Here is a 92,112-nt window from a genome sequence, read left to right as displayed (position 1 = left end):
ATCCCTGCGCTGCTGACAGATATTGTTTGTGAACCCGCCCTTACAGGTCTTTTTGATATCAACCTAGCCCCGATCGTGCTTGGCAATTACCCAAATAGCGTGAACAACGCCGGGAATAAATCCCAAAAATGTCAGAACCAGGTTGATCCAAAAATCACCTCCAATTCCGACGGTCAAAAATACGCCCAGCGGGGGAATAAAAATTGCAGCGACTATGCGGATTAAACTGCCCATGTGAGTTACTCCAAACGACTTTTCTCTTTCAATTTAACTTCACTGACCGACAGACCCTTTCCCGAAAAATTTAGGCGGTGCTGCGATCGTGTAAACTTCGGTTTCCTCGGCGATTACTTTTCGTAAGTGACCGGGAACTTGCATCAGTCCCAACAGTGTAATCCCGTCTAACATCCGCAACCCACCAATTGTTTTGTCGGCGAGCAATTTGTCGGTAACTTCAGGTTCTGGCCGCGTGTTTATTTCTTGGCTGGAAGCTACCGCAAAACCCCAAGGAGCTCCGTAGGTAGAAATAAAGCTGGTGCAGGATTGAACGTTGGGGAAAACCGATTTCAGGGTGTTGACAATGCGGGCGTGCATTTTCATTTCTGCTGGAGAAACTGGGCCCGCTTGCACTACGAAATACCCGTTAGGTGACAGTATTTTGCGGACTTTCTCAAAATACTCCTTGGTAAACAACTGGAAAGATGGCCCTTCTTCAATGGGATCGGATAAGTCGGAAATCACAATATCCCAATCGTTATCTGTGTTGTCTAAATAGTCCAAAGCGTCGCCGATTACTACTTCGGAACGGGGGTCGTCAAAGGCGTTTTGGTGCATTTCTGGCAGGTGTTCGCGGCAAGCTTCTACTACTTCGCCGTCAATATCTACCATCACTACTTTTTCAACACTTTTCCAGCGCAACACTTCTCTAATTGTAGCTCCTTCGCCACCGCCGAGAACTAGCACTTTTTTGGGCGAACCGTGAGCAATCATGGCTGGGTGCACGAGGGGTTCGTGGTACAGAAACTCGTCGCCTGTACAAGATTGCCATTTGCCGTCCAAAACTAAGCCTTTACCGTAGGTGCCGGTTTGAACTACGTACATTTCCTGGTAGGCAGTTTTTTTGTAAGCGAGCACGCCGATGATGCCGTGAACGTAAATATCCCAAGGGGTAATGTACTCGCTCATCCAAAAGTCTGCACGGACTTCGCTACCTGACATTCAATACTCTCCCAATGTGAACTGCTGTGTCGATTTTCTCGCAAGTATTAATTCCTACCATAAAATGGCGCTGGTGTGTAAGTGCGATCGACACATGGGAGTTATAGCCTTTCCATCTCCCATATGAGGTACTCATGGACATTGGGCAAACAGGGCATTTGGCAAACAGGGCATTTGGCAAACAGGGCATTTGGCATTGGGATACCTCAACTTGCATATCCACAATCTCACCGCGACGCACCTGACAAACTCTCTGCGGTGTAAATAATCATCCGTTTCACTCTTTCCCAACACTTCTTTTATCGCAAAACTCGATCGCAATGCTATTCATATCATTTATAACAAATCGTGCTACAAAACAATTGTTGGGCTTGCTCTACCCGATGGGTAAGGTGCGTCGCTATCAGATTTGCAATTCAATGCCAGTAATTTATCGCAAGCGACACATCCTACGAATACTTTTATCGCAAAACTTTATAAAACTGGTGTTAATACTTGTACCCACGCAGGTTGGCTACAAAGTTGTTGGTCACAGGTTATTTGTTGCAGGGCAATTATTCACTTTCAAGTCGCTGCTAGAAGTTGGCGATCGGTGTTTATATTGAATATATTGGTCAATATTGGCGATCGCACCACCTGAACTTAAGTGCTGACCAACAAGTATAATTTACTAATCAATAAGCAGGAGCTTACCTAAGTATATGCTGAAAAATCTTCTGATGTTTGACCTCAAGTTTTGGAAAAAAGTGAGCCGGAAACTAAAAAGCTTTATGCTTGGCATTGCGACAGTCACCCTGTGTACAGTGATATTAGCTAGTTGCACGAAAGCAGAAGCCCCTTTGCGAGTCGGTGCCAATGTTTGGCCTGGCTATGAAACTCTGTACTTGGCTCGCAGTTTAGGGTACTATGACAATACTCCTATTCGATTAGTAGATTACCCTTCAGGTACAGAAGAGGTACGAGCCTATCGAAATGGAGAAATTGAAGCAGCGGGCATATCCATCGACCAAGCTTTGGTATTGGCAGCAACCAATCCCGACGTAAAGATTGTAGTTGTAATGGATTTTTCTAACGGTGGGGATGTGATTCTCGGCAAACCAGAGATTCCAAATTTGCAAGGCTTAAAAAACCGACCAGTAGGCGTCGAATCTACTGCACTAGGAGCATTCATAATTACCCGTGCCTTAGAACAAAAAGGTATGTCACCTAAAGATATCAAAATTGTTTCTTTAGGAGTATCGGAACATGAACGAGCTTTTAAAGATGGAAAGGTAGATGCTGTTGTTACCTTTGGATATGCTCGGACAAAGCTGCTAGCAGTAGGCGCAAAACAACTGTTTGATAGTTCGCAAATCCCCGGTGAAATTGTCGATGTTCTGATAGTACGCGACGATGTAATTAACAAGCAGCCCAAGGCTTTGCAGGCTTTAGTTGACGGTCGGTTTCGTGCCCTAGATTACTTGACAAAAAATCCCCAGGATGCTGCTATTCGCATCGCTCCCCGCACAGGAGTGACTCCAGAACAATTCTTAGAATCTTTAAAAGGGCTGAGCAGTCCAAGCCTCCAAGAAAATCAAAAGTTACTAGGGAAAACAGATCCGTCATTGCTGAATGGCGTCAAGCGATTGTCTCAAGTGATGCTAGAAAACAAGTTGCTGCCAAAAGCTGTAAATCCTGCTCCTTTGTTGGACGACAGATTGGTCAAGAAAGTGAAATATTGATCGATTATAATTCTAGTTAGTCGGGAACAAATATGAGTTTTAAGTGACTATTGATTTGCATATTTTGGGTTGAAATTAGCAACAACAATCTAGGAACTCAAATTTATATCATTTCTAACTATGAAACAATTCCCTTTTTCTCTACGTTTATCAATTCCTTTAATCCTGTTGACTTTCGGCAGTTTGCTGGGTTTATTTTCTTTTGAACGAGAGGTACATCAGTCGTATCGGCGGCAAGAAGAAAAAGGAATTAACGATTTAAAGTTTTCTGCAAATCAAATCTCAGGAATGCTGGAATATTTGTACCGCAGAGGAGATGTTGAGCAAGTGGAAATCGCAATTAGCAAGTTGGGTAGCGAGCGAAATATCCGCTTAGCGTTGCTTTGTGATGAAAATAACCGAGTAATTTTGGCAACCCGTTACGAATTGCGGAATCACCCGATCGCCGAAATCTCGTTACCTAACTATTTGCCAGAAGAATTTTTCAAAGTTCGGGAAAAGATGTCAGGAGAAGTCAAGCTTGCTCAAAATAAAGAGAGTACCTGGGCAATTTATCCGGTTTTGTTGGGGGCCCAGCCGGGAGAAGTTCGTCCTTCGAGAGTCGGCATTCTTTTGGTAGAGTATGATATTTTGTTATTCAAGCAGCAATCTTATGCAGATACTTTGCAGCGATCGGCCGAAACGAGTATTGGGTTAGCTGTATTTTGCATAATTGTCTGGTTGTTTTTTGATAAAACCTTGACAGGGCGGGCTGCGAGGCTGGTAGCAGCGAGCAATAGCTTCAGCCAAGGAAAATTGGACGCGCGCGCGCAACTGGGAGGATCTGATGAACTTGCTCAGATTGCGGCCGCTTTTAACCAAATGGGCGATCGCATTCAGTCTGATACGGAGGTGCTCCAAGACAGCGAGAAACGTTTCAGAAGCTTGGTTTCCAATCTCCCGGGTGCGGTTTATCGATGGGTATTCGATGCCGACTGGACGATCGAGTTTATCAGTGATGCGATCGCAGATATTTCGGGCTACTCCGCCACCGATTTTATTGACAATCGAGTGCGAAGTTTTAACAGTATCATCCATGCTGAAGATGCAGCAATGGTACAGAAGATTATCGATAAAAGAATCTTGAAAAAACGGGATTATATCATCGAGTACCGCATTATTAGAGCGGATAGGACTGTGAGATGGGTGTCAGACAAAGGTCAAGGCATATTTAATGAAAACGGCGATCTTCTCTGGCTTGACGGAGTAATTTTTGACATCACCAAGCGCAAGCACGCTGAGGCAGAAATGCGTCAAATTTTAGAACTTAAGGATAAACTTGCGGCTACTGCTACTGCTCAATCTAAACAACTCAAACAAACTCTGCAAGATTTACAGAAAACCCAGGCTCAACTAATTCAAACAGAAAAAATGTCTTCCCTCGGTCAAATGATCGCTGGTGTAGCCCACGAGATTAATAACCCTGTTAATTTCATTCACGCCAATCTTTCTCACGTTAGTACCTACAGTCACAACCTATTAAGTTTAATCGATTTGTACCAGCAGGAATATCCGAATCCTAAGGCGGAAATTGCAGATTTGATTGAAGATAGCGATCTGGAGTTTGTCGGCGAGGATCTGCCGAAAATATTGTCTTCAATGAAAGTGGGTACTAATCGCATTCGTGAAATTGTACTAAGTTTGCGAAATTTCTCTCGCTTGGATGAATCAGACCTCAAACCAGTGAATATTCATCAAGGACTTGATAGCACGCTTTTGATTTTACAGAGTGCTGTCAAAGCCAAACCCAATTTTAAGGAGATTGAGATTGTCAAAGATTATGGAGATTTGCCACTCATTGAATGTTATGCGGGGCAGCTAAATCAAGTATTTATGAATATTTTGAGTAATTCTATATATGCTTTGCACAATCCCGAAAATCACGATTCCCAAAAACATCAAGCTCACTCTCAAGGTCAGATTATAATTAGTACATTTATTTCAAAAAACAATTTGGTAAAAATCAGTATTAAGGATAATGGGCCGGGAATAGATGACGCAGTGAAAACAAAAATTTTTGACCCTTTCTTTACGACAAAACCAGTGGGTACAGGTACAGGTTTGGGGCTATCAATTAGCTATCAAATTGTGGTGGACAAACACGGCGGGAGGTTGGAGTGCATATCGACAGTGGGAGAAGGGACTGAATTTGCGATCGAGATTCCGATCGCCAAATCCCGCAGTTAATCTAAGCTGTAGCCTTTCTCAGAAAGATGAGGTACTAATGGGCATGGGGCATAGGGCATAGGGCATAGGGCATAGGGCATAGGGCATAAGAGGGTGCATCTGGCGCAAGGCAAATATATCCGTAGGGGCGAAGCATGACCTCCGTCAATATGGGATTATAACTAATAACTTATATGCGGTCATGCTTCTTCAGGCTTCAAAAACCAGATGCACCCGCATAAGACTAGCGGGCATACCTCACTTTTTTGAGAAAGGCTATATTTTTAGTTGACTAATTTACAGATATCGGCTAATGAAACGGCGCCGCGAGCAAAGTGTGTCAATTTGAGCTGCGAATGTATTATCACTCTGCTGTCTGACTATTAGGATCTATATCCCCTCTAACCCCCTTAAAAAAGGGGAGTAGGGGGTGGGACAGGAGTATTCTCAAAGTCCCCCTTCTTAAGGGGGATTTAGGGGGATCTAGACTAAGTTAGAAGCGAGATTTTTCAGGGATTTTAGTCTTAATAAGCTAAACTGAGGGATAATAAAAACTCCCTATGACCGCGGCTCCTCCTAGTTTGATGTGAAACCCTATGTCTACTGTCACTTTTGGTTTATTAACCCCCTCCGCGGCAGAGGCCGGGGCATCCTACGGTAGCAGCCAACCGCCGCAACGCCCCACCACATCGGCACAGTGGATCGAGGTGTTGGTGGACTCTCCTTTCAGGGGCGCGGGGGACTCGCCGGGGGAGGAAAACAAGTTATTTACCTATCGCTTACCTGCGGAATTGAACGTGCAGCCGGGGGATATTTTGAGTGTACCCTTTGGCAGCCAACAGGTAGGGGCGATCGCAATTCGGTTCGTTTCTCAACTGCCGGCAGACTTAGATCCGGGGCGGGTGAAAGATGTCGAAGATGTTGTCAGTACGGGCTTTTTTCCGCCTACTTACTGGCAATTGCTCGAACGAGTATCTGCTTATTATTGTACAACATTAATTCAAGTAATTAGAGCTTCGCTGCCACCCGGTTTGTTAAGCCGTTCCGTGCGCCGAATTCGGTTAATTAAAGATGCTGTTTCTCCAAATGCCGAAACATTTTTGAATCCCGCCGCGAGTCAAATTTTGCAATTGCTGCAAGCTCAAAAAAAGGGCGATTACACTTGGCAATACCTTCAGCGCCAAGTCAAGGGAAGTTATCGGGGATTGAAAGATTTATTGCAACGCGGTTGGGTAGAAAGTTATTTAGAACCGCCCAATCCTCCGAAACCACAACTCAAACCGGCAGTGATATTAATCCCCAGCGCCTTTGTCACGGATTTAACTAAGCGCCAACAAGAAGTATTGGAAGTTTTGCGGCGCGGCGGCGGTGAAATGTGGATGAATGATTTGCTGAGAATTTGCAGCGCGGGTGCTTCGGTTGTCAAAAATTTGGAACAGAAAGGTAGCGTTGTCATCGATCAAAGGGAAGTTCTCAGGGGCGATCGCGGAATTGCTCAATTACCCGATGCACCGAAAACTTTAACTCGTTTTCAAGCTGAAGCTTTAGGGTTTATTAACAGTTTTTCGGGATTCCGTCAAGTGCTGTTGCACGGCGTTACCGGTTCTGGTAAGACTGAAGTGTATTTGCAGGCGATCGCCCCAATCCTCGCCAGTGGCAAATCCGCCCTCGTGCTCGTCCCGGAAATCGGGTTGACACCGCAACTGACAGACAGATTCCGCGCCCGGTTTGGCGAGCAAATTTGCGTGTACCACAGCGGGCTATCCGACGGCGAACGTTACGATACATGGCGGCAGATGCTCACAGGAACGCCACAAATTGTCATCGGCACGCGATCGGCCATTTTCGCACCATTACCGCACCTCGGCTTAATTATCCTCGACGAAGAACACGACAGCAGCTTCAAACAAGACCAACCAGCGCCCTGCTACCACGCCCGCACCGTTGCCAAATGGCGCGCCGAATTAGAAAATTGTCCGTTAATTTTAGGTTCCGCAACGCCAGCTTTAGAGACGTTGGTAGGGACGCGCCGAGATTATCACTCGTTACCAACTATCCATTATTTATCATTACCAACGCGCGTTTATTCCCGCCCGATGCCGCCCGTGGAAGTAGTGGATATGCGCCAAGAATTGCGGCAAGGGAACCGCTCAATTTTCAGCACTTCTTTGCAAAATGCCCTGGAACAATTGCAAGCAAGACAACAGCAAGGCATCCTATTTATTCACCGCAGAGGACACAGCACGTTTGTGTCTTGTCGGAGTTGTGGCTATGTGATGGAATGCCCGAATTGCGATGTTTCTCTATCTTATCACCAGGTCGGCGAAGGCACAGCAGAAATCCTGCGCTGTCACTACTGCAACCACACGGAAAGACATCCTCAAAATTGTCCAGAATGCAGTTCTCCTTACTTCAAAAACTTCGGTAGCGGCACTCAGCGAGTGGAACAGGAATTAACGAGATTGTTTCCAGAATTGCGGGCGATTCGGTTTGATAGCGATACTACTAGAAATAAGGGCGATCACCGCCGATTGTTAACTCAATTTGCGAATGGGGAAGCTGATATTTTACTTGGTACGCAAATGCTGACGAAGGGGTTAGATTTAGCTCAAGTTACATTGGTGGGAGTTGTGTCTGCTGATGGATTGCTGAATTTATCGGATTATCGCGCCAGCGAACGGGCTTTTCAAACTTTAACTCAAGTTGCGGGCCGTGCGGGTAGAGGCGACGATCCGGGGCGGGTAATTATTCAAACTTACACTCCCGAACATCGAGTGGTTCAAGCTGTGAAGCGGCACGAATATACAAGTTTTGTGGAAACAGAATTAGCAGAAAGGGCGGCGCTGAATTATCCACCTTCGGGGCGGTTGATTTTGTTGCGGTTGAGTAGTGTGGATGCGGCGGAGGTGGCGGTGACTGCGGTACAATTGGCGTCTGTTTGTCAACAGTATATCGATCGACTTTCGGTGACTGGCTGCGAGATGTTGGGGCCTGCACCGGCGGCGATTATGCGGGTGGCGAACCGCTATCGGTGGCAGATTTTGCTGAAGTTACCTGTGGATGAGTCGCTGGATTTGTCGGATTTGGTCGGGTTGCGCGATCGTACGCCGCGTTCTGTTAGTCTGACTATTGATGTCGATCCGTTGAATTTTGGTTGATTGGGGATGGAAAAGCGAGAATCCCCAATAAGACGGCGGTTGAAACCGCGTCTACACAAACAATGTCCACCTCCGTGGACTGAAGAAAACAACGTAATTTAAACGGCCGGGTCTTCAACCCGCGGAGGCGGGTTTTGTCTGTATAGACGCGGTTTCAACCGCCCGGTCTTCTTTCAGAAAAAGACTTGGTTGATATTTTTTCTACTGAGTCTTTGGTGGCTGAGGTTTTGAATGGTAACAGGGAACTGACGGTGAGTCAAATTCAGAAATTAGCTGAGTTATTTCATTTATCGCCTGGGGCATTTAAGATGAATTAGAATCGTAGGGTGCGTCAGCTTCGACGATTGTGTAAATAATCGATCATCTCCAAACTGACGCACCTGATACCTATTTCACCCGGTGCGGATCTATGAGATTTTCGATATGCAAGGCGAGAGATTTTTAATTTCGACGCATCCTACAACTACTAAAATTGGTTTGTAGTGACTACTTCTATTCTGTTAAATCGACTTGTCGAATCTCTTCTAGCGTCATATCCAAACATTGCGCGATTTGCTCATCGCTCAATCCTATTGCTTGCAAGCGAGCAATCGCCTCAATTTTCGCCTGCTGCTTTCCCCGCAAAAACTCAGGCGACTCTTCCTGTGATGTGCAGATATTTAAAGAGCCAATTACATGACCGCGAGCGACATGATTTCCACTAATGACGCCGCCTGTAACATTGCTAATCATCGACTTCCGAATCAGTGCAGATCGCAAATTTAATTTATTAACATCTTCTCCAAAAGCATCAGAGAACAACTGCCATAGCTCGTAGCCCACATCTTTAGCATAACCCTCAGTACAGTTCAGCCCTTGGGCAATATCGCCGTACTTTTGCCGCTTCAAAACGCCCTCAATCACACCAACTTGCATATCATCTAAATGCTTGCCAGTTTTCGCAAAGACAACTTCATCCGCAAAAGCCAGTGCTTCCTTAACGTTCACCCGCGCCTCCTCCCAATATCCGAGCGATCGAACTAAAACCGTCTAGATCCGACTATTTTCGCCTTGAATACAAAAACGATTAAAGCTTTATCAAAACTTTTTATATTATACGACTTTATCCGACCTTTTTCGACTATACAAATTAATTGGCAAGCTGTAGCATTGTGAATATCAAATCATCGCTCAAAGAAACTAACTTATGACGACTACCCAACTCGCTCTCGACAAAAAAGCAAATCCTTTGATGATGCACCTGAGCATCTCGCCCAAGTACGGCATTTCCGAAGAGCAAGCTAGCTACGATCCCAGCACGCAGACTTCTAACATCACCTCCATGAGCGGCTCCTGGTCTACTCGTGCTGGCTCCAGTATTTTTCAGTTTGAACCTAGTGATGACGACCAGCAAGAGGACGACTAGAATTTTGAATTACTAAGAAATAATTCGATCGCCCTTTATGTTCTTGAAAGACCTGTATGAATTTTTGCATGACAGGTCTTTCACTGTCAACATTATTTCAATTAGTTTGATTGCGATACCAGTTTCAAAAAAAATCCAACCGCATACAAGCTCGAAACCCATACATAATCCATCATTTCCAATCTAAAATCTAAAATATAAAATAGTATGACTGACCTTTTAATCGTGACTTCCGAGACAGACATTCATGCAGATGTCGTTATCAACGAATTGCAAAACTCAAATATTCGAGCAATTCGATTGAATTCAGAAAGTTTTATTAAAACAAGCAAATATGCTTACTCGTGGCAAGCTTCTGGCAATCCCAGTCAAAGTTTTTTGTCCTTTGAAGACTCCTTGAAAGAAGTTCAAGATATTGGCGTGATTTGGTGGCGCAAACCACAAGATTATCAAGTGTTTCCAGAAGTTGATGATGCTTGGGCAATCAAGTATTGTCAAGAAGAAACAGAATCTTTAATATACTCTCTGTCTGGCTTATATCCCAAAGCGAGGTGGGTCAATAACTACTACAAGATTAGATTGCCATCCCATCGCATCAACCAAATCCCCATTGCTCAAAAACTGGGAATTACTATCCCTCCAACACTTGTCACAAATTCCTACGATGCTGCTTGCAACTTTGTGACACAACAGGGAAAGTGCATTGTCAAACCGATGCGCTACTCTGGATTCCTACATGATGAAAAACAGTACGCTTGCTATACTCGCCCCATTGATGTAGAAACACTTGAAGCATTTCGAGAAAGCATTCGATTGGCACCTATTTTTATTCAAAAACGCATTCAGAAGAAGGCAGAATATCGCGTTACATTAATGGGTAAACATGATTTTGTCTGTCGCATTGACGCCAAACATACCAACGATGCAGACGTGACATTAGATTGGCGCGTCACCGAACCGGATAAACTCGTTCACGTTCCCGACAAGCTACCAATTGATTACCTCAACAAACTCCATCAAATGCTTGACGAGTTAGGCTTAAATTTTGGTGCATTCGACATTATTCGCGACGAGGACGACACGCTCTATTTTATCGAACTTAATCCCAACGGACAATGGTATTGGATCGAAATTCTAACTAAAATGCCGATGGTTCGCGCAATGGTGGAACTCATCGAAGATTTAGCGCTTCAATATCAACAGGATTGCTAAATTCTCTCAGGAATTACACATTCTATAGAGATTGCTTCGTTCCTAGCAATGACAAAGAATCAGCGCTGAGATTGCTTCGTTCCTCGCTGCGGACAAGGAATCAGTGCTGAGATTGCTTCGTTACAAGGAATCAGCGCTGGGATTGCTTCGTTCCTCGCTCCGGACAAGGAATCAACGAACTACAGCGACAATATTTGAGTAAACAAACTTAACTAAGAACATTGTAGCTAGGATTATCTAATACTAAATCCGGGCTTTTACCCCCTTGATGATGGTGGTGGTGCGTCGCTCGTTGAATCTTGGCAAATATCGAGAATTATTCGTGGCGACACACCCTACTTTCTACTAAAATAGGTTCGTAGTGAGGACTTTAGTCCGCAAGAAAAGAAAGGACTGAAGTCCTTACTACAAACCTATTTTGGTTCGTAGTGAGGACTTTAGTCCGCAAGAAAAGAAAGGACTGAAGTCCTTACTACAAACCTATTTTGGTTCGTAGTGAGGACTTTAGTCCGCAAGCAAAGAAAGGACTGAAGTCCTTACTACGAACCTATCGATCGCATCAATCAACTAAGGTAAATCGGTTTCACCCATCAAATAAAGGTCGCACTCCCGGGCCACGCCGCGCCCTTCATTAATCGCCCAAACCACCAAACTCTGACCCCGGCGACAGTCCCCCGCCGCGAAAACTCCCGGAATACTCGTTGTATACTTTTCGTGCTCGGCTTTCACATTGCTGCGCGCGTCGCGTTCCAATCCCAGCGCATCCAGCAGCGGCTGTTCCGGGCCCAGGAAGCCCATCGCTAGCAAGACAAGCTGCGCCGACAAGACTTTCTCGGTACCGGGAATTTGCTTCGGAATGAACTGTCCTTTCTCGTTTTTCGCCCACTCCACCTCAACAGTGTGCACGGCTTTGACGTTGCCCTTTTCGTCGCCCTCGAACTTCGTGGCGGTGGTGAGATAGCCGCGCGGGTCATCGCCGAATTTGGCTGCGGCTTCTTCTTGGCCGTAATCCAAGCGGTAGACTTTCGGCCATTCGGGCCAGGGATTGTTGGCTGCCCGTTCCGAGGGCGGTTTGGGCAGGATTTCTAGCTGTACCAGGCTTTTGCAGCCGTGGCGGATGGAGGTGCCCACGCAGTCGGTGCCGGTGTCGCCACCGCCGATAATCACCACATCTTTGCCTTCGGCGGAGATGAAGTTATCGTTGGTGCTCTTGTCTAATACTGCTTTGGTGTTGGCTGTCAAAAAGTCCATCGCGAAGTGGATGCCTTTTAATTCCCGCCCTTCGATGCCTAAGTCGCGGGGTTTGGTGGCGCCGGTACAGATTACAACTGAGTCGTATTCTTTTAGCAGTTGTTCGGCTGGTAAGTCTTTCCCGACTTCGGTGTTGCAGACAAATGTTACGCCTTCGTCTTCGAGGACTTTGAGGCGGCGCATCACGACTTGTTCTTTGTCCAATTTCATGTTGGGGATGCCGTACATTAACAGGCCTCCCGGTCGATCGGCTCTTTCGTATACAGTTACCAAATGACCGGCTTTGTTCAATTGCGCCGCAGCCGACAAACCAGCGGGCCCGGAACCGATAACAGCGATTTTTTTGCCGGTGCGTTTAGCTGGTGGTTCGGCGGTAATCCAGCCTTCATCCCAGCCTTTATCGATAATCGACGCTTCGATATTTTTAATCGTGACAGGCGGGTTGTTGATGCCGAGCACGCAAGCGCCTTCGCAGGGTGCGGGACAGACTCTGCCGGTGAATTCGGGGAAGTTGTTGGTTTTGTGCAGTCTGTCTAGGGCATCTTTCCACAATCCCCGATATACTAAGTCGTTCCATTCGGGGATGAGGTTGTTAATCGGGCAGCCGCTTGCCATGCCGCTGATGATGCTGCCCGTGTGGCAAAATGGGATGCCGCAGTCCATGCAGCGCGCGCCTTGGCTGCGGAGTTTGTCTTCCTCCATCGGTAGGTGAAATTCGTCCCAGTTGTGGATTCGATCGACTGGTGAGAGTTCGGAGGGCAATTCGCGCAAGAATTCGATAAAGCCTGTTGGTTTTCCCATAGTGCTGTTTTTGTTAGAATTTACTATTCTGATAATTTGTCAAAGCTGAGGCCTGTAGGCTTCTGAAATAACTATTGTGATATAAATTGCGGGCGATCGCACCTCAGATAGATCAATTCGTACCTTACATCTTCTATATTGCCCTAGCTACACATCATCTCGCCCAAAAACGCTGTTTGTTCTTTAGTCTGCTTGGCCTAGACGAGAGTTTGACTCTGACGTGGTTTCAAGCGTCGAGTCCGATTTTTTGGATATATGGCACTATTCTCAACAACAGGCGTTTTGCCTGTTCCACAAAGAATTAATTTGATTGTGGGCTGTCCCGCCCGCTTTTCAATAACTTATTGAGAATAGTGCCATATCTCAAATATTGCTGATACTCCCACATCTGGCAACTTTTCAGCGCAGTCCCATCGTGCTGCTCTCTAAATACTATAATACCAGTAGTTTTTATAATAAAAGTGGTTCTTAAGGAGGACTAAAGTCCTCAGGAAGAAGGACTAAAGTCCTGACTACGAACCTTTTTTGTGACGGGTGATTTACTAGAGATGGTATCAATGCTTTGTGCAATCAATTGGGGATAACAAAACTGCGCGAACTTACGGCGGCTGCAAAAATAAAAAAAATTACTCCCATCCCCAATAACCCAACAGCTAAACTGAAGAGAAATATCAACCCATCTGACGGTTCGTAGGTATTCTCATCAATTTGGCGGCGCACAATAAAGTATTGTTTAGTTGAGATTAACACGGTTGCTAAACCCACCAGAGAGAAGACTAAACCCAACTTCCAACCCGTGCCGTGACGGTGCTGTATGGGGATTTGCACGACGCGAAACCGCACGATCAGGACGCCAAAACCCATGAGGGCGATCGCACTTCGCATCCACGACAGAAAGGTTCGTTCGTTTGCAGAGCGATCGATCGCCTTTGACAGATTTTCCTGCTTGAGTTTTTCCTCGTCTACTGTCATCGGCTTGAAGGAAATATCTGGGGCGATCGCACTTTTAGATATAGCGGATCTAGCGAAAGATGAGGTACGTTGTTGGGCTTTAGCCCTCTTAGTCTAAGCGGTTATACGATCTGCCAGTTATACCTCATCTTTTTGAGAAAGGCTATATATTTTTAGATATATTTAGGAAACACTCGGATTATTCGGGACTCATGAAACTAGCTGCGGTACCGGGAACTGAAAAGATAAAATAAATTACTCCCATGCCCAAAAGTACGATCGCCAAACTAAACAGCAGTACCCACCTGTCCGTAGGTTCGTAAGTATCGTAATCGATATCGTGACGCACAGCAAAGTAGTGCTGAGTGGAAATTAACACTGTCAGCAAACCCACCACAGAAAACAGCAAACCCAACTTCCAGCCATTACCCGGAGTCGGCAAAAGAGGCGGGTGGAAGGCTCGCAGGCGGACGATGACGACGCCAAAACCCATCAGGGCGATCGCTGTTCGCATCCACGCTAAATAAGTGCGCTCGTTTGCTAAATGATCGCGCACCCGCGAGGGATTGTGTCGCTTGGTTTTTTGCGTATCTGCTTTTGGCGATTTAAATGGTAACAGCATAGATCGAACTCTTAATTTTGGCTGGAAACCTGGAGGAATATTTATTTTTTTAGCTTCTCTTCTGGTTGTATCGGAATGATTTAACCACAGAGAACACAGAGGGCACAGAGAGGGAAGATAGAGATGAATACAGAACGATCGAATCGGATTTGATATCAGGGGGAACTTGTATGCGCTAAAGCAGAGATTTTATGTTATCATTTTAAGTCAGTTTATCTCAGCTTAAACCATAAAATTTTATTAAAATTATCATAAATATTTATTACCCAAAACTCGTACATTATCTGTCTTGATAGAAAGAAAATTACAAAGGTTTTATTGATATTTATCGAGACAGAAAGAGTGGCAGTAGCCGATAAGTAAGCTGTACTGAATTTAAATTGTATATTGCGATGACCATCAAAAATTCTCTCCTCCTTTCTTTACCCTCCGAGCGAAGCAGTTATAGTCCTCTCCCTCTCGAACAGCATACACAATCTAGATGCAGTACAGCTTATTTCCCCTCTACTAGCAACTCCTCAAAATCCGCGGCCGGCACGGGAGGGCTGAACAAGTATCCTTGCATAGCATCGCACTCGTAGCGCCAGAGAAAATCTCTTTCTGCTTCTGTTTCAACTCCTTCGGCAACTACTTCAAGACAGAGACTGTGCGCCATTTCAATAATCGCTTTCACAATCGCTGCATTTGTGCAACCATCGGTAATGTTGCTGATAAAACAGCGGTCAATTTTTAAAACATCGAAGGGATATTGTGTCAGATAGCTTAAGGAAGAATAGCCTGTGCCGAAATCGTCAATAGATATAGAAACTCCTAAATCTTTCAATTGTTGCAAAGTAGCGATCGCACTTTCGGCATCCTTCACCATCATACTTTCGGTGAGTTCTAATTCCAAACTGCTCGGTGCTAAACCAATTTCTGCTAAAATTTCGGCAACTCTGCTGCTGAGATTCGCCTGGTTAAATTGGCGCGGCGACAGATTTACCGCTACTTGCTGCAAGGAAAAACCAGCGTTTTGCCAAAGTTGCATTTGCCTGCAAGCTGTTTGCAAAACCCACTCGCCTAATTGTACGATGAAACCAGTTGCTTCAGCATCTGGAATAAATTCGGCGGGCGAAATCAGCCCTTTTTCTGGATGCAGCCAGCGCACTAAGGCTTCGGCGCTCATAATTTGACCCGTCTGAACATCGATCTGCGGCTGATAGTAAACTTGGAATTCTTCTCGATCGAGGGCGCCGCACAGATTTGTTTTTATCTGCTCTAATTTATCTGCGGCTTCTTGCAGCAATTCGTTGCTTTCCGATCGCAAATTACTCTGCTGTTTGGCCAAAGCTGCTTGTTTTTTCAAGCGGCTCGATACGGCGCCTACAAGTTCAGCTTTAGTAAAAGGCTTAGTCAGGTAATCATCAGCTCCCAATTCCATGCCTTGGCGCATTTCAGAGCGCTCGGCTTTACCAGTCAGAAACACAAAAGGTACTGTAGCAGTAACAGGATGCGATCGCAATGCCGCCAGCACCCCATAGCCGTCAAGTTGCGGCATCATTACATCGCAAAGAATCACGTCAGGAAGATTTGACACCGCCGCATTTAAGCCGATCGCTCCATTTTCTGCACCCGTCACGTCGAAACCTTCAGCTTTGAGGAGTTTGAGAATATTCTCGCGAATTACTCTATCGTCCTCAATCACTAGAATCTTGTTCATATGTCATTCCCTGAAAGCGATATAATTGACCCTGTAGTTGAACCCGATCGGTGTGAGAATAGCTGAGAACGCACAGCTCGATCGACTTCACAGCGGAATATTTTCCGACAAAAATAGCAGACGCCCCTGAAAAACCCTCATTTTCCAAGGACAACTTGATTAATGTTTCTCTGCTTACTTAGCGCCGTCCGTATTATTACGAGGTTAGTTAATAAATCTCTAAACTTAATTTTAGGCGATCGACAGTTAGCAGCACCCTGAATAACTGCTAAACTGATTGTGCCACTAGAGCGATCGTCTGCAAACAATCTCAACCTATTTATAACAGTTGCCAAAAACAATGCAACTGCCCGCAAGTTTAAAACCCTTGCGGAGTAAGTCTTTCCTCATTGTTTAGTGTAAAACCTCAAATCAAACATCAAAAATGGTATTACCAAGTGGATTTCCTGAACCCGCAAATATTGGCGTCATAGAAGTTAAGCAATATCCTCAGTACCGCGCTGTCACCTACACCCACGCGGGCGATTTGCGACAAGCGACAGGAATCGCATTCAATCCTTTGTTTCAACACATCAGCAACAACCAAATTGCGATGACAACGCCAGTAGAAGCGCGCTACACTGCAACTTCCGAGCAAATCGATGCAATTCCTGTTGCAGAAGTTTCATTCCTGTATCCCGCACCAAATATCGCCCCCAGCAGCGTTAACCCTGCTGTGGAAGTCACGGATACTTCACCGATGACAGTTGTCAGTATCGGCGTGCGCGGCGCCTACACTTGGGAAAGCTACGAAAATAACCTCTCCCAACTCAAAGATTGGCTTCAACAGCATCCCGAATACGAAATAGTCGGGCCGCCGCGCCGCTTTTTTTACAATTCGCCCATGACGCCGGAAGCCACTAAAATCAGTGAAGTACAAATTCCTATCGAACGTTCTAATAAATAAAGTCAGCAGTCAGCAGTCGGTAGTTATTTGTTATTTGTTATTTGTTATTTGTAAGGGGATACCAATCACAAATGAGTAGCAACCAATTACCAATTACCAGTTACCGATGCCCCATGCCCCATGCCCCATGCCCCATGCCCATCCTGTCAACTGCCGCTGATGTGAACCACGAGTTCGCGAATGTGGCCCCGCTGGCGGTGTTCCCAAAGGTAAATTCCCTGCCAAGTTCCTAACAATAATCTACCGTGTGCGATCGGGATTTGTTCAGAAGTATGAGTCAGTACAGTGCGAATGTGCGCCGGCATATCGTCTGGGCCTTCGGCATCGTGAATGTAACTTGCGCCCTCCGGTACCAGTTTCGCCAAAAAATTAGCCAAATCCGTCAGTACATCCGGATCAGCATTTTCTTGAATCACCAAGCTAGCAGAAGTGTGGCGCAAAAACAAGCTACAAAGTCCTGTTTTAATACCTGAATTTGCTACCACATCTTCTATCTTAAGACTGATATTGTACAGAGACTTGCCTGTAGTTTTAATTTTGAGTATTTCTTGGTGATGAAGCATTCGATTTTAGATTTTAGATTTTAGATTTTAGATTTTTTGCATCAATCTTTAATTGATATGTCAACCGCAGATGTCAGGCAGATTAACACAGATAAACGCAGATAATTTCAAGATAGCAAAGCTTGGGAATGCAATTGTTCGTCTATTGTTGGTGTAGACGAGATTTCAATCGCCGTCATCCTAATCCTCATCTTTAAAATAGTCTACAACAGCTTGGGCGATCGCCTCCGTACCGTGCTTATCCAACTTATCCGACAAACGGGGCGGGTGCAGCGGCTTGTGCAAAAACCCCCAATCCCCCTCAAAAAACTCCGCCGCAGTCACAACTTGGTGTTCCGCATACTTTTCCAGCCACTCCAACAAGACAGCAGCTTCGGCAAAACCATCTCTCATGATAGAAACAACAGGTATTTCCAAGCGCAAAGCTTCCGAAAAAGTGCTGTATCCCGGTTTAGAAACCATGCGGCCGCAGACAGGCATCATATCGACCGGGCGCGGTAAAATTGGGAAAGATTGTGCAAACTGCTGATGTTTGACTCTAATCAAATTCGGCAAATCGGGAGCTCCCGCATCAAAAGTGATAAATTGCCAATCGCTAAATTGCTGTAAATTGTGATAAGGAATTGCCTCTAAACCCAGTCCGCCAAAAGTCAGCAACACAGTTTTTTCCGGCGGTGATTCAATTCCAAATACTTCCCGAATTTTATCATTACTGTAGCGAGGATTGCCGCCAGTCAAGCCGACATCTTCAATATTAGGAAAAGCTGGCATCGGTTCGTGTAAAGGAAGACGAAAAAGCCGATCGCACTTTCCGAAGCATTCACCAATCCAATCCGCCATTTCGTCAAATTCTCCGCCCCAATCTCGATAGATAAAGTCCCACCCAAAATTGCTCATCATCCAGCAAGGAACCCCAGCCGCTGCGGCCATTCGCGTTGCTAAAGGAGGAATATCTGCCAGCACCAAACCCACGCGATTTTGCTTAAGAAAATTCACTTCGCCTGCAATTAGTGAATTTTGCTTTTCCCGAATTTCCCGCAATTTTTCGAGAGTCGCCTCTTGATCCATATGCAAACTATCAGCCTGCACAACTCCGACATCAAAAGCGCGGGGACGGAGGATGAAATCACCAGTAATATAACATTCTAGCAGCCAACGAGGTGCAGTTGTGGTGATAATTAGTAAGATATCTGGGTTTAATTCTTGGATTTTTGCAGCTACGGAGGAAACTCGGACGGCATGGCCGAATCCATGATTGGTGATGGCAATATATAATGTTGGTCGAGACATTGGTAATGGGTAATGGGTAATGGGGAATGGGGAATGGGGAATGGGGAATGGGGAATGGGGAATGGGGAATGGGGAATGGGGCATTGGCCCGCGCAGGGCATCGGGCATCGATCCGAAGAGAATTTGTAGCAACTAACTAATGACTAATAACGTTCGCGAGCGGGGACGCTCGCACTATGACTAATAACTAATAACTAATGACTACTGCCAACTGCCAACTGCCAACTGCCAACTGCCAACTGACTACTGACTCATTACTCGATCGATAATTTCGCGTGCCATGTCTTGTAAGGATACCACTCGATCGGCAAAACCAGAATTAACCACACTTCCCGGCATCCCCCAGACAACGCTGCTAGCCTCATCTTGAACGATAATCTTACCCCCAGCCTCCCGGATATTCTGACAGCCCAGCAGCCCATCCTGCCCCATTCCCGTCAGCACCACACCCAAAACTCCAGCACCGTAAATCTTAGCAGTCGATCGAAACAGCACATCAACCGCAGGGCGGCAAGAATTTTCTCGCGCCTCTTGATGCGTGCGAATACGCACCCCAAAACCCTGTTTTTCCAAAACCAGATGGTAATCACCGGGCGCTATCCAAGCAACTCCTGGCTCAACAATACTTCCCGTCACAGCCTCCTCCACTCTAATTTTGCACTTTTCGGTCAGGCGATCGGCTAAACGCTTCGTAAACACCGGCGGCATATGCTGCACAATCACAATTGGTACAGGAAAATTAGCCGGCAAATCCTGCAAAATAGTTTCCAAAGCATTTGGCCCACCCGTCGAAACCCCAATCGCTACAATTTCGATTTTAGATTTAAAATTGACCGCTGAATTCGACGAAATCAAACCCGATATAATTGGCAATTCTGTGGTATTATTGTGACCTTTAGCTACTTGAATATTCCCCACTTTTGGCATCTTGCCACCATTGCAAAAAACCTTAATTTTCGGAATCAATTGCTCGCGGATGTGTTCTAGCGCCGCTTCCTTGCTCTTCATATTATGAGGCTTAGTCACGTAATCCGTAGCACCCAGCGCCAGAGCATTTAAAGTAGCAACAGCGCCCAACTCTGTGAGCGCGCTAAACATAATTACAGGAATATTTTTGTCAAGTTTTCGGATTGCCACTAGCGTCTCCAAACCATCCATTTCCGGCATTTCCACATCCAGCACAATCAAATCTGGATTCACCTGAGAAATCTTGGCTAAAGCAATTCTACCATTGGGTGCAGTCCCCACAACCTCCAGTGCTGCATCGCCGTCGAGTACGTTACTTAACAATCGGCGCACCACTACCGAATCATCAACAATTAAAACCTTGATCTGGGACATTTTCTATTAAACTCGAAATAACAGATCGAGCAGTAAGCGAGCTTGAAAAAATAGAATTAAATCGCCTTCTACGCCAAGATCGATAATTTTAAAATGAGACATAAATAGTAGAATTGTTGAGCGCATATTAAAATTCATAGCGCTAAATATTTCCTCTGCTGAACCTTCTATATAGTGGGGAACTACATAACCGAGATTGTATTTTAAGGTATTACTAAAAGTGCCGACAATACCGCTAATAGCTAAATTGCCAATTTCTCCCATGATGTCAGCCTTATCTTGCTTGAATTCCTCGCTGGTTACATCGCCGCCGCCGTTGAGAGCTAAAACAAGAGCATCAGCAGCCTCGCAGGAAAACAACATCTGAGCCGAACCTGATAAATTGCCGTTAAAATCAAGCTGCGCTACAGCTATTAGGTTTTTTCCCAAGGTTTCAATTAGGTTTTTTTGCAAAAATATCGGGGACAGCGCTTGAGATGAAGGCATTTCACATTCTACCTCACACGCAATCATTTCGCTCATCTGAGAAACTGCTGTGCCGATGGCTTTGTTGACAACATCCTGTAATTTTGTGTGTTTTCCGGTTTCGAGCTTGGCTAGGTTGAAATTCCGCAGTTGACTGTGAGAATTAATTGGATCGGCGTTATTTGGATAAGCCGCAGTTGCCACGGTGTGCCGCAATTCTAATTCATTGTTAGTTTTTTTGAGAGTTGCGAATATTCCTGCCAGCGACAAATACTGAATCATATTCCTTGCTAAGTCGTCGCTGAGAATTATCGTGGGTATTTGTAATAATTGCAAGAATTGGATAATTGCTAAATAATTGTGTTCTATGGCTGCAAAATTTAGGATGACAGCTTTGGGATGGTGGCACTCAGCAATATCTAAACAATTGTATAAATCTGTAGTTGTGGCAAATACATATTCGTCTGCTTTTAACGTTTCGCGCAATGTCTGATTTTCTGAATCCGAAAAGCCTCCAATCAGAATTAATGAAATTGGTTTTGAGTAGGTTTTCATTTTAGGGAATTGAGAATTGGGAATTGGGAATTGGGAATTGGGAATTGGGAATTGGGGATTGGGAATTAATTATTTAGGGAGCGCATTGCCCACCTTAACTCACCCATTACTCATTACTCATTACCCATTATCAATTCCCCATTATCTATTATCCAAATCAATACTTAAACTGATTGACAAGTCCTTGCAATTGAGCGGCCGTTTTCGATAATTCGATCGCAGAATTTTGAGTATTGCTAGCACTGGTGGCGGTACTTCCCGCTGCATCGGCGACGCTGGTAATATTGCGGGCAATTTCGGAGGAACCGATCGCAACTTGGTTGACATTGCGCGCAATTTCGGTAGTTGTAGCCGTTTGTTCCTCCACTGCACTGGCGATCGTCGTTTGGAAATCGCTGATTTGGTTGATAATAGAAGTAATTTGGCCGATCGCCTGTACGGAGCTTTTAGTATCAGCTTGAATAGCCTCCACCTTCTTGCTGATATCCTCAGTCGCCGCCGCCGTTTGTTTCGCCAACTCCTTCACCTCATTCGCCACCACCGCAAAACCCTTGCCCGCTTCTCCAGCCCGAGCCGCCTCGATTGTAGCATTCAGAGCCAGCAAATTAGTCTGTTGGGCGATCGAAGTAATCACCTTGACAACATTACCAATCTCTGCACTACTAACGCCGAGTTTAGTAATAGTTTGATTCGTAGTTTCCGCCATCCTCACCGCCGAATTAGCAACCGTCGCAGCTTCCGAAGCATTCTTAGCAATTTCCTTAATACTCACATTCATCTCCTCGATGCCGGTAGCCACCGATTGAGTATTGCTATTAACTAAATCCGCCGCCGCAGATACCATCCCTGCTTGAGCCGAAGTTTCTTCAGCCGCCGCCCCCATATTTTGACTTTCGCTAATCAATTCCTCCGAAGCACTGCTAACTGCGATCGCAACTTGAGAAATTTGCTGCACCTGAGCGTTCAAATTAGCCGCCATCAGATTAACATTATCCGTCAAATCTTTCCAAGTACCGCTGATATCAGGAACAGTCGCCTGCCCTCCCAACTGTCCTGCAACTACCTGTTTCGCCAGCCCCGTTACTTCATCTGCAAAAGTATTAAGCTGGTCAACCATAGTATTCAACGTATTTTTCAGTTCCAGAACTTCTCCTTGAACTTCCACAGTAATTTGCTTCGACAAATCTCCCTTAGCCACAGCAGTAGAAACTTCCGCAATACTCCGAACTTGCTCCGTAAGATTAGCCGCCATAATATTCACATTACCAGCCAAACTCAGCCAAGTACCCGACAAACCATCAACAGTTGCTTGACCTCCCAATTTGCCCTCAACGCCAACTTCTCTAGCAACTCGCGTAACTTCTAAAGCAAACTCATTAAGCTGAACAGTCATTTCATTAATCGTATTCTTCAGATCCAGAATTTCCCCTTCAGCTTCTACAGTAATTTTTTTAGACAAATCTCCCTGAGCTACCGCCGTAGTAACTTCCGCAATATTGCGTACTTGATTGGTAAGATTGCTCGCCATTAGATTAACATTTTGCGTTAAATCTTTCCAGACGCCAGCTACTCCGTGAACTTGTGCTTGACCCCCAAGTTTCCCCTCAGTTCCCACCTCTTTTGCTACCCGCGTCACCTCTTTGGCAAAATCGTTGAGACTGTCAACCATTTGATTTAGAGTATCTTTCAATTGCGAAATTTCCCCTGCGGCTTCAACGGTAATTTTTTCATTCAAATCGCCGACGCTAATTGCCGTTGCAACCTTAGTAATATTTCGTACTTGATGAGTCAGATTTGCCGCCATCAAGTTAACACTTGCCGTCAGTTCTTGCCAAATACCCGATAGCCCTTCTACCTCTGCTTGGGTTCCCAATTTGCCTTCGCTACCAACTTCGCGGGCGACGCGAGTTACTTCTAAAGCAAAACTATTTAATTGGTCTACCATTTTGTTGAGAGTAGTCCCAATACGGCGGAACAATCCTTTGATTGGTTTGCCTTCAAACTCTAAGCTAAATTTTTCGGACAAATCGCCTTTAGCTACAGCGTGCAGCACTCGCGCTATGTCTATTGTCGGCGCAACTAAGCTGTTTAGCGTTGCATTCACCGCGTCAATACTGCTAACCCAAGAACCTTTAAATTCTTTGATTTCTCTTGATTTTGGTACTTTGCCTTCTTCGGCAACTGCTTGGCTGACGCGCTCTATTTCGTCAGCAAATTTTTCATTGACACTCACCATTTCATTAAAGACTTTGGCAATTTCACCCAAGCCGTTGTCCGCGGGTAAACGAACGCTAAAGTCGCCATCTCTGACTGCTGCCAGAGCGATAATCAGTTGCTGTTGGTACTGGTTGCTGAAACTCTCTGCTGTTTCTGCAATTGTTGTCGCTACCAAATTGCTGGGTTCCGAGTCAATTTCGGAAGATTCTGAGGCTGTTGATTGATTTTGTGTATCCATGTTTTAGGTAGTTTTATACAATTTATCAGGGAGGGCGATTCCCTACGGGATAGCTTCGCACGCGCGTACTTTTACGTCACACATTCTCGGTACTGGCAGCCCGAAACCCGCTCTGTGCTTACCAGAAAGAATTGGTTGAAAGCCGTAACCCCGATCGGGAGAAATTAAAATCACACTATTCATTACTCCAATCCTCTTCCTTCTAGGTAGAGATCGCTCTCAAACTGTCAACTGTCAACTGTCAACTGTCAACTGTTGAAAGTCTGGGACACAAAACATCCGGTTTGCATGAGGAATATTTGCGGTATTTAAGATGCCGCGGCGATCGCCTTCAGCAGCATTTGAAACGAACCCACATCGAAAAACAGCAAAATGTCTCCTTGAATTTGCAGTTCTTCAATACTAAAGTGAGCTGGAGCCAACAGCACGCTCCCGGTATCGAGAGACTTTTCTTTTAACAGTAACTCCTCAATTTCTTCCTCTGCGTAATAGGGAACCTCATAGTCTAACGGTTGGTCTAGAACGTTGCCAATTGAACCCATGACACCGTTAATGATCATATTCCCCACCTCACTGAGGGTACTAATTTTGAGAGAATCAAGGTCAGGACTTCCCTTTTCTTCACCAGTGAGAACAGAAACTAAATTCACTGCACTTTCGGTAGGAAAAAGTAGCTGGGCGCTGCCGCTAAATGAGCCGTTAAAGCCTAGCTGCACCGTGGAAAGAGGCTCTATACCGAAGCGTTTTTTTAATTCGCTTCGCAGCTCATTGGCTGATACAAGGTCAATATCTGGAATCTGCAACTGGATGGGAAATTGAATCATTTCATTCAACATTCCAGCGGCACTTCCCACACCAATATTGATTAGCTCCTTCAAAGCATCTATTTCATCTGCTGTTAGCTCCACTCTGATATCTCCTATTTGCTATCCAGAGCTTTTTGGATTGCAGCCTGAATCTCGGGAGCTTTTGGGGGCTTTTTCAGCATCATAAATGCTCCCAATTCTTCGCACTTCTGCCTAGCGCTGTCTTGAATATCTGCTGAAAGTACGATGACTGGAATTTTAGAGCCTTTTTCGCCCAGGGCTTTTAGCAAGGCGAAACCGTCCATTTCTGGCATTAACAAATCTGTCATCATGCAGTCTGGCGACTTGGATGCAGCCATATCTAAGCCTTCTTGTCCGTTGGCTGCTTCTATCACTTGATGTCCGGCTTCTTCAACAGCTTTGCGAATCATCCGCCGAGAGAATGCTGCATCATCTACAATTAAAACTAAACCCATTTTGGCGCGCTCCTTAATAATTGGGAATTGGGAATTGGGAATTGGGAATTGGGAATTGGCTGAAAACCTTTGTATCTCTGGTTTATATCAGAGTCTAGATCTCCCTAAATCCCCCGATCGAAGCAGGGTAGTTTTATTGTCGGGAAAAGACATCTGAAACTACCGAAAACATCGCTCAAAGGTCGGATGGCCGATTAAACCCAACTGTCATATTAATCAAGGTACGTAGTTGGGCTTTAGCCCTCTTTAAACAGGGAGCATCTCAGTTTTGTGAAAAGCATTTTTTTTATTATAGTGCTGTCCCCGCTCGCGTATTCTACAAATCGCGAGTGGGGACAGCACTATAAATGCAAAACTGAGATGCTCCCTTTAAACATACCTGTATAGAGGGCCCAAGCCCAACTACGTACCTATTTCTATGATGACAATAAAACCGCCCTGCTTGTTAAGGGGGAGTAGGGGGCAAGCTAAGGGGGCATCTAGACCTAAGTATCAAACCGTTGATTGATACTACGTTTGAGGTATTTTTTGACCCTCATGTACGACTTCACATTAACCATTATTGATTACCAATTCATGCAGTACATCTGTTGAGATGTTCTGAACAATCTAAGAGGTAAGTTTTCATCTTACCTTTGCCTTTAACATCAATCATTCCTCTTTCTGCAAACAAATGTTTTGTTGACAACTGCTTGTAAGTGTCTTCTGTCACTTGAATGCAGCCGGGAAAACTATATTGTTCCATGCGGCTTGCCGTGTTTACCGTGTCGCCCCAAAGGTCGTAACTAAACTTTTTAGTTCCGATGACCCCTGCAACCACAGGCCCGGAGTGAATGCCAATTCGCAGGCTGTGAAATTCTTTTGTTTGTGTGTTTAGCCGCGTCATAGCTTGCTGCATGGCTAGGGCCATTTGCACGATCGCGTCAGCATGATCGTCCCGGAGGATGGGCAATCCAGATGCTACCATATAGCCGTCCCCAATAGTCTTAATTTTTTCTAAGCCGTATTCCTGAGTTAGCTGGTCAAATTCTGAGAAAATAGAATTGAGTTTGACAATTAATTCAATAGGAGGCATTTCTGAGGCAAGCTTGGTAAAGCCTACCATATCAGCAAATAAGACGCTGACATTGGGGAAGTGATCGGCAATTACTAAGTCTGGGGCTGATTCTTCTTGGAGCCGGAGTGCGATCGACTCTGGTAAAATATTCAGTAATAATTTTTGAGTTTTCTCTTGGCTTTCCATCAACTGCTGATACAGTTGAGACTGTTGAATCAAGCGCCGCACTCGCTGAATCAGCACTGGCCAGTGAATCGGCTTCGTCACATAATCTGTTGCTCCTACTTCAAAAGCTTGATTGACAGATTTTTTATCATCTAGTGCTGTAATCATCAGCACCGGGATTTTTTGCGTTTGGGGATTAGCCTGGAGTTGGGCGCAGCAAGTAAAACCGTCCATTACAGGCATCATCGCATCCAATAGGACAATATCTGGGAGAGTTTCTTGACAAATGTCCAAACATTCTTGTCCGTTTGATGCCTCAATTACCCGATAGCCTTCTTTTTCCATAATCCGGCGGGTAAATAGCTGCTGGGTTGCTTCGTCATCGACGATCAGAATTTGGGGCGTGGTTTGCGAGTTGATTCTAAAGTCAGCACTAATCATATTCTTGTGAAAATAGCATCAAGTTCTTAGTCAGCAGCAGATTTAATTTCTGCGTTGAAATGGATGAGTTCACTGTAGATCGATCGCACTCTGATGATTTTTAACAACTGTATAATCTCATACTCCATGGAATACTTAACTTTCGGCAACGGATAGGATAATCTGTCACTTTTTATACTGACATTTTGTTACAGTATCTGAAAAGTTAGCAATTGAGCCGTCACGTTGCTATTGAGATCGTGTTGAGAATTCTATCAGATTATGTCAGAACTTTTAAATTTTCGCAATTGGCTAAATGGCCTAAATGTTGAACATTTTGCGGAAAACGGGCGATCGATCGTCCCGCGCCACCGACACACCATATCGGGTTGCTTTTGTCAATTATTTTTGCTTTTTACACTCACACTCCTGGAGACAAGTGGCACTTTAAAAAAGGTACGTTGTTGCGCTTGAGCGCTCTATCGCAATAACGTACCTAAAAAACCTTTAAGTATTGTGATACTTGCGTACACGATTGACTCATTGAGATGCTGCAAATAAATCCGTTGCGGAACTTCCTTCTTCGATAGCAATCAACTAGATGACAAAGCCGCTTTTACCCGCTGATATTCGGCTGCAATTTTGCACATCAGAACCTCGCTACCTGAGAGAGTTTTCTTCCGGGCCATCTCTTCGAGCTGCGCGCACAATTGAAACAAAGGCATGGCTCCGACTGTCGTACAAGCACCTCTAAGAGCGTGAGCCGAGGCTTTAATTGCGGGAGCATTCAATTGATTGACAGCATCGGCGAGTTCCTGCAATTTTGGCGGTGCAACTTCCAGAAATTTATCTACTAGCTCGATCCAAAATTCTTCAGCTTCTTCTCCCAGTAAATCCGTCAATTCTTCAAAAGTTTGACTGTCAAGAGGCGGCAATTCTATTTCGGTTTGTGCTGTTTCGGGTAGAAAATTTTGCGGTGTGGCTGGCGGTAAAATTTGGGAGTTTTCTGCCTCTAATCTAGGAACTGTCACAGCAGGTAAAGTCGGAAATTTAATGTTATTAGTACCCGCTACAATTTCCCCAGAATTAGGAGGAAAATTTGCAACTCCCGATTGACTTCCACCTTCAATTTGTGAAATCAAAACACCTGCGCGGGCGATTAAATGCTTTAACTCTTCCAACGCAGTTTCATCAACTGCGGGTGCAACATTTTTCATTTCGTTTCCAGGCTGAGCTTGGGAAGCAGAGTCTGTCGGCTGAGTCTGCCAATTGTTAAGATCTGAATAGGATTTGGATCGCCCGGTTTGTCGATCGTACTGCGCGATCGCCTGAACGATCGCCTGGACTCGCACCGGCTTACTGATATAATCATTCATGCCAGCATCTAAACAAAGTTCGCGATCGCCCTGCATCGCATTAGCCGTCATCGCAATAATCCAAGGAGAAGTCGATTTTGGATTGTGAGATTGCTCGTCTGTTGCTGAAAATCCAGATTCTGGAGCTGGATTTTCTAATATTAAATTTCCCGAAAATCGCTGGCGGATCAGGCGAGTAGTTTCCAAACCGTCCATTTCTGGCATCTGCATATCCATAAACACAATATCGTATTCCGAACGCTCCAAAGCATCCAAAGCTGCTTGTCCGCTGCTGGCAAAATCTGCACTGTAACCTAACTTCTGCAACATCTGCCCTGCTACCATTTGATTGAGTTCTACATCGTCTACCAACAGCATTTTCAAAGGCAGTGTTTCGGCTAATTGTGAATTAAATTGAGGCTGCGAAAAACACGGTTGAATTGGGGTACATTCCCCGCCCAAGATGCGAAGCAAAACTTCATGGAGCTGTGCTTGCTTAATTGGTTTGTATACAAAAGCTGCGAATTCAACTCGCCCTTGAAATTCGCGGCGAGATGGCCTGCCCCCAGAACTCAAAATCATTAAAGGTAAATTTTTACCTTGAGGAAATTCTCGAATTTTTTCTGCTAAAGTAATGCCGTCCATTTCTGGCATATGAAAGTCTAGAATCGCTATGTCAAACATAGTTTCATATTGCAGCACTTTCAGCGCTTGCGCGCCAGATTTTGCTGCGCGGACAACCATTCCCCAAGACATAGCTTGCAGGGTAAGAATTTTGCGGTTTGTGGGATTATCGTCAACTAGCAGCAGTCGCAAACCTGCTAGTTGAGGCTGGGGTACATTCAGGTTTAATATTTCTTCATTAGCCGGTGCTGGCTGAGCTTTGATGCTAAAAGAAAATTTAGAACCTTTGCCGATTTCGCTTTCTACCCACATAGTGCCACCCATGATTTCGCTGAGGCGTTTGCTGATGGCTAAGCCCAAGCCAGTACCGCCATATTTGCGAGTTGTGGAACTGTCAACTTGACTGAAGGCTCTAAATAGTATGTTTTTGCGATCGGGCGAAATTCCGATGCCTGTATCCCTCACAGTAAATTGAATTTCGTAGTTACTAATTTGTGATGGTTCTAGATATTTAGAATCGGCAGCATCAGAGTCTGACAGAGAAGAATTTAAAGCTGGTTTATGCCTGAATTTTTCGCTGTCAAGCCCAATATTTATTTGAGAAATTGAGTTAGTTTGCGTAACTTCTACAGCATTGTCGGCAATGGGTTTTGCTGTTACTTTAACTACCACTTCACCTGCTTCGGTAAATTTGGTAGCATTGCCGAGCAAATTTATCAATATTTGGCGAAGTCTGGTGACATCTCCGTACAGGAAGGCGGGAACACTGGCATCCAATTCGCAAGCTAAGTCTAGCTGTTTTTCCGCAGCTTTCATCGCGACTAAATCTAAAGCTTCTTCGACACAGTTTCTGAGATTAAACGGTTCTTGTTCTAAATCCAGCTTGCCTGCTTCTATCTTAGAAAAGTCGAGAATGTCGTTAATAATTGCCAGCAAAGAATCGCCGCTGGTACGAATTGTATTCACAAAATTGCGCTGGTTTGGCGAAAGTTGCGTATCTAGCAACAGCTCAGTCATGCCAATGACTCCGTTCATCGGCGTGCGGATTTCGTGGCTCATCATTGCCAAAAATTCACTTTTGGCTCGGTTGGCAGCTTCGGCGTCAGTTGTGGCGCGTTTAAGTTCTTCTTCTATTACTAATCGGTGTTTAATTTCTTGCTGATAGGTTTGGATGCGCTGCGTTACTTCGGAAACATCTTGAACCGCTATTAAAGCATAAAAACCTTCTCCTTTGATGGCTGGTATGGGAGTGACGTTTGTGTTGTGAACTCTCGGTTTGCCGTTGGGTAAATTTGATGAAATTAGGGGCTGGTGGAGTTGGGGAGAAAATACGGTGGGCAAGCCATTGTTAAATACTTGTTTTAAGCGAGTTTGATATTTAGGTTCTTCGAGTTGGGGAAAGTGAGTTTTGAGGTTAGTTCCGATTATTTCTTTTTTGAGCAGCTTTGTCCACTGCTCTAATGTGCGGTTCCAAAACAGCACGGTAAAATCGCGAGCGATCACGCACAATCCGATGGGAACGCGATCGAGGACGTTGAATCTTTGTTGCGCTTGTTCTATTTGTTCTAGCATTTTCTGTAGGTGGAAAAGTGACGAAATTTATGTATACTTCAGAAGTTATCAAAAAAAAGCTTGGGAGGCAACAATCCTGAAAAATTATATTCATTTATTCTGCCAGCTTCTATCCGATGGCTGGCTCAAGAAACCCGGTTTATACGATAAATAAGAGGTTTGGGGACAGGCCTTTAGGAAGAAACGGGGTTTGAGCGCGCTAAGAGTGTGTAAGTCGTGCATTTTCCTTGGCAGTTGCGGTAAACCCTGATACAGATTTTTTGTTGCCAGAGTTCAAAAACACGACTGCGGGGCTGCGATGTTAATAATTTTTGCTAATTCGTATAGATATAGTATACTTATGAGGTCAAGTTGGCAATGATTTAGCTACGATCGCACGATCGCGAATAAAGCTGACCCCGCCCAATAACGGGTACCGTGCCACGTACACTCACGAGGGTCGAACTCAAAATTTTAGACAATAGTTCAAGCTCCCAGATCCATCTAGCTAGAGGAGTCGATCTAAAATCTAAAATCTAAAATCCACTGACTGGGGCACACTACAGTTTTCAACTATTCGATAATTTATTTTAAGAGTGCATTTGGTTTTTGAAGAGGGCGAAGCATGACCGCATATAAGTTATTAGTTATAATCCCATATTGACTACGGTCATGCTTCGCCCCTACGGATATATTTGCCAAAACCAGATGCACCCTATTTTAATCCAGCGTCAAACCGATGAATAAGGAACTGGCTCGATGGAAATTGATGAAGATGTAAAGGAATTTCTGATTGAAGGCTACGAATACTTAAACCAAATTGAGGAGGATTTAGTAGCTTTAGAAAAAAATGATGCCGATAGAGAGGTGATGAATCGGATTTACCGCGGTTTGCACACGATTAAAGGCAATAGCGGTTTTTTGGGGGTGGAAAAACTTGAGTCTGTGGCGCACGCAGGAGAAAATTTGCTCAGCCTCTTGCGCGATCGCACTTTGACGATGACTCCCGATATTACTAGCGCTTTGCTGGAGACAATCGACGCGGTACGATCGCACATGGAAGCCCTGGAAAAGACGGGAGAAGAAAGCCCCATCGCCCACACGGCATTGCTCGATCGACTTTTGCAACTCCAAGAATCCGGCGGTACTGCATCTGAATTGTCGTCGAGTGCGATCGCCGAATCCAACTCAGTAACTCCAGAAGTTGCGATCGAGGAACCAGAAGAATCAGAGTTGACACGAGAGCATTTGTATGCAGATGCTTTATTGTCGATCGAGCAATTGCTAATTCCCTCTGCTACGAATACTACCAGCCAACAGGTAAATGCTGCGGATACCGAGGGTGACAAATTCAAAATTTCCGATACTGCAATCCGAGTAGATGTCGGCTTGCTGGACAAACTAATGAACTTAGTAGGCGAACTCGTTTTGTGCCGCAACCAAATCTTAGAATTTGCCAATACCCAAACAGCAAACACCCAAAATGACGATACATTAAAATCAGTATCCAGCCGCTTAAACTTAGTTACTTCCGAACTGCAAGAAGGAGTAATGAAGACCAGAATGCAGCCAATTCGCACTATCTGGAACAAATTCCCCCGGGTAGTGCGGGACACAGCATTCAGCTTGGGCAAACAAGTACAGTTAGAAATGGAAGGCGAAGAAACAGAATTAGACAAAACCTTAATCGAGGCGATCGCCAATCCGCTAACTCACTTAGTCCGTAACTGCCTCGATCACGGCATTGAAACATCAGAAGTGCGAGTCGCCAAAGGCAAGCCAGCCTTCGGTAAACTGCTACTGCGAGCCTATCACGAAAGCGGTCAGGTAAACATAGAAATCTCCGATGACGGCGGGGGAATCGATCCAGAGCGGATTAAAAGTAAGGCAGTGCAAAAAGGAATGTTTTCTGCTGTTGACGCAGCTAAAATGAGCGATCGCGAAGCCCTAAATTTAATTTTCATGCCCAGTTTCTCAACCGCCGAAAAAATCACCAATATCTCCGGTAGGGGAGTGGGGATGGACGTTGTGCAGACACATATAGAAAAAATCAGCGGCACGATAGACGTTCAAAGTCAAGTCGGTAAAGGCACAACTTTTAAGTTAAAAATTCCTTTAACTCTGGCGATTATTCCGACATTAATTATTACTACCGGAGGATCTCGCTACGCAATTCCTCAAGTCAATTTGCTAGAACTGATGCGTTTGGAAGGAGAACAAATTAAAAAAATCGAAATGTTTCACGGAACGCCAGTCTATCGGTTGCGGGGGCGACTGCTGCCACTGATTTATTTGAATCGGGAATTACAGTTAGAAACAGGAATTGTAGAAAACGGCAAAAAATCGCAATTCGACACAGATGAGGCTTTAAATATTGTAGTAGTGCAAGCGACAGACAAACCTTTTGGGTTGGTGGTAGATGCCATCAACGACACGCAAGAAATTGTGGTTAAGCCTTTAGGAAAACAACTAAAATCTCTAGCTTGTTTTGCCGGAGCAACTATTATGGGCGACGGTAAAGTTGCTTTGATTTTGGACGTGCACGGGATTGCTCAGAAAACCCACATGACGGAGGCTCAGGAAAAGGCGATTTTAGCTGATGAAAACAGTCGCCGGGAATCTTCAGAACCTCCACAACAGTTGCTAGTATTTCAGGGCCCAGACTGTCGGCGGATGGCGATTCACCTATCGCGAGTTTGTCGCTTAGAAGAGTTTCCCCGCCATCTTTTGGAGCGAGTCGGGAAGCAGAATGTGGTGCAGTACCGCAACCAAATTATGCCGGTGATTTATTTGACGGCGGTGTTTGGTAGCGGCAGTGAGTCGGCTGATTGGGGGCCCAACGGTCTGGACGGGCGATCGCGCGCAGCAGATGATAAACTGCCGTTAGTCGTAGTGTCGATCGGCTCAGAACACCAAGTCGGTCTGGTAGTCGATCGCATCCTGGATATTGTAGAACAGGCGATCGACATTAAAGGTGCAGCTACTCAAGCAGGAATTTCATATTGTGCCGTGATTCAGGGTCAAGTTACTGAAATCCTCGATGTTGATGCAGTAATTAACAACAATTTATTCGGAGTCGAGCAGATGTTAGCAAGCACCAGCTCTGGCTATTAAAGGATAATTAAACAATGCCTGAAGAAACTCTACTTTGTACGTTTTTCGTTGACCGCTTATTTTTTGGCATAGAGGTTGAGAAAGTTCAAGAAATCATCCGCTATCAGGAGATGACGCGAGTGCCGCTAGCGCCCGCAGTAGTCGGTGGATTGATAAACTTGAGGGGACAAATTGTCACGGCGATTGATTTGCGGAGGCGGTTGGATTTGTGCGATCGGCCTGTGGAACAATTGCCTTTAAATGTGATAGTGAGAACTGGCGATGAAACAGTCAGTTGGTTAGTTGACGATATTGGAGATGTGCTAGAAGTATCTCAAGCTGATTTTGAAACTCCTCCAGATACTTTTACTAGCAAAATACGCCCGCTAATTCGAGGAGCGTACAAGCTACAAGGGCAGTTACTGCTATTTTTAGATGTTGATAAAGTTGTAGATTTTAGCAGTCAGTAGTCAGTAGCGCGAGCGTCCCCGCTCGCGGACGTTATCAGTCATTAGTCATCAGTCATTAGTCATGTTTTGCGAGAACTTAAGCTCGGAAACGTGATTCGTCATTAGTCTCTGCTCGCGAACCTTAGTCATTAGTGCGAGCTTAAGTTATCACTAACAGTAGTCATTAGTCAGGGATGCACGAATAACTGTTGGGAGCATCTCAGTTTGGCATTTATAGTGCTGTCCCCGCTCGCGTATTCTACAACTCGCGAGCGGGGACGCTCGCACTATAATAAAAAAAATGCTTTTTGCAAAACTGAGATGCTCCCTAACTGTTTTTCCCTCTTCCTTCTGTCAAGTGTCAACTGTCAACTGTCAACTGTCAACTGTCAACTCTTCCTTCAATTACCATGCCGATAAGTATTGCAGATTTTGATTATATCCGAAAACTTGTATACGATCGCACAGGTGTATTCCTATCCGAAGAAAAGATGTACCTCGTTGAATCGCGTTTAGGGATGGTAGCTAAAGAAGCCGGAGCAAACTCCATCAGCGGGTTAGTTGCAGAGTTAAAACAAATCAAACAACAGCGTTTTAACCAACTTCACGAATCGACAGTCGAAGCAATGATGACCAACGAGACATTTTTTTTCCGAGATATCAACCCCTTCGAGATATTAAAAACATCAGTATTTCCCGAATTGTTAAAACAGATCCAGGGCGATCGCACTTTGAATATTTGGTGTGCTGCTTGTTCCAGCGGCCAAGAACCCTACAGTATTGCGATGCTGCTGCGCGAATACTTTCCGCAGTTAGCGAGAAATCAAGTACAGATACTTGGTAGCGACATTTCTACAGCCATGCTGAAGCGAGCAAATTCTGGATGCTACGCGCAGCACGAAGTAGTGCGCGGTTTACCAACAGCATTGTTACACAAATACTTCCAGCAGTGTGGCAAGGAATGGCAGATTAAAGAACACCTCCGCAAGGCGATCGAATTTCGCCAGATTAACTTGACAGAACCCTTTGGATCGATGCCTCAAATGGACATTATTTTTCTGCGAAACGTCTTAATATATTTTGATGTTCAGACAAAGCAATCGATTTTAGCGAGAGTGCGGCGGGTGTTGCGCCCCAAGGGCTACTTATTCCTAGGGGGAGGAGAAACAACTGTAAATCTTGACCCGGCTTTTGAGTTGGTGCAATTTGAAAAAGGTATATGTTATCGATTGAGATGATGTGCGGTCGATCGACTATCATAAAATTGGTTCGTAGTAAGGACTTTAGTCCTCTCTTGATTAATAGACAAGATTGCAAAAGTCTTTTTAATCAAAATTTAGGACGGGCTAGAAGCCCATCCCACATTTTTTTGTGGGATGGGCTTCTAGCCCGTCCTAATTATTTTTACAATTCAAGTCTAATCTTTAGGAATTAAGAAGGACTAAAGTCCTCACTACGAACCTATAATTAGGTCCGTAGTGAGGACTTCAGTCCTCTCTTTTGGCCGCACCCTCAGACCAAACAGGCAATTGATTAATCTTTTCCAGCGTGATATCTACATATTTTTTACCGTTCCCCGCCACATTTTCTCCAAAATATCCATCATCGCCGTCGTGCTTGTGAGGGCCGCTGAAAGCTTCTGCATAGCGGCCTTGCGAACGCGCTTGATTGAAAGGTGAAGTCGCGTACCAGTACCAGCGAGTCGGAAAAACGATGCCGCCAATATCCTCAATTGCATCGCGAGTGCCGCGAAAATGAAAAATGCGATCGGCTTCTGCAAAACCATTTTCTCCCGAAAACACGCCCCCAACCGAAACAACAGTAACTTCTGCATTCAGCCATTCCTTAAGATAACGAGTAGCACCTAAAGCAACTTGTGCGCCACCGCTAGTGCCAATTAAAATAACTTGCAAAGGTTTTTGAGGATTAGCTGAAATGGGAGATTGAGCATTCATGCGATCGATAATTACATTAGCAATTCCCTGATTGTATGCAAAACCGTAGCGATAATCTAGAGAAATTGCAAACCTCCAGAGATTGCGAATTTTGATAAATATATCGCCCGCAATTGGCCCGCTTTTTGCGTGTTCTGCAAACCGCCAAAAAGGAGCTAGCAACCGCTGTCCTCCTAAACTTTTGTTAGAAGCTGAATAAGGAAAAATATCCCCCACTGCTACGCACTGCGGGTGACTTTTAACTAAACGCTTGAGAAAAAACTCTTCTCCCGGCGTTAATTCGTTCCCCGAAAAATCGCCAACTCCCGGTAAAAAGATGATATAACAATTGATCGGCGAAGACTTACGCGCTTCTAGATTGCCGTTGTTTGAGGGCAATATCCCCGGCGGACTTTTCTTGATACCCAAGGTTTCGGCACTTTGACCCAGCCACCAGATCACAGTTCCGATCGGCGAAAGAATGCCCCAAATTATCAGGATTACACCTGCGATGGTCAACAAATTTAAACTTCCCCCGCGCAGCCACGCAAGTATCTGCAAAATCAATCTTAGCATTTAATAAAATCTGGTAGAATGCCTGTTAATTACCTAATTACGTAGAAATAGTTCGGTGAGTCTGCTGTATTAGAGCTTATTTTATCCAACTTGTCAACTATCTAGAGGAGCAGGGATTAAAGGTGAAGGGAGAAGATTCAATTACAGGTTTGCGGGCAACGCTTTGGAACGCACTTTCTTTGAACGGCAATTTTTATGAAAAAACTCCCTACACTGGCAGAACTAAGCGGATAGCTTTAACAATTGTAATTTTAGCAGCGGTGTCTCGGGTCTTGGGAAATGCCGTTATTTTGTTAATCAATCGAACTGAGCTATCTGTGTTATTTTTAGCACTTTGGATAGATGGTTTGGCAGTCGTGGGTGGTTATTTTTTTTGGAGTTTCACTATCTCGAAAATTGGGGACTGGCTGAAACCGGGTCACGTAACTTATGGGGAGTTGCTGGTGCCGATCGGATTTGCCTACGCCCCCCAAGTGCTAAATTTCTTAACGTTGATTCCGTTGCTGGGAGAAGGCATAGAGCGGATATTAGCTGTGTGGAGTTTGCTGGCTGTAATTGTGGCGGTTCGCCAAGGTTTGGATATTCAAACTCGCTGGGCGGCGTTAATTTGTCTGGTGGGTTGGCCGTTGATTCAAATTGCGATCGGCTTTGTGAAAGTTATTGAACAGTTGCTTGCACAATGGCTTTAAACAGTTGATGACAGTTGACAGTTGACAGTTGACAGTTGACAGTTGACAGTTGACAGTTGACAGTTGACAGTTGACAGTTGACAGTTGACAGTTGACAGTTGACAGTTCGAGAGCGAACTCTATCCTTAAGTCCGAGGATGGGAGTAATGAATAGTCTGATTTTAATTTCTGTCTCAAAGGGTTCCGGCTTTCAACCAATTATTTCCGGTAAAATGAGGAAAATATTATAAGTTAAAAGGCAAAATCACCGCAAAAAATGCTGAGTCTCAAGCCCTCTTAATTTATTGGGCAAGCAGGCGACTAATAGCAATTAAAAAACGCTGTCGATTTGGTCGCAGGCGATCGCACGCCCGCAGCAGTCCCTTGACCTGTTAAAATAAAATTGCTTTAGGGTGCAATACTTTGGCTCAAAGCACGTGATTTGAAACAAAAGCATTCCCCGATCGCCCCCCGAGGCACTTTCGCTTGCTTTCTTTGAGAAAATGCTTGACACAGTGGCAGCCGCCAAGTAAAGTGAGATCCAACATTATTAGCCTTAATTTGCATTGCCACTTGTAGCTCGTATTGTACAGCGTACTCCGAGACGGCAACCACACCCCTGCTATTCGGCTCTCCCCACTGTCCGCCCCTAATTACTAGCGATACATTGTTAAAGAAGGAAATACACAAAAATTTACATATATAATTTGTGTAGTATTTCAAATCGCTCCTCACCAGCAGCGATACAGCCCTCGCCAAGACAGTAGGAAGGAAAAAATATGTTTGAACGCTTTACAGAACAAGCCATTAAAGCAATAATGCTAGCTCAAGAGGAAGCACGGCGCCTCGGTCACAATTTTGTAGGCACCGAGCAAATTCTTCTGGGACTTGTCGGCGAAGGCACTGGCATCGCTGCAAAAGTATTACTGGATATGGGCCTCAACTTGAAAGAGGCGCGCAATGAAATCGAAAATATCATCGGTAGAGGTTCCGGGTTTCTCCCGCCAGAAATTCCGTTTACACCCCGCGTCAAGCGCATTTTTGAGACGGCGCTGAATGAAGCGCGGCAGTTAGGCCACAATTACATCGGCACCGAGCACATTCTGCTTGGGTTGATTCAAGACGATGAAGGTGTGGCGGCGAAGGTGCTGCAAAACCTGGGAATCGATCGCCAGAGAGTTCGCACGCAGGTAATTCGTGCTGTGGGAGAAGTAGCGGCAGTACCCGGAGGCCGAGGAGATAGCGGTGGCGATCGCAAAATCCCAACTTTAGAAGAATTTGGCACTAACTTAACTAAGTTAGCAGCCGCCGGCAAACTCGATCCAGTCGTGGGCCGCGAAAATGAAATCGAGCGCGTGATCCAAGTGTTGGGGCGCCGCACGAAGAACAATCCAGTGTTAGTAGGCGAACCCGGAGTCGGCAAAACAGCCCTCGCCGAAGGCCTCGCCCAGCGGATTGTTAACAGAAACGTCCCGGAAATTTTAGAAGACAAACAAGTAATCAGCCTCGATATGGGTTCGCTGATTGCTGGTACAAAATTCCGAGGCGAATTTGAGGAACGGCTGACGAAAATCATGGCAGAAATTCGCGCTGCCGGCAATATCATTCTGGTAATCGATGAGATTCATACCTTAGTTGGTGCAGGCGCGATTCAAGGTAGCATGGATGCTTCCAATATGCTCAAACCAGCCCTCGCCCGAGGTGAATTGCAGTGTGTCGGCGCGACTACCTTGGATGAATACCGCAAGCACATCGAGCGCGATGCAGCCCTAGAACGCCGTTTCCAACCGATTAAAGTCGGCGAACCGAGTGTGGCTGAAACAATAGAAATATTGTACGGTTTGCGATCGGCCTACGAACAGCACCACCGACTGACAATTTCCGATGCAGCTTTAGAAGCAGCGGCTACACTGTCAGACAGGTACATTAACGATCGATTTTTGCCAGACAAGGCGATCGACTTAATTGACGAAGCAGGTTCCCGCGTGCACGTGCTGAACTCGCAAACCCCGCCCGAAGTTAAAGAACTCAAAAAACAACTTCCGGCCGTCAGTAAAGAAAAAGATGCTGCTGTGCGCGAACAAGACTTCGACAAAGCAGGCAAATTGCGCGATCGCGAATTAGAAATCGAAGCTGAAATCGCCGAAGCTACAATCAACAAAAGCCAAGTCAGAATCTCTCCCATCGTCACCGAAGAAGACATCGCCCACATCGTGGCAAATTGGACGGGAGTACCTGTTAGCAAGTTGACAGAATCGGAATCGGAATTGCTGCTGCACATGGAAGACACGCTGCACCAACGTTTGATCGGTCAAGAAGAAGCTGTCAGCGCAGTTTCTCGGGCGATCCGCCGCGCGCGGGTTGGCTTGAAAAATCCCAATCGCCCGATCGCCAGCTTCATCTTTTCCGGCCCCACAGGCGTCGGCAAAACCGAACTGACAAAAGCCTTAGCAACATATTTCTTCGGTTCCGAAGACGCGATGATTCGGTTAGATATGTCCGAGTTTATGGAACGCCACACCGTTTCTAAACTCATCGGTTCCCCTCCCGGTTACGTTGGCTACGACGAAGGCGGCCAACTAACAGAAGCAGTCCGGCGCCGTCCTTACACAGTAGTCTTGTTCGACGAAATCGAAAAAGCTCACCCGGATGTCTTCAACATGATGCTGCAAATCTTGGAAGACGGCCGTTTGACCGATGCTAAAGGTCGCACGGTAGACTTCAAGAATACGCTGCTGATCATGACATCAAACATCGGTTCCCGAGTCATTGAAAAAGGCGGCGGCGGTTTGGGTTTCGAGTTTGCCGAAAGTGCCGCAGACGGTCAGTACAACCGGGTTCGCAGCTTGGTAAACGAAGAATTGAAACAGTTCTTCCGTCCCGAATTTATCAACCGCTTGGATGAAATTATCGTCTTCCGCCAGTTGAACAAGGCAGAAATCAAGCAGATTGCTGACATCTTGTTGCAGGAAATTTTCAGTCGCTTAACCGAACAGGGTATCACTTTGTCGGTGACAGACAAGTTCAAGGATTTGTTAGTTAAAGAAGGCTACAATCCCAGCTACGGTGCTCGACCATTGCGCCGCGCCATCATGCGGTTGTTGGAAGATGTACTGGCTGAGGAAATGCTGTCTGGGAAGCTGAAAGACGGCCAAAGTGCGATCGTAGATGTGGATGAAAACGGTCAGGTTAAGGTATTGCCCGGTGGCGAATCTGAACCCAGATTGCCGGAATTCGCATTGAGTCATTAAGTGCGATGACACGCAGATAAATAACGTCTGATTAAAAACCCGGTTTCTTGCAGGAACCGGGTTTTTAATTAAAAAATGCCAGTTTGTAAGGTGCAAAAGCAGTTTGTAGTGCGGACTGAAGTCCGCAAAAAGCTGCGGACTTCAGTCCGCACTACGAACTAAATCGCATTTTTTGGCATTAATCCTAATTAGATGAACAAACTAGGTGACACTTTAAAATAATCGCCGAGTGCCTTAGCTTGTGCTTTGCTAATTGCTCGTTTACCATTGACAACCTCAGACACTACGCCACTCGATCCAATGATGCCCACTAAGTCAGCTTGACGGGTGCCGCTGGCTTCCATGATGTGTTGCAAAATCTCGTGAGGTTCGGATTTGTCGATCGCATAGTTTTGATCCTCGTAAACTTCAATTAGCGTTACCAATAACTTGTGTAAAGCTTTTTCTTCGAGAGTGCGGTTTTTGGCGAACGTCAGCCCCTCTGCGACTGCTAGGAGGCGATCGTATTCTGCCTCGGTTTCGATCGCCCGTGGAGCGACTTCTGCCAACAAATTGCTATAATTAGCTCGATCAAAAGTAAGGGTCATTTTTCTATTTGTGCTGGCCGTATAAAAAAGATATCATAGATTCCTTCAGCTAAATAGGTGGTTAAACGTTTAGTGATCGGAGATTTAGTTTTGTTTAAGCCGATCGTAGTCTATTGCGGGCTATTTCGCATCAACTTTACTGTCGCCCCTGCTTTTCATCAGACAAAGACTGCTGTTTTAGCAGTTTCTCCTCATGGTCTACAAGAGCTTTCTCCAAAAGGAATGCTGCCAAATTGCTAGTCGATCGACCTTCTTGTTTCGCCCATTCCTCAAGGCGAGTGTAAATTCCGTCTGCTAAATATGTTGATAAGCGTTTGGTCATCAGAGACTAAGTTTTTGTTTAAGCTGAGTATCAGTATATCGTTGGTGATTTCATAGCAATTTTACTGTCGCCCCTGCTTTTCATCAGATGGGGGTGGTGGCTGTTTTTGGATTTTTTCCTGTTCTTCTCTCGCAGCTTTTTCTAAAAGGAATGCTGCTAAGCTGCTGATTGAACGGCGTTCTCGATCGGCCCAATCTTCAAGAATGTCATAGATTCCTTCAGCTAAATAAGTTGTCAAGCGTTTGGTCATCGGAGATTTAGTTTTGTTTAAGCCGATCTTAAGTGTGCTGCATTTAGGTCTTTATGTCTAACTGTCACGTATCCACTACATATGTGTGACTATTGCGTGCTATACTCGGAACAGTCAAAAGCCAGCGCGTCCCCTAGGAAAGTTCGTCGCTGGCCTGTGGCTTCCCAAATTCAGGAGACCTAAAACCATGATAGAACCTTCCAGCGACGGGAGCGAATTTTCCCGCGGCTATCAGCAGGCCTTAGACGACTTCGGCATTTCGCAACTGCTATCCTGCATCCGCAGCTACTCTGACGCGGATTTCGACGCGCAGCGGGTGCTGTTGCAGGAAAAAGAGGTCAAAAGTTTAGCGGGCCATCTCATCGAACAGTTGACGGCGAACCTCACAGGGAGTCTGATTAGCAGCTACCTCGACATTCTCCGAAAAGCAGGTGCAAAGATAATTGCCGAATATTCTCCAAATCGGCAATTTACTGTACAGCCGGAAGATAATCTGCAAGTTACGAAAACGTCCGATCTCTTCAGACAGGATTATGCTAAACCTTGGGTGATTGTGCGGGTTTTGCCTGATGCTCGAAACCACATTGTGGCGCGTTTCTGCAATCGCCAAGATGCAGATGACCATTTAAGGGCTTTACGTCGGTTTGTGCGATCGGGAATCTTTGAGATTGCGTTCGATAGAGCTGGCGATCCAGAGTTAGATTAAACAATTAATAGCTCTGCTTTACGGTGGGTTTCTGCCCACCTTTGCCTATAATTGTTTGCTGATTCTTGTTCATTTAGACTCTCAAGTCGCGCCACAAAAAAAATAGTATGAGTCCAGCTTTTTATCCCAACACATCAACTACAGCAATTTCTATATCTGGAAAAGCTAGAATAGATAAAATCTTACCCCGCTGGAATCTTTGAATATTTTGGTATCCCGATGGAGAAGGTTCGCGATAAACTACGACACATTGCTCGTTAATATCTACCAGCCAAACTTCTGCAATACCCGCTTCAGCATAAAGAGGAATTTTGATATTTCTGTCAGTTTCAGCGGTTGTATCCGCTACTTCCACAATTAGTAAAATATCCTCCGACTGAGGATGTCCCAATTCATAAAAATCATCGCGCCGCCGCAGTAAGGAAATATCCGGTTCAGGTTCAGAGCGATCGTCCAATTCTACCGGATCTTGGACTCCAATGGTTACTCTTGATAATAAGCGGATATAGAATAACTCTGTCAGGCGCTTGACATGGGATGTGTGCCTTCTACCGACGGCGGCCATTTGAACAATTTCTCCTCGAATCAATTCAACTCGATCATCTTTTGTCAAGATGCCAGATTCAATCATCTGATGATATTCTTTTACTGTGAACAGGCGCTTGATTAACTGAGTTGTCATCACTTATTTGGCGCTCCTTTTAGTTGCCCTTTTTCTGTTGCATCGCCTTTGCTGCTTTCACAATCTCAAATCGCGGCGCAAAAAAAGGTATTTTTACTTATTGATTTTGGTTGATTTTTGCGCTATATTTTAGATAATGGGAGTGGTAACTCAAACTTAAAAATTGCCACCACTTCCATTATAATATGATACCTTTTTGAATCGGCAATGTCAAGCCTTTGACCCAAAAAAAAGGGCGTTTTTTTTACATTTTATCGCAAAAAAATATAGTTTTGGTAAACGCAGATATCCCCGCGTCAGAGGAGTTGATTAAGGGAAGACTCAATCCCACGATTGCAATTGTACAACCCAATGCTGGACAAAAGCTGAAATGCGATCGCGCCGCGTCTCAAAAGTAGCAGCAATCCAGATAAACACAATCCCGAAAGCCAAGCCGATCGCCCATTTAATCAGCGGATAGTCAAAAATCAGCACCACCAACTGATAGAAAACATTGATTAAGAAAATTCCTGTTCCCACAAACAAAAACGCCCGCACTCGCAGCCCCAAACCCGCAGCAATCGCCACCAAGCTAAAAAATCCTGCAACTAAACCGTGGTTGTGTTGAGTCAAAAGAGGTATCCCGCAAATCATCGCCGTGGCTAGCATTCGCAGATTGTGGCGCAGGGTTTTTTGGGCTGGTAGTTGCAAAGCGCGATCGCACTGAGCAACATAAAGGAAAGAAAGCCCTAAAGGAGTAAAATACCATTCGGGTTGAGTCAATCCGATTTGTCCAAACCAGCGCAGTAATACCCAGTCAACTATCGCCACACTCACGTAGGTAAAACGGACTTCGCGCTTTTCCCAAGCTAGGAAAACATAGAAGGCGGCAGCTATCAGAAAGCTAATCGGATAAAACTTAGCGGGAGATTCCACAATAGTGATGATTGGAATCAGAGAAGCGATTATCTTCCAGGGATTTTTTGACCAACCCCAGTTATCCCAAGGTAAGATGTAAATGAAATAGGCAAATAGAGAAGCAAAGGCAACTTTCCACGGCCCCAGTGGCCCGGAAATGTACTTGACTAAAGGTGTATTGATCCAGTAAAGCCGGATGCCAAAGGCTTCTAGCCAGCCTAAGTAAATCCAAATTTCTGCCCATTGGCGATCGAGATGATTTCGCCCTTGCAAGAAAGCGTATTGCACTAAGAGGGTACCAGTGACTAATCCTAAATTTAGCCCGGATTTAATATAGTTGCCAGAAGCTGAAATCAGGAGTATACTGCTTAAAACCCAGTGCAGGTGAGCAAATATTTTTAATTCGGCATTGGTTAAATGTAAATAGCTGCTCAACCAAGGAGATAAAATGCGATAGATATAGGTTAAAGTTGTGCCGAGAGTTGCTAGCACAATTAAGCCGTCGCCAAAAGATCCTCCTCGTGTTTGGGAAAGTTGATATAGTAGGGATTCGTAGGCGGATGCTGATACGCCAATTAATCCTAAATAAACCAAAGGTTTAAATTCTTGCTGCCGCCTACCAATGCCGATCGCAATTAAAGACGCACCTAACGAGATTAAACCTGTACTATTGGTAAAGGTGTCCGATCGCAAAATCAAGCCCAATACCCCGTAAAGTAGAGGTATCACGTGAATGCTGGGTAAAATTTGGCGATAATCGGGGTTGCGGCGCCGCCACCAATCGCCCAACAATTGCGTAGATAAGCCCAAGGCAATATTCGCGACTGCCAAATTAATCATATTGCGTCCAATAAAGCTCAAACCGACTGCTGTCAGCAACTCCAAACTCCAAGCCAAGGCATAAATTGCCAGCGGGGAAAGTTGGCCCAAACTTCGGAAAACAATTGCAGCCACAGTTACCAAAGTAGCAGCCAACACTTGAGTAGAGGCTGGTAAACTCAAGGTACTGCGTGAATCGTAGAGTTGAAAGGAATAAAGAGTGATGTTTGTCAACAGCAAGCTGGTGACTAAGATTGCCCAACCATCCAAAGCTCGATCGTAAATTTCAGCCAAGGTCGAAGGTTCAGGCAACGTGCTAAAATAACGAACTATCGTGCTGCGAAGCAACCAGAGACACAAAAGTGCGATCGCCCCAGCAATTCCCCAAGCCCAACCAGACAAAAATCCTAATTGATAAATTACCGCAGCTACGAAACTCAAGCCAAATCCGACTTGTATTGCAGCCGCTGGTTGTTCAATTAAATAGTAAGTATTGACGAACATCAACAGCGCAGCCAAACCCAAACCCATTAACCTGTATACCGGAAAGTCAAAAATCAGAAATTGTGCGATTATTAGCGCGATCGAACTCAAGGTACTTGCAAGTTGTTTGTGCGAAGTTTCACTATATTTAGCAACAGCAGTCAAAGCCAAAGGAGTCGCCAGCCACATCAAACCCCACTGAGAGTGCATATTACTGTACAGCAAGATAAAGCTCAATCCTGCCAACACCAATCCCAGATACCAGGAACTTTGGAATAACGCAGGATGCCAGCGAAAGAATGCAGAACTTTCTCTGGTATTTGCAGATTTCATCCAGACAAAAAATCCCCATTCAGCCACCATCAATATCAATAACATTCCTGCCCAAACATAGTCTCTCTGGTTTGGCAAAAACAAGTCAATTGCCGAAGTGAAGCCGCACAAACCAGTAATGTGAGTCAGCGAAACCCAAAATGCCGGATTTCCCTTGGTATCAACAGCAGAAACGGGCATCAAAACTCGCGGGGAGTTATCGGGAATTAAGTATTTCCAGGCGATCCAACCTAGGGTTAAAGTAGAGATGGATAAATTGATCGATCGCCAAAACGGATTGACTACACTAATAATAGTTAAAACACTGCCCAAACCGAGAGCAAGATTTTCGCCAAAATGGGCAAGTGGAAACTTTCGCGATCGGTAGAGCCACTGCGCCGCACTTACGGTTAAAATTAAATAAGGCAACAGCAAAACGCCCCAAAAAGCCCAAGGAGTTTGCCCAGAGTTGGTAAGCTGAGTTAAAAATGCAACAAATTGTGTTTTAATTCCTAAAGGAACCACTCGCCAAACCAGCCAAATGCTTTGAAGTCCCACGGCGAAAAGCATTAGCAAATCCAACTTTTGCCAAAACCGCACTAAGCGGTTATAAAAAAACCAAACAGCCAAGGCGCTAATGGCGATCGCCTGTAGAGGAATTTCGCGAAAACAAACCAGCCACCCCAAACCCAACAAACCCCCTCCGGCTAATTGCCAGTTAAAAAAGTTGCCGGGATTTGGCTCGTTAGATATATTGTTTCTAGTAGTTCCAGATGCAAGGGATTGCGGCCAATCTAGCCACGCTAACAGTACGCCACAAATTCCCAAAGCTAAACCCATTTCATGGATGTTGACATCCTTGACAAATATCGCCCGACCCAGTAAAATTCCCAAAGAATAAGCTACTAAAGCGGCTTTTCTGTAAGTCAGAAAATCTCTGCTGGAACTGAAAGCAGCGGCGGAAGTTTCAGTGTTTCCCCCGCGTGTGATAGATTGTACCCGTTGTTGCTGAACTTGATAAACTGTAGCAGCAGTAGTTCCCACCGTACCCAAGTAAACCGCAGCTAGGGCAAAGCCTGGAAATCCCCAACCCCAGTGCAAATAACTCAATCCCAAGTGATTTAGGGCGATCGAGGTAGTTACATTTTTCCCCCACAAACTTTGATACTGATCTTTAATAATTCTGCGCGTTATCCAAGTCAAAATAAATGCGGCGACGATGGCAACTGCCCAATCCCAAGGATATTTCCACAATCCAAAGGTGTCCATCGCCCAAAAATTTATCGGCACTAGCAACAGGGTAACTTCTTGCAAAGTTTGAGCAGTCAAGTGTAAATTAGGCTGTTTTTTTGCCCAACTGCCGATCGCCCAAAAAGTTAAAGTATAAGCTAACAAAACTCCATATTGTCCGGCAGCCGGAAATTTTTCCCACTGACTGGCAGCCAAGACTCCTGAGGAGACAACTACCATGAACACTCCTAAAAACAACAGCCACACGACGCTAATTTCGGCGATGAGGGACTGCAAAATTTGAGAGGCAAAAGTTGGGGTTTGAGGAGTTTCTGCGCGCTCGACAACGTTTTTTGTGGTTCTGGGTAATGCTTTTTGTGTTGCTAGAGCAGGTACTTTGGGTTCGGAAATAGGAGAACTCTGGCGATCGTCAATTTCAGAAAGGGCTACAGCGGGCTCGGGTATCGGGCAGACTAAATACTGTCGGCACAACTGCTCAACCTCAGCGGGCGAAATCAAACCCAGCCGCAGCCACGCATCTAAACCTGTCAACAACTCAGGATGCGACGCTAAGACGCTGAATTCTATTTTGCTCGATCGACCTTTAGGAGACGACATCGGCTTAAACTGCTACTAGCTACATTCCAGCTATAGCCTAGATTTCTGCCGATCGAACATCCGAGTATTCCGCCCTGAAAATTGGCACAATAAGTATCGATCGCAAAACCCAAAAATAACCGCGTACATCTGCGTGTATCTGCGGTTAAAAACTCCAAATTAGGAGACAGCATTGGAGCCAGAATTGCCGTGTTCTTACTTATTGATAGATTTCAGCAAAGTTTCCACACTAGCATTGTGGTCTATGAACGAAAACAAATGTTTAAATAGGAGTTTGCCCTCTGCATCCAAAACAAACTGAGCCGGCAAAGGAGCACCCAAAGCCTGACCGGTTTTATAGGCCCGAAACACTCTTACGCTTGGATCGGACAGCAGAGGCATTTTCAAGCCTAAATCTCTGACAACTATTTGGCTTTGCCTGTCGTCGGTGCTGGTTACCATCAATAATTCTATATTGCGATCGGCAAACTGTTCCCACTTTTCATTCAAAGCTTTAATGTGAGGAAAACAGAAAGGGCAATATTGCTTTTCAGTAAAAATCCGCGTAAAAGCCAGAACTACCGGCTTATCGCCCCGATAATTCGACAGCCGCACTAATTTGCCATTATTAATATCCGGCAATTCAAAATCTGGTGTCCTCTGTCCCAGCTTCAGAACATTAGTCGCGGGAACAGGCAATAAATTTTGGAAAAACCGCTGATTTAACAAGCCGCTAAAATCAGTAGAAGTCAGCATATTTGCTAATTTGGGAATGGGGAATTGAGCATTGGGCAATGGGCGAAGCGAAGCGGAGGGATTGGGCATTGCACCGAAAGTTTCGAGGGCGGGCACTCACAGGCGCCGCCCTACAACTCAAAACGATCGAGTTAGACAGCAGCAAAGAATACTTTCGACTTAACTGGATCGGGTGTCATGGTTTTGTCACCGGGCTGCCAGCCAGCGGGACAAACTTCATCGGGGTGAGACTGAACGTGTTGGATAGCTTGCAGAGTGCGGAGAGTTTCGTCTACGTTGCGGCCGAAGGCAAGGTTGTTGATAGTAGAGTGTTGGATGATGCCTTCTTTGTCGATGATGAACAGACCTCTGAGGGCAATACCTGCTTCTGGGTCGAGGACGTTGTAGTCGGAACTGATGGTTTTTTTGAGGTCAGCAACTAAAGGATAGTTGAGGTCGCCGACGCCGCCGGATTTGCGGTCTGATTGTATCCAAGCAAGGTGAGAGAATTCGCTGTCAACGGAGACGCCGAGGATTTCGGTATCGATTTTTTTGAAGTCCTCATGGCGATCGCTAAATGCTGTAATCTCTGTGGGGCACACAAAGGTGAAGTCCAAGGGGTAGAAGAACAGGACTACATACTTTTTGCCTTTATAGTCTGACAGTTTAACTGTCTTGAATTCCTGATCCACTACGGCTGTTGCTGCGAAATCGGGTGCAGCTTGACCAACCCGGAGGCATTCACTTGTCATAGATTTTGTTTCCTTTTTTACGAACTGTTACAAATATATCATACTCATAACGACTACAAGTATGTTCTCGGCAAGTCTAAAAAATCACGCTCTCAAAATAGAGAGCGTGATTTTTTCCATTAAATTATGGCTCAGGCGGGATTTGAACCTGCGACCTTGGGCTTATGAGTCCCCTGCGCTAACCACTGCGCCACTGAGCCAAACTTACTTCACGATTTACCATCGTAGCACGGTAGGTGGAAGTATGTCTGTATTCCCAACAACCGAATTTCTAATACCTTCCGATCTAAGTTATGAGTTTTGGTAATGATTCAAAACCCATAACTTGAGACCAGTCGTTATCGAGAAGCACTGGACGTATCGTTAGGCAGAAAAGCCATTGGATTGACAGCACCCTGTCCGGCGGGATGGATTTCAAAGTGCAAGTGCGGCCCGGTACTGAAGCCGGTGCTGCCCATTTCTGCAATCTGTTCGCCGCGATCGACCTGCTGACCCTTTTTAACCAAAATTCGGTTGTTGTGGGCGTAGATCGTTTCTGATCCGTCTGGATGGGTAATTTCCACCAGATAGCCGTACCCTCCGTCATTCCACTCTGCATAGGTAACCACCCCGCTGTCGGCGGCCACAATTGGCGTGCCGATCGGCCCTGCAATATCAATTCCCTTGTGCATCCGTCCCCAGCGCCAGCCGTAGCCAGAAGTGAGAACGCCCTTAGCCGGCCAAATCAATCCGTTAGCCGACTGCTGTTTGCCGCCGCCGTTAGGCAGATAAGTATCAGCGCCCGAAAGTGGAGGCAGTTCTGGAGAAACCATGCGTCCCAAAGACGGGTTGCTCAGGGGGTCATAACCCTCGGAACCCAAAGGAGCAGTTGCTACCACCGGCCGTTCTTGAGTAGAGGTAGGCGTTAGGTTGATCGGTTGCAGTTCGGCTGCACGAGCGGGATCGAAACGCTCTTGCTGCTGTTTCTGAACTTCCTGGGACCACCCTCTCGACGGCGGTCTGCCGATTTCATTCTGCACCGCTCCAGCGTATTCGGGGGTGTAGAGGTCGGGATTGACGCTTGGGAGTTCTTCAGACGGGTTGGAGGCGAGTTTCGCTTCTGGGCCCTCAGTTGGAGCCAGGGAAACCGCATTTGCCCCGATCGAATTGCGCTCGGCGCGATATTCCTCTCGCAGTCTGACAACTTCTGCTCTCAAGCGTTCGGAATAAGGGTTGAGAGCGGTAGCGGTGGGTAGATCCTCCGCATTCGACTCAATTACAGCGTTCGTGGGAGCGGGATTTAAACCCTGGGCGCTAACATTTTGCAAACCGAAAGGCTGCGGGTATGCAGCAGCGAGGTTGGTAGCAGTTGCACTTGCTGGCTGGGGCAGGGCGCTGGTGTCAACGGCACCTGTAAATGTTGGTTCGCCTTGAAGTTCCAGCTTTCTGTTGTCGCTAATGGTTTGAGAAACTTGAGTTAGCGGAATGCTGTTAATTTTGGGAACCATCGGCGCTGAAATATTGTTCAGACCTTCCAAGTTCGCCAAGGGAGAGACAACGGCCACTTTTGGGGCGGGTGCTGCAACGCCAGCACTGGTTATTTCCGAGGTAGACGAACTGGGGTTCAAAGATGCGGGAACCGAAGTCGCCGACCAGACAGATGTAGAGTTAGAGGCAGAATCAGATGCTGCCGCCTGCACCGCTGGATTATTTGACCGAACGTTGGGAATTTTCAGCCGTTGATTGACATTCAGCAAGTTGGGATTGCCCAGCTTGTTGATGGCGATCAGCTCTTTGGGCGATACCCGGTAATTAGAGGCGATCGCATCTAACGTATCTCCCGGGCGCACGTTGTAGAGCCCCTGGGCTGGCCCTGCGCTACTGCCTGCTGGGGACACTACCACAGCGGAGGGCAAACTAGGTGTTGCGAGAGACTGTTCAATGAACTCCAACGATCGATCGGGCGATGCTGCTTGACCCACCGAGGCATTGGGAATTACAGGTGTGGCCCTGAGGTCAGGAATTGCTGGCGAGGTGGCATATTCCGGGGATGCCAGCGTCGGTACAGCAGGTGTAGATGAATTTGGTCCCACCTCAGAGTCCAACAGGGGCCGACCTGATGCTGTAGTGCGGTTTTCCTGTTTTTTCAAACTGTCGATCGCCCCGTCTGCGTTCGGGCTGTCGATCGAGCTTTGCGTCGGTACAGTCGTCGCCATATCTGGCGCTTCCGTTGACTGACCGTACTGGGCTGCACTATCCAACGACTCGGAGCCAGTTAGATTTAATTTTTGTTCTGGATTGACTGTGGCAGTATTGCCAGGGTTCTCTTGTGGCGAGGCTTCTAGAGCCTCCGGAATTCTGAGTTCTTGGCCGACTTGGAGTGCGGTATCGGGTTTGATGCCGTTGGCAGTTGCTAGTGCCTTCGGTTCAATTTCATAGTCCCGAGACAGATCCCAAAGGGTTTGTCCCTGCTGAACCTTAACCCCTGCCTGTTCGGCTGAGGAGCCGTCAACTTGTCCGGTGGTAGCGGGCCCGTTGGTCGATACAGGCTTTAATTCAACGGTCGATTCTGCTGTCGGTGTGAGTTCAGACGCGCGAGCGCTGTCTCCGTTTCTCGGCAGCAGGATGCCAGAAGCACCTACCGATATTGCCAGCCCGATCGTGGCGAGAGAGCGAAAGGAGCCTGTGCTGAGCGTTGTCTGCTTGGACGGTTCCGCAGAACCGTCTCTGTCGATTTCACTAGCCTGAACAGGCTTATTTTTTTGGGGATATGTTCGTTTCAAAAAAACGACCTCCTACTGAGAAGCGCTAACTGTCCTTGGAAACACTCAAGGGATTGCATGACGCTGAATTTAAATCAACAACCAAAAATATTCTGATTGTTGAAAGCGATCGTGCTTAGGCAAGATTACCTTGCTTTTTTAATTTAGACAAGCTCGAACCGTAATAATTTTTTAAATTCTCGGTCAAACCCGCTGCAATTACACCCCACAAGCCTTACACCGCAATAGTTGGAACGAATACATAAAATATCCGTTCCCGCACAGGCTAAGACTCTCACCTATTGTCCGACTCTATGCTAATTTCCGGACAACCTACAACCGTATATTCACTAGATATCAATAGCCTTCAGGCACAATCAGGCGATCCCTGGCGCCTTAAATCGCTGAAATCCTCTGTTTTTGTGGCTACATCCTCGCAGCGACTAATTTGGTATTACTGATAACAATCTGTTTTTGGATGAATAAAATATATTAATCTCCGCTATCTAGATTTTCACCGCTTTGATACAAATTTCTTATATTTAAAGCGAAAGTTGGTTGTACCCGACAGCTATTAAATATCTATATATGTATGTATCTGTCGATCGCGATTTATCCGAGTTCGCCCAACTGTCGTTTAGCCTCAAATAAACCTACAGCGGCGCTGACAGAGAGATTCAAACTCCTGACTCCAGGCTGGCTCATGGGAATAAAAACTGTGGCATCGCAGGCATCCAAGACCAATTTAGGAATGCCGACAGTTTCTGAGCCAAACATCAACCAGTCGCTGGGCTGAAATTGGAATTGGGTATAACTGCATCGTCCACCAGTGCTGAATCCGATCGTTCGCCCTCCTCGCTCCTGCTGAAATATCTCAAAAGCAGCTAAGTCTTCGTGACAGTGGAGATTGACATAGGGCCAATAATCTAAGCCGGCCCTTTTCAGGTAGCGATCGCTAATTTCAAACCCCAGCGGGCCGACTAAATGTAATGTCGTGCCTGTGGCAGCGCAAGTGCGGGCGATATTGCCAGTATTCGGGGGAATTTGCGGGTGAATCAAGACAAGTTGGGGCATGAAGCTTTAAACAGTTGACAGTTGACAGTTGACCTGGGACAGTTGACAGCCCCCATCGCCCCAAGGATAGCAATGGTTTCAGCGATTAAACACGTCTTGGCAGTTGCTATCAAAGCAAAAAATACAGCTATTGGCACATTTAGAAATCTACCCAAAGGTAGATACTATTCATAGCTTTTATTTATAACAGGTGCCGGCTGCCATTGATTAAATATTCTGATTTGTTTTGCACTGCTACTGTTCAAGCGACTAACTGGCCGCACAAATTGTCTTCCAGCTCCCATTCCTGGTGAGCCATGCCATCAATCCCTTGCAGAATAATCGTGCGCGCATCCAAACCGCCCTCATACAGTTTCAACCACTGTTGGGCGGTGTTGCCTTCCCGGAGAATCTTTTTGAGCGGCGAGAGAAAGCAACTAAAGCCACGTTTTTTGGCGATCGGCCAGACTTCCTGGTAAATTTCCTCAATCCAATCTCGCGCCAAAATCTTTCTGCCGTCTTGCCAGTGAGTGAGTTCGGCATCCAAACTTTGCCGGGATGCAGCAATTTCGTTGGCGTCGGTGAGGGCAACTAAGTCTTGATTGCGGGTGGCGGCCGGTAAGGTACTGAGTGCTAAGGGGTCTAAGCCGGGGTCTTCCATCATCTGCCAAATACGAGCTTCTAGCAAGGCAGTGATGGCCAACAAAGCCAGAGGATTGACTTCAAGATCGCAAATTCTCAGTTCGAGGCGGTTGAGACAGTAGGGGCGACGATCGCCATTTGGCCGCACAGCAGACCACAAATGGCGGACGTTTTGCATACTGCCGAGTTCTAGCTGTTCTTCAGTCCACTGGATGTAATGCTTGTGACTTTCAAACAGGGGGACGATCGCGGGAGTTTTGGGAAACAAACCCCACCGGGTAGAATGATAGCCCGTGACTTCGCCGTCGAGGAACGGGGAAGAAGCGCTCAATGCCAAGTATAGCGGTGCTTCGACGCGGGCGAGGCGGATGGCGCGCATCAGCATTTCTGGTTCGGAGATGCCGATGTTGATGTGAATGCTGGCAGTGACGACTTTGGTGCCGTAGGTTTGCTCGATGTAGGTGTGATAGGGGTTGTTGGGATCCGATCGGTAAAATCGATCGCTCCCACCGAGAGATAGCGTACTTCCCGGGAGCAAGGTATAGTCGCCCAACTGTTTGAGATACTCGCGCAGCCGGACTCGCGGCTTGACTAGGGCGCACAGCAGGCGATCGTAGCTGCACAGCGGGGCCGTCGTGTACTCCACATTGCGACTATCAGGCTCCCGCACAAATCCCTCTAGATCGGCGACTATGCGATCGGAGAGACCGACAACCTCACCTTCGGGCGTGCCGGTATACATTTCTACTTCAAAGCCTTTTGATAGCAGCACGTTTGTTCCTCAGCTAAGTTGAGTGCTAATTTCTAGTATCCCAAAAATTGAGCTGTTCGTACTATCTGCCACAAGGCAGAGTTGAAATTTTTGGAGGCTGGGACTGAAACCGGGTATTTGGGCGCCAGCTTTGTTTGAGCGTTTGTGTGTTAGTTGCGGCACCCAAAGCGGCAAATGCTGGCACCGCCAAGAGTTTCCGAGGCGGTTTTCGGGTGTCAAAGGCTGTTTGTGCGATCGCCTTTGTGTTTGATGCGGCATTCGGGGCGCGATCGTACTTATCGTAAACAGAACCCACCCTTACCACAGACAGAAGTGAGAAAGCACTGCATTCTTCCCTCTTCGCTGTTCCTTCTTCCCTCTTCTTTCTGTCACAGGTCAACTATCAACTGTCAACTATTTCAAGATAACTTTATTCATCCGAGACTCAAGCAAAATCCGCTTAACCTCAATCCGGTAGTCGTATTTTTTGCACTGTGAGTAGGCGCGAGAGCGACAGGAATTTTAGGAATATTTCTGGCTATTCCGTTAGCGGGAGTGATAGTTAGCTGGTTTGAAATTGAACAAACGCAAGCGTAAGGCCAATTGATAAAGCCGTCCCATTTTAGAGAAAGTCAGGCTGAACAACCGGTTTTAAACTGCAAACTAGAAGTCCGATGCTCCAAAAACTATCCTGGGCGCAACGCGAAACTAAAAGTAAAGAGAAAAAGCAACCTAGGGTTTACGCGGAGCATACACTTTACTGCGTAGAGTCAATTCATAAATTGCAAGTCAGTAGGAAATCTTGCTTCTTCTGGTTGGGGATCGTAAATGTAATCGCAGTCAAAGCGCATAGCTTGAGAGTGGCGGCTGATCGAAAATCCGCAGTGAGTCACCATTTCTGTAGTAAAAGTAGCCATGACTAACTCGATAAGTTTTGTGTAAGAAATGTTAGGCTGTTGAACGTAATAAGCGCGTCTAGCAAAAAAGATTCTCTCATCTTTCGGTACAATTATGGCATTAATTTTGTGTGCGTGTTGAATTGGCTTGATATAGCTTTCAATAAACTGCGACTGATTTTTTTGAAGTCTGGCTAATCTTTCGTGTTGCAACCAACTCATTTGAAACACAATTTTAATAAATTCAAAACCCAAAATGTAGTTAAAAACATTATTCCGTTCTTCTGTACTCAATACGAAACGCAGTGCAGATTCTAAATATTGGTCTGTTTCCCGGAGCGCTTGTTGAGATGAGTGGATATAAAATTGTTTGATGTAGCTTCTTAAATCAGATTCGTTTAATTCTTTTTTGACTCGGAATCTGATTAAATACTCTTTAACTCGGTGTAGAGTATCTACATCTTCAAACATTTTTGAGACTAAGCCGTCGGCTGTGTACTCATCTAAAAATTTGGCTTGAAAATCGGGAGTAGATGCACACAATATGTAGGAGAGGGACAAAACGTAGCGTCGCTGGTTCCAAGGCAAGCTTTCTGCCCACTCCTTAACTTCTACAGGGAGTTTTTCCAGCACGGTATCTGTGTGGGGACGTTGAGAAAGGTCGGCATATTTATATTTTTGTTTAATCATTGCCTGAAACCTTGTATTAGTTAATTGACCGGGTAATATATGGCAGGTAAGTACAGTAAAGTAGAGGCCGGCAGTTACCACTTATGTAATTTTTTTATATACCTCTAAGGATACAGGATTTAGCGGGTAAAGGCGGTGATCTGTCTCACATTTTTGCGGACTTACTATCACAACTATGAACTTTATATATCACATTTTTGGGCCGCGAGTGTCACAGGAAATAATTATTCACGTCACTGGGATAACGGTGGGTTTGGTTGATGATGTAATCAGGGTGATTTATAACTTTTTGTTAATCCGGATTACTGAGGAAAATCATGAACTCGACTACAAGTATTTTACCTAAAAATCAGTGCCGATACTTAAGTTTTGGCCAGATCCTCGTTCAACCAGTGCGACACTGGTTTGATAGCATTGCAGTGGGCGATCGGCAAATAGCTAAGTGGTTGTGCCAAGTTATACCCGCACGGTGTCCTTTTGAGAGAAATATCCAGTTATTCGGACACCATTTTTTCCACATACCCCCGATGTGCAAGCTAAATCCTGTATATGAAGAATTAGTGGGGTTGCGTTTTCGCTCGCTGTCGTTTTTGGCTGATGTATCCGGGGAAGATGTAACGCCGTACTGCTGATTGAGGGGTTTCATACCTCGATCGCCGATCGATCGACCGTAGTGCATCTAGATTGTCTATGATAGTCGATGGAGAGGGGGAGAGACCTATAACAGCTTCGCTCTTCGGGTAAACAGGGGGAGAGCATTTGAGGCGTTTTAATTAGGCATTGAAATATACAATTTAAATGCTGTAGAGCTTATCAATTATTTATGGGTGCAGCACTATGCCAATTGTTCGATCGCCAATTTAGACCACAATCGTTAATATCAGTGGATGCTTTGGATGCTTTTAAATTACAGCGGGCTTCCATCATTACGGTCAAGTCAACAATAATATCAAACCGTAGCAGCGAAAACAACAGATATAACAATAATTTAACAAATTACTTTGCCTAATGGAAGTGAATATGTTTAACGCAACAGAACTGCTAATTAACGATTTTGTAAATCGGCTAATTGAAGGCTACCGGCACACCTACGGTGGCTTCAAATCTGACTATGGCGAAATTATTGCTTGGGTAGCCGATATGGCTTTGGAAAATATTGCTAATAGCGATGCTCTTTACCACAATGTGGAACACACTATTTTAGTGACATTGGTGGGACAAGAGATTCTGCGCGGGAAGCACATCCGCGAGGGCGGTGTTTCCTGCGAACATTGGCTGCATTTCCACATTGCTTTGCTGTGTCACGATATCGGGTATGTCAAGGGTGTTTGTCGGCAAGATAGAACAGATTTAGGAGTGTATGCGACGGGAATAGGTGACACGAATTTAACGCTACCGAGAGGGGCGACTGATGCGAGTTTGACCCCTTATCATGTCGATCGGGGAAAGATGTTTGTTGAGGAACGCTTTGGGGGTCACAGACTGATTGATGCCAACCTGGTTAAGCAGAATATTGAGTTAACTCGTTTCCCGGTTCCTCGGGATGAAGACTATCAAGATACTGTGAATTATCCGGGTTTGGTGCGGGCGGCGGATTTAATTGGTCAGTTGAGCGATCCGCGATATTTGCAAAAGGTGACTGCGCTGTTTTATGAATTTGAGGAGACTGGTCAAAATCAGGTGTTGAAGTATCGCAATCCGGCGGATTTGCGGGAGGGGTATCCTAAGTTTTATTGGAATGTGGTTTATCGGTATGTCAAGGATGCGATCGGCTATTTAGAATTGACGCAACAGGGGAAACAAATTGTTGCTAATCTGAACGCAAATGTGTTTCGGGTGGAGCATTCTGAGGCGGGAGTTGAGGAGGTGGCTTCTGTTAGTTAGGCTTGGAGTTGACTTGGGGCGGGCGCTCTGGTTGCTGATCCGAGCGAAAGGGCGATCGTCCTATTTAATGTTAAGCTTGTGAACTGTGCTCGATTGGGCGATCGCCATATAGTAAAATATAGCTATACCCACAGCCGCCAGCAAATTTTAAAATATTTTGATTGTCATTGCTCGATAGATTGACTCGTTCAATTCTTAAGAAATAGAGAAAAATCACCATGAGATTCATTAACCCCAAAACCGATTTCGCCTTCAAAAAAATATTCGGTGGCAAGGAAAGCAAACCAATATTGATCAGCTTTCTCAATGCCCTAATTTACAAAGGCCATCCCACCATCACCGATTTAGAAATTATCGATCCGTATTTACCATCAAGAGTCTCATATCTTAAAGAGTCTTACCTGGATGTCAAAGCAAAGCTTGCATTAGGTCAAACTGTAATTATCGAAATGCAAGTTTTAAATGTGGCATCTTTTGCGAAGCGGGTGATTTATAATGCTGCAAAAACTTACTCTACTCAACTGATTCGCGGTGAAGGTTACTTTAACTTAAAACCTGTAATTGCTTTGACCATTACAGATTTTGAAATGTTTGAAAACGACCGAGAAGTAATTTCTCACTTTGTGTTCAAGGAGAAAAAGCGTTTATTTGAGTATCCAGATCCAGGGATGGAAATGATATTTATTGAATTGCCGAAATTCAACAAACAATTGGATCAGTTGGAAACTTTGACTGACAAGTGGGTTTATTTTATGAAAAATGCCCCCAGTTTGGAAGTAGTACCGTCAACAATGGAAAATGTCTCGGAAATACAACAAGCTTTTGCGATTGCTAATGAAACTAACTTGAATCCTGAAGAGTTGAAAGATTTAGAAGATCGCGAGAGGTATATTATGGATCAGCAGGGAATCTTGCGAAAGGGAATTCAAGAAGGCAGAGAAGAAGGACTCGCACAAGGGCGAGAAGAAGGCAGAGAAGAAGGCAGAGAAGAAGGACTCGCGCTAGGAATGAGAGAAAAGGCTCTGGAAATTGCTAGGCAACTTCTCAATGTGCTTGACAATCAAACTATTAGTCAAACTACTGGTTTGAGTGTAGAAGATATCGAAAATTTGCGGGAGGAATAGGAAGGAAGGACTGAAGTCCTCACTACAAACTACATCAAATTGGTTTGTAGTGAGGACTTCAGTCCTCATCCAACGAGAGAGGACTGAAGTCCTGACTATGAACCTATAGACGACTCTGCCATCTGTCTAGAGGAAGATTTTATTAAACGAGTAAATTACGTATTATGCTGTAAAAGTCAGGCAGAGGGAAAAGCTATCTCCGACTCTCACTCCCAATAGCTGACCAATCTTACAGTATAAAAAATAAATCTCATGACACCAGTCACTCCCAATCAAACTTCATCTCAATACGAAACTACCCAATCTGAAGAAAAAATTGACTCTCTGGTAGAAGAAGTTAAGCCAGAAACCGAACTCGATTTAGAATTCCTGTACACCAGAGATATTGAATTCCGCCAAGAAACAATTTATTTCATTGTAGTCGATCGCTTCCACGACGGCGACTCCGCAAATAATGCAGGCCCAAACCCAGAACTTTACGATCCAGAAGGCAAAGATTGGGGCAAATATTGGGGCGGCGACTTGCAGGGAGTTATCGACAAACTCGACTACTTAAAAGATATGGGTGTTACAGCAGTTTGGCTGACTCCGCTTTTTGAGCAAGTAGAAGCATTATTTGTCGAACAAGCTGCGATTCACGGCTACTGGACAAAAGATTTTAAACGACTAAATCCCCGATTTATTGCTAAAGGTGATAATCCTTCTGTCAACCAAACACAAGAAACTAAAGATACCGTATTTGACAAATTAGTAGACGAGTTGCACCAGCGAAAAATGAAACTTGTACTCGATATTGTCTGCAATCACAGCAACCCAGATTTTAGTGGAAAAAAAGGGGAGCTTTACGATGATGGTGTCAAAATAGCTGACTTTAACGATGACAAAGATAACTGGTATCACCATTATGGAGAAGTCCAAAATTGGGAAGATGAATGGCAAGTTCAAAACTGCGAACTGTCTGGCTTGGCTACTTTCAATGAAAACAATATTGCCTATCGCAGTTACATTAAGTCAGCAATTAAACAGTGGCTAGATAGAGGTGTTGATGCTTTGCGGGTTGATACAGTTAAGCATATGCCGATCTGGTTTTGGCAAGAGTTTACTGCGGATATTTTGACACATAGACCTGATGTTTTCATCTTTGGGGAATGGATTTACAGCGATCCTAGAAATGACCTTTCTGTGGAATTTGTCAATGAGTCGGGGATGACTATTTTAGATTTTGGGCTGTGCGTGGCAATTCGAGAAGTATTGGGACAGGGTGCGGAAGCCGGATTTCAGTTAATTCAGGATGTGCTGAATTTGGATCACCGCTATTACGGGGCGACGGAGTTGATTACTTTTATTGACAACCACGATATGCCGCGGTTTCAGTCGTTGAATGCCGATCGACAAATGCTCCGGTTGGCGATAAATTTAATCATGACAAGTCGTGGCATTCCGTGCCTTTATTACGGTACTGAACAGTACCTGCACGATGATACAGAAGGGGGAAATGACCCTTACAACCGCCCGATGATGGAAAAGTGGGATACTGATTCGCCGATTTACCGCGATGTGCGGTTGCTGTCTGGGTTGCGGCGGCTGAATCCTGCTATTTCGATGGGGAGTCAGTGGCAAAAATATCTAACTGCTGATGTTTATTGTTACGTCCGCCGCTATCGCGATTCTGTGGTGTTTGTGGCGATGAATCGGGGCGATTCTGTGACTGTTGAAGCGGTTGATACGGAGTTGCCGGATGGAGAGCATACGGAGGTTTTATCGCGCCGCAAGTTTGAAGTTAAAGACGGGATGCTGTATAATTTGGAGTTGGGCGATCGCGAAGTAATGATTTTTAGCCGCGTGGGAGAGCGAGTTAAGGGGAAAACTATTGTGCGGGCTCAGCTTAACAGTGTTAAAAGTCAGCCTGGGGAAAGAATTGTGGTGGTTGGAGATTGTCCTGAATTGGGGAATTGGGATATTAGTAAGGCTTACCCGCTGGAGTATATCAATACTAATACTTGGTTTGGGGAAATTCCTTTTAATGAAAGTGCGGGGAAGTTGATTTCTTATAAGTATGCGCTGCTGCGGGAAGGAAGGTCGCCGCTGCGAGAAAATTTGGTTTGTCGGCGCTGGGTTTTGGCTTCGGAAGGGACTGTGAAATGGCGCGATAAGTGGGTTTCGGGACGGGAGTCTTGACAGTTGACAGTTGACAGTTGACAGTTGACAGTTGACAGTTTGGAAATTTTAACAATATCAATGCAACCGGAAACGATAGATTATTGATTGTTGACTGTTGGGAAATTTGAATAATACCCATGCAACCGGAAACGATATGAGTAGGGTGCGCCGAAGAGCATCTGATCGCCATAAGTAGTGCGTCAAATTAATTTTTGCGCCTAGGGCTGACACCCGGGCGCCAATCTTGTAAGAGTCAAAAATAGTCACAGGGGTCGATCGCTCGATTCCAATGACTTAAGCTTTTATGCTGAAGTTAGCTGAAGCATTTATGTTTAACCTGATGTATATTTCTCCAGAGCAAGACCAAAAAATTCGCTACATCATCCGAGAGTGCGGTCAAGAAGCCCACAAGCTTGCAGCGGAACCTTTTGAAGTTTCCGAGAAAGGCCCAGATGACTACGTGACGAGTATCGATCGCTACTTAGACGGACAACTATCAGCAGCATTTAGCGCTTTGTTTCCTGAAGATGGCAGGATCACGGAGGAAAACACGTCCTCCAGAGCAGCTTACCAGGCAAATTACCAGCGCCTCTGGTGCATCGATCCCCTCGACGGGACGGAGGGATTTATTCAGGGAAAACAGCACTACGCTGTGATGGTGGGGCTGCTGTTGGAGGGGGAACCGGTGGCCGGCTGGATCTACGCCCCGGCTTTTGACCAAATGTATTTTGGCGGTAAAGATTGGGGATTGTTCCAAACTGTGGGAACCTCTTCGCCGCAGCCGATCGGCCTTTGCAAACCCCCCGCTCCGACACCGTTCAATTGTAAAATTATTCTCGGCGACAGAGACCAGAAAAACTATGCCGGGGCGATCGCCCAAAGCATCCCAGGAGTAGAATTTTACTCGCTGGGAAGCTTTGGCTTAAAAGTTATGGAAATCATACAAGGTCGAGCCGGTTTGTACCTGTATTTCAACGGTAGAGTTAAAGTGTGGGATACCGCCGGCCCTCTGGCCCTAGCAAAGGCAGCCGGATTGGTCTGTTGCGACTTGCAAGGTCAACCGCTGAGGTGGACGGCAGACGCCATAGAGCCGGAGTCTCTGGCCCACACGCAGTCGATCGCGATCGGCTGGCCGGATTATATAGAAGCTCTGTTGGGGAAAGTTCAACAGGCAGTGGGACGCCTGTAAACCCGTTTAAGATTGAAAAATCTGCCCATAATTTTAGGTGAAGCGGGCCCCTGTACCCTGATTGGAGAATTGGGTTTTAAACCCCATAGTTCTAGGACAGCTTTGCATTAAAATTGAAATGTCTACAGGCTCAAGACACGTTGAAACAGCTACGGTGAGAGCGCACCTAGACAGCTAGAGGGGCAATGGTTGACTCCAACCCTGAAGGCATACAAGCATTTGACTTGTGAGGAAAACAAAAAGTCAACCTAGGGCATTGGGAGACTTAAAACGAACGTGGAGACTGAGTGAGACTTGCTTCTTGCAAGCATTAGTCTGTGAAGCGTTAAGGAATCCTCTCTCATTCAGGAAGAGGAGGTATGTCAAAGGAGCTATGAGACGAAGTAAGTTTCGCCTGTGTCTGAGATTTGCGTCTCGTTCGCTTTGTGTCAATCTTATGTAGCAGCAACAGATTGTTTGTTTTCTCAAACAGCGATCGTTCCCTAGCTATTGGGTGTCGCCTAATCTAATTTCCCACCTCCGCGAGTTTGCATGAAGACAGAAGCTTTCAGTGAGCTGTTCCCTCTATTTAAGGGTGCTAACCCAGAAACCTTGGGAGGGCTGCTATCCAATGCCGTTAAGCATGAGTATCCCCCAGGCCGAGCTGTGGTGATGGAGGATTCTTGGGGTAACGCAATTTATTTTGTTGTGTCGGGCTGGGTCAAAGTCCGCCGCCTGTCAAACGATCGAGCTGTATCAATGGCTATTTTAGGACGGGGAGCTTTCTTCGGCGAAATGGCCATTCTTGATGAATCTCCCCGATCGAATGACGTACTTGCTCTATCGCCCGTGCGGCTGATCAGTGTCACGGCTCAGCGATTTATCCAAACCCTGTTTAAAGATCCGCAATTGCATCACCGGATGCTGCAACTGATGGTGCGGCGCCTGCGCCAAACCAATCTCCGCTCTCAACTCCAGAACCGCCAGCCAGCGGTTAAACTAGCAAATACTTTAGTTGAGCTGGGAGAAAACTACGGTCAGAAAACTGCTGAGGGCAGAGATATCTTCAATATCCCTTATGAAGATTTAGCTGACGTGACAGGTATCGCCCTAGATGAAACCAGCAAAATTATGGAAAAACTAGATAGTAAAGGCTGGATCAAAATCGATCCAGAGCACCAAACTATCCATTTGATCAACCTCAAGCACTTGATGAATTTGGCAAGTCAATGACCGATGTCACTTATGAGGATACCTCGTCCGCTGCCGATCGCGCGATCGGACAACTAACAGCACCGACCATTCACTATTCGGTGGCGATGCCCAATCCTGAATCCCACCTGTTTGAAGTGACTTTGCGCGTGCAAGGTTGGTCGGAGCCGGTGCTGGATTTAAAAATGCCTGTCTGGACTCCCGGTTCTTACTTGGTTCGAGAGTACGCCCGCCACCTGCAAGATTTTCGATCGCTAGGAGGCGATCGAGCTTTACTTTGGCGCAAGATTAGCAAAAATCACTGGCAAATCGAGACAAATTCAGTGTCAGATGTCACGGTTTGCTACCGGATTTTTGCCAACGAACTGACAGTACGAACCAATCATTTAGACTCGACTCACGGTTATTTTAATCCAGCGGCTCTGTGCTTTTTCTTGCCCGGTTTTGAGCGCAACTGCTATACGGTGACAGTGGTGCCACCGCAGCCGGAATGGCGCACAGTTACTACTTTGCCGCCTGTTTCTGGGGAAGATTTTACTTTCGCTGCTGCGGATTTTGACACCCTTGTCGATAGTCCTTTTGAGATTGGCTGTCACGAGTCCTACGATTTTGAAGTGATGGGAAAACCCCATCAGCTTGTAGTTTGGGGACAAGGCAATTTAGAACCAGAACGGGCAATTCAAGATATCAAGAAAGTCATTGAGGTAGAAGCAGAAATGTTCGGCGGTTTGCCTTACGACCGCTATGTGTTTTTGTTGCATTTGTCTGGCTCTGGTTTTGGCGGATTGGAACACAAGGATAGTTGCACTCTTAACTATTCGCGTTTTGGTTTTCGGAACAAGGACAAGTACGAACGGTTCATTCAATTGGTGGCTCACGAGTTTTTTCACCTCTGGAATGTCAAGCGCATTCGACCGAAAGCTCTCGAAATATTTGACTACGAACAAGAGAATTATACTCCTTCTTTATGGTTCTCTGAAGGCACGACCAGTTATTACGATTTGCTAATTCCTTTTCGAGCGGGTCTCTATGGCGTGAAAGGTTATTTCCAAAATCTTGCCAAAGAAATCACTCGCTTGCAGACGACTCCGGGGCGGAACGTGCAGCCTGCGAGCGAGTCGAGTTGGGATGCTTGGATTAAACTTTATCGGAGGGATGCTAATAGCGATAATTCGCAGATTTCCTATTATTTGAAAGGGGAATTAGTTTCGTTTCTGCTGGATTTGTTGATTCGAGCTAAACACGGCAACGCGCGATCGCTCGACGATGTGATGCGTTTGATGTGGCAGCAGTTTGGCGGTTGTTCTCCTGAAAATGAAGATTTTGACCAGAAGTCGGGAACAGAGGCAAAGCCTGCGTATCTGACATCAAATGGTAAGTTAAATGCTCGCTCGCGGACGGCAGAAATAGGCTTTACTCCCGAAGAGTTGCAAAGTGCGATCGAGTCTGTAGCCGGCATGGATTTGAGTGACTTTTTTGCGCGCTATGTAGACGGCACAGAAGAGTTGCCTTATAACGAATATCTGGAACCTTTCGGGCTACAAATTTGGGTAGATGAAAGCGAGCAAACGCCTCGGATGGGTTGGACGTTGGGAGCGGAAAACGGGCGGCAAATGGTTAAATTTGTCGAAGCAGGATCTCCGGCACAATTGGCCGGAATTGACGCTGGAGACGAGTTGCTGGCGATCGCAGGTTTTCGAGTAAATGCCGAACAAGTGGCAGAGAGGCTGAAAGACTATCAGCCGGGGGACACGGTAGAAGTGACAGTTTTTCATCAAGACGAACTGCGGACTTGTTCTGTTACTCTCGCCCAGCCGCGCCCCGGCCGTTATTCGATCGTACCAGTCGATCGGCCAAGCACTATTCAGAAACAAAACTTTACTGGATGGCTGGGTGTTCCTCTGTCGAATTTGTGACATCATTGTTAGTAGTTAGTAGTTAGTTGTTAGTTGTTACTTGTTACTTGTTGGTTGTTATTTGTTAGTTTTAATAACCAATAAGATTGTGTCCGGTTAATTACCTATCATAAATTTTGTACTGAGAGCGCTCGTCCTCACTGCAAAACTATAGGCCAATCGGGAAGGACTCAAGTCCTTACTAAAAAAGACTTTTATGATGGTTGTCTCACCGGATATGACATAAAAAATCAGCAATAACCAGTAACAAATAACTCATAACAAATAACCCATTAGCAATCACCAATTTTAATTATGCAAACCCCACCTCCTCCATCAATTACGCCTCGCCAGATGAACCTGCTGCGAATCGTTTCCTCTATGGCCTGGGCTGATGGCGAACTCGCAACAGAAGAAGTTAATTTAATGCTCGATCGCTTTTGCCGTTTGTTTGCCGCAGATGACGACGCCCAACAAATGCAACAGGAACTGCGGGATTACATCATGCAAAATATTCCCCTTGATGAGCTGATTCACCAACTAGAAACTCAAGAGGAAAAAGAATTAGTCTTGCAACTCGGCTATGAAGTGATTGCATCTAGTTCTCGCACTCCCGACGAACCAAACATTAACTCTGACGAAGCCGCAGCTTATCAAAAATTAGTGCAGTTGCTGAATCTTCCAGAAGATGCTGTCAAGCGTATTGAAGCAGAAGCATCATCGGCGACACATACTTCGGAGGGAATTATAGAGAAGATAGCTCACAAATTAGAACAGTTCATCAAACGCTAGTTTGTGACTGGCGCGCGGCTGATTCCTGGTTGATTCCTGTATTTCTAGTTACTAAACCTGAAATTTTTAAGAGCAACCGGGAATAATTCGCCATAGGTAAGTCTTTTTTACTTAATACTTTTGGACTGGGTAATATAGCCCTTCTCAGATAGGTGAGGTACGTTGTTGGGCTTCAGCCCTCTTCGTTTGGGCTTCAGCCCTCTTCGTTTAAGCGGTTATATAAGCAGTCAGTCATACCTCATCTTTCTGATAAATGCTATACAATTTTTCCCAAATAATGTAACCTAACAATTGTTGTGCAAGAGTGTTAGGGAAAGTTGTTGATTCTCCCGGATGTGTAAGATCAAATCCGGCTGTACCAGAATGATTAAACCGCAGAGGGCGCAGAGGACACAGAGGGAGAAAATAGAGAGAGGTACTCATGGGTATAGGGCATAGGGCATAGGGCATAGGGCATAGGGCATAGGGCATAGGGCATACCTCACTTTTTTTGAGAAAGGCCATATCATCTTCGGGTAAAGATCGATCTTATGATTGTTGAGAATATTCTCAAGTAAGTGACTAATAACTAATAAGCAATAACCAATAACTAATAACTAATAACTAATAAGCAATAACCAATAACTAATAACTAATAACTAATGACTAATAACTCTTTAAAATTATTGTTCCTATCAACTTCTGTAGGTCAACTCGGTTCTGGGTTGGGCGGCGGAGTCGAACTTACAGTCTTGAATATTGCTAAAGAATTGCAGCGCCGAGGTCATAAAATAACAGTTGTAGCGCCGGCAGGTTCAGTCTTAGAATCAATTCCAGTCATCGAAATCGCGGGGGATTTGCAAGTAACTGCCCAAACACAAGATTACCACGATCCGATTGTGATGCCTGCCGATTCTGTGCTGGCAAATATGTGGGAATACGCTCGCCAAGTTCAGGATGATTGGGATCTGATTGTTAATTTTGCCTACGATTGGTTGCCTTTTTATTTGACGCCATTTTTTAACACTCCGATCGCACATTTTATCAGTATGGGCTCCATGTCGCGATCGTTCGATCGCATCGCCGGACAAATCGCCGTCAAATTTCCCGGTACGCTGGGAGTTTGCACCCTTACCCAAGCCCAAACCTTTGCCTTTGCTAGCGAGTGCGAGTTGGTGGGAAACGGCGGCATCGATTTATCGCTGTACGACTTTTGCAGCCAACCGGAACCAAAATTAGCTTGGCTGGGCCGCATTGCCCCGGAAAAAGGCTTAGAAGATGCTGTGGCGGCTGCAAAAATTACAGGCATTCCCCTAAAAATTATGGGCAAAATGCAAGATGAGGATTATTGGCACAAAATTTGTACAGATTACCCGGATGCTCCGGTAGAATATTTAGGGTTTCTGACAACAACCAAAATGCAAGAACAAGTCCGCCAGTGCCGAGCATTGTTGATGACGCCGCGCTGGGTGGAAGCTTTCGGAAATGTGGCGATCGAGGCTTTAGCGTGCGGTGTGCCTGTGATTGCTTACGAGCGCGGGGGGCCGGCGGAAATTGTGCGAGACGGGCTGACGGGCTTTTTAGTGGAACCTGATAGTGTAAATGGCTTGGTAAGTGCGATCGACCGTTTAGACAAAATTGACCGCAGTGCTTGCCGGCGACAAGCAGAGGTAGAATACAATTTAGGAGCCGCGGGCGATCTTTTTGAACGCTGGTTCAAGTCTATTGTAAAATTGAGTTAAATAAACTCTTAATTGACCACAACAAAAGACCACAAAAATAACTATGGCAACTGAACGTTTAGTGCTTTTATCGAGCAGAGAAATCGAAAAAATGCGTCAAGCTGGCAGCTTAGCAGCTCAGCTTCTTCTGCATCTCGAACCAATGATTAAACCGGGTGTCAGCACTCTGGCAATTAACGACGAAGCGGAACGCTGGACTTTAGCCCACGGTGCAAAAAGTGCTCCGTTAGGTTATAAAGGATTTCCGAAATCTCTGTGTGCTAGTGTCAATGAAGTTGTCTGTCACGGCATCCCGAATGCAAAACAAATTCTCAGAAAAGGTGACATTATTAACATTGATGTAACGCCTTTAGTTGATGGCTATCACGGCGATACTTCTAAAACTTTTTTTGTTGGGGAACCTTCACCTGTAGCTAAAAGGTTAGTTGAAGTAACTGAGGAATGTCTCAGAAGAGGAATTGCGGAAGTTAAGCCTGGTGCTCGTACCGGTGATATCGGTGCGGCGATTCAAGAATATGCTGAAGCGCAGGGTTTTTCGGTGGTGCGAAATTTTGCGGGACACGGCGTGCATCGCGTTTTTCACACGGAACCGGAAATTTTGCATTACGGTAAGCGGGGGACGGGAAAGAAGCTCAGACAAGGTATGGTTTTTACGATCGAGCCGATGATTAATGAGGGTACTTGGGATGTGGAAATTTTGGCGGATGGTTGGACTGCTATCACTAAGGATAAAAAGCTTTCGGCTCAGTTTGAACACACTCTGGCTGTGACTGATTCTGGGGTGGAAATTCTGACTTTGCCGTAGGTATGAAAGGTGGAATTCCGCCGCATGGAATTCGGAATTAGGTACGTAGTTGCGCTTCAGCGCTCTTAGTATTATATACGGAAAGAGCAATCCTAAATCATTTTCAAGCTCGGGAAATTATCAAATCCTTGCTATAAAATGAGTTTAGCAAGACGAGAGGTAGTCGTACCTTGAAACTTAGATAGGATTACTATATTTACGAAAAGAGCGCTGAAGCGCAACTACGTACCTTTGAGCGCTGAAGCGGCAACTACGTACCTTTGAGCGCTGAAGCGCAACTACGTACCTTTGAGCGCTGAAGCGCAACTACGTACCTTTGAGCGCTGAAGCGCAACTACGTACCTTAATAGATAATTATTAATATGAAATGGCTGCAACCGGGAGATTTGCTGCGGGCGATCGCACCTAGCGGCGCGCTGCGAGAATTGACTAATTTTGAACGCGGTTTGGAAATTTGGAAATCCCGCGGCTATCGAGTTGAATTAACACCGGGTTTTGCCGATCGCGCTGGCTACTTGGCCGGTTCCGACGAAAACCGCGCCCGACAGCTCGCAGATGCCCTCAGTGACCCGGATTGTCGCGGTATTCTGTGTGTTCGAGGCGGTTTCGGTAGCACTCGACTTTTGGAAAAAGGTAAGGTGGGCGATCGCACGAATTCCGGGTTTCCGACTCCCGATTCCCATGGGCCGAAATGGTTGATCGGCTTTTCCGATATTACGGCTTTGCTGTGGAATGACGACAAATTGGGGATTTGGGGGGTTCACGGGCCGCTGCTGACAACTTTGGGCGCGGAACCGGATTGGTCGGTCGATCGACTTTTTGACTGCGTAGAAGGCCGTCCGTTACAATCTTTGCAAGGTAAAGGATGGGCTGGTGGAAAAGCTTCAGGGCGGTTGTTTCCGGCGAATCTGACGGTGGCTACTCATTTGCTCTCCACCCCTTATCAACCGGATTTGACTGGTGCTATTCTCGCATTTGAGGATGTTTCGGAGGCTCCTTACAGGGTCGATCGGATGTTGACTCAGTGGCGGATGGCGGGGGCTTTTGCGGGGGTGCGGGGGATTGCTTTGGGACGGTTTAGTCGCTGCGAGGTTGGCCCGGATAGTCCTAGTTTTACTATAGAAGAGGTTTTGCGCGATCGGCTGTTTGACTTAAATATTCCCATTGTCTCGGATTTACCGTTTGGCCATGAAGGGGTTAACGCTGCTTTACCGATGGGAATTGAGGCGAGTCTCGATGCTGAATCGGGATTGCTGATTTGTGGGGATACATCGCAACTTTAGATGCGGCATCAACGTCTGTAAGTTGGTAGGGTGCGTCAGGGAGAAATTATTAGTCTGTGATTAAAACACTCAGCCCTGACGCACCGTACAGTTGGTAGTCAGTTGGTAGAGTGCGTCAGGGAGAAATTATTAGTTGGTAGGGTGCGTCAGGGGAAAAATAATTAGTCTGTGATTAAAACACTCAGCCCTGACGCACCCTACGATAATTCCTAAATAGTCCAGTTGGGTGAGGTTAACACGGTTGGCAGAAATTAGATTTAAAATGGTGTGTATGCAAATGTCGGCGCCAACAAGGCAAAAAGATTTTAAAGTTTTTGAGAGGTTGATATGAAAACACACAACTTGTTAAATAGTATTGCTGCCGCTGTGCTAGTTGCCGGATTGGCACTTACGGCGATTCCGTCAAGTGCTGTTGCCGAATCGATACAAAATAACGATCGCATAGATGGAGTAATCCGCCGCACTTCCCCGATTTACCGTTTCCGAAATATGTGGACGCCCGGAACTCCGACGGAAGAATTGCGCGGTCAAGAATATACTTTCACTGCGCGGGAAGGCGATAACATTCAAGTGTTTTTAGATACGGATAGAAGTCGCGGTTTTACTCCCGTTATGGTACTATTTTACGGGAACAACAAGCAAGTCGCTTTTACCCAAGACCGTTCTTTTAATTATGTGATTCCCCGCAGTGGCGATTACAAGCTTTTGGTGTTAGCGAAAGATGCTGCGAGGGGCGGTAGCTACACGGTGGAAGTTGCGGGAATTGATGGCGGCGACAGACGTGCTAGTAATAATAGATGGGATGACAGAAGCGACAGGGGCCGTAACAACAGCAGCTACGATGGAGAACGGATTTTGCGTGATGATTTTGGCTTAAACCCGATCGACTGTCGCCTCAGACGCACTATGGTAAGAGTAAGATTTGACGATACCGGCAGAGACGGGACTTATTGCGCTGTACCGACTAGGGCTGTTCCGGCGGGCGATTATTATTACAATTCGCGGACTAGGGATTTAGATTCGGCGAGGGCGGATGATGGTAGATTCGATCGATCTAATGATAATAGCAGGTTCGATCGTCCCGATCAATGTCGCGTATCTGTAGGCGGAGTCTGTGTGACTAGGTAAGCCCGAAAAAATCATCTTTTCCGAGGAATTGTAAGGGCGGGTTCACCCTGATTTGTAACTCAAATCAACAATATCTATAAACCCGCCCCAACCCAACTAGGTAAGCCCGAAAAAATCATCTTTTCCGAGGAATTGTAGGGGCGGGTTCACCCTGATTTGTAACTCAAATCGACAATATCTATAAACCCGCCCTAACTTGGAGTGATGGGTGGGGGCGGGTTTTTGAGTCCGTCGATTTCATTGTAGATTTGGGTGAACCCGCCCCTACAAATCTTGGTATTTTAGATGTAATTTTGTATTCGTGAATCAGTTGCTGCTTACCAGCTAAAATTTCTGAGGCAAATAATTTAGTTTCAAAAATAATGGATACTATTGATATTTAAGGCTTCCGTTTTCATTGTATTCAAGTTCATGATACTTGCCACCTAAACCTAAATCATGTAAGCACCTCTGGTAGTTTTTGGGGCCCATATCAAAAGCATTAGTCTGATTCAATCTTGCCCATTCAGCTACTTTTAGCTGGCTAGTTACCCCTGAAGCATCAACTACAGTTTTGACAATCCAATCAAACATCTTTATTTACTCTTTAAGTTCGTATAATTTAATTATATTCCTATTGATTTTTTTGGGTCAAGTTTCCATTCAATTATTTTCCCCAGCGAGTGGGGAGATTTGCAAGGGTTCCCAAAATTATCCGTCAAAACTCCTTCAACCCCGCAGAAAAACTCGCTGAAACCCTTGCCCAGCAATGCTGCGAGGGTTAGAACGAAACAGCGTATTTTCAGCCATTTTCCCGACTTCTCGCAAACTACCACAGTTCGATCGCAAATCAAGCTCTACCAATTAATGAATTAATTCAGTCCAGAAAACAGAAGCGCTGAAAAAATAGATGCGGAGATTGCTTTCATAAGAGATCGCTTCGCTAACGTTCCTCGCAATGACAGATAGTGCCTCGCAATGATAGATAGTAGGGAATTTACCCATCAAACCCAAAGAAACCGGGTTTTTTTGCGAATCTGCCGACTGCGACGAAGAATTATCGCCAAAAACCCGGTTTCTGAGCCCCGCGTCAGTCCGAATACACATACAGACATCAGACAATAGCTGCTGCGGGCCGATCGCCGAATTTTCGATCAAAAAGGACGATCGCACAGTGGTAAGCTACCAAAGACATTAAAAGATCTAAATTCGAGAAAAGTTAAGATGTCATCATTAAATGAAGTTCCCTTGCTGTTGCGGGCAGCCCGCGGCGAAACCCTAGACCGCCCGCCCGTGTGGATGATGCGCCAAGCCGGTCGCTACATGAAAGCCTATCGAGATTTGCGAGAAAAGTATCCCTCCTTTCGCGAACGTTCCGAAATTCCCGAAGTTGCGATCGAAGTTTCCCTTCAGCCGTGGCGCGCGTTTCAACCCGACGGCGTAATTTTATTTTCCGATATCGTCACCCCCATGCCCGGTTTGGGCATCGACATGGACATCGCCGAAGGTAAAGGCCCGATTATCCACGCACCCATCCGCACTCAGCAGCAAATCGACAACCTGCAACCGCTGAACCCGGAAGAAAGTTTGCCCTTTATCAAAACAATCCTCAAATCCCTGCGCGCGGAAGTTGGCAACAAATCCACCGTGCTCGGTTTTGTCGGCGCGCCCTGGACTTTAGCAGCCTACGCCGTTGAGGGCAAAGGTTCTAAGGATTATGCCGTCATCAAAAACATGGCATTTTCCGATCCAACTTTACTACATCAATTGCTCTCGAAATTTGCAGATGCGATCGCAGTTTACGTGCGCTATCAAATCGACTGCGGCGCCCAAGTAGTGCAAATGTTCGACTCCTGGGCCGGCCAACTGTCCCCGCAGGATTACGACACCTTCGCTCTACCATACCAAAAACAGGTATTCGAGCAAGTCAAAAAAACCCATCCCGACACCCCGCTAATCCTATTAGTCACAGGTAGCGGCGGCCTTCTCGAACGCATGGCTACATCCGGCGCAGATATCGTCAGCGTCGATTGGACGGTTGATATGGCCGACGCGCGCAAGCGTTTGGGGCCCAACATGAACGTTCAGGGAAATCTCGATCCCGGCGTATTGTTTGGTTCTCAACCGTTTATTCGCGATCGAATTCTTGATACAATTCGCAAAGCGGGCGATCGGGGACACATCCTCAATTTAGGACACGGCGTATTGCCGGGAACCCCCGAAGACAACGTGCGTTTCTTCTTTGAAACTGCGAAACAAGCCGACAAATTGCTCGCAGTTACTGCTTAAATTTGACAGGAATTCAAACCCCAAAAACCTCATTCTCCAAAATCCGTAGGGGCGGGTTCACCAACAACCTTAAAAGTTGCAAACAGGCTAAATAAACCCGCCCCCACCACACCAAAAATCCCTGTTAACTACTGGTAACGAATAGAATCCGGAGATCCCCCCTAACCCCCCTTAAGAAGGGGGGAACAAGAGCATTCAAAACCTCGGTTTTTAAGACGGGACAAGTATTCTCAAAGTCCCCCTTATTAAGGGGGATTTAGGGGGATCAAACCTCAACTGTCACCCAAATCTATGGCCGACTAAAGCCTCAAATTCAAACCAATAACTCCCCCTCTCCCCCTCTCCCTCTCTCCCCACCTCCCCCCCTTCCCCTTCTGCAAATGACAAAAAAAATTTTCATAACGGGTGCAAGTGGCTGTATCGGTCACTACATGGCCGAAACCTTGATTCAACAGACAAACCACGAACTCTACCTATTAGTTCGCAACCCCGATAAGCTAAAATTTGACTGGAAAGCGCGATCGGGCATCAATATCATACAAGGCGACATGAAAGATATCGATCGCCATTCCGAACTGCTGCAAACAATAGACGTAGCAATTTTAGCAGCCACAGCTTGGGGAGGAACCCAAGAAGTTTTTGATGTCAACGTCACCAAAACTCTGCGCCTCATTCAACTACTTTCGCCGCAGACTTGCGAACAAGTAATATACTTTTCAACCGCCAGCATTCTCGGTAGAGATAACAACTTACTCAAAGAAGCCGGAGAACTAGGAACAGATTATGTTCGCTCCAAATATGATTGCATGACGCAATTATCAACGTTAACAAACGTGCCTCCAATTACCGCACTTTACCCAACCTTAGTATTAGGAGGAGACGCAGAAAAACCAGTTTCTCACCTATCATCCGGTTTGCCGCTTGTCGCCAAATGGATTGGTTTGATTCGCTGGCTGAAAGCAGATGGCAGTTTTCACTTCATCCACGGTGCAGACATTGCCACAGTAGTTAATTACTTAGTCGAACATCCGTCCGATTCCGAAGAACCGCGACATTTTGTACTCGGAAATCCGGCGATTACCGCGAACGAAGTTGTCGAACAAGCTTGCAAGTATTTGCATACAAAAATATTCTTTCGGATTACTCTGTCACCTTGGCTTGCTGATTTCTTTATTTGGTTGTTCCGAATTCAGATGGCTGCTTGGGATAGATTTTGTATCAGCTATCGCCATTTTACCTATCAAAATCTGGTCAATCCCGAAAGCATCGGATTGCCGAGTTACTGCGGAACTGTTGCTGATATGTTAAGAACTAGCGGGATTCCAGATAAAAATACAAAGTAGTCCGTACACTCCGCACCAATAATCGGACAGGCTAGAAGCCCATCCCACAATCTTTCTTGTGGGATGGGCTTCTAGCCCGTCCCTAATTCTTTATCCTATTCAACTCTACTATTTCAAATTCTTTTTTGCCTGATTCGGGCACTTTTGAAGCGATTATCGTCAATCAATGGTGAGATACGATAAGATATCAACATTTGCCAACTATAACAGGGAACTGCAAGCTAAAAATTGCGCCCATTATCTTTGTGTTAGGGGGTGTCGCCCCTTTCTAGATAGTCGATCGCGGGCAAGATCGTAATTTTAGCCTTAACATTAAATATTGAGAGTCGATCGAACTCTCAAACGCCAGCCAGATCGCAAGTCTTTTAGTGATGTGAGGTTTAACATACTATGCGAGTGCTTCTAGTTTACCCCCTGTTCCCGAAAACATTCTGGTCTTATGAGAAAATCCTAGAATTAGTCGATCGCAAAGTGCTGCTTCCACCGCTGGGTTTGGTCACAGTAGCAGCCATTCTACCCCAAGAATGGGAATTCAAGTTAGTCGATCGTAACATCCGACAAATCACCGAAGCAGAATGGGAATGGGCAGAGCTCGTTATTCTGTCAGCGATGATTGTCCAAAAAGAAGACTTGCTAGACATCATCCGCGAAGCCAAGCGGCGCGGTAAATCCGTAGCTTGTGGCGGCCCCTACCCAACTTCCGTACCCGAAGAGCCCCAAGCAGCCGGCATCGATTACCTGATTCTCGACGAAGGCGAAATCACCCTACCGATGTTCGTCGAAGCCATCGCGCGCGGTGAAAAAAGTGGAATTTATCGATCGGACGGCGTAAAACCCGATGTTACCACAACCCCTGTTCCCCGCTTCGACCTGCTGGAATTAGACAGCTACGACTCAATGTCGATTCAATTTTCCCGAGGCTGTCCCTTCCAGTGCGAATTCTGCGACATCATCGTCCTCTACGGGCGCAAACCCCGCACCAAAGAACCCCAACAATTAATAGCAGAACTAGACTGTCTCTACAACCTAGGTTGGCGGCGCGGCGTCTTCATGGTAGACGACAACTTTATCGGCAACAAACGCAGTGTCAAACTATTGCTAAAAGACTTAGAAGTCTGGCAAATAGAACACAAATTCCCCTTCAACTTCAACACAGAAGCATCCATCGACTTAGCCCAAGACCAAGAATTGATGGACATGATGGTGAAATGTCATTTCAACGCCGTATTCCTAGGAATTGAAACCCCCGACGAAGAAAGCTTGCAAATGACCAAAAAATTCCAAAATACTCGCAACTCCCTGATAGAATCAGTAGAATTAATTGCCAAATCAGGTTTGCGAGTAATGGCCGGATTCATCATCGGATTCGACGGCGAAAAACCGGGCGCAGGCCAACGCATCGTCAACTTCGCCGAAGCAGCAGCAATTCCCAGTACAACCTTTGGAATGCTGCAAGCTTTACCGCACACTGCATTATCGCACCGACTAGCAAAAGAAGGCAGATTGCGCGACAAATCCGGCAACTTGAATCAGACTACATTGATGAACTTCATTCCGACGCGGCCGCTAGAAGACATCGCGAGAGAATATGTTCAAGCATTTTCTGACGTGTACGATGCTGAGAAATATTTAGACCGCACCTACCGCCACTTCTTGATGTTAGGTGCACCTACAGCAAATATACCATCAAGAATCCCCAGTTGGATCGACTTGCGAGCGCTGCTAACCGTAGTTTGGCGCCAAGGAGTCAAGCGTTCAACTCGGTGGAAGTTCTGGCATCATTTGTTCAGCATTATCAAACGCAATCCTGCCGTTTGGGATCACTATTTAACAGTATGCGCCCACAACGAGCATTTCCTGGAATACCGCCAAATTGTGCGGGATGAAATCGAAGAACAATTAGCCGAGTTTTTAGCTGACGAAGCTCAACAGGCTCAGCAAAAAGCCCTGATTGCTTCCCTTGCAGAAAAACAAGTGCAAGTAGTTTAAGATTTACATTTATCTGGAAGGGTAATCAGAAACCGGGTTTTTTACGAAGATCTTTCGTCGCAGTCGATAGATTAGGTAAAAACCCGGTTTCTTTGTGCGCTATGTGAGTATTTGTAGGGTGTGTTGTTATGAAAAGTCCCTAAATGCGATCGACAATTTCATGGATCTGAACCATACAGAATAGTTCAGAAAACAAGTATTGGGTTTCTTTCATCAGCTCTTAAAAAGAACAGGTGCGTCGCTATTAGATTGTCGCTCTTTCTTGAAGATTGTCAATGTATCCGCACCCTACTACTTTGCGTGCTAGAAATGTGAGTCAGAAACCGGGTTTTTTACGAATATCTTTCGTCGCAGTCGATAGATTAGGTAAAAACCCGGTTTCTTTGCTATAAGTGCATTAATCTCGTTTCCAGGCAGAGCCTGGAAATGTGATATCCTGCGGCTCTGCCGCCTCTTGAGAGGGTAATCTAGTTTAATATACTAGATAATTATGATATCATAGAATCCAAAACTTATTGACTCAAACTATATGACCACAATAACTACAATAACAACAGCCTCCCAACTAGCAGATTACTACATTTGGTTTGCCAATGACGTAGGCTCCTACCTCAGCAACCACAAGCTCCAAAAACTCTTGTACTACGCCCAAGCATGGTATCTAGCCTTTGAAGACACACCGCTTTTTGATGAGGATTTTGAAGCCTGGGTGCACGGGCCAACTATCCCGACTTTATTTTACGAATACAAAGAACAATTTGGATTTAAGCCAATTCTCAAAGAAGTCGAAAAACCCGAGTTTCCCGAAGAAGTACAAGAGTTTTTGGACGAATTATCCGATGAGTATTTTTTTTGCGATGCTTACGAGTTGGAATTGATGGTGCGCCGCGAAGATCCTTGGATTAAGTCTAGAGGTAACTTGCCAAAAGATGAACCTTCTCATGCTATTATTTCTAAGGAATCAATGAAAGAATTTTACAAAACCCGTGTCATCGAAGAAACCTAAAAAGGCAGATATACGCCGCCAGCCATCCTTATCTAGTATCAAGCGTCAAGATGTAAAAATACCCGAAGGAGTGAGTTTTTCTTTCAGGTACTATCAGGATGACAAAGATAAATTTTCACTAGCTAACCGAGATTCTAGATATCTAGCATCTCTCTTGAGAAGGCTACGGGATTTATCGCAATTGAATTCTCAAGAAATCATCAATAATCAGAGTAAAAGCCTGCGCTGTCATGGCATAGCATGGCAAGATACAACGGAGCCTAATGGTTTTGGGATTCCCAATGAAGCTATGCTAGTCAATATCCCTTACCAATTTCAAATATCTGCTAATGAATACGGTAGGGTGCATGGATTTTTTAGTGAAAATATTTTTTATATTGTTTAGCTAGACCCAGACCACAATCTTTATAGTTAAAATCTCATAATTTTTAGCATTCAATCGACGTTATATCATATAATAATAAAAAACTTATTTAGCTAACTCGCTGTAATGTGAATCAGGGATTTTTTTTAGTCCCGGTACCGTGCCGCTCCATCAAAAATCCCCAAAAAATTGTACATTTGATAGAGTCGCACCACAAAATAGTCAGGTGCATCGCCTCACAAAGCCCCGATTATTCATCAAAAATATGACATATAGTAGTTCTCAAAAAAGTAAGGTATGTTGTTGGGCTTTAGCCCTCTTATACTTATTATACAGTAAGCGATATCCCATCAAAACATCCATTTACAGTCATAACTTATCTTTCTGAGAAAAGCTATATCCGTACCATACTTTATAACTTTTTCAACAGCAGATGCAGGCGCTTCGCCTTATTGAAGGGTACGCAGAGCAACGCAGGTGAATGGGAGATGATGGGCGGTAAATACTACTATTGGCCGCCCAACTTACTTCGACAGATAGAGACGATCGCGCCCGCAAATATGAAAATCTAATAACAAGTTCAAAAATATCAAAATTCGCGATCGCCCTCAACCCCCCATGCAAGGAACAAATCAACTCAGAACAGCAGCTCTACTAGGGCTTCTCAGCGGTCTTCTCGTTTTAGGAAGTTATTACTTAATCGGTAACGAGCAAGGACTTTACATCGGTTTAGCGCTAGCCGCCTTCTCCAGTTTCAGCTCGTGGTACTATTCCGATACCGCAGCATTAATGGCTTACCGCGCCCGCCCGATCGCCCGCAGCGAAGCTCCCGAACTCTACGATATTGTAGCATCGCTGAGCGCAAAAGCCGAAATTCCCGTGCCGAAAATATTTGTAGTTCCGACTCAATCTCCCAACGCATTCGCCACAGGAAGAGACCCGGAACATGCGACAATAGCAGTTACCGAAGGCATCATCAAACTGCTTTCCCGCGAAGAATTGGAAGGCGTTTTAGCCCACGAACTGACGCACATCCGCAACCGCGATACTCTCACTCAAGCAGTAGCAGGGACGATCGCCGGCGCTATTACATTTGTCGGGCGAATTCTGACTTTTGGAGCGCTTTACGGGCCGGTGACGCGCGACAGCAGACAAGGCCCGAATCCTTTCGGTTTGCTGTTTTTAATCATCTTAGCGCCGCTCTCAGCAACCTTAATTCAACTGGCGATTTCTCGGACGCGGGAATTTGCGGCCGATAGCGGTGCGGTGGAAATTACCAATAACCCGATCGGCTTAGCAAACGCGCTGCAAAAATTGGAAAAAATGGGTCATGAAATTCCGATGCACGGCAATCCTGCGATGTCGCCGCTGCTGATTGTGAATCCTTTTTCGACTAAAGGTTTGCAGTCACTTTTCCGCACTCATCCCTCTACCGAAGAGCGGATTCAGCGGCTTTTGACGATCGCGCAGCAGCAGCAAGGTTCTCCAGTTATGGCCTACGTGAGCGGGATTTAGTCGATCGAAAATGCAGAAACAATATTTAGAAACCCGGTGGTTTGAAGCAGCCGGGTTTCTGTATGTTTATAATGGTAGCTGTGGTACGATCGATGACCGCAATAAGTAAGGTTTGTAGTAGGGACTTTAGTCCTCGGGAATCGCGGACTAAAGTCCTCACTACAAACAGCTTTTATTAAGGGCGCGGGAGGAAATAGATCGAACATAATATGATACTTGTGGTACGATCGACTCGAACAACTAATTTGCGGCGCGGGTGCGAGTAAGTGATTCCACAATTCGATGAAAACGGCAATCTACCACCGGGAGTTCATTGGTGCGAATGGGAGGAGTTTGAGGAGAGATTTGGCACGACTGTTACAAGAAAGAACATGATACTGGGGTTGAAACTGGCAATGACTCAGTTAAAAGCCGCAGGTGCTAGAACTATCTATATTGATGGTAGTTTTGTTACCAACAAATACAAACCTAATGATTTTGATGCTTGTTACGATAGAGAAACTGTAGACAGGGAGTATCTGAGAATTAATGCTCCTAGATTATTCAATCATCAGGATCGAAATGCCCAAAAAGCTAAGTATCGAGGGGAGATTTTTCCCTCAGATGAACCTGTAGGCAATTACGGAGAAAATTCCTTTGAATTTTTTCAAAGTGACAGAGGCCAAAACAAAAAAGGAATTATAGCGCTCGATTTAATGAGGTGGGAACCATGATTAAAAATAAATTTGAGTACGAAGTCAGCAAAGATTGGGTTCAAAAATTCAACAAAACCATAGCTGCAATGGAGCGGGATGAAGAAGCAAAAAGAAAGGACTTTCTTAAATGGGATGCAGGTAGAGGTTCGATTCAGCGCCATTTGGATCAATTGCATGAAGAAATAGCGGAATATGAACGATTGATGGCGTGGGACAAGAGCGAGCCGATAGAAATTGTAGTTGAGAATTTCAATCAACTGTCAGATGCTTTAATTAAAGCTCGAATGGCAGCAAAAATCAGCGTGGAAGAACTAGCAGAAAGGTTGGATATCGATCCAGAACGCATTAAGGAACACGAGAAGAAAGATTATCAAGGTGCTAGTTATATGGAACTCCTTGAAATTAGCTGTGTTTTGGGTTTGGAGTTTAAAACTGCTGTGATGCAGGTAGATTTTGAGGAAATAGAGTTTACCAAACAAGCTATAGCAGAATCGCGCGATCGAAAAAGGGAGAAGGCAAGTAAAATAGCCTAAAAATTTGAGGGTCGAGATCCTTCCCATTCCATAGCACCTATACGATCGCTCAAGATACTGGTAAAGGCGAACAGCTCTGAGATAAACTAGAATTGCTCGAAGTTTCTGGAGTCTGACATGGAAACAATGAAAGTGATCTCGCATATTGGATGTGATGGGATATTGCTTCTCCAAATGCCCGCGATTTTGAGATATACTTGTACATAAAGATAGGAGGTCAACTTTCCACTTTGAGTTTAGATCGGAGTAGTTTAGATGAAATTCGAGAAGATATTGCTAAAATTGCCAGCCTTTATGGGGTTTTTCAATGTGTTGAATGTAGTCAGGCTATCAAAGAGTTCTTGACGGTCATAAACCTACATGGTAAACAGATTAAACTGGATTTAGAAAGGCAAGACCTACCTTGGTCAGTGATTTATGATTTACGACGACAGCAGCAAATTGCTACTAATGGCTACCATCAAGGGATATCAATTACGATCGACGAACAGGAAATTGTTTTTGATAATATAGATTGTAATGGTGTGAATCGGCAGGAATGGCTGCAAAATTTAACATCTCCTACTCTGGAACTGGGCATGGGAAGTTTTAAGGTTATAGAAGAGGAATTTTGAGCTGCAAAACTTGCAGTTATTTGAAAAATATTGAGGTAAAAAATGCACGATTTATATACGCTGATTGAGAAAATAAAAAAAGCTCCTTCAATGTACTTGGGACGACATTCAATTATTTGTCTTCAGGCTTTTTTATCGGGTTACAGCATTGCTAAATATGAGTTGGGAGAACAGCCAACTAAACAAGATAGCGATTTTATGCAGTTTCCTGAGTGGATACGAAAAAAATTCAATGTGCAGACTAGCCAATCTTGGGCTAACGTCATTCTGTTTTATTCTGAGGATGAAAGTAAAGCACTCGATAAGTTTTTTGAGCTGTTATGTGAGTTTATCGATCGTCATTCTTCGACTGATACTTTAGGCGAAGGGGGATTGGAGATAGAGGAAAAAGTGCAAGTTTTTAGGAATTGATATAAAGGGCGATCGCTCTTTCATTTTAGGCGATCGGTCATCGGAAACAACAAAGGGCGATCGATCTTTATGCGCGAAGGGCGATCGCTCTTTTGTTTAACTAAAGCGATCGCACTCCGTGCAATCATCGCACTGGAATGGTGGAAATAGATAAGATTGTGAGTATAAAAAGAGGTTGGGTGACACCAGCGTCAACCCAACCTTATTATCAAACTGAACTAACTATCTTTCCCTCCAAAAAGTTTATATATTCCGTATCCAATAGCAGCCGCCACAGCAACAGGTGCAGCAGCAACTATGGCAGTACCAGCGATCGCGCCTCCCCCGACAACGCCACCGATACCAGCAAGAGTGCCCATAATTGCAGCACCAGATGCACCGCCAGCTACCGTTGCAGCACCAGCACCAGCTATACCGGCAACAGCCCCAATGTTTGTAGCTGTTCTTGCCGCTGCACGAGCCTTATTCTCTTCCTGAGACAAGTTAGGTTGGTCTTTGAACAAAGTTTCATTCATTATTTTTGCCCCAAGATAAGCTGGGCCTGCTGCTAATACCGCAGGAGCAGCCGCCATACCACCGCCAACCACACCACCTGCCGCAGCTAGACCTGAAGTAATTCCTGCTCCTGAAGTTGCTGCAACAGTCAACCCTGTAGCAGCACTGGCAGCCGCGCTTACCGCAGCACCAGTCTCTGCAACCGCTTTGACTGTTTTGACTGTATTTCCATCCATGCCCGTAGCTTTTCCTACAACATTTTCTACAACTTCTTCACCCGCTTGACTGGCAAAATCTTTCCAATTCATAAATTTATTTCTCTTTTTAAAGCTCTTCTATTATCGTCAATAAATCAGAAATTTGTCTATCCCAAAATTGTTCTATTTTGTCAATTATTTTACCTAAATTTCTATCTATTTAATCTGATTTTGTACGAGAATGTACTAGAATGTTGGCAGATGTGAGTTATAATACATAAAATAATCGCATCTACCCAACCAGATGAATCTTAAAGAAATGTTAAAATTCGCTGATAATATAGTATTTGCTAAAACTGGTCAGCACCTTGACGATTTACAAGCAGCGGTATTGCAAGGAACTCTACAACGTGAGACATACAAGCAAATAGCGAAGGATTTTGACTGTTCTGAAAGTCGCACCAGGGAAATCGGATCGGAATTATGGCAGATACTTTCAGAAGAGTTAGGGGAAGATGTCAATAAAAAGAATTTTCGATCGGCAATGGAGAGGTTGCAAGTCTCCCTATTTTCAAATGTTGTAGATTATGTTGGAGTTGGTAGCGTTAACATTTGTGGAGAAGCTAGACACCCGCCCGATATAACAAATCCACACCCACCAAATCAAGAAACAGCTAACTCAAAACAAACTAAAACTCTACATCAAGATTTAAGCGAAATGCCGGAGTTGGGTAATTTCTTCGATCGCACTTCCGAACTCCAAACCATCACAACCTGGATTCTACAACAAAACTGCCGCCTCATCACCCTCACTGGTATCAGCGGCATCGGCAAAACATCCCTAGCAGTACAACTCATACAACAAATCAAACACGAGTTTGAATACGCAGTTTGGTACACCCTAGACGAATTCCCCACCATCGATAAATTTCAACCTAACCTAATACAGCTTTTTTCCCAGTCAGAAAACCCAGATTCATCCCCAACCAACCAGAAACGCTTACCGCTGATTAAATATTTACAAAACCATCGCTGTTTAGTAGTCTTAGATGACGTTCACAACCTTTTCTGTAGCGGCGAATTAGCAGGAAAGTATAAACCAGAGTACGAAGAATATCGCTCTTTATTCAAACAGATAGAAAAATTATCCCATCAAAGTTGCTTTCTGCTAATCGGTTGGGAACAACCCAGAGAAGTGACTCAATTTAAAAATCAAAATACTCCCATTCGTACCTTACAACTCAAAGGTTTAGACATCGCAGCCGGACGGGAAATCCTGAGATATTGTGGGTTAGAAGAAATCGATAACAGTGAAGCACTCATTCATCGCTATCAAGGCAACCCGCTATGGTTAAAAAGCGTGGCGAATCTGATTCAAGAGTTGGGAATCGCCGCGACAGAATTATTAATAGATGATACCATATTGTTGCCGGAAGATTTGAAAGATGTTTTACAGCAGCAGTTCGATCGCACTTCCGAACTAGAAAAACAAGTTATGTCATTGTTGGCTAGGGAAAACCAGCCAGTCAACCTAGCAATTTTGCTAGAAAAAGGACAAATATCATCATCAGATTTGCTAAACGCGCTCCAATCTTTATCGCGGCGCTGCTTGATCGAAAAAGAAGCAAGTCTTTACACTTTGTCACGCGTACTGAAGCAGTATATCAAAACTAGACACTGAATAAACGCTTCAAACAACACCGCTTGTCAACTCTTGTTTCCTCAAATTCGGCAACAATGCCAAAACATCCAAATACCACCACCAACGCTGAGGTGTAATCTCCTCAAATTTGCGCTTCTGGGTTAAATCCACAAATCTCGACAACTCCTCATAAAACTCCCTTGCTTGTTCAACTAACCGTCCATCGGCATTTGCTAATAAACCTTTCTCTTCCTCAGTCAGTTGAGATTCAACTTTTGCCAACTCATCTCTAAGTTGCAACATTTCTAAATGTTCAGCCCCACTCACATCAGGAAATTCAACCATTACACAATAGTTTTTTACCAGAATATTCATAACAAATCCTTAACTAAACCTACATAAATAAACATTGAATTCGCCAGGTAGCTTTCGGGTTCCTTTGGAGGAAAAGCCGTTTCTAAAACTCCATCCAAGCCCATCATTACCAGCCATATTGTGTTGTTTACACTGCTGGTAACTGTCGGATAAAACGTTTGTCCGTAGACATACACATAAACTTTAGCATCAGCATCCATAACAATAAAACTGATAACTCCATTATATTCTTCAAGGGTAGCATCCGGCCCTAAATGGCCTAAATTAATCCTTTTGAGTAAATGAGACATTGCTTTTCCAGGTTTCCAGAGAATTCCGTCTCTCACCCGCTCAATTGCTTGCACAATCTCTAATTGCCTACCTTCATCAACAATCAAGTTTAACCTTACCTGAAAAAAACTGAACTGCAAACAAACATATCATAACCTATAATTGAAAAACGCAGATGATTTGGACTCATCTGCGTTAATCTATGGTTTAATTCAACCCTTTTAAACTGAAGCCGCAGCCTTATCTAAAGACTGCACTTCAGCGAGTAATTTGTGCAAAGCCTCGCCTTCAACTACTTCAGTTTCCAACAGTTGCTGCGTGATTGTTTCCAACAATTCCCGATTGGCTTTCAGAATATCCAAAGCTTGCTGGTGTGCAGTTTCGACGATTTCTTTGACTTCTTGGTCGATCGCCTCAGCAGTCTGGGCACTCACCGCACGGCGCGCATTTCCCATACCATCGCCGAGGAACGATTGTTGAGCGCGATCGTACGCTAGAGGCCCCAACACCTTGCTCATCCCGTAAGTTGTCACCATCCTTTCCGCTAAATCAGTCGCCCTTTGCAAGTCATTGGAAGCGCCGGTAGTGATGCTACCAAACACGACTTCCTCAGCCGATCGACCTCCAAGCAGTGTAGCAATCTGACCGCGCAACTCCGACTCATCCAACAAGAAACGGTCTTCAGTCGGTAATTGCAACGTGTAACCCAATGCAGCCATACCGCGCGGGACGATCGAGATTTTCGCCACTTCGCCACCGCCAGTCATCAGAGCACCCACCATCGCGTGCCCGACTTCGTGGTAAGCCACAATCTTTTTCTCTTTTTCGTTGAGCACCCGGCTTTTCTTTTCCAAGCCAGCTACAACGCGCTCAAACGCCTCATAGAAGTCTTCCTGCGCGACAGTGAGGCGCTTGTTACGAGCAGCTAGCAAGGCAGCTTCATTGACCAAATTTGCCAAGTCTGCGCCCGAAAAACCGGGGGTACGAGTGGCGACTGCCTTCAAGTCAATATCCGGGCCCAACTTCACTTTTTGAGAGTGAATGTTCAAAATTGCTTCGCGGCCGGATAAGTCCGGGCGATCGACTAAAACTTGGCGATCGAAACGGCCGGGGCGCAACAAAGCAGCATCCAAACTTTCCGGGCGGTTCGTTGCAGCGAGTACAATTACCGTAGTATTGCCCGCTGCAAAACCATCCATTTCAGTTAATAGTTGATTGAGAGTTTGTTCGCGTTCGTCATTCCCGCCAAACGCCGCGTTAGTGCTGCGAGATTTGCCGATCGCATCCAATTCATCAATGAAAATAATACAAGGAGCCTGTTTCTTAGCCTGCTCGAATAAATCTCGGACTCTTGCAGAACCGACGCCTACAAACAGTTCCACAAACTCCGAACCGGAGATGCTGAAAAACGGTACGCCAGCTTCACCAGCCACAGCCTTTGCTAACAGAGTTTTGCCAGTTCCCGGCGGCCCGACTAACAGCACGCCCTTCGGAATTCGCGCGCCAATTGCCGTGAATCTGTCGGGAGTTTTCAGGAACTCAACAACTTCGACTAATTCAGTTTTAGCTTCCTCTACTCCAGCCACATCAGCAAAAGTAATTTTCGCAGATTCGCCTTCTACGTAGACCTTAGCCTTGCTTTTGCCGATCGACAGCGCGCCCTGTGGCCCACCACCGCCCCGGTTCATGAAAAATTGAAATATTGCTACAAAAATCAGTGGCGGAACGACCCAGCTTAAAACACTGCCGATCCAGCCATTTTTAGAAGGCGGAGTTGCCGCAAATTCAACGCCTTTTTCTTGCAAAAGTTTAGGCAGTTCCAGGTCAAAAATTGGCGTAGTTGACAAAACTTGTCCTGGTTTGTCGCCTTCGCCTTTGAGTTGGTAACGAATTTCATTTTGACCTACCGAAGCTCTGACTACATCTTGTTCTTGGACTTGATGGACGAACAAACTGTAAGGCACTTGGGGAATTTGTGGCCCTAACAAATTGGGCAAAAAGATGTTTGCCAGTAAAAACAAGCTTGATAGCAATAACACGATATTGCTGATTTGGCGAAAACGAGGGGGTTGGGGCTGGTCTTTAATTGCCATTGATAAGTGTCATCCTTTTAGTTAATTTTGTTTTATTCATATATTTTGCCATCAAAAGTGCGCGGAGTGCTAAGCGGATTTCCTCACTTGATTAGTCGGTTAACCGGGCTGCACTGATTGGGCATGAAAAACGAACCGCGAAGACGCGAAGAACACGAAGGAAGAGCAGAAAGTTATAGTTATAAATTATTGGTTGATAGTTAATGAATGGTTTTTACTTCAGAATCCCTTTAAGATTCTCTCGCTCTTTTCTTGCTTCGCGCCCTACCCTACGGGAACGGCTTCGCCGAACGTGTCTTCGCGGTTCGATATATTAGAATTCTGGCTAACCGCCCGAGACATTCTTAGCAAACTCTTCGCGTCCAGAAACTAAATTAGCTGGAACGCCGTTAGGGAAACTTTGCGCGATTAAAGCTTGCAACTTTTCAACTCGATTCTCAGGATTCGGGTGAGAGCTCAAAAACTCCGGCGGCGCTTCGCCATTCCTAGCAGAACCGAGAATTTGCATCACCTCAACAATACCTCTAGGATCGTAACCCGCTTCTGTCATAAACTGAAAACCGAGCCGATCGCTCTCAAGTTCATCTGCTCTACCGTACCGCAAACCGACAACTTGATTGACAGCTTGAGCAATTAATGCTGCTTGTTGTCCGCCACCGCGATCGTCAGTAGTCGCCACCCCAACCGCCGTTACCAAAGACCTGCCCAACTGCTGTTTTGCAAGGTGTTCCGCAGCGTGTCGCCCCACAACGTGACCGCTTTCGTGCCCCAGTACAGCCGCCAACTGAGCCTCTGAATTCAGCAGCCGCATCAGTCCGGCGGTAATGAAAACTTGTCCCCCGGGGAGAGCAAAAGCATTGACAGTTTTGGAGTCTCGCAGCAGGTGGAATTCAAACGGATAACCCGCTTTTTTCGCCTCTGAACCGTTGACAACTCGTTCTCCTACTCGATCGACATATTGTTGAATACTCTGGGCCGGATAAAGCCCGCCGTATTGAGCCGCCATTTTGTCTCGCGCCTCCAATCCCAAAACTACCTCTTGGCGGGGAGAAAGCTGCACCCGCTGTTTCTCTCCAGTGACGGGATTTTGTACGCTGCTGGTAAAATAGGTGATAGCCCCAAAAAATGCCATTAATAAGCCGATCGCGAATCGGAATAAAAATCTATTCACAGGCCTTTACCTAAAAAGTTTAGCCTGTAGCCTACCCGACTGACAGCTACCTCCACATCTATCTGAAGTATCAACAATGAAAATTGGTTCGTAGTGAGGACTTTAGTCCGCATTTTTCAGAGGACTAAAGTCCTGACTACGAACCGTTTTGAGTGCGGGTAATTTACCAATTCCCAATTACTAATTCCCAATTCCCAATTCCCAATTCCCAATTCCCAATTCCCAATTCCCAATTACCAATTCCCAATTCCCAATTACCAATTACCAATTACCAAATTTCCCATGTTTCAAACTACTCGCCGCCGCCTTGCTATTTGGTATACTGCCGTTACTGCTGTATTGTTACTTGTATTCGCCACTGGTTTCTATTTCTACGTTCGCAATACTTTGATCGATCGCATCGACGACACTCTCAATCACGTTGTAGAAATAGTAGAGCGAACTCTCGCGATCGAACCGGTAACTTCCCCGAGTAAGGGTGCTAAAACTAAGTTGCAAGTTAATATTCAAACGAGTTTTCGAGATAGCAGCGACGCAGTAGAAGACGACCACATTGATTTAGAATGGTTCAGTCCTACGGGCGAGTTGCTGTGGTCTACTTTGTCGGAACCGCTGAATGTTCCGATTCGCGCTAACCGCACGGGCGAAACGGTTTGGATAATTAATAATAAGTTGCAGCCGGATCAAAACTATTCTCTCAGACAAGTTACGCAGCGTGTGGAAATCGGCCGCCAAGTTTTGGGATATTTGCGAGTCAGCCATCCTTGGTTTGAAGTGACAAAACCGATCCGACAATTAATTTTTGATTTGATTTTGGGCGCGAGTTTAACTTTAATTTGTGTGGCGGCTATTGGCTGGTTGCTGTCGGGATTGGCGATCGCACCTGTGAGAGAATCTTACAGTCGTCTTAAACAGTTTACTGCCGATGCTTCCCACGAACTCAGAAATCCGATCGCCACTATTCAAACAAATGTCCAAGTAGCCTTGGCAGAACCGGACATCGAACCGCAGCAACACCAACAGCTACAGGTTATCGAACGCCTGACGCGCCGTTTGGGGCGGTTGGTTGACGATTTGCTATTTTTGGCCAGACAAGACAGCGGAATCGTGCAGCAGCAGTGGGTTGATGTTCCTCTCGATGCTTTGTTGATGGAGGTAATTGAAGAACAAATGGCGATCGCCCTTACCCAAAAAATCTCTCTCTGTTTGGAAATAATCGATTCGCCCGACACTGAAAATAACTTTACAGTTTTAGGCGACTGGGATCAACTAGCGCGACTGTTTACCAATCTTGTCAGCAACGCCGTGCAGTACACGCCATCGGGTGGGGAAATTGAAGTAGAATTGCAGTTGGCAGCTAAAAACAAAAGAAATTCGTCGGCGATCAATTCTGCACTGCAAATCAAAGTCACAGACACCGGCATGGGGATTGCCCCGGAAGCGCTACCGCATTTGTTCGATCGATTTTACCGCGCCGATCCCGCCCGCACCCACCGCAGCGCCGCCGGTTCTGGTTTAGGATTAGCCATAGCCAAAGCCATTGTCGAAAACCACCGCGGCCAAATCCGGATTGACAGCCAAGTCGATCGGGGAACCGCTGTTACCGTCACCATCCCCGCCCACAAATCAGCAGAAATCCGCCTCTAAACCTCTCTTCCTCTGTGCCCTCTGCGCCCTCTGCGGTTGATCCAAAAAATCTATCCCTCAAACCCTGATTCTTTCTACCTTGCGCCCAAACCCAGCTATTAAAATTCAATTCGGGCATAGATTAACATAAACTTTGTTGGAAATCTCGATCGAACTCGTGAGGAGTTATTTATGTTTCGCCACAATCTACCGTTCAAAAAAATCAGCTTGCTAGCAGCCACCTGCGGCGGTTTACTCGTCAGTCTCGCAACACTTGGACAAGCCGGCGGCCCCCCGCCCCAACCAGGAAAACCCGTATCCCAACCCGCAGCCACTCCCGCACCTGGAAAGCCTGTCAGCGAACCGAGTCCCGCTGCGAGTCCCAGCCCCGCTGCGAGTCCCAAGCCCAGCGGGATGCCCGCCACACCCCAAGATGCCCCCGCCCGATTCCCGATGCCAAGTGCGCGAGTTACGCCGATGGAGGGCATGGTAGTAATTAAACTCGTGAATACCACCAATGCCGTCATCAATTATCAAGTCATTGGTGTTACTCCACCGCGCACTCTGGGCGAACAATCGGAAATTTTACTGAAAAACATCAAAGTACCAATCACCTTCACTTACCAGCGCCCAGACGGCGGATTGCTGTTGGTGCGCCCGCAAGCAACCGCTACGCCGGGAATGTTGCAAGTCAGCTTTGGCGCAACAACAGACTTGGGCGTTGATACAAAATCGATGGAAATTCAGGAAGATGGCAAGGTAATTTTGAATTAAGTTGACTGGTTGACGGTTGACGGTTGACGGCAAAAGAGGAGACGGCATTGCCGTTTCCCTACCTTGAAATAATCATTAATATTCCATAACAGATGTAACCATCGCCCGATTAATTGTAGGGAAACGGCACTGCCGTATCCTGATTTCAGGTAATGGTAAAATCAACCGAATTGGATGATAAAGTTGCCCTCAGTGCGATCGAATATAACCATCAATCGCACGGCAGAAGAGGAGACGGCGATGCCGTTTCCCTACCCCAAAATAATCCATCAAACTCAATGACATCTGTAATCATCGCCCGATTGATTGTAGGGAAACGGCACTGCCGTGTCCTGATTTTTGCCGTGTCCTAATTTCTACCTAATTTCTGCCGTATCTTTCAATCAGCTAGTGACAAAGGAGGTAACTTAGTAAAAGGTAAATCCTCATTAACTGCATCAATTTCTTCCTGTTCTCTTTCATTAATTTGACCGATATAAGACTTAAGAATTTGCGCCAGACGGTTGTTATAAAATCGGTGCAAACTATAATTGGGCGTAGCTGGAAAGCCGCGCCGTTTTTTGTGCCTGCCGCCCGCGCCCGGATCGAAGGTTTGGATGCCCCGATCGATCGCCCATTCGATCGGTGTATAGTAACAAGCATCGAAGTGTAGGCAGTCAATTTCTTGCAAACTGCCCCAATAGCGTCCGTACATTCGATCGCCCTTATACAGACAAAAAGACATTCCCATCGGCTGTCTCTCATCTTCCTGATCATAGGCGGCGACAAACAAAACCCGATCGCGATAATTGTCATGCAACTGTTCAAAAAACCGCTTAGTCAAATACTTGCTTCCCCACCAGCCAAACTTGTCGCAAGTATTCTCATAAAAAGCATACATTTGCCCAAACATCGCTTGGGGAATTTCATCACCAGTCAAAGTTTTTACTAACAAACCGGCTGTTTCCACAGCCTTGCGTTCGCGCTTGATATTGCGGCGCTGGTTGGCATTAAATGCGCCTAGATAGCTGTCAAAATTTTGATAGCTTTGATTTTGCCAAATATAACTGTGGTGCAGCCAAGCGCTAAAACCATGCCGTTCCATGCGATCGCGCCAGACAGGATCGACATACAGGAAATTGCAACCAGAGATATTATGCCGATCGCAAAAATGGTCGATCGCACTTACCATTATGCCAGTTAACTCATCTTCATCTTCCCCCGGCGCAATCAAAAAACGATACCCTTCCGCCGGAGTAAACGGCGTCATTCCCATCAATTTCGGATAGTATTCAATACCCAAACGTTGAGCTAAATCGGCCCATTGATTATCGAATACAAATTCGCCGTAACTGTGACTTTTGACATAAAGCGGCGCACAAGCAATCAACTCTTTGTCTCGCCAGACAGTCAAGTGATGCGGTAGCCAACCGTTTTTACCTGTCGCGCTACCGGAAGTTTCGAGATTATTCAGCCAATCCCATTCGAGAAATGGCGTTTTTAGCGGCATCGCCAAGGCATCCCACGATGCTTGCGGGATGTCAGCTAGTTTGCTAATCCAGGCTACAGAATATTGAGGTTTCGGCTGTTTCAGCATAGGGAGATTTGAACGTAGAGCGATCGAACTTTATTTAACTTAATACAATTTCCCCTGCTTGTGTAATTACTCGCCACAGGCAAGATGCCTGTGCCACAAATGTTGTGGGGTGGGCTTCTAGCCCGCCCCAACTCTATAATGCAAAAACACCTCACCTCCCACCTGTTTAACCGTCAAAAGCTCTAATTTCGGCGCTAAATCGGCTAAAAAACCCTTTCCCTCGACAGGTGTCGGTGCATCCACGCCACCCAAAATTAGCGGGCATACCGTCAGCCAGAGCTCGTCTATCAAGCCCGCAGCGAGCACAGACGCGACGAGTTTTCCGCCTCCCAAAATTGCCAAACGTTTGATACCGAGGGTTTCTAGCTGTTGAAACGCATCAATCCAATCGATTTCTCCCTCGATGGTGTTGGTTGTTAAAGTGCGATCGAACTTACCGATTGCACCATTTTCAAGAACAGGCAAGATGCCTGTTCCACAAGACAATTCATCTATTGTGGAACGGGCTTCTAGCCCGTGCTCAGCAACAGGCAAGATGCCTGTTCCACAAGACAA

Annotated in this window: 80 protein-coding genes and 1 tRNA gene; 39 read left to right on the top strand and 42 right to left on the bottom strand. The window is 45.6% G+C overall.

Annotated elements, in window-relative coordinates:
* Window positions 1–63: 63 nt before the first annotated feature.
* Complete coding sequence (locus JGK11_RS16060; protein WP_293205156.1) at window positions 64–234, bottom strand: YqaE/Pmp3 family membrane protein; 171 nt, start codon at window positions 232–234, stop codon at window positions 64–66.
* 39 nt (window positions 235–273) lie between these two features.
* Complete coding sequence (locus JGK11_RS16055; protein WP_293176650.1) at window positions 274–1,218, bottom strand: fused MFS/spermidine synthase; 945 nt, start codon at window positions 1,216–1,218, stop codon at window positions 274–276.
* Between the two features lie 701 nt (window positions 1,219–1,919).
* On the opposite strand from JGK11_RS16055, the gene JGK11_RS16050 reads away from it, so the two are divergent.
* The 4 genes from JGK11_RS16050 (at window position 1,920) to JGK11_RS16035 (ending at window position 8,619) form a co-directional block, all read left to right on the top strand.
* A complete protein-coding gene (locus tag JGK11_RS16050; protein WP_293176648.1) occupies window positions 1,920–2,939 on the top strand; it encodes an ABC transporter substrate-binding protein in 1,020 nt (339 codons plus the stop codon).
* Window positions 2,940–3,059: 120 nt separating this feature from the next.
* The gene (locus JGK11_RS16045) at window positions 3,060–5,165 is read left to right on the top strand and encodes an ATP-binding protein (RefSeq protein ID WP_293212262.1); all 2,106 of its coding nucleotides are present in this window, start codon (window positions 3,060–3,062) and stop codon (window positions 5,163–5,165) included.
* A 575-nt stretch (window positions 5,166–5,740) separates the two neighbouring features.
* Window positions 5,741–8,302: a primosomal protein N' gene (gene priA / locus JGK11_RS16040; RefSeq protein WP_293205152.1), complete on the top strand. Its 2,562-nt coding sequence runs from the start codon at window positions 5,741–5,743 to the stop codon at window positions 8,300–8,302.
* Between the two features lie 185 nt (window positions 8,303–8,487).
* Window positions 8,488–8,619, top strand: a complete 132-nt coding sequence (locus tag JGK11_RS16035) for a hypothetical protein (protein WP_293176642.1) — start codon at window positions 8,488–8,490, stop codon at window positions 8,617–8,619.
* A 175-nt stretch (window positions 8,620–8,794) separates the two neighbouring features.
* On the opposite strand, the gene JGK11_RS16030 is transcribed toward JGK11_RS16035, so the two are convergent.
* Complete coding sequence (locus tag JGK11_RS16030) at window positions 8,795–9,289, bottom strand: hypothetical protein (protein WP_293189185.1); 495 nt, start codon at window positions 9,287–9,289, stop codon at window positions 8,795–8,797.
* 199 nt (window positions 9,290–9,488) lie between these two features.
* Between JGK11_RS16030 and JGK11_RS16025 the strand changes: the two genes are divergently transcribed.
* Window positions 9,489–9,707: a hypothetical protein gene (locus JGK11_RS16025; protein WP_293189187.1), complete on the top strand. Its 219-nt coding sequence runs from the start codon at window positions 9,489–9,491 to the stop codon at window positions 9,705–9,707.
* 207 nt (window positions 9,708–9,914) lie between these two features.
* Entirely contained in the window at window positions 9,915–10,919 is a 1,005-nt protein-coding gene (locus tag JGK11_RS16020) for an MvdC/MvdD family ATP grasp protein (RefSeq protein ID WP_293189189.1), read from the top strand.
* 567 nt (window positions 10,920–11,486) lie between these two features.
* On the opposite strand, the gene gltD is transcribed toward JGK11_RS16020, so the two are convergent.
* The 4 genes from gltD to JGK11_RS16000 all read right to left on the bottom strand — a co-directional run bounded on the left by gltD (window position 11,487) and on the right by JGK11_RS16000 (window position 16,243).
* Entirely contained in the window at window positions 11,487–12,971 is a 1,485-nt protein-coding gene (gene gltD, locus JGK11_RS16015) for a glutamate synthase small subunit (RefSeq protein WP_293189191.1), read from the bottom strand.
* Between the two features lie 570 nt (window positions 12,972–13,541).
* Window positions 13,542–13,943 (bottom strand): DUF202 domain-containing protein, encoded by a 402-nt coding sequence (locus tag JGK11_RS16010; protein ID WP_293176632.1) that lies wholly within the window; start codon window positions 13,941–13,943, stop codon window positions 13,542–13,544.
* 178 nt (window positions 13,944–14,121) lie between these two features.
* Window positions 14,122–14,544, bottom strand: a complete 423-nt coding sequence (locus tag JGK11_RS16005) for a DUF202 domain-containing protein (RefSeq protein ID WP_293176630.1) — start codon at window positions 14,542–14,544, stop codon at window positions 14,122–14,124.
* Between the two features lie 493 nt (window positions 14,545–15,037).
* Complete coding sequence (locus tag JGK11_RS16000) at window positions 15,038–16,243, bottom strand: EAL domain-containing response regulator (protein WP_293176628.1); 1,206 nt, start codon at window positions 16,241–16,243, stop codon at window positions 15,038–15,040.
* Window positions 16,244–16,667: 424 nt separating this feature from the next.
* Between JGK11_RS16000 and JGK11_RS15995 the strand changes: the two genes are divergently transcribed.
* Complete coding sequence (locus tag JGK11_RS15995; RefSeq protein ID WP_293176626.1) at window positions 16,668–17,189, top strand: heme-binding protein; 522 nt, start codon at window positions 16,668–16,670, stop codon at window positions 17,187–17,189.
* A 146-nt stretch (window positions 17,190–17,335) separates the two neighbouring features.
* Here the strand turns inward: JGK11_RS15995 and JGK11_RS15990 are convergent, their stop codons facing one another.
* From JGK11_RS15990 to JGK11_RS15945, 10 genes are all read right to left on the bottom strand, one after another.
* The gene (locus JGK11_RS15990; protein ID WP_293176624.1) at window positions 17,336–17,752 is read right to left on the bottom strand and encodes a secondary thiamine-phosphate synthase enzyme YjbQ; all 417 of its coding nucleotides are present in this window, start codon (window positions 17,750–17,752) and stop codon (window positions 17,336–17,338) included.
* 180 nt (window positions 17,753–17,932) lie between these two features.
* Entirely contained in the window at window positions 17,933–19,042 is a 1,110-nt protein-coding gene (locus tag JGK11_RS15985; RefSeq protein WP_293197762.1) for a glycosyl transferase, read from the bottom strand.
* A 243-nt stretch (window positions 19,043–19,285) separates the two neighbouring features.
* Window positions 19,286–20,383, bottom strand: a complete 1,098-nt coding sequence (locus tag JGK11_RS15980; RefSeq protein WP_293176620.1) for a chemotaxis response regulator protein-glutamate methylesterase — start codon at window positions 20,381–20,383, stop codon at window positions 19,286–19,288.
* A 6-nt stretch (window positions 20,384–20,389) separates the two neighbouring features.
* Window positions 20,390–21,403: a hypothetical protein gene (locus JGK11_RS15975; protein ID WP_293176618.1), complete on the bottom strand. Its 1,014-nt coding sequence runs from the start codon at window positions 21,401–21,403 to the stop codon at window positions 20,390–20,392.
* 157 nt (window positions 21,404–21,560) lie between these two features.
* On the bottom strand, window positions 21,561–23,858 hold the full coding sequence (locus JGK11_RS15970; RefSeq protein ID WP_293176616.1) for a HAMP domain-containing protein: 2,298 nt from the start codon (window positions 23,856–23,858) through the stop codon (window positions 21,561–21,563).
* A gap of 42 nt (window positions 23,859–23,900) precedes the next feature.
* A complete protein-coding gene (locus tag JGK11_RS15965) occupies window positions 23,901–24,041 on the bottom strand; it encodes a hypothetical protein (protein WP_293176614.1) in 141 nt (46 codons plus the stop codon).
* Window positions 24,042–24,166: 125 nt separating this feature from the next.
* Window positions 24,167–24,766 carry a chemotaxis protein CheX gene (locus JGK11_RS15960; RefSeq protein WP_293197771.1) on the bottom strand — a complete coding sequence of 200 codons (600 nt, stop codon included), beginning with the start codon at window positions 24,764–24,766 and terminating at the stop codon, window positions 24,167–24,169.
* 11 nt (window positions 24,767–24,777) lie between these two features.
* A complete protein-coding gene (locus JGK11_RS15955; protein WP_293176612.1) occupies window positions 24,778–25,140 on the bottom strand; it encodes a response regulator in 363 nt (120 codons plus the stop codon).
* A 574-nt stretch (window positions 25,141–25,714) separates the two neighbouring features.
* The gene (locus tag JGK11_RS15950; RefSeq protein ID WP_293176610.1) at window positions 25,715–26,803 is read right to left on the bottom strand and encodes an adenylate/guanylate cyclase domain-containing protein; all 1,089 of its coding nucleotides are present in this window, start codon (window positions 26,801–26,803) and stop codon (window positions 25,715–25,717) included.
* A gap of 572 nt (window positions 26,804–27,375) precedes the next feature.
* A complete protein-coding gene (locus JGK11_RS15945) occupies window positions 27,376–30,333 on the bottom strand; it encodes a response regulator (RefSeq protein WP_293212261.1) in 2,958 nt (985 codons plus the stop codon).
* A 738-nt stretch (window positions 30,334–31,071) separates the two neighbouring features.
* Here JGK11_RS15945 and JGK11_RS15940 point away from each other — a divergent pair.
* From JGK11_RS15940 to JGK11_RS15930, 3 genes are all read left to right on the top strand, one after another.
* On the top strand, window positions 31,072–33,426 hold the full coding sequence (locus JGK11_RS15940; RefSeq protein ID WP_293212260.1) for a chemotaxis protein CheW: 2,355 nt from the start codon (window positions 31,072–31,074) through the stop codon (window positions 33,424–33,426).
* Window positions 33,427–33,440: 14 nt separating this feature from the next.
* Window positions 33,441–33,875 (top strand): chemotaxis protein CheW, encoded by a 435-nt coding sequence (locus JGK11_RS15935; RefSeq protein ID WP_293212259.1) that lies wholly within the window; start codon window positions 33,441–33,443, stop codon window positions 33,873–33,875.
* Between the two features lie 389 nt (window positions 33,876–34,264).
* On the top strand, window positions 34,265–35,092 hold the full coding sequence (locus JGK11_RS15930; protein ID WP_293205133.1) for a protein-glutamate O-methyltransferase CheR: 828 nt from the start codon (window positions 34,265–34,267) through the stop codon (window positions 35,090–35,092).
* Window positions 35,093–35,341: 249 nt separating this feature from the next.
* Here JGK11_RS15930 and JGK11_RS15925 read toward each other — a convergent pair whose 3' ends face one another.
* Window positions 35,342–36,364, bottom strand: coding sequence for a hypothetical protein (locus tag JGK11_RS15925; protein WP_293212258.1), 1,023 nt, complete (start codon window positions 36,362–36,364; stop codon window positions 35,342–35,344).
* Window positions 36,365–36,486: 122 nt separating this feature from the next.
* On the opposite strand from JGK11_RS15925, the gene JGK11_RS15920 reads away from it, so the two are divergent.
* Window positions 36,487–37,053, top strand: a complete 567-nt coding sequence (locus tag JGK11_RS15920) for a hypothetical protein (RefSeq protein ID WP_293176600.1) — start codon at window positions 36,487–36,489, stop codon at window positions 37,051–37,053.
* A gap of 387 nt (window positions 37,054–37,440) precedes the next feature.
* Here the strand turns inward: JGK11_RS15920 and JGK11_RS15915 are convergent, their stop codons facing one another.
* Window positions 37,441–37,755, bottom strand: coding sequence for a hypothetical protein (locus JGK11_RS15915; RefSeq protein WP_293189201.1), 315 nt, complete (start codon window positions 37,753–37,755; stop codon window positions 37,441–37,443).
* Between the two features lie 56 nt (window positions 37,756–37,811).
* On the opposite strand from JGK11_RS15915, the gene JGK11_RS15910 reads away from it, so the two are divergent.
* Window positions 37,812–40,283 carry an ATP-dependent Clp protease ATP-binding subunit gene (locus tag JGK11_RS15910; protein WP_293197773.1) on the top strand — a complete coding sequence of 824 codons (2,472 nt, stop codon included), beginning with the start codon at window positions 37,812–37,814 and terminating at the stop codon, window positions 40,281–40,283.
* A gap of 188 nt (window positions 40,284–40,471) precedes the next feature.
* Here JGK11_RS15910 and JGK11_RS15905 read toward each other — a convergent pair whose 3' ends face one another.
* From JGK11_RS15905 to JGK11_RS15895, 3 genes are all read right to left on the bottom strand, one after another.
* On the bottom strand, window positions 40,472–40,870 hold the full coding sequence (locus JGK11_RS15905) for a transcriptional regulator (RefSeq protein WP_293176596.1): 399 nt from the start codon (window positions 40,868–40,870) through the stop codon (window positions 40,472–40,474).
* A 136-nt stretch (window positions 40,871–41,006) separates the two neighbouring features.
* Window positions 41,007–41,192: a hypothetical protein gene (locus tag JGK11_RS15900; RefSeq protein ID WP_293176592.1), complete on the bottom strand. Its 186-nt coding sequence runs from the start codon at window positions 41,190–41,192 to the stop codon at window positions 41,007–41,009.
* A gap of 61 nt (window positions 41,193–41,253) precedes the next feature.
* Entirely contained in the window at window positions 41,254–41,442 is a 189-nt protein-coding gene (locus JGK11_RS15895; protein ID WP_293189205.1) for a hypothetical protein, read from the bottom strand.
* 187 nt (window positions 41,443–41,629) lie between these two features.
* Between JGK11_RS15895 and JGK11_RS15890 the strand changes: the two genes are divergently transcribed.
* A complete protein-coding gene (locus tag JGK11_RS15890) occupies window positions 41,630–42,148 on the top strand; it encodes a hypothetical protein (protein ID WP_293189207.1) in 519 nt (172 codons plus the stop codon).
* A gap of 121 nt (window positions 42,149–42,269) precedes the next feature.
* On the opposite strand, the gene JGK11_RS15885 is transcribed toward JGK11_RS15890, so the two are convergent.
* From JGK11_RS15885 to JGK11_RS15835, 11 genes are all read right to left on the bottom strand, one after another.
* Window positions 42,270–42,830 (bottom strand): Uma2 family endonuclease, encoded by a 561-nt coding sequence (locus JGK11_RS15885; protein ID WP_293205130.1) that lies wholly within the window; start codon window positions 42,828–42,830, stop codon window positions 42,270–42,272.
* A gap of 321 nt (window positions 42,831–43,151) precedes the next feature.
* Entirely contained in the window at window positions 43,152–47,189 is a 4,038-nt protein-coding gene (locus JGK11_RS15880) for a hypothetical protein (RefSeq protein WP_293212257.1), read from the bottom strand.
* Entirely contained in the window at window positions 47,156–47,362 is a 207-nt protein-coding gene (locus JGK11_RS15875; protein ID WP_293176582.1) for a hypothetical protein, read from the bottom strand. Before JGK11_RS15875 ends, JGK11_RS15880 begins: the two co-directional genes overlap by 34 nt.
* A 22-nt stretch (window positions 47,363–47,384) precedes the next feature.
* Window positions 47,385–47,924 carry a redoxin domain-containing protein gene (locus JGK11_RS15870; RefSeq protein ID WP_293176754.1) on the bottom strand — a complete coding sequence of 180 codons (540 nt, stop codon included), beginning with the start codon at window positions 47,922–47,924 and terminating at the stop codon, window positions 47,385–47,387.
* Between the two features lie 131 nt (window positions 47,925–48,055).
* Window positions 48,056–48,655 carry a peroxiredoxin gene (locus JGK11_RS15865; RefSeq protein ID WP_293176580.1) on the bottom strand — a complete coding sequence of 200 codons (600 nt, stop codon included), beginning with the start codon at window positions 48,653–48,655 and terminating at the stop codon, window positions 48,056–48,058.
* A gap of 127 nt (window positions 48,656–48,782) precedes the next feature.
* Window positions 48,783–48,855 (bottom strand) — tRNA-Met (locus JGK11_RS15860).
* Window positions 48,856–48,993: 138 nt separating this feature from the next.
* Window positions 48,994–51,417 (bottom strand): peptidoglycan DD-metalloendopeptidase family protein, encoded by a 2,424-nt coding sequence (locus JGK11_RS15855; protein ID WP_293198191.1) that lies wholly within the window; start codon window positions 51,415–51,417, stop codon window positions 48,994–48,996.
* Window positions 51,418–52,008: 591 nt separating this feature from the next.
* Window positions 52,009–52,470 carry a tRNA (cytidine(34)-2'-O)-methyltransferase gene (locus JGK11_RS15850; protein WP_293145927.1) on the bottom strand — a complete coding sequence of 154 codons (462 nt, stop codon included), beginning with the start codon at window positions 52,468–52,470 and terminating at the stop codon, window positions 52,009–52,011.
* Between the two features lie 241 nt (window positions 52,471–52,711).
* A complete protein-coding gene (gene gshA / locus JGK11_RS15845) occupies window positions 52,712–53,863 on the bottom strand; it encodes a glutamate--cysteine ligase (protein WP_293176576.1) in 1,152 nt (383 codons plus the stop codon).
* Between the two features lie 61 nt (window positions 53,864–53,924).
* The gene (locus tag JGK11_RS15840) at window positions 53,925–54,242 is read right to left on the bottom strand and encodes a hypothetical protein (protein WP_293201131.1); all 318 of its coding nucleotides are present in this window, start codon (window positions 54,240–54,242) and stop codon (window positions 53,925–53,927) included.
* A gap of 370 nt (window positions 54,243–54,612) precedes the next feature.
* Window positions 54,613–55,428 carry a cobyrinic acid a,c-diamide synthase gene (locus tag JGK11_RS15835; protein ID WP_293176572.1) on the bottom strand — a complete coding sequence of 272 codons (816 nt, stop codon included), beginning with the start codon at window positions 55,426–55,428 and terminating at the stop codon, window positions 54,613–54,615.
* Between the two features lie 317 nt (window positions 55,429–55,745).
* Here JGK11_RS15835 and JGK11_RS15830 point away from each other — a divergent pair, with 317 nt between their 5' ends.
* The 12 genes from JGK11_RS15830 to JGK11_RS15775 all read left to right on the top strand — a co-directional run bounded on the left by JGK11_RS15830 (window position 55,746) and on the right by JGK11_RS15775 (window position 70,600).
* The gene (locus tag JGK11_RS15830; RefSeq protein ID WP_293176570.1) at window positions 55,746–56,060 is read left to right on the top strand and encodes a Mo-dependent nitrogenase C-terminal domain-containing protein; all 315 of its coding nucleotides are present in this window, start codon (window positions 55,746–55,748) and stop codon (window positions 56,058–56,060) included.
* A 388-nt stretch (window positions 56,061–56,448) separates the two neighbouring features.
* Window positions 56,449–57,312: an Npun_R2479 family HD domain-containing metalloprotein gene (locus JGK11_RS15825; protein WP_293176568.1), complete on the top strand. Its 864-nt coding sequence runs from the start codon at window positions 56,449–56,451 to the stop codon at window positions 57,310–57,312.
* 218 nt (window positions 57,313–57,530) lie between these two features.
* Window positions 57,531–58,436: an Rpn family recombination-promoting nuclease/putative transposase gene (locus JGK11_RS15820; protein ID WP_293189215.1), complete on the top strand. Its 906-nt coding sequence runs from the start codon at window positions 57,531–57,533 to the stop codon at window positions 58,434–58,436.
* Window positions 58,437–58,688: 252 nt separating this feature from the next.
* Window positions 58,689–60,614 (top strand): alpha-amylase family glycosyl hydrolase, encoded by a 1,926-nt coding sequence (locus JGK11_RS15815; RefSeq protein WP_293176564.1) that lies wholly within the window; start codon window positions 58,689–58,691, stop codon window positions 60,612–60,614.
* Between the two features lie 286 nt (window positions 60,615–60,900).
* Window positions 60,901–61,785, top strand: a complete 885-nt coding sequence (locus JGK11_RS15810) for an inositol monophosphatase family protein (RefSeq protein ID WP_293176562.1) — start codon at window positions 60,901–60,903, stop codon at window positions 61,783–61,785.
* Between the two features lie 531 nt (window positions 61,786–62,316).
* Entirely contained in the window at window positions 62,317–62,997 is a 681-nt protein-coding gene (locus tag JGK11_RS15805) for a Crp/Fnr family transcriptional regulator (protein ID WP_293145897.1), read from the top strand.
* Window positions 62,994–64,892, top strand: coding sequence for a M61 family metallopeptidase (locus JGK11_RS15800; RefSeq protein WP_293176560.1), 1,899 nt, complete (start codon window positions 62,994–62,996; stop codon window positions 64,890–64,892). The genes JGK11_RS15805 and JGK11_RS15800 overlap by 4 nt, the downstream gene beginning before the upstream one ends.
* 294 nt (window positions 64,893–65,186) lie before the next feature.
* Window positions 65,187–65,663 carry a TerB family tellurite resistance protein gene (locus tag JGK11_RS15795; protein ID WP_293176558.1) on the top strand — a complete coding sequence of 159 codons (477 nt, stop codon included), beginning with the start codon at window positions 65,187–65,189 and terminating at the stop codon, window positions 65,661–65,663.
* A 641-nt stretch (window positions 65,664–66,304) separates the two neighbouring features.
* Complete coding sequence (locus JGK11_RS15790; protein ID WP_293212256.1) at window positions 66,305–67,384, top strand: glycosyltransferase family 4 protein; 1,080 nt, start codon at window positions 66,305–66,307, stop codon at window positions 67,382–67,384.
* 43 nt (window positions 67,385–67,427) lie between these two features.
* Window positions 67,428–68,189 (top strand): type I methionyl aminopeptidase, encoded by a 762-nt coding sequence (map, locus tag JGK11_RS15785; protein WP_293176554.1) that lies wholly within the window; start codon window positions 67,428–67,430, stop codon window positions 68,187–68,189.
* Between the two features lie 353 nt (window positions 68,190–68,542).
* Window positions 68,543–69,472, top strand: coding sequence for an LD-carboxypeptidase (locus tag JGK11_RS15780; RefSeq protein WP_293212263.1), 930 nt, complete (start codon window positions 68,543–68,545; stop codon window positions 69,470–69,472).
* A 327-nt stretch (window positions 69,473–69,799) separates the two neighbouring features.
* Complete coding sequence (locus JGK11_RS15775; protein ID WP_293212254.1) at window positions 69,800–70,600, top strand: hypothetical protein; 801 nt, start codon at window positions 69,800–69,802, stop codon at window positions 70,598–70,600.
* Window positions 70,601–70,969: 369 nt separating this feature from the next.
* Here JGK11_RS15775 and JGK11_RS15770 read toward each other — a convergent pair whose 3' ends face one another.
* Complete coding sequence (locus JGK11_RS15770; protein WP_293205115.1) at window positions 70,970–71,173, bottom strand: hypothetical protein; 204 nt, start codon at window positions 71,171–71,173, stop codon at window positions 70,970–70,972.
* Between the two features lie 270 nt (window positions 71,174–71,443).
* Window positions 71,444–71,737, bottom strand: coding sequence for a hypothetical protein (locus tag JGK11_RS15765; protein ID WP_293212252.1), 294 nt, complete (start codon window positions 71,735–71,737; stop codon window positions 71,444–71,446).
* Between the two features lie 66 nt (window positions 71,738–71,803).
* Here JGK11_RS15765 and hemE point away from each other — a divergent pair, with 66 nt between their 5' ends.
* From hemE to JGK11_RS15715, 10 genes are all read left to right on the top strand, one after another.
* The gene (gene hemE / locus JGK11_RS15760) at window positions 71,804–72,868 is read left to right on the top strand and encodes a uroporphyrinogen decarboxylase (RefSeq protein WP_293189225.1); all 1,065 of its coding nucleotides are present in this window, start codon (window positions 71,804–71,806) and stop codon (window positions 72,866–72,868) included.
* A gap of 380 nt (window positions 72,869–73,248) precedes the next feature.
* Window positions 73,249–74,211 carry an NAD(P)-dependent oxidoreductase gene (locus JGK11_RS15755; RefSeq protein ID WP_293185478.1) on the top strand — a complete coding sequence of 321 codons (963 nt, stop codon included), beginning with the start codon at window positions 73,249–73,251 and terminating at the stop codon, window positions 74,209–74,211.
* A gap of 390 nt (window positions 74,212–74,601) precedes the next feature.
* The gene (locus JGK11_RS15750) at window positions 74,602–76,200 is read left to right on the top strand and encodes a B12-binding domain-containing radical SAM protein (RefSeq protein WP_293185479.1); all 1,599 of its coding nucleotides are present in this window, start codon (window positions 74,602–74,604) and stop codon (window positions 76,198–76,200) included.
* Window positions 76,201–76,729: 529 nt separating this feature from the next.
* Window positions 76,730–77,206 carry a type II toxin-antitoxin system antitoxin SocA domain-containing protein gene (locus tag JGK11_RS15745; RefSeq protein WP_293212251.1) on the top strand — a complete coding sequence of 159 codons (477 nt, stop codon included), beginning with the start codon at window positions 76,730–76,732 and terminating at the stop codon, window positions 77,204–77,206.
* A complete protein-coding gene (locus JGK11_RS15740) occupies window positions 77,187–77,591 on the top strand; it encodes a hypothetical protein (RefSeq protein WP_293212249.1) in 405 nt (134 codons plus the stop codon). The genes JGK11_RS15745 and JGK11_RS15740 overlap by 20 nt, the downstream gene beginning before the upstream one ends.
* Window positions 77,592–78,188: 597 nt before the next feature.
* Complete coding sequence (locus JGK11_RS15735) at window positions 78,189–79,085, top strand: M48 family metalloprotease (RefSeq protein WP_293212248.1); 897 nt, start codon at window positions 78,189–78,191, stop codon at window positions 79,083–79,085.
* 266 nt (window positions 79,086–79,351) lie between these two features.
* A complete protein-coding gene (locus JGK11_RS15730; protein WP_293212247.1) occupies window positions 79,352–79,798 on the top strand; it encodes a hypothetical protein in 447 nt (148 codons plus the stop codon).
* Window positions 79,795–80,313: a DNA-binding protein gene (locus JGK11_RS15725; protein ID WP_293212246.1), complete on the top strand. Its 519-nt coding sequence runs from the start codon at window positions 79,795–79,797 to the stop codon at window positions 80,311–80,313. The genes JGK11_RS15730 and JGK11_RS15725 overlap by 4 nt, the downstream gene beginning before the upstream one ends.
* 230 nt (window positions 80,314–80,543) lie before the next feature.
* The gene (locus tag JGK11_RS15720; RefSeq protein ID WP_293212244.1) at window positions 80,544–80,927 is read left to right on the top strand and encodes a papain fold toxin domain-containing protein; all 384 of its coding nucleotides are present in this window, start codon (window positions 80,544–80,546) and stop codon (window positions 80,925–80,927) included.
* A gap of 42 nt (window positions 80,928–80,969) precedes the next feature.
* Window positions 80,970–81,338, top strand: a complete 369-nt coding sequence (locus JGK11_RS15715) for a hypothetical protein (protein ID WP_293185486.1) — start codon at window positions 80,970–80,972, stop codon at window positions 81,336–81,338.
* A gap of 218 nt (window positions 81,339–81,556) precedes the next feature.
* Here the strand turns inward: JGK11_RS15715 and JGK11_RS15710 are convergent, their stop codons facing one another.
* Window positions 81,557–82,141 carry an RNA polymerase subunit sigma-24 gene (locus tag JGK11_RS15710; RefSeq protein ID WP_293212243.1) on the bottom strand — a complete coding sequence of 195 codons (585 nt, stop codon included), beginning with the start codon at window positions 82,139–82,141 and terminating at the stop codon, window positions 81,557–81,559.
* A gap of 193 nt (window positions 82,142–82,334) precedes the next feature.
* On the opposite strand from JGK11_RS15710, the gene JGK11_RS15705 reads away from it, so the two are divergent.
* The gene (locus tag JGK11_RS15705) at window positions 82,335–83,711 is read left to right on the top strand and encodes an NB-ARC domain-containing protein (RefSeq protein WP_293212242.1); all 1,377 of its coding nucleotides are present in this window, start codon (window positions 82,335–82,337) and stop codon (window positions 83,709–83,711) included.
* A gap of 9 nt (window positions 83,712–83,720) precedes the next feature.
* On the opposite strand, the gene JGK11_RS15700 is transcribed toward JGK11_RS15705, so the two are convergent.
* The 4 genes from JGK11_RS15700 to JGK11_RS15685 all read right to left on the bottom strand — a co-directional run bounded on the left by JGK11_RS15700 (window position 83,721) and on the right by JGK11_RS15685 (window position 87,581).
* Window positions 83,721–84,047 carry a hypothetical protein gene (locus JGK11_RS15700; protein WP_293212241.1) on the bottom strand — a complete coding sequence of 109 codons (327 nt, stop codon included), beginning with the start codon at window positions 84,045–84,047 and terminating at the stop codon, window positions 83,721–83,723.
* On the bottom strand, window positions 84,044–84,457 hold the full coding sequence (locus tag JGK11_RS15695; RefSeq protein ID WP_293212240.1) for a hypothetical protein: 414 nt from the start codon (window positions 84,455–84,457) through the stop codon (window positions 84,044–84,046). Before JGK11_RS15695 ends, JGK11_RS15700 begins: the two co-directional genes overlap by 4 nt.
* Window positions 84,458–84,538: 81 nt before the next feature.
* Entirely contained in the window at window positions 84,539–86,410 is a 1,872-nt protein-coding gene (gene ftsH4, locus JGK11_RS15690; protein ID WP_293212239.1) for an ATP-dependent zinc metalloprotease FtsH4, read from the bottom strand.
* A 325-nt stretch (window positions 86,411–86,735) separates the two neighbouring features.
* On the bottom strand, window positions 86,736–87,581 hold the full coding sequence (locus JGK11_RS15685) for a M48 family metalloprotease (protein ID WP_293212238.1): 846 nt from the start codon (window positions 87,579–87,581) through the stop codon (window positions 86,736–86,738).
* Between the two features lie 282 nt (window positions 87,582–87,863).
* Between JGK11_RS15685 and JGK11_RS15680 the strand changes: the two genes are divergently transcribed.
* The 3 genes from JGK11_RS15680 (at window position 87,864) to JGK11_RS15670 (ending at window position 90,334) form a co-directional block, all read left to right on the top strand.
* Entirely contained in the window at window positions 87,864–89,228 is a 1,365-nt protein-coding gene (locus JGK11_RS15680) for an ATP-binding protein (RefSeq protein ID WP_293185496.1), read from the top strand.
* A 171-nt stretch (window positions 89,229–89,399) separates the two neighbouring features.
* Window positions 89,400–89,981 carry a hypothetical protein gene (locus JGK11_RS15675; RefSeq protein WP_293189237.1) on the top strand — a complete coding sequence of 194 codons (582 nt, stop codon included), beginning with the start codon at window positions 89,400–89,402 and terminating at the stop codon, window positions 89,979–89,981.
* A gap of 152 nt (window positions 89,982–90,133) precedes the next feature.
* Window positions 90,134–90,334, top strand: coding sequence for a hypothetical protein (locus JGK11_RS15670; protein ID WP_293185499.1), 201 nt, complete (start codon window positions 90,134–90,136; stop codon window positions 90,332–90,334).
* 26 nt (window positions 90,335–90,360) lie between these two features.
* Here JGK11_RS15670 and JGK11_RS15665 read toward each other — a convergent pair whose 3' ends face one another.
* On the bottom strand, window positions 90,361–91,557 hold the full coding sequence (locus tag JGK11_RS15665) for a GNAT family N-acetyltransferase (protein ID WP_293212236.1): 1,197 nt from the start codon (window positions 91,555–91,557) through the stop codon (window positions 90,361–90,363).
* Window positions 91,558–91,674: 117 nt separating this feature from the next.
* A partial coding sequence (locus tag JGK11_RS15660; RefSeq protein ID WP_293185501.1) for a dihydrofolate reductase family protein occupies window positions 91,675–92,112 on the bottom strand: 438 nt, incomplete at its 5' end.

Origin of the sequence: Microcoleus sp. PH2017_34_RAT_O_A (assembly GCF_020737885.1) — a bacterium.
GTDB lineage: Bacteria > Cyanobacteriota > Cyanobacteriia > Cyanobacteriales > Microcoleaceae > Microcoleus.
The sequence above is the reverse complement of the archived record's forward strand: the minus strand, read 5'-3'. Positions and strand labels throughout refer to the sequence as shown.

Bases quoted from the DNA above. Each gene is read 5' to 3' on its own strand.
- JGK11_RS15775 (WP_293212254.1), top strand. From the start codon at position 69,800: ATGAAAACACACAACTTGTTAAATAGTATTGCTGCCGCTGTGCTAGTT.
- JGK11_RS15800 (WP_293176560.1), top strand. From the start codon at position 62,994: ATGACCGATGTCACTTATGAGGATACCTCGTCCGCTGCCGATCGCGCG.
- JGK11_RS15745 (WP_293212251.1), top strand. From the start codon at position 76,730: ATGACCACAATAACTACAATAACAACAGCCTCCCAACTAGCAGATTAC.
- JGK11_RS15790 (WP_293212256.1), top strand. From the start codon at position 66,305: ATGACTAATAACTCTTTAAAATTATTGTTCCTATCAACTTCTGTAGGT.
- JGK11_RS15955 (WP_293176612.1), bottom strand. From the start codon at position 25,140: ATGGGTTTAGTTTTAATTGTAGATGATGCAGCATTCTCTCGGCGGATG.
- ftsH4 (WP_293212239.1), bottom strand. From the start codon at position 86,410: ATGGCAATTAAAGACCAGCCCCAACCCCCTCGTTTTCGCCAAATCAGC.
- JGK11_RS15665 (WP_293212236.1), bottom strand. From the start codon at position 91,557: ATGCTGAAACAGCCGAAACCTCAATATTCTGTAGCCTGGATTAGCAAA.
- JGK11_RS15940 (WP_293212260.1), top strand. From the start codon at position 31,072: ATGGAAATTGATGAAGATGTAAAGGAATTTCTGATTGAAGGCTACGAA.
- gltD (WP_293189191.1), bottom strand. From the start codon at position 12,971: ATGGGAAAACCAACAGGCTTTATCGAATTCTTGCGCGAATTGCCCTCC.
- JGK11_RS15715 (WP_293185486.1), top strand. From the start codon at position 80,970: ATGCACGATTTATATACGCTGATTGAGAAAATAAAAAAAGCTCCTTCA.
- JGK11_RS15935 (WP_293212259.1), top strand. From the start codon at position 33,441: ATGCCTGAAGAAACTCTACTTTGTACGTTTTTCGTTGACCGCTTATTT.
- JGK11_RS15910 (WP_293197773.1), top strand. From the start codon at position 37,812: ATGTTTGAACGCTTTACAGAACAAGCCATTAAAGCAATAATGCTAGCT.
- JGK11_RS16055 (WP_293176650.1), bottom strand. From the start codon at position 1,218: ATGTCAGGTAGCGAAGTCCGTGCAGACTTTTGGATGAGCGAGTACATT.
- JGK11_RS15975 (WP_293176618.1), bottom strand. From the start codon at position 21,403: ATGAAAACCTACTCAAAACCAATTTCATTAATTCTGATTGGAGGCTTT.
- JGK11_RS15905 (WP_293176596.1), bottom strand. From the start codon at position 40,870: ATGACCCTTACTTTTGATCGAGCTAATTATAGCAATTTGTTGGCAGAA.
- JGK11_RS15930 (WP_293205133.1), top strand. From the start codon at position 34,265: ATGCCGATAAGTATTGCAGATTTTGATTATATCCGAAAACTTGTATAC.
- JGK11_RS16045 (WP_293212262.1), top strand. From the start codon at position 3,060: ATGAAACAATTCCCTTTTTCTCTACGTTTATCAATTCCTTTAATCCTG.
- JGK11_RS15950 (WP_293176610.1), bottom strand. From the start codon at position 26,803: ATGATTAGTGCTGACTTTAGAATCAACTCGCAAACCACGCCCCAAATT.
- JGK11_RS15995 (WP_293176626.1), top strand. From the start codon at position 16,668: ATGGTATTACCAAGTGGATTTCCTGAACCCGCAAATATTGGCGTCATA.
- JGK11_RS16005 (WP_293176630.1), bottom strand. From the start codon at position 14,544: ATGCTGTTACCATTTAAATCGCCAAAAGCAGATACGCAAAAAACCAAG.
- JGK11_RS15675 (WP_293189237.1), top strand. From the start codon at position 89,400: ATGTTTCGCCACAATCTACCGTTCAAAAAAATCAGCTTGCTAGCAGCC.
- JGK11_RS16050 (WP_293176648.1), top strand. From the start codon at position 1,920: ATGCTGAAAAATCTTCTGATGTTTGACCTCAAGTTTTGGAAAAAAGTG.
- JGK11_RS16010 (WP_293176632.1), bottom strand. From the start codon at position 13,943: ATGACAGTAGACGAGGAAAAACTCAAGCAGGAAAATCTGTCAAAGGCG.
- JGK11_RS16025 (WP_293189187.1), top strand. From the start codon at position 9,489: ATGACGACTACCCAACTCGCTCTCGACAAAAAAGCAAATCCTTTGATG.
- priA (WP_293205152.1), top strand. From the start codon at position 5,741: ATGTCTACTGTCACTTTTGGTTTATTAACCCCCTCCGCGGCAGAGGCC.
- JGK11_RS15805 (WP_293145897.1), top strand. From the start codon at position 62,317: ATGAAGACAGAAGCTTTCAGTGAGCTGTTCCCTCTATTTAAGGGTGCT.
- JGK11_RS15680 (WP_293185496.1), top strand. From the start codon at position 87,864: ATGTTTCAAACTACTCGCCGCCGCCTTGCTATTTGGTATACTGCCGTT.
- JGK11_RS15750 (WP_293185479.1), top strand. From the start codon at position 74,602: ATGCGAGTGCTTCTAGTTTACCCCCTGTTCCCGAAAACATTCTGGTCT.
- hemE (WP_293189225.1), top strand. From the start codon at position 71,804: ATGTCATCATTAAATGAAGTTCCCTTGCTGTTGCGGGCAGCCCGCGGC.
- JGK11_RS15735 (WP_293212248.1), top strand. From the start codon at position 78,189: ATGCAAGGAACAAATCAACTCAGAACAGCAGCTCTACTAGGGCTTCTC.
- JGK11_RS16000 (WP_293176628.1), bottom strand. From the start codon at position 16,243: ATGAACAAGATTCTAGTGATTGAGGACGATAGAGTAATTCGCGAGAAT.
- JGK11_RS15815 (WP_293176564.1), top strand. From the start codon at position 58,689: ATGACACCAGTCACTCCCAATCAAACTTCATCTCAATACGAAACTACC.
- JGK11_RS15725 (WP_293212246.1), top strand. From the start codon at position 79,795: ATGATTAAAAATAAATTTGAGTACGAAGTCAGCAAAGATTGGGTTCAA.
- JGK11_RS15705 (WP_293212242.1), top strand. From the start codon at position 82,335: ATGAATCTTAAAGAAATGTTAAAATTCGCTGATAATATAGTATTTGCT.
- JGK11_RS15990 (WP_293176624.1), bottom strand. From the start codon at position 17,752: ATGCTTCATCACCAAGAAATACTCAAAATTAAAACTACAGGCAAGTCT.
- JGK11_RS15770 (WP_293205115.1), bottom strand. From the start codon at position 71,173: ATGTTTGATTGGATTGTCAAAACTGTAGTTGATGCTTCAGGGGTAACT.
- JGK11_RS15835 (WP_293176572.1), bottom strand. From the start codon at position 55,428: ATGATTAAACAAAAATATAAATATGCCGACCTTTCTCAACGTCCCCAC.
- JGK11_RS15870 (WP_293176754.1), bottom strand. From the start codon at position 47,924: ATGCTGACTTCTACTGATTTTAGCGGCTTGTTAAATCAGCGGTTTTTC.
- JGK11_RS15850 (WP_293145927.1), bottom strand. From the start codon at position 52,470: ATGCCCCAACTTGTCTTGATTCACCCGCAAATTCCCCCGAATACTGGC.
- JGK11_RS15810 (WP_293176562.1), top strand. From the start codon at position 60,901: ATGCTGAAGTTAGCTGAAGCATTTATGTTTAACCTGATGTATATTTCT.
- JGK11_RS15980 (WP_293176620.1), bottom strand. From the start codon at position 20,383: ATGTCCCAGATCAAGGTTTTAATTGTTGATGATTCGGTAGTGGTGCGC.
- JGK11_RS15825 (WP_293176568.1), top strand. From the start codon at position 56,449: ATGTTTAACGCAACAGAACTGCTAATTAACGATTTTGTAAATCGGCTA.
- JGK11_RS15970 (WP_293176616.1), bottom strand. From the start codon at position 23,858: ATGGATACACAAAATCAATCAACAGCCTCAGAATCTTCCGAAATTGAC.
- JGK11_RS15965 (WP_293176614.1), bottom strand. From the start codon at position 24,041: ATGAATAGTGTGATTTTAATTTCTCCCGATCGGGGTTACGGCTTTCAA.
- JGK11_RS15670 (WP_293185499.1), top strand. From the start codon at position 90,134: ATGGTAAAATCAACCGAATTGGATGATAAAGTTGCCCTCAGTGCGATC.
- map (WP_293176554.1), top strand. From the start codon at position 67,428: ATGGCAACTGAACGTTTAGTGCTTTTATCGAGCAGAGAAATCGAAAAA.
- JGK11_RS15795 (WP_293176558.1), top strand. From the start codon at position 65,187: ATGCAAACCCCACCTCCTCCATCAATTACGCCTCGCCAGATGAACCTG.
- JGK11_RS15895 (WP_293189205.1), bottom strand. From the start codon at position 41,442: ATGACCAAACGCTTGACAACTTATTTAGCTGAAGGAATCTATGACATT.
- JGK11_RS15875 (WP_293176582.1), bottom strand. From the start codon at position 47,362: ATGCTGTCTCCTAATTTGGAGTTTTTAACCGCAGATACACGCAGATGT.
- JGK11_RS15700 (WP_293212241.1), bottom strand. From the start codon at position 84,047: ATGAATATTCTGGTAAAAAACTATTGTGTAATGGTTGAATTTCCTGAT.
- JGK11_RS15925 (WP_293212258.1), bottom strand. From the start codon at position 36,364: ATGCTAAGATTGATTTTGCAGATACTTGCGTGGCTGCGCGGGGGAAGT.
- JGK11_RS15865 (WP_293176580.1), bottom strand. From the start codon at position 48,655: ATGACAAGTGAATGCCTCCGGGTTGGTCAAGCTGCACCCGATTTCGCA.
- JGK11_RS15985 (WP_293197762.1), bottom strand. From the start codon at position 19,042: ATGTCTCGACCAACATTATATATTGCCATCACCAATCATGGATTCGGC.
- JGK11_RS15945 (WP_293212261.1), bottom strand. From the start codon at position 30,333: ATGCTAGAACAAATAGAACAAGCGCAACAAAGATTCAACGTCCTCGAT.
- JGK11_RS15900 (WP_293176592.1), bottom strand. From the start codon at position 41,192: ATGACCAAACGCTTATCAACATATTTAGCAGACGGAATTTACACTCGC.
- JGK11_RS15820 (WP_293189215.1), top strand. From the start codon at position 57,531: ATGAGATTCATTAACCCCAAAACCGATTTCGCCTTCAAAAAAATATTC.
- JGK11_RS15710 (WP_293212243.1), bottom strand. From the start codon at position 82,141: ATGAATTGGAAAGATTTTGCCAGTCAAGCGGGTGAAGAAGTTGTAGAA.
- JGK11_RS16060 (WP_293205156.1), bottom strand. From the start codon at position 234: ATGGGCAGTTTAATCCGCATAGTCGCTGCAATTTTTATTCCCCCGCTG.
- JGK11_RS15830 (WP_293176570.1), top strand. From the start codon at position 55,746: ATGAACTCGACTACAAGTATTTTACCTAAAAATCAGTGCCGATACTTA.
- JGK11_RS15880 (WP_293212257.1), bottom strand. From the start codon at position 47,189: ATGTCGTCTCCTAAAGGTCGATCGAGCAAAATAGAATTCAGCGTCTTA.
- JGK11_RS16020 (WP_293189189.1), top strand. From the start codon at position 9,915: ATGACTGACCTTTTAATCGTGACTTCCGAGACAGACATTCATGCAGAT.
- JGK11_RS15755 (WP_293185478.1), top strand. From the start codon at position 73,249: ATGACAAAAAAAATTTTCATAACGGGTGCAAGTGGCTGTATCGGTCAC.
- JGK11_RS15885 (WP_293205130.1), bottom strand. From the start codon at position 42,830: ATGACAACTCAGTTAATCAAGCGCCTGTTCACAGTAAAAGAATATCAT.
- JGK11_RS15890 (WP_293189207.1), top strand. From the start codon at position 41,630: ATGATAGAACCTTCCAGCGACGGGAGCGAATTTTCCCGCGGCTATCAG.